Origin of the sequence: Sorangium sp. So ce367 (genome assembly GCF_051520455.1) — a bacterium.
Classification (GTDB): Bacteria; Myxococcota_A; Polyangia; order Polyangiales; family Polyangiaceae; genus Sorangium; species Sorangium cellulosum_B.
Map to the genome: position 1 here is coordinate 3,820,515 of NZ_CP150334.1, position 115,343 is coordinate 3,935,857.

Sequence of the window (115,343 nt, forward strand, 5' to 3'; positions counted from 1 at the left end):
ATCGACGACGACGACACCATGTACGTGGCCTACGGAAACAACACGATCAGCGTGGCGCAGCTGAGCGCAGACGGCTTCAGCCAGGTCAAGAATCAGGTCGTGTTCCAGACGCCGGGCAACATCTCCGGACCGCTGGAGGGCTCTCGCATCATCAAGAAGGATGGGGACTACTACATCTTCACCACGCAGTACGCGAACGGTGAGTATGTGCTGCGCTCGACGAGCGGGCCCTTTGGTCCCTACGAGCTGCGGCCCTTCGCGGTCAAGCTGCCCTACGCCGGCGCTCCGGGCTCCGGCGGCGCCCCGCACCAGGGCGGCGTCGTCCAGACGCAGAACGGCGACTGGTACTACCTCGGGTTCAACGACTCGTACCCGGCTGGCCGCATCCCGGTGATGGCCCCGATGACCTGGAAGGACGGCTGGCCCTCGCTCACCCTGGTGGACGGCAAATGGGGAGGTACGTACCCCTTCCCGAACCTGCCTTGCGGATCGAACCGGGTGAAGCCGCCCGTGACCAAGGACACCTTCGCGGGGGCGACCCTGCGCCCCGAGTGGGAGTGGAACCACAACCCCGACAGCACCAAGTGGTCGTCCGGGGCCGGGCTGACCCTGCAGACGGCGACGGTGACCGACGATCTGTACGCCGCTCGAAACACGCTGACGCGCCGTATCGAAGGACCCGTCTCGATCGCGACGATCGAGCTCGACTATAGCAAGATGCAGAACGGCGACGTCGCCGGCCTCGCTGCCCTGCGCGACATGTCGGCGTGGATCGGTGTCAAGAAGACCAGCGCGGCGACGCGCGTCGTGATGACCAATGGGGTCAACATGAACACCTCCTGGGCCACGACAGGCAAGGGCACCGAGGTGGCCGGCGCCGACGTGTCCGGCGGCAAGATCTGGCTGCGCGTGGAGGCCAACGTCCGCACGGACAACGGCGGAGCGCAAGCGCGCTTCTCCTACAGCACGGACGGCGCCCGGTTCACCAACCTGGGCAACACGCTCGGCATGAACAAGAACTGGCAGTACTTCCTCGGTTACCGGTTCGGCATCTTCAACTACGCCACGCAGTCCCTGGGCGGCTCGGTGAACGTCGCGTCCTTCGAGGTAACCAAGCCGTAAGATGCGAGCCGGTCGCCTGCATGGTCATCGGCGTGGCCGAGAGCGAGAGCCCCACGGGCCCGCTCGAGGGCGCGCTGGCGCGCCCGCCGGCTCGTGCACCGTACGGGGTGGCATCGAGCCGGCGGCGTTCTTCGATGACGATGGAGAGGCGTGCCTTGACGGGCGGTTGGCTCCCACGGGCCGCTCCTGCGCAGGGACGAGCGGGTCGTGGGGGAGGCGGGGCGGGGCGAGTCTACTTCTTCGTCGGCGCGGGCGCGCCGCTCTGGATCCACTGGCGGAGGGACGCGAGCTCGGCGCTCGTCACGCTCGGCTTGCCGTCCGCGGCCTGCGGCATGACGCCCGTCTGGCAGGTGCCGCCGGCGGAAGGCCTGCATCCGGCGCTCCCGGCCGTCCCTGCGACCTTGAGGTAGAGCCAGCTCTGGTCCGGGTTCCCCGGGACCACGAGCTTGAACTGCCCACCGCCCTTGGCGGTCTTGTTGACGAGGCCCGCGACGATGTCCGTCGAGCTGATGTCGCCGCCGAGCGACAGACCTGCCGCGGGACCGGTCGACGGCGCAGCGTGGCAACCGCTGCACTTGTGGATCGCGCTCTCGAAGATCGGACGGATTGTGTCTTGGAACACGCCGGACTCCTCGGGCAGGGGGTTCCCCGGATCCGGATCCGGCTTCAGGTCAGGATTGATGACCTGAGCGATCGCGTCCATCTCGTAACACTGGGCGGCCACCGCGTCTTTCAGCTTCTGGTCGGTGGGCGACATGCCCTTGGCGACACGGTACTTCTCCCAGACGTTGTCGATCCAGCCGTGCAGCTTCCAGAACATGTAGTTGTCGATGTTCGTGAACTGGTTGCCGAGGCCGTGATCGGTGTTCTGGGGGCGCACCCACTTGAAGTGGAGATCCCCGTGAAGGCCGCTGGCCTGCAGGCTGGTGCCGGGGATGGCCTGGCCGGCGAAGCACTGGAGCCACATACCGAGCGAGCCCTCGTCCGGGAAGCGGCTCAGGTTCTCCGGCTTGTCGATCTCGTCGCCGATCTTCGCGTTGGCGAGCGTCGTGGCGCTCCAGGGCCTGAAGTCCGATCTCCACTGCTGGGGCAGCTCCTCCGCCGTCGTGGGGAACTTCTTGAAGCCCTCGAACTGCTCCGTGTGCTTCGGCCAGAGCTGCTTCAGCGACTGGATCATGTGCCGGTGCATGGCGAGGAACTGGTAGCCGTCGCCCGTCGTCTTGCACTCCTGGTCCGACGGGACCGGGACCGCCGACTTGCAGATATTGACCCTGCTCATCCCGCCGAGCCCACCTCCATTGCAGCGCCGGATGCTGTGCCACTCGAAGTGGGCGGCTTGCCATTCGTTCTCCTCCATCCAGGCGATGACTTCCGGCTGAACCGTGAGATCGATCTGGTTGTTCTTCACGAACTCCGCCGAGCCGTCCTTCATCGTCGCGTCGCTGGGATGGGGATCGTAACCATCCACGCAATGATCCTTCGGGTGCGTGTCGCCCGTCCCGCTCGAGCCGCCGGTGCCGCCGGCGGGATCTCCGCTCGACGAGGAGGAGCCCGTTGTCGCGGCGGAGCTGGAGGCGTCGCCGGCGCCGGCGCCGCTCGTGCTGGGGCCGGCGCTGGTGCCGGTCAACGAGGAGGTCGTGGTGGAGGTGGACGACACGCCGCCGCCTGCTCCACCAGAGCCCCCGACCTCGGGATCTTCGCCGCCACAGGCGCCCAGTAGCAAGGCCGTGACGCACGAGAGGAAACCGAACGTGCGTTGAGACATCTTGCCCAATGACACGGTGGACGGACCTGCCTGATCGTTGATTCGCATGGTGCTCCTCGTTACCGCTGGATGCCGGACCGCTGGGTGCCGGGTGCATGCTTCCGCGCAGCCGCTGAGCCAGACGCCAGATGGAGCATCGGCCAACCGCCGGTGTCATTTGCGTAGCACGAGGCTTCCGAGCAGAGAAGCGGGTGTAAATTTGCTCCACAACGATCATCGCCGACGTTGGATGGGCCGCGGGGAAGGGGAAAGTAAAGAGTTTTTAATAAGTCAAGGGTGATCACCGCTCACCCCAGATCATCGAGGGTTCCGTGCGCCATCCGCCTTCCTCTTGGAAAAGTGAAGCTGTATCGATGGTTGAGCCCGTTCAGTGAGGCCATAAATTGCCCGCTCCTGCCCGACCCTTCCGCTGACCTGCGAGATCAAGGGGGCTCCATGGGAAGGCGAGCTCCGCAGGCCAGCGATGCTGGACGCAGCGAGCGTCCTCATCCGAAGTTGACCCCGGACGGCTGCGCTTTTGATAGCCTGGCCGAGCGGGGCGCTGCTGTGCGTACCGGCGCTTCGGGGGAGCACGGGACCATGAACGAGAGCCATGTGAATGGTAGTGTTGCAGCGGGCGCGGAGCTGGAGATGCTCCGGCGGCGCAATGCCGAGCTCGAGCGGGAGCTCGCCGAGAGGCGGCGCGTGGAGACCGCCCTGCGGGCGAGCGAGGCGCGGTTCCGGGCCATCGTCGAGGGCCAGACCGAGCTCATTTGCCGTTTCCGGCCGGATGGCACGCTGACCTTCGTCAACGAGGTCTACTGCCGGTTCTTCGACAAGACGCCGGAGGAGCTGGTCGGCCATCGCTTCACACCACTCATCCCCGAGGAGGACCAGCGGTTACTAGAGAAGCAGTTCGCGACCGTCGGCCCCGAGAACCCCATCCTCCACACCGAGCACCGGGTCCTGTGCCCGGACGGATCGGTCCGCTGGCTACAGTGGACCAACCGCGCCCCGGTCGGTGATGAGGGGCTGCACGCCGAGTTCCAGTCCATCGGAGTCGATGTCACCGAGCGCCGGCGGGCGGAGGACGAGGTGAGGCGTCTCAACCGCGAGCTCGAGCAGCTGGTTCGTGAGCTATCGACCCCGCTCATGCCGGTGGCGGATCAGGTCATCGCGATGCCGCTGGTCGGCTTCCTGGACGCCGCCCGCGCCGCGGCGGCGCTCGAGACCCTCCTCCAGGGGGTCACCACGTACAACGCCAGGACGGTGGTCGTCGATATCACCGGTGTGGGGGTCTTCGACGCCCAGGTGGCCGACGCGATGATCCGGCTGGCCAAGGCGGTGAAGCTCCTCGGCGCCCAGGCGGTGCTCACCGGCATCCAGCCGCGGATCGCGCAGTCGTTGATCGAACAGGGCGTCGGCCTCGGCGACCTCGTGACGCTTCAAACCCTGAAGGAGGGTATCGCCTTTGCGCTGCGGCGCGAACACCGCGGCTCTCGAGCGCCGGCCCGCGAGCGGGCAGCTCGATGAGCTCTCGGAGACCGTCACGGAGCATGTGAAGCGGCCCGCGGGCGCGTCCTCTGCCTCGTTGACCCTCTCGCGCGGCGCGATCTGCCTTGCGAGCGCCCCCATGACCCTCCACGTCGTCCGCCAGGGCGAGCTCCCGGCCGCCATGGCGCGTCGCTGCTGAGGGCGATGCTTCCGGCGGACGAGGTCATCAAGAAGCTGGTGGACGTGCTCGCGCCGTACCTCGGCGAGAACATGGCGCGCGCGGCCGTGTGCAGCCAGGCGGACAAGCTGGAGTTCAAGCACGGGCGCCTCTCCCCTGCCGACGTGGAGCGCTTGCTCGACGCGGTCGCGCCGGGGCTCGGCGTGTTCGTCGGGCGCGACAAGGCCCAGCGGATCCTCGACGAGGCGCGCGCCGCGATCGGGGCGCAGGGAGGGGCTTGATGACGCGCGTCCCCGTTCGCCGCGTGGCGCCGGTGGTGGTGACGATCGTGTGCGCGGTGTACGTCCCGCGCCTGCTGCCCCAGTCCGCCGAGCTCTCCGAGCGGCTCCTCCCGACGTCGGTCGTCGACGCCGTGGGTCCGCTCGTGCGGCTCGCGTGCCTCGCGGTCGCCGCCGTGTTCGGCCTGCGCAGCGCCGCGCGCCTCGAGCGCGACAACCCGGCGCGCGGCCCGTGGTTCCTGCTCGGCGCGTGGCTCGCGCTCTTCACCCTGGGCCAGGTCGGGCTCGTGTACTACCCGCTCGTCGCGCGCGCGCCCGCGCCGCTGCCGTCCATCGCGGACGCCGCGTTCCTCCTGGGATATGCGCTGCTGATCGCCGCGTCGGTGCGCTTCGTCTTCGTGTACCGCGCGTCCGGCTTCCCGCGTTGGGGCCAGGCGTGGACATGATGTTGCTCCTCGGGTACTTCGCGGCGGCGTGCGGCACGATGCTTCAATACGAGACGATCACCGACTGACGACGGGGGTGCGGTGGTTGCCACAGGTCACAGATCGCCCCGGCGGCGCGCGATGGCACGGTCAGAGCGTGACGGCGGGTGTGACATGTCACGCTGTCGGGTGTGACATGTCACGCTGTCGGGTGTGACATGTCACGGCGGCTCGCCCGGCGCAGAGGTCGAGCCGTCGGCCCGGCGCGCGCCGCGGCTCGCCCATGGGGGTCGAATTTGCCGCGCTGGTGCGCTTGCGCTGCGTCCATGGATGTCAGGCCGGGGAGGGCGCGCCAGGCGGCATGCGCGTTGCGTGAACGCTCGCTCGCGACACCCATCCACGGGCGCGCGGCGCCGCCGCGCCATCACACGGAGCTGAGCGCCATGATGTCTGCGCCGATACCGATGACGACAATGAATCTCCTCTCGAGGTCCCTCTCTGTCGAAGAGCGGATCGACGAGGCGGTCCTCTGCGCCAACGTGCCGAGCCCGCTGTCCTCGGTCGCGTTCCATGAGGACGTCGAGTGCATCCGCAGGTTCTTCGCCGCGGGGTTCCCGGTTCACCTGGCGGTTCATCGGGTGGACAGCGCCGAGGCGGCGCGCCGGGATTACACGGCGCTGCACACCCACGACGGCCCGGAGATCAACCTGATCCTCCCGGATCCCGCGGGCCTCGAGTACCGCGTCGAGCTCGGTTCCCGCGTCCAATACGTCACCGAGAGCACGAGCATCTGGATCCCGCCGGGCGTCCCGCACTCGGCGAACGTGGTCCGGGGCTCTGGCTACTTCATCACCGCGCGCTTCGACCACGGGGGGGCGAGATGAGACGTGACCTTCCTCGGAGCCTCGACAAGGACGCCGGCGTCACGAGGCCCGCCGTGGCGGCGTCGAGCGCCGCGCAGGCCTACCGGAGAGGGAGCCTCTGGCAGAGGGGGCGCGGCGAGCGCCTCATCGCGTTCGCCGGCGTGAGGCGGGGCGAGCTCGTGCTCGACCTCGGCTGCGGCACCGGTGGCCTCACGCGGCAGCTCGCCGACCTCGTGGGCCCCGACGGGCGCGTCCTTGGGATCGATCCGGACGAGGCGCGGATCGCGCTCGCCCGGCGCACCGCAGGCGCGCCCAACCTGGAGTTCCAGGTGGCGGCGGCCGAGAGCCTCGGCGAGGTCGCCCGGGACCGCCCCTTCGATCTCGTCTTCTCGAACTTCGTGTTTCACTGGATCCGCGACAAGCGCGCGGTCCTCCGCCGGATGCGCGACCTGCTCCGCCCCTCAGGGCGCATCCTCGTCCAGTGCGTGTCGTCGCTCCCCGCGCTCGTCGGGGAGCTCTCGCGGCTCGCCGACCCTTCGGGGGAGAAGATTCTGCGGGATTTCGCCTTCGAGGACGCCGCGGCGCTCGGGCACCACGTCGAGGGCGCCGGGCTCCAGCTGCTCCGCCTGGAGGAGCAGCATGGAACTCACGTGTATCCGACGCTGGACGCATTGCTGAGGTGGTGGCAGGCGACGACCCACGAGCGGTTCGACCCACGGGCCATCGAGCCCGCGGCGCTCTCTCGGTTCGCCGAGCAGCACGGTGACGGCGGTGTGTTCCGGGTGCGCGAGACGTTCTGCTGGTTCGAGGCGCGGCTCGCCCCGGCGCACTCGTGGGGACGCGAAGGCTGACCCCCTGAATCTCGAGGGTCTTTTCTGGATTGCGTCTACGTTTGTCTGGTCTCGGGGCCAGGACGACGCGATGCTCCTGGTCGCCACGCCCCCGTTCTTTTCCGAGGTGGGCTACCATCCGCTCCCGCAGCCTCCCGCGGCGGCGCCCGCACCCAGGACCGATCCGGATGTCGATCTTCGAGCTCTCGTTCCAGTCCGGGGAGGCCTCGCTCTCCGTGCGCCGTGTCGTGGTCCAGGAGGCTGTCTCCGAGCTCTTCGCCGTCTCGGTGTGGGCCCGGTCCAGGCTCTCGGATCTCGAGCTGGAGTCGCTCGTCGGCCAGAGCGCGTCGCTCCAGATCCAGCCCGACTCTGCGCACCTCCACTGGCTGAGCAGCAGGCTCTGGCAAGGCGTGTGCAGCCACGTGGAGCAGGTGCAGGCCGAGCCGACGGGGCTCTCGACGTACTACCTCCGCATCGTGCCGCGCCTCTGGCTGCTCACCCAGCGCCGCGGCCACCGCGTCTACCAGCACCTCTCCATCCCCGACATCGTCGACGCGCTCCTCGGCGAGTGGGCGATCGAGCCGGCGTGGAAGATCGATCGCGGCGCGTATCCCAGGCTCGAGTACAAGGTGCAGCACGGCGAGAGTGATCACGCCTTTCTCTCCCGCCTCCTCGAGGAGGCAGGCATCGCCTACACCTTCCCGGACCGCGGGGCGGACACCAAGCTCACGCTGAGCGACAAGCTCGAGGCGGAGCCGCTGCGGCCGGGGCCGCCGCTGCCGTACGTCGACAACCCCATCGAGACCGCCGAGCGCGAGTTCGTCACAAGGGTGCGGCTCGGCCACGAGGTCCGGCCCGGCGCGAGCACGGTCCGCGGCCACGACTTCCGCAAGCCCTCGTTCGCGCTCACCGGCGAGGCGCCCCCGGCGCCCGCGCCCGAGGCGAAATACGAGCAGTACCGCTACGAGCCCGGCGCGTTCCTCGCGGCGAGCGCCGGGGGCGGCGCGCCCGTCGGCGACGCCAAGGGCGTTTACCGCCACGACCCGAAGCACGGGGCCGATCTCTCGACGCGGGTCCTCGCGGCGATGCGCGCCGACAAGCGCGCCGTGCTCTTCGAGGCCAACGTGATCGACCTCTACCCCGGCCGGGTCTTCGCCGTCGATCAGCACCCGCACCCGGAGTTCGGAAGAGGGCCGCTGTTGGTGGCCGAGCTCGAGATCGTGGCCTCGCTCGGCGAGCCGTGGAGCGTGCGCGGGCGCGCGCTCTTCGCCGATCCCAAGGTCCCGTACCGGCCGGCGCGCAAGACGCCCAGGCCGGTCGCGCCCGGGCTGCAGAGCGCGACCGTGGTGGGGCCGCCGGGCGCCGAGATCCACACCGACGAGCTCGGGCGGGTGCGCGTGCAGTTCCCGTGGGATCGCGAGGGCAAGCTCGACGACAACAGCTCGTGCTGGATGCGCGTGAGCCAGGGCTGGGCGGGCGCCGGGTTCGGGATGTTCATGCTCCCCCGCGTCGGCCAGGAGGTGCTGGTGGCCTTCCTCGACGGCGATCCAGATCTCCCGATCGTGGCCGGGCGCGCCTTCAACGGCCGCGAGCTCGTGCCGTACAAGCTGCCGGATCACAAGACGGTGAGCACCTGGAAGAGCAGCTCGTCGCCCGGCGGCGCGGGTTACAACGAGATCAAGTTCGAGGACCAGGCGGGCCAGGAGCTCGTCTACATGCAGGCGCAGCGCGACAGGAACCAGCTCGTCAAGCGCGATGAGGTCGAGCGCACCGCGCGCCACAAGCGGAGCACCGTGGGCGGCGACGAGCACGTCGTCGTGAAGGGCACGCGAAAGCAGCTCGTCCACGGGGGCGACCACGTGCACGTGAAGCTGGACCAGCGAACGGCCGTCGACGGCTCGGTGTCGCTCACGGTCGCGGTGAACCGGGATGAGCGCGTGGGCGCGGACCACGCGCTCGAGGCCGGCAAGCAGATCCACGTCAAGGCGGGCGCGACGCTGGTGCTCGAGGCCGGCCAGCGGCTCACCATCAAGGGGCCAGGAGGCTTCATCGACATCCACCCGGGGGGCGTCGACATCGTGGGATCCATCGTCAACATCAACAGCGGCGGCGCGGCGGGCGCCGGCCAGGGCGCGAACCCGGCGGCGCCGCTCGAGGCCGAAGAGGCGCACCCCAAGGACACGCCGTCTCCCTGAGACGAGGAGGAGCGAGATCATGCCCGCCGCCGCGCGCCTCACCGATCTGCACACCTGCCAGACCCACCCTGGGCCCACGCCGCTCGTCTCGTCGGCCAGGACGGTGAACATCGGCTTCCTGCCCGCGGCGCGGGTCGGCGATCGCGCCGCGTGCCCGGCCAGCGCCGCGATCGTCCAGGGCTCGGCGACCGTGTTCATCGAGGGCGCCATGGCCGCGCGGCTCGGCGACGAGACGGCGCCGAAGGGCGCGATCGTGACGGGGTGTCCGACGGTGAACATCGGCTCGACCCCCACCATCGATGCGCTGCTCGCCGCGTCCGTGTCGGGGACTCCGTTCCTCGATTGCGAGAGCTGCCGGATGGACGGCGCCGGGTGAAGGCGCTGCTTTATGTGACATCAGGGCTGCTCGCCGGGCGGCGCGTGCGCCTCCAGGCCGGCGAGGCGCTGCGCGTGGGGCGCCTCGGGCGGGCCGATATCGTGATCTCGCAGGACGAGCAGATGGCGCCGGTCCACTTCGAGATCGCGTGGGACGGCGCCGCGTGCCGGCTCGTCGATCGGAGCCGCCGGGGGACGCAGGTCGGCGGCAAGGCGGTCGCCGAGGTCACGATCGGCGACGGCGCCCTCGTCGTCGCGGGGCAAACCCACTTCCTGCTGCGGCTCGTGCCCGACGAGCTGGGCGCCGATCTCCCGCCTGCGCTGCCGCGCCCGCCGCCGTCACGGGAGCTGCTCGCCGCGCGGGCGGTCGCGCTGGAGGCGCTGCAGAGCGAGCCGGAGCCGCTCTTCGCCCTCCTCGACGCCGCCCGCGAGCGGCGCATCCTCACGCTGCTGCGCGGCTGCGAGGACGAGAATCGCTCGCTCTTCGAGGGCATCGCAGGTGAGGCGATGGCCCGGGCGGCGCCGCACCTGGTGAGGATAGAGAAGGGGTCGGCGCTCCTGCCGGTGCTCGTGAACGAGGGGTGGGGCGAGAGCTGGGGAGTCTACCTGACCGGGCGGAGGCCTCTTCGAGAGGTGCGGCAGAGATTGCGTCGGTCGCTGATCGTGAGGGACGAAGAGACGGGGAAGGGGCTCTATTTCCGGTTCTACGATCCGAGGGTGCTGCGGTTGTTCCTGCCGTCGTGCTCGGCGCGGCAGCGGAGCGAGATCCTGGGGACGGAGATCGGCGGGTTCGTCATCGAGGGCGAGACGGGCGAGGTGCTGCGGCTCGGGGGGGCGTGACGGCGGGCTGTCCGGATCCTCAGGATACGCGCCGCTGCCTGACCTGCACGACCCGCCCCAGCGCCGCCGCCTGGAGCGCCACCGGCTCCGCCTCTCGCTCGTCCATCGCCGGGTGCACCGCCGCGATCACCCGCGCCCGGAAGCGCGCCGAGAGCGGCAGCGCCTCGGCGATCGAGGCCGGCAGGTAGATCACGAGCGGCTGCGTCTCTCCCGCGACGCGCAGCAGCCCGCGCAGGTGCGGCCCGCCCAGCACCTTGCGCTTCTGGTAGTGACGCTGCTCCAGGAGCGCGCGCTCGACCTGCTCGTTCGCGAGCTCCACCCGGCCCCTCTTTCCGTGGCCGAGCGCCTCGCGGATCTTCCCGCACAGCGCCTCGGCGACGGCGGGCGCCGTCGAGACGCCCGGCGTGGCGAGGAATTTCTCGGCGGCCCCGAGCGCCGCCGCGAGCGCGTCGTCGCCGGCCGCGAGCGGCGTCGCGGTGGAGACCAGCGCCTTCAGCGTCTCCACTTCGTCAAAGGACAGCGACAGCTCGCCCTCGACCAGCTCGAGCGGCGGCACCGGCATGCCGCGCTTGCCGGCGGCGCGCGCGAGCGCCCCGTGCACGCCCGCGACGTCGGCGGGCGCGCCGCGATCGAGGATCTCGAAGACCTGCGCCCGATCCTCGATCTCGGCGGGCTCGTCGGAGAGGGCCGGATCGTCGGCCTCCGGGTCGAGGGGCTCGGCCTCCATGGCGTCGAGCAGGCGCTGCCAGGCCGGCTTGCGGACGATGCGCGGCACGCTCTTCCGATCGAACCAGACGAGCACCAGCGTGTCCCGCTGCGCCGGCGCGAGCGCGGCGCTGGCGTCCGCTGCCCCGCCTGTGCCCGCGAGCATCGCGCCGATGGTCTGCGGCGCCGCCGGCGCGTGCGGGATCATGCCCATGGCGCTCGACCCGGGCTGCGAAGCGCCGGCCGCCCAGGGGCTCACCGGCTCGCCGGGCGAGGCCTTCGCGATCGGCGGGGCAGGGATCGGAGAAGGGGTGTTCGGAGGAGGGGTGTTCGATGCGGCCGCGGGGGGCGGCGCCGAGGACGGGGCGACGAAGGGGAGAGGCACCTTCGTCGCATCCTCGGTGAGATCGCCCGTCTGGCCCTCGGCCGAGCTCGGCTTCGGCCCGACACCGGGCGGCTCGGCCGGCCGCGGAGCGGGCGCCTCGGGAGGAGGCGGCGCGGGCGGCACCGCGCGAAAGGGCATGATCGACGCCTGCACGGCGTCGAGCGACTTCGCCGGCATGTCGACGGTCTGCTTCGACGGGCCGAGGGAGGGAGGCGTCACCCTGGGCGCGGCCGGGGCCACCCGCGGCGGCGGCTGGGGCCCCGGCGCCGAGGGGGTGGGTGCCTCGGCCGGCGCCTGCCGCGCGGGCCGCTCCAGCGAGACGCGGATCTGCCCTGACTCCTTGGGGCTCGCGAGCGGGAGCTGGCCTCGCCAGGTCAGCGTGCAGAGGAGGCGATCGGTGTCGATCACGAGCGAGTCGCAGCGCATGGGGAGATCGCGCGGCCCGCCGGCGCGGCCGGTGACGGTCGCCCGCGGGCGGACGCCGGGGAGGCTTGTGACGAGGCGCGGGTGGCGAGGATGGAGGTTCTCGAGCACGATCTGCTCGTCCTCGCGGAGCTGCAGCAGGCGCTGATCGAGCGGAGCGACGTTGAAGAAGGTGCGATCGAAATCCTCCGGCAGCGGGCTCGAGAGGAGCGCTCCCGACGACCAGGCCGCCGCGTGCCTGCCGAGCCTGCTGCGCCGCAAAGGCCAGGTGGGGGCGATGGGCCCGAAGCCCACCGCCGCGATGGGGTCGTCCGGGCTGGCCACGACCCGATCCGCGGGGAGGAGGTTCGGGACGGCGGCCCTGCCGCGGGCGTCGCGCGCCTGGCGATGGATGCCCGCAGGGTTGTCCGTGTCCGGCCCGCCCGCGGCGCGCTCGTAGGCGAGCGGCATCGCCGTGAAGTGCGCTCCTTCCTGGAGCTCGCCCTCCTGGGTGAACAGGCGATCGCAGAACACCTGAATGGGTTTGTCGATATCGCCCACCGCCATCCGCGCGATCAGCGACCGCGCGGGGCTGCCGCCGGGCGCGTGGGCGTGGCCGACGAGGACGACATCGGCGCCCTGCTTGAGCGGCGCGAGATCGCTCGCCTCGATCAGGCTGCGCGCGGGGTCGTCGTCCAGGTGCGCGTCGCGCTCGCGGATCGGCTCCTGCGCGGGCGCGAGCGGCGACTCGCCCGGCGCGAGCGTGAACGTCGCCTTGCAGACGACGGTGAGCACCCAGGTCAACGAGCGCACCTGCCAGAGGAGCGAGGCGACGGGGAGCGGCCCGTCGGAGACGACATCCATAGGTGGGCCGACGGTACCACCACTCCGGCCGATTGGATTTGGTCAGGCGCGGCGCTCCGCGCCGTCAGGAGGCGCGCGGGCTGTCCGCGATGAACGGGAGCCCTGCCGCGGCCGCGTCCCGGAACGCCTGGGCCGAGGCGGCGGCCCGCTGCAGGCACGGCCAGCACGGCTCCTGCGCGTCGTCGGGCTCCTCCACCGGCGCTGCCGCGGCGCGCGGGCGCTGGGCCGGGACCGCCGCGGCGGGAGTGGGCGCGGGCTGGGCCAAGTCCTTCCCGGAGCCACCCTGGTCCGGAGCCTCCGCGACGTGCACCTGCCCCGCCGCGAGCGCGGCCGCGAGGTGGTCGATCACCTCGCGATCGTCCGGCGATATCGAGAGCCAGGGCCGATCCTCGCGGAGGAACCGCCGCAGCTCGTGCAGGATCTCGGCGCGCGCGCCGAGCGAGGCGATGTAGCGCCGCGCCGCGAGCCGATCTCCGCGAAGCGGCACGCGATCGCCCTGGGGCGGCTCTTCCCATGACCAGAAGAGATCGATCCACCGCTCCTCGGCCGGCCTCGCGGGCCCGCCGCCCTCCGGCGAGACAAGGTCGAGAAAACGCTCGTTCAACCGCAGCCGCAGCACGGAGGCAGGTTATCATGCCCGGGGCCGCGCCGGGCGGCCCCGCCGCGAGGTGATGGATGGATGACGCCGCGCTCGATCGAATCGTTCAGCACCTCTGGGGCGCGGAGGCGGATCTGGTCTACGCCGTCCTCGACGGCGCGCGCGACACGGCGATCTCCGGCTCGGTGCGCTCCTCGGACCTGCCGCACTGCTGCCTCCTCGCGGGCGAGCTGGGCCCGGAGCTGGCCCAGGTGGCGCCCTACCTGGTGAGGCTCCAGCGATCGGGGGAGTTCACGCGACGCCTGCTCCGGCTCGGGTGGGGGAAGAGCTGGGGTATCTTCCTCGCCACGCCGTCTCCCCTCGAGACCGTGCGGCGGCACCTGCGCCGGCTGCTCCGCGTCCTGGGTCCGGACGGAGCGGCCGTGTTCTTTCGCTACTACGATCCGCGGGTATTGCGCACCTACCTGCCCACGTGCAACGCCGGGGAGCTCGGCGAGGTGTTCGGTCCTGTCCTTCGCTATGCGGTCGAGGGCGAAGACACCGGGGAGCTCGTCGTGTTCCGGCGCGCCGGGCCCGAGCTCGCGCGCTCCGTGGTCGACCTCCGCGCGGCCGCGCCGGCGTGAAGCCGAAGCGCGGCCCTGTTGCTCCATTCTTCGGGAAGAGGAGCGGGTGGCGGGTAATCCCTTCTCGGTCCCGCTGTCGTTCCCCGTCATCGGCCTGCTGGCAGGTCAGCCACGGTAGCCCAGTCCACCTCGCTGAAGCGGTGGTCACTCCTCCATGAGGAGCCCGCGAAAGACGTCCACATAGCTGACGATGCCGACCAGCGCACCTTCTCCGTCGACGACCGGGAGCGCGCCGATCTTGTTGTCGAGCATGAGCTCCATGAGCTCTGTCACGTCCGCGTCCGGACTGGCGCTCACGACATTGCCGCTCATGATCGTGGACACCGGCGCGCCGGCCTTCCGCGGCGCTGCGCCGGCCCCCGCGGTGTCCTCGGCGTAGGGCGACTGGAGCGCGCGCAGGTCGCGATCGCTGAGCATCCCGACCAGCTCACCCTGCTCGTCGACGACCGGCACGTGGCGGAAGTCCATCGTCTGGAGCACGTTCACCGCCTCGCCGATGGGGTCGTCGACCCGCACGGTCCGGGGGTTCTCGGTCATGAGCTCGGCGGCGCAGATCTTGGGCAACGGCATCACATGCACGTTTAAAGCAACTTCCGGACCAGTCGATCTTTCGATGATGTCGAGCTCGCCGGGCGCGCGAACGGCCCCATCCGCCGGCCCGTCGACGCCGCCGAGGGCCTCTCCGAGGCGCGCGACACGACGGGACACGACACGATGATAAAGGCGTTCGGCGGCGGGAGCCTCCGAGGGATGGCGCCAGAGATCGTCTCTGGCCGCGATGAACACCGGCCGGTCGTGGATGCGTGGCGTGGCCTTGGCTGCTGAGCGCGCATCGTGCGACAGCCACACTGCATGCGACCTCCCGTCGTGACCCGAGCTCTCCGCGCGCCGCCGTTCGTCGTGCCCGCCCCGCCACGCCCCGCCACACCGCGAGGTGACGGCGTGGCCCTGCGCGGTTAAGCTCGCGCTCGTGCCGTTTCCCCGGAAGACCAACCCCCTGCGCCGCCTGCCCGCGCTCGCGCTCGCGCTCGCAGCGCTGACGGCGATCGCCGGCGCCGCGTGCGTCAGCAAGCCGACGATGCAGCTCGACCACGCCGAGATCACAGGGATCCGCATCGCCTTCCCGCCGAGCCTCGGCATCCTCATGACGATCGTCGTCAACGTCCACAACCCGAACTCGTACGACGTCGCTGTCCGCGCGGTGCGTGGTCAGGTCGTGCTCGCCGGCCGCTACCCGCTGGCGGTCGACTTCCGGGCCGACGGCGACGGCGTGTGGCTCGCTTCCGACCGCACGACCCAGGTCCGCGTCCCGGTGAGCGTCCCCGTCGATCTCGGCTTCCAGCTGCTCCGCGAGACGCTCACGTCGCCCGTCATCCCGTACCGCTTCAGCGGCCGGGCGGACGTCACCGCGACGCGCACCTTCCGGCTCGAGGCCGACGACTACTCGATCGACGATCACGGCGTCGTCGCCCGCAACCAGATCGAGACCGCCCTCGGCATCCTGCGCTAACACCCGCCGCGGCCGGAGGCTGCCGGCGGCACCCTGGCGGCCTGGTGGCGGCTCCCGCCATCAGGTGGAGGCTCCGGCCTCCAGGCGGCGCGGCGAGCCTCGACGCGCAGCCTCCGCGCGGGACATCCTGCGCGTCCTGCTCGCTCGCCTCGGCGGTGCTCCTGTCCGATGTCTCGCTGAGCGTCCCGGCGGGGGCGCACGTGGCGATCGTGGGGGCGTCGGGCGCGGGGAAATCGTCGCTGCTCTCGCTGCTCCTCGGGTGGCTGCGGGCGTCCGGGGGGGAGGTGCTCGTCGACGGGCGCCCCTTCGACGACGCGGCTGTCGAGCGCCTGCGCCGCGCGACCGCGTGGGTGGACCCGGCGATCCAGCTCTGGAACCGCACGCTCCTCGAGAACATCACCTTCGGCCACGCCGGCGACGCCCTCGCGCGCGTGCCCCTGTCCATGAGCCAGGCCGAGCTCACCGGCGTCCTGGAGAGCCTGCCCGACGGCTTGCAGGCGGCGATCGGCGAGGGGGGTGCGCCTGTCGGGCGGGCAGGGGCAGCGCGTCCGCCTCGCGCGGGCGCTCATGAAGGGCGACGCGCGCCTCATGCTCCTCGACGAGCCGTTCCGCGGGCTCGAGCGCGAGCGGCGCCGGGAGCTCCTCGCGCGCGCGCGGGAGCACTGGGGGCGCTCGTCCTCGTTAGCCACGACGTCATGGACACGCTCGGCTTCGACCGCGTGCTGGTCGTCGAGGGGGGCAGGGTCGTCGAGGACGGCGCGCCGCGCGAGCTCATGGACGACCCGCGGAGCCGCTACCGCGCGCTCGCCGAGGCGGACGCGCGGGCGCGCGACGAGGTCTGGTCGAAGGAGCGCTTCCGGAGCGCGACGATGGAGGGCGGCCGGCTCCTCCAGGGGGCCGCGTGAAGGCGGGCGAGGCCGCGCAGGCCGCAACGTTGGGCGGGCTCGCGTGGCAGCCGTCCGCGCTCGGCCACGCGACGAGCTGCTCTCCCAGCTCGTCGCGGATCGCCCCATCGACGGCGTGTGGCTGCTGCGCCCCGATCCAGGGTCGAGCTTCCGGCGCCTGCTCTCGAGGCGCGGGGTGCTCCGCCGGGGCGCGATCTTCCTCGCGGCCGCCGCGTTACAGATCGCGCTCGGCGTCTTCGCCTGGTGGCTGATCGGCGCGGGCGCGCTCGACGGCGACGTGCAGCCGGGGTGGCTGGTCGCGTGGGTGCTCCTGTCGCTCTCGGCGCTCTTCGTTCAGCTGTTCGCCTCGTTCACGGGGGGCATGCTCACGATCGACGTCGCCGCGCTCCTCAAGCAGCGCCTGCTGTGCGGCGCGCTCCGCCTGGATCCGGCGACGATCCGGGCGCGCGGCTCGGGCGAGCTGCTGGCGATGGTCTCCGAGTCCGAGGCGGTCGAGACGGCCGGGCTCGGCGGCGCGCTCGGGGCGATCGTCGCGCTCGTGCAGCTCGCGAGTGCCGCGGCGGTCCTCGCCGCCGGCGCCGGAGGCGGCCTCCACGTCGCGCTGCTCCTCGGGTGGACGCTCGCCGTGGCGCTGCTCGGGCGCCGCTTCGCCCGGGAGCGGGCGGCGTGGACGGGCGAGCGGTTCGCGATCACGAGCGGCTTCGTGGAGCACGTCGTCGGGCACCGGACGCGCGTCGCCCAGCAGGCCTCGCACCTCCACCACATGGAGGAGGACGCGGCGCTCGAGCGCTACCACCGCGCCGCGTGCGGGATGGATCGCGTGGGGGATCTCCTAGCGTCGCTCCCGGCGCGCGGGTGGCTCGCGCTCGGTTTGCTCGGCCTGGTCCCGGCGGTCCTGGGCGGGGTGGGCGCGGGCCCGCTCGTCGTCGCGACTGGCGGCATCCTCCAGGCGCAGGCCGCGTTCGCGACGCTGGCGACGAGCCTCGGCGCGCTGCTCTCGGCTGCGGTGTCGTGGCGCGCGATCGCCCGGCTTTTCGTGGCGGCCGAGGGGCGCGAGCCCGCCGGGATCCCCCAGGCCGTGCTCGGGCGCCCCGCGGCGTCGGACGTCGTGATCGAGGCGCGGGGCGTGTCGTTCCGCTACGACGGGGAGCGCGGCGAGCCCGTCCTCCGCGGCTGCGATCTGGTCCTCTCGAAGGGCGACCGGCTGCTGCTCGAGGGGCGCTCCGGCGGCGGCAAGTCGACGCTCGCGGCCGTGCTCAGCGGCCTTCACGCGCCGTCGTCGGGGCTCGTGCTGCTGCGCGGCCTCGACCGGCGGACGCTGGGCGGGGCGGCGTGGCGCAGCCGCGTGGCGAGCGCGCCGCAGTTCCACGACAACCACGTTCTCTCCGGGACGCTCGCGTTCAACCTGCTGATGGGCCGCGCATGGCCCGCGTCGCCCGAGGACCGGCGGGAGGCGGAGGTCGTCTGCCGCAAGCTGGGGCTCGGGCCGCTGCTGGACAGGATGCCCTCGGGGCTCGATCAGGTCGTGGGCGAGACGGGGTGGCAGCTCTCGCACGGCGAGCGAAGCCGGCTGTTCCTGGCGCGCGCGCTGCTCCAGCGCTCAAACGCCGTGATCCTGGACGAGAGCTTCGGCGCGCTCAATCCGCTGACGGCCCGCGAGTGCGTCGGCGCCGTGCTGGAGCGGGCGCCGGCGCTGATCGTCATTGCGCACCCGTGAAATGACGCCCTTCCAGTCTCACGAGCAACGGTGTTTTGATGGGTCACGGCATCCCTTCTTGTGATGTGCTTCCGCGTCAGGCCCATGCCCGGGCCGGCCGCCTTGGGCGCTCCGATCTGGTCAACGACGGTCAGACACCGGGGGTAGGTCCACCACGCCCGCAGGATCGCCAGCGCGCGGCAACCCCCGGCCACGGACGCCGCGCTTCGAGCAGCAGGCGCTTGGGAAAGCGTCGTGCCGCGGTCAATGAGCCTCCAGCGGGTCGGCGGCGGCCCCTCAACGCGTCGGCACGTGCTCCTCGACGAAGCGAACGACCTCCTCGGCGAACGTCTTCGGGGCCTCTCGATAGGCGTGGTGTCCCACGCCGGCGATGCGCACGACGCGCGCGTGCGGCAGCTCGCTCCGTGCACCGGGGGGGAAGTACGGGTCCAGGTCTCCCACGATTTCGAGGACCGGCACGCTCACGCTCGCGAGCTCGTACGGGGAGAGCCGAAGATCGCGATCGGCACTATCCATCGCGGCCTCGAACAAGAGTCCGTCATTGACGGTATCGTCATCGGTGTAGCCGGCGCGCTTGGCCATTTCGAGGACCTGTTGCTCCGTCGGGTGCGTATTGGGGGGCACCAGGACCTCACCTGGGCAGGCCGGTGCCCACGTCGTGAGTGCGCGCACCTGCTCGTCGAGAGAGCGCAGGGTCACCGCATGACCGAGGGCCTCCGCCGCCTCCGCGTTCCCTCGCTCCGCGACGCGCTGTCGACAGATCTCCACGAGGCGGCGAATGGCGTCGGTCAGATTGAGCGGAGCGTCGACAAGGACGAGGGCGCTCACCTGTCGGCGGCGCACGACGTATTCGACCGCGAGCAATCCCCCGTACGAATGACCGATCAGCACCACCGGGCGGCCGCGCGCCTCCTCCTGCACGATACGATCGATGTCGTCCAGCTGGCTCGCCAGGTCGAACTCTCGCGACGACCGGCCTCTCGGCGAGCACCCGCTGCCGCGCTGATCGAAGGCCACAACCTCGCCAGCGCGCACCAACAGTGGAGCGGTGAACGCGCTAAAATCGAAAGCATTGTAACCCGGGCCGCCGTGCAAGTAGAGAAAGAGCCGTGAACCGCCTCGTCCGAAGCGATACCCGCAGAGCTCTCCGCGTGCGCCCTGCAGGGCGGCGCGTGGGGTACGTCGCGAGCGCCAGGAAATCCAGTACGCCACCAGCGCCACGCCCGTCAGGAGAACCAGCACCCCACCCGCTATTCGGAAGAGCATGGCCTTGCGCGGCATGGTTTCCTCGCACCGGTGCGTGGCCGCTCTAGCTACCACGCTGGCGCCAGGCGAGCAAGGCGGCCCCGCCGCCCGCGCCGAGGAGCGCGCGCGGCGGGGCGCCCAGGGCCCTGATCAGCAGAGCACGTTGACCTGATTGTCCGCCGCGAGGTTGCCTGGATTCGTGATGCGGGTCGCCTCGAGCAGCGTGAACTCCTTGCCGCCGACGCGGGAGGCCACCTCGATTCGCGGCTGCTGATCGAGCAAGCTGTGCAGCTGATCGACGTCAACGTTGAAACGAATCTTCTGCGGCTTGTTGGGATCGGGCATGGTCAGTCTCCTTCTCTTCGGTTGATGATTTACAGCGATACTGCGGATTCGACGACGCGCTCCGTTCCTGCGGGACGCGGCGCGAAATTGGCGAATACCTCACTCGGCGCGGCCCGCGCGCTGCTCCGGCCCGGATCGCGAACGAAATGAGATCTCGAACTCGACGAGCGCTTCTTGGTGCCCCAGCTCCTCTACGACCTCCCGGAGGGCCTCGAGGTCGATCGATAGCCTGACGCGCGGCGGAGCAGGTGCGCCGTGCGCATGGGTATGGTGGTGATGCTTTGCGCTGCTCTTCATGGTATGGCCTCCTCGGAGCGGGCGGGCGACATGGATTCCCTGGCTATCCCGCCAGGTTGAAGCTGCGCAGAAGCTCGATGCGGCGACTCAGATCCTCGCGTGCTGTGCCTCGCGCCTCGGCCAGAATGCGCTCCTCCGTGTCGCCGCGGTGCAAGCGAAGGAGGACCCGAGCCGTTGCCGACTCGAGTCTCAGGAACGCCCAGCGGTCGGGCAGGAAAACGTACAGCGCCGGCTGAGCGAGCGGCGGCAGCGAATGCGCCAGCCCGAACTGCGTCCAGGACTCTTCCAACGCCGTGCCGTGACAGTTGTAGGCGCGCCCTGCCTCCAGGAGAAACGGAGTCGACACGTTGGTCGCTGCCTCGAGATCGTGGCCGAACGCCCGAAGCTCGGCAGGGAGGTTCCGGATAGCGTCTCGCAGCGGGGTCGGGAGCCCCTGCGCGCGCAGCCGACCGAGCCCCGCTCGGCCGGGAGAGAAGAGGAGCCGCTCGCGTTGCGCGTGCCCGCTCCGCGCGCCGATGAGCGCCACGTCCGGGGTGCCAGACATTCGCTGCCAAAGCGCGAAGGCGGTCTCCTGATCTATCCCCGACTCCACCTCGTACGCGAGGCGCTCCTCGAAATCGTAGCCATGTCGCAGCTCCCGCATCTCCCGGACGCTGTAGGTCCGCGGCGACCGCTCCACGGGCGAGTGACGGAGCAGGTAGAAGAACGAGAAGCCGACCAGATCGATGTCGTCGCGGTGCCGGGCAACGAAGCGCAGCGTGTCCTCCGCCTCGTGCTCCTCCTCTCCCGGAAAGCCAACGATACACATGACGTGATTGTGGATCCCGGCATCCGCGGCCTGCTCGATGATCCGGTCGATCTCGGGGACCGTGATGCCCTTTTCCATGAGATCGAGTACACGTTGGTTCGCAGACTCGACTCCAAACGAGAACACCCGGCACCCGGAGGCGAAAGCCTTCTCCAGATCCTCACGCGAGAGGTTGCGCTCCGTTCGTAGCTCACAGCCCCAGCGCACGTCGCTCCGGACGTCGAGCAACGCGTTGGAAATGTGCCGGAGTAACTTCGGCGACATCGACTCGTCGACAAAGTAGATGTGTCGCGATCCGTAGCGCTCGCGGAGTATTTGCAGGTCCGTGTTGATGCGCTCGGGCGACCTCACGCGATAGCTTTCACCATAGATGTAGTGATGCGTGCAGAACGCGCAGCGCCAGTAACAGCCGCGTGAAGCGAGCAGGGGCAGCACCGGCTCAGGCATGTGGTAGTCCGAGACCGGCAGCCCGTCGAAGTCGGGGCACGGCAGCCGATTCACGTCGATCGGCGTCGGGGCCCCCGTCTCGTGAACGCCGTCGGGCGCGCGCCAGATGAGCCCGGGAACGCCGTCGAGCGGATGGCCGAGCAGGCTGCGCCGCGGCCGGGCCAGCGCGTCGAGATACCCCACGAGCGGGCTCTCGCCTTCGTAGATCGCGAAGGCGTCGACCCAGTCGAAAAGCCAGGCATGGCACTTAAGCCGCTCGCGGTGAACCGTGAAGATCGGACCGCCCATGAGGATCTTCGTGTGCGGGTTACGATGCCTGAGCCATCGGGCCAGGCTGAGCGCCGGGTAGACCTGACCGTGGTAAATCACCGAAATGCCGACGACATCCGCGCGGAGGTCATGAGGCGCGATGAGCTCATCGTATATCCTGTAGAAAGGATTTTCCTCGTCCTCAAGGCCACGCCGCAGCTCTCCCGGAGAGGATGCCGAGTAGCGGTAGATCGGCTCCACGAGGTTGAAGGCCTCGGGAGGCGAGCCCACCCTCGCAGCGGCCAGCGCGGCAGCCACGATGCGGTCGGCGGCAGCCACCTCGCCCGGATGTGCGATCCCGCTCGTTGAGCGCACGACCTCGAGCGCCTTGGGTAAGAGCTCCAGGATTGCCGGCCCCTTCATGACGAGATCCGCGCACTGGGCGAAGCGGAACGCATCGCGACCGTCGAGCGTGCGTCCCGCATCGGCCGCGATGCAGCGCTCCGCGCGCTCGATCCAACGAGAAACAGTGGTCGGCCTGAGCAGCCAGTCTACGACCTTGTAGTTCAGGTCGTGCTGCTGGACGCGGTGGTCCGATTCCTGGCGCACGTACGCGGTCAGCGCCGCGGTGCTCAGGTACGGATAGCTCACCCCCGTGAGCGGCGGGAACACCAAGTCAAGGCTCGCCATGAACAAGCTCCTGTACGGGCATGGCCGGTGCAGCCGGCCACCTGGCCGAGCGCACGAGCGCCTCCCACATCTGTCCGTATTCGCAGAGCGCTCCGTCGAGGATCTTCCCTGTCGCCGCCTGCACGCCGCGCGCCGTTGGCAAGATCAAGGCTCCGTACTCGCGGAGCCGATCGATGTTCCGCACTGTGGCCGGGTGGTGGAGCATCTCCGGTGCCATCGCCGGTGCAAAGACGGTCGGACCGGTGTGGCACAGATAGCACGTCGTGACGAGGCTATCAGCGATCCCATTCGCGCAGCGCGCGAGGGTGTTCGCGCTGGCCGGCGCCACCAGATAGACATCCACCCCTTCGACGAGCGCCGGCGGTGGACGCGTGAGACCCGGACCCCATGCTTCGGTGAGCACGGTTGAGCCGAGCAGCGCAGCGAGGGCCTCCGCGCTGACGAAGCGTGCGGCCGTTGGCGTCATGACGACCTGGAGCTCGACCTCGCGCTCCGCAGAGAGCCGCACGAGATACGTGTGAATCCCGAGCACTCCGATGGCCCCGCTGATTCCGACGAGGATCTTCATCGCCCTACCTCGAGCAACTGGCAGAGCCGGGGTTTCATGTTTTCAGGCTCATAGGGGCACCCGGGGTAGCAGCTCCGATCCGCGAAGTGGGCACATCCGCGGCAGATCCTCCACGGGGTCTCTCGCAGGCGAACGTGAGCATCGTACTTGAACTCATGATAGATCTCGCCGTCGAGGATCTCCGGCAGGGGCACGTGCCGCGCGTCGAGAGCTGAGAGCGGATCTCCGGTCTTCGATATGTGCTTCGTTCCGGCGAAGCAAGGATAAACGCGACCGTCGCTGGACACGCGCAGCTGCCCTTCGGCGGTGTCGCAGTAAGAATCTCCGCCGAACTCCGCCGCCTTCCCATGGCGCTCCTGTAGCGTCTCCCGAAGCCGACGCGGCACCTCGAAGAGCACCACGCGAGCAGCGGTCTCGCAGGCGAGCGAGGCGGCGCGATCCATGGCAGCCAAGAGCTCCTCGGGCCGGGCTGGCCGCGGGGCATCGAGGCGCAACGCGTTGCCATATCGCTTGAGGTAGGTGATGGAGAGAGTGTCGGCGGCGATCGCGCTCGCGAGGGCCATCATGCTCTCGACGTGGCGAACGTTGCTCGCGCAGAGGACGTGCGAGATGTTGATCTTCGCGCCGCCGGATATGGCATCGCGGCGCTCGCGGTAGCGATGAAGGCTCCCCACCGCGGCGTCGAAGGTGCCACGACCTCGGATGGGATCGTTGACCGCGGCCTCATGTCCATCGAGGCTCACCGTGATGACCGCGAGATTCTGCATCAGCCAGTCGATGGCATCGTCGTCGGGCACGACGGTGCCGTTGGTCGTGACGGAGACTTGCAGGCCGAGCTCGCGCCCCAGCCGCACGACGGTGAGGAAGTCCTTGCGGAGCAACGGCTCGCCGCCGAGGAGGTGGAGGCCGACGCCGCCGGACAGGCGGAACTCACCCAGCAGGTGTGCCGCTGCTTCGAGCCGCAGATCGGCCGCGGCCGACGCGCGATCATCGGCGTTTGAGCAGTGACCGCAGCTCAGATTGCACGTTCGAGTAAAGTCCCAAGATAAAGTGGCATTTTGTAGCCGCGTCGCGGCGGCGAGCATTGATTTCGTGTTCATGAGATCTCGGCCCCTTTGCTTCGACGCGGTATGAGCATGGACCAGATGGCACGATAGGAGGTCGTCCAGTGGGATCACCGGCGTCGAGCCTGAGCGGTACAAGCCGAAGCAGCTTCGCTGGTGGGGTTGCGCGGGATCTCGATGTTGCCGTTGCCGGTGATCTCGGCGTACAGCTTGACGAGCAACGCTTGCATCGGACCGGCGGCGCAATCCTTGGCCATCTCGAGCTCTCCCGACCCCAATCACGCCATGCGTGACCAGCTACCGCGGCAATAGCATGCGTCATGCCAGCGGCCTCGTTCTCTGTAAGTGAGGGGTGCGGTTTGCATTGCATGACGACGATCGCCGCTGTCCGGCGGCGGTTGGGCGGGATGGGGAGCGACCGCCGCATCCTCCTGCACGCGGGATCGTTCACCCGTGCCATGGCCAGCAACGAACCCGCACGATCGAGCCGCAGCCATCCTGAGCGTCAACAACGCGTCGGTGACGATATGACGAGTCACGGATGACCCGACGTGTCAGTGACAACCTGACGCGTCGACGACCGCCTGACGCGTCACGGATGCTGCGGCAGATCAGGCAGCGCGCCCAGCCGCTGCTCCCTCACCCGCGACGGACCGCGTCCGCATCCCGGCGGGCCGACGCCGCACCCTGACCGAGGCCGAGATCGCGTACCCGACTGGCCAGCGCCTCCTCCGATACCTCGAGTCGCTCGACCATGCGTTCAAGATCGCCGTCGCACTCCCGGTGGCAGCGGGTGATTTCTTCGATCGTCAGATCCCGCGCCGTGCGGAACCGCGGATAGCGTTCGATGAGCACGTAGATCGAGGCGCGCGCGATGCCGAGCCGCTTCGCCGCCGCGGCGCGGTTCCACTTGCTCGCGTGGAGCGCTTCGGCGAGCTCGTTCTCGGTAACGTCCGCCGGCGAGCGCCAGGTCGAGTGGGGCGGCGCATCTGCCGCGGAGGCCGGAGCGGTCGCGATCTGCTCCGACGGAGGCGTGGGCGTGGCTGGCTCCGGCCTCGGGAGCGGACGGGCCGCGTGCCGTGTCGACGAATCGTCCTCGGGCAGCTCGGCGCCCGCGCTTGAGGGCTCGGCCAGGAGGCGCTCCACCGCGGGGGTGAGCTCGAGGCGGTCCCTGCCGCGGCTTCCGATGACGAGCTGCCGTACGACGTTCCGGAGCTGGCGAATATTGCCCGGCCAGTCGTACTCAGCGAGCCGGGCGACGAGCGAGGCCGGGAGCCACAGTTTGTCCTCCGGCGCGGGGGGGGCGAGCCGGCGCGTCTCACCGACCCGCTCGAGCTCCTCGCGGAGGAAGCGGACCAGGAGCCGGCCAATGTCGTCGCGGCGCGCGCGCAGCGGTGGGACGCTGATCTCGTACGCGGAGAGGCGGTTGAGCAGAGGGGCGCGGAATGTGCCGGTGGCCACCTTCGCTTCGAGGTCCGCATCCGTGGCCGCGATCACCCGCACGTTGACCTTGCGAACCTGCGCACCCGTGCGCTGCACTTCGCCGGTCTCAAGGACACGCAGCAGAGCGACCTGGAGATCGAGCGGGGCGTCTCCGATCTCGTCGAGGAACAGGGTGCCGCTGTGCGCCTGCTCGAAGTATCCCTTCTGGTGCACCGCGCTCGTGAAGGATGCCTTCTCGGTGCCGAACAGCTCCGAGCTCGCGAGCGCCGGGGGGATGGCGCTGAAGTTGATCGCCACGAACGGACGCTCGCGCCGCGGCCCCGCCTGGTGGATGGCGCGCGCGATGAGCTCCTTGCCGGTGCCATTCTCCCCGCGGATCAGGACCGGCAGCTCGATGTCCGCGACACTCCGGACCTCCCAGAGGAGCTGCCGCAGACCGTCGCTGTCGCCGATCAGCTCGCGCTCCTCGCCTGGCATGGAGGTGTCCGCGATGAGGTCCTGCCGGGAAGCCGAGGCGTGGAGCAAGAGAACCACGCGATGACCGAGCTCGAGGACGACTCCCCGCCGGAGCTGCGCGGCGGAGAAGTGGGCGGCAGACTGCAGGCGTTTGCCTTGGACCACGACCGCCGTGCTGCTGTCGCCGAGCTCGAGCCGTGCTCCGCCGTCGGCCGCTGCAAACAGGCGCAAGGGTTTTCGGCTCAGGTGCTCGTCGGCGAGCGGCTCGCCCTCCGCTCGACCAGGCGGCGCGAAGGCGGGCTCTACCCGCGACAGCAGCGCTGCTCCGCCGCCGTCGGGCTCGGGAAGCAGCGCTTGATCTCCGATGCGATCCAGGCACGGGTGGTACAGGATCGTCAGCATCCGCCTTGCGGAGCTGCCTCGCGCGCCGCCGCCGGTGGTGTGCCGGCCGATGAGCGTCGACTTCTCGAGCTGTGCTCTGCTTCCTGGCGCCATCGGCACAGCATGTTGGGCGTGGCGCACAGCGGCCGCAAGATGCAGAGGAGCACGCGACAGCGATCTGCTCGGCCGCGACCGGCGTTCCACCCTCCTGGAGCGCCCTGCGACCGATGCTGCTGGCACAGGCCCTGCTAGGCAACGATCGACCGGCGCGGCGGAGAGATGGTCCGGCCAGGTGCTTCAGCGCGGTTGAGTCTCGCGTCACGGACCCGTGCCCATCGCGCCTGCGCTGCGCGTAGCAGGGCGGTCGTGTGCGCCGAGAACATGAGGAGGAAGAATTCATGAGCATGACGGGGCTGCTTCACCCGGGGGCTGTGCGGGTCGTCAACCCGAAGAGTAGGGCGGTGATTGGCTACGCGTTCAGCGTGGAGACGGAGCGCGGCCAGCTGCAACGCTGGCTCCTGTTCGAGCACCCGCACAACGCCCTCGACATCGAACCGCCGCCTGAGCACATGGCTCGATGGTCGCTATCGGATTGGCAGTCGAACGTCGCCGATCTGTGGCGGCCCGGCTCGTTCTATGTGTGGGCTCAGGCCGACGTCTACCGCTACCACGACGTCCCCAAGCAGACGACGTGGGCGAAGATCCCGCCGGCCTCGCGGCTGCCTGCGCCCACGTACCCCGACGTGGGAATTTGCGACTTCCAGCTGGATCCCACGGGAGGCAGGCTGTTCCAGGTGCTGCAGCAGAGGGCGACCGGGCTCGTGGTCGCGCAGAACGAGTCGTTCGAAGCGGCGAGGGTGGCGTTGAACGAGGCGATGCCGGTGGAAGCACGGGGCCTCGCCTTCGTGGTGAATGGGCTGCTCGATCCGGCGAGCACGGAGTACTGGATGCTGCCCGCAGCGTACGAGCCAGCCGGCAAGGCCGCGGCGGTCGCGGTCAAGACAGGGGCCCAGAGAGCGAAGTCGCTTCAGGAGTTCATCAATCTGGCAAATCAGGCGTGGGGCCCTGGCAGCCGCTTCGTGATCACCGGGTGCATCAACTACTGCGGAGAGACGGTCCCGGCCGCGCGATAGCGCCGCTTGCCGAGGTTCGGCGGCCCGCGCGCGTGCCGCGGTCGACCCGTTTGCGGAAGACCTCGCCCGGGCGCTAGATTGGGCGCATGGCGCCGAGGGACGACACGCTCCTCCCGACGACCCAGAGCGATGACAGCTCCCACGCGGCCGGAGCAGCGCGCGAGCACCTGCCAGGAGCAGGCGGTACGCGCGCTGGCGCCGCGGCGGCTGCGTCGTCGCAGGCCGCGCCTCCCGGCAAGGAGAGCCGGTTCGGCCGCGTGATCGCGGGCCGCTATCGCCTTGTCGAGCGCCTGGGCGCCGGCGCGCACGGCGAGGTCTGGGCGGCCGACGATCTCGTGCTCGGCGGACAGGTGGCATTCAAGTGGATGCGCCACGCCGCAGGGCAACTCCTCTCGCGGATACGTCGGGAGATCACGACGCTCCGGATGCTCCGCGTCCCCGGCGTGGTGCAGCTCCTCGACGACGGCGTGGAGGGCGGCCGGCCGTTCCTGGTGATGGAGCGTGTCGAGGGCGAGCCGTTTCCGGGGAGCATCGCGCGCCGGGGCGGGGAGCGGTGCCGCTGCAGCTGGGCCGCCCTCGCCGACCCGACGATGGCGCTGCTCGAGGTGCTCGCGCGGGTGCACGCGGCGGGCATCGTTCACCGGGATCTCAAGCCCGACAACATCCTGGTGAGCCCGGAGGGGCGCCCCACGGTGCTGGATTTCGGCGTCTCGCTCTGGCGCGATCCGGCGGATCGATTGACCGAAGCCGGAGAGATCCTCGGCACGCCCCTCTATCTCGCGCCGGAGCAGATCCTGGGCAAGGCGGTGGACCCACGGACGGATCTCTACGCGCTCGGCGTGATGCTCTACGACGCGCTCACGGGGCAGATCCCTCACGACGGGGAGGACCTCCAGCGGATGCTGCGGGCGCGGCTCCTGGAGCCTGCGATCCCCGTGCATGAGCTCGCCGCCGACCTGCCCGCGGACGTGGCGGGGATCGTCGATCGGCTGCTCGCGCGGGACAAGGAGCAGCGGTTCCGATCGGCGACCGAGGTGCTGGCGGCGCTCCGAGGGCAGCCGGCCGCGGCGCGGGCCGGACCGACCTTGCCGCTCCTCGGGGACGGGCGCGCGCTCGCGGAGGTCCTCACGGCCGCGCGTGCGCGGCGCTCTATCGACGTGGTGGGTTCGTCGGGCTCCGGACGCTCGCGCTGCCTGGGCGACGCGGCCGAGGCGCTCGCGCGCGAGGGGCGAGATGTGGCGTGGACGCGTGCTGCCCGCGCGCCGCTGGCCAGCGTGCAAGCGGTGGTCGGGATCCCTCAGCAAGGCGCGGCGCTCGGGCTCGCTGACATGACGGCCTGGGTCGAGGCGGAGCTGCGGTTGGCGCTCGCGCGGGGCGTCGTCGTGCTCGCGGACGACGCGGAGGGGCTCGACCCGTGGTCGGCTGCGGTGCTGGATCGGGTCCGTTTCGGACAAGGCACGATCGTACGGGTGTTGCTGTCTGCGCCTTCCGGTGCGCCGGCGGGGGCGGCGGACGTCGCGTGGCTGCGCCCGCTCGACGAGCCGGCGCTGCGCCCGCTGTTCGCGGGGTCCGACCGGCTGCTGCACCTGCGCGAGGACGCGGCGCGCGCGCTCTGGGAGCGGACCGAAGGGCTGCCCTTGTGGATCGAAGCCGAGGTGACGTTGTGGGTTCGCCTCGGCCTGGCCCGCTGGGACGGCGCGCACCTGCGGATCGACCGCGATGGGCTGGTGCGGTTGAACGCCGGCATGCTCGGCGCGATGCGCGCGCGGTCATCCCCGGTGGAGAGAGAGCGCGAGCCGCACCAGGAGGAGCTGCTTCGATGGCTGGCGGTCGGCGGGCATCACCTGGAGCTGCCGCAGCTCGCGCAGGTGATGGAGCAGCCGCTGTGGAAGATCGAGGCGGAATGCGAGGCGCTCGAGGCGAGCGGCGCGGCGCGGCGGCTGCCGGGTGGACGCATGGCGCTGCGCGGGCAGGTGGACATCCCGTGGCCGTCGGGCCGCCGCCTGGCGGCGAACCGGGCGATCGCCCGGACGCTGCGCCCCGGCCAGGAGGGGCGCCTGTTCCACTGGCTCGCCGCCGAGGAGGTGCGTGAGGCGTCGGCGGAGGCGATCGAGGTCACGCAGCGGCGCGGGCGGGAGGGGGATCTGGGGGCCGCGCTGACGGCGCTCGAGGAGGTGCTGCGCGTCGTGCGGCTGCAAGACGACGTGGAGCCGGGGTACGAGGACGCGCTCCTCGCCGAGTGGGTGAAGCTGGCGTTCGCGGAGGGCACGCCGTACGCGCTGGATCGGGTGCTGTACGAGCTGTCGCGCGCGGTGCGCCGCACGCCGATGGTGCAGCACCTGGAGGCCCTCGTGCGCGCCGGGCTCGCGGCGCCGGGCGCGAACGGGATGCAGGCCCTGGAGCTGGCGGACGGGATCCCTCCGTTCGCCGACGCGGAGCTGGAGCGGCGGCGCCAGCGGGTGCGCGTGGTGGTCGCTGCGGCCAAGTCGTCGCCCGCGCTGCTGGGAGAGGTCCTCGCGGCGGTGAGGGAGTGGGCGGAGCGATCCGGAGAGCCGATGGCGCAGCTCTGCTTCATCGAGGGGCAAGCGCTGCTGCGTTACAGCCAGGGGCGGTTCGAGGAAGCGGCGGCGCTGCACGCGGTCGCGGCGGAGGAGGAGCCGCGGCTGACCGCGCGGATCGCGGCGACCGTGAACTGCGCCTCGGCGCTGCTGGAGGCGTTCCGGCATCAGGAGGCGGCTGAGCGCGCGGCCGTCGGACGAGACCTCGCCGCGCGGGCCCGGCACGCGTACTGGGAAGGGCGCGCAGAGTGGCTGCTCCGGGCCGCGCACTACCGCATGGGGGAGGCGCATGAGCCGGATCTCGAGCTGGTCGAGGCGGTGCAGCGGGTGGGTGTGCAGGAGCTGGAGGCGCTCGTCCGGCTGAACGAGGCGGCCGTCGCTTACCGAGCAGGGGCGCTGGAGCTGGCTGCGGTGCTCGCGGACAGGGCGGCGTGGTTGTGGCGGCAAATGGCGCGGCCGTGGGGGGCGCTGCTGGCGCGGTGTGTTGCGCTGGCGTGCGGGGCGGGCGCGCAGGAGGCGGAGGTGCGGGCGCTCGCTGAGCTTGCGATGCAATGCCGGGTTCCCGGGATAGGCATCCAAGCGCTCGGGCTGCTTGGGCGGGCGTTCCCGGAGGCGAGGGACTCCTGGAGGGATGCGGTGCAGGAACTCGTGCATGGGATACCGCGGGAGCACTGGGGCCGGCGGATCGAGGTGCTGTCGGTGGAAGAAGCGCTGGAAGGGGCGCTGGGGGGCGGCGGGGGGTCGAGTCGACGTTGATGAAGGCGGCGGCCGACGGTTCGCCTCCGGCGTCGAGCTGACGCGTCCGGGACCGGCAGACGCGTCTGGTATCGGCTGACTCGCCGGGGACTTGCGGACGCGTCAAGCTGACGCTGACGCGTCCGGGACCTGTTGACGCGTCAGGGGCGCTGCGGCGCCCTTCGCCGGGCGCGGATGAGCCGCCGACGCGCTGAGCTTCGACCCTATGCCGCTCGGACTTGAGGCGCGCCGCAATGGGTTCAGCGCGTACGGCCCCGCGTTCCTGGAAGGCTCGTTCGGTTTCTCTGGAGGGCACGAGATGCGATCTGGGCTCCCGGTGCTTGGCATAGTGTCTGCTTGAGTCTGGGAAAAGTGGCTCACCCGTGACGCGCAGCCCGAGGCGGGTAACCGCCAACGGAATGCACACTGCGCTAGGGCCGCGCCTATCAATAGCGATTGATTGGAGCGCGAGTGCGCCGTCGTGTCCTCGCGTTGTCGTTGCGAATACGCATGCTCATCGTCTTTCTCCCGATTGGCGCAGCAGACGAGGCGCCTCGACCATGCTGCACGTCAGCATTTGAGTATGCCCATGTGGATCGAGATCGATGTGGACTCCGGTGGACAGGGGGTGCGCGTGGGCGCGCGCGGGAGCCGCGGAGAGCGCCCCCCGGCTCACACGCTCTCTTCCGAGCTGGGCACCGATGCGCTGCAAAGCTTCGCTGGCAAGGTCGGGAGGGCGGTCCGGAGCGGCAGGGCGCTCGAGCCCGCCGTCGTGAAGGAGGCCCAGGCGCTCTACGGCGAGCTGCTCAAGGACGAGCTCCGGGATGTGCTGGTGAGGCTCCGCGAGGCATCGAAAGACAGCCCGCTCCTCGTGCGATTGTTCCTGCGCGACCGCGCGCTCATGGGGATCCCCTGGGAAGCTCTTTGCCGTCCGGGCACGACGGAGGGGTTCTTGGGGACCGACCCGAAAGTCCTCCTGGCGCGCGGAGTCATCTCGCCGGAGCCCTGGGAGCCGCGCGACGTCCTGGGCGCCGTCCGCGTGCTGGCGATCGCGCCGGGTCGTGACGAGCGGAGCCTCGTGGTGCTGAAAGAGGCCCTCTCGCCATCCATCGAGGCGGGTGAGGTGGAGTGGCTGGACCCGATCGCCGGCACGGACATCAGCGCTCAAGTCCTCTTCCACCGGCTGCGGCGCGGCAAGACCCCTCACGTGCTGCACTGGCTTGGTCACGGCGGGGTGGACCTTTCGGGGAAGCCCATCCTTCGCGTGGCCGACGACGAGGACGGCGACGAGGCGTGGATCACCGCAGAGGCCCTGGGGCGCGAGCTCTCCGCGAGCTTCTGCGAGGAGCTGCGCCTCGTGATCCTCGAAGCCTGCGAGGGCGCGAAGGCAGGCGCGTTCGGTAGCGCCGCCGAGATCCTGGCGAGCGCCGGCGCGGACGCGGTGGTGGCCCACCTCTGGCCGGTGAAGGCGGACGTGGCGCGCCTCTGCTCGTCCGAGATCTACCGGTCCCTCACGGGCGCGGACCGAGGCATCGGCGACGTCGGCGCGAGCGTGGCCGCGGCGCGCAGGACGCTGCTCGCGCAGAGCGCCGAGGCGTTCTCTCCCGTCCTCTTCTTGCGAGGCACAGGCTCAACCATCTTCGACTTCGGCGAACGGCGTGTCTCCCAGCAGCGAGCGCGGAGGAGGCCCAGGGGCCTCTCGCCGGCGCTCCAAAGCCTGCTCGAGAGACCGTTCACGATGGTGCTCGGCGACTTCGAGGAGGACCGCGCCACGCTGAAGGCCGAGCTCCTTTCGTTCATGGAGGAGGGCGGCGACACCGCGTCCGCGACGCTCTCACTGAGCGCGCTCACGCAACGGTGCGCGCTCAGGTTCGGGCAGGAGAGCTTGCATGTGCTCTTTCAGCAAGCGCTCATGGCCTCCCTCGAGGAGCCGGTCCCGAAGCTCGCCCGGGCGCTCGCGCGCCTCGCCGCTCCCGGTGTCCACATCACGCTCCTCTGGCGGCCGCACATGGAGCGCGCCATCGCCGACGCGCACCCGCAGCGGAACGTGTTCGCCATCCAGCCTTCGCTGCTGGGCGCGAGCGGCAAGCCGCTCGTGGTCAAGCGCGCCGCCGGAGCCGCCGTGTGGAAGATGGAGCCCGCCCTTCCGAGGCGGTTCGAGCTGGACAGCGACGTCGTCATCTTGCGCCTCTACGGGGGATATTCGGCCGGGCCTCGCCCCATCTTCTCCCACCCCGTGCTCACCGAGGACGATCATATCCATGGCTTCCTCGGGGCCCTCGGGCTCGATCCGCCGGTGTGGATGGAGGAGCTGCTCTCGCGGCCTCGCGTTCAATCAGGCCTCTTCGTGGGGCTCTCCGCGCTCGACTTTCGCCATCGCATGCTGCTGCGCTGGCTTTACGATCAACGGCAGGCGCCGAGCGACAGCCTGGCGCTCTTGAGGCCCGACGCCGACCCCAGCGAGCCCGAGATCTGGGAGGCCGGCTGCGGGCTCCCTGGCGGTGGACGCATCGCCTCCGTCATGGAGGGGCCAGAGCTCGCACCGCAGCTCGAGGAGTTCACTCCGGAAGAGGGGTCATGAGCGAGGGCGCGCTGACGGACGACGCGCCGGCGGACGAGCCGCCCAGCCGCCGATCTGTGCCCTTCGCCGAGCGGCCCTCGACGATGGACGCGGCGGAGCGCGCGAGCGTTATCGCTCCGCCGAACCCGTTTCCTGGCCCGCAGCCCTACCGCACCGCCGATCGCGAGCGGTTCCACGGTCGCGAAGAGCTCTCGTACCGCCTCGAGGCGAGCGTCCTCGCCAACCGCTGCGTGACCGTCTACGGGCCGTCTGGAGCCGGCAAATCATCGCTCATGCAAGCGTCGGTGATCCCTGCGCTCATCGACGCCCAACGGGTCCGCGTCGTTCGGATGGACGCCTGGCCCGAGGACAAGGAGCCCACGCAATGGCTCGCGGACGCGGTCTACTCCGCGCTCTCGTTCGGCGCGCGGCCTGCCGAGCTGTCGGCCGAAGAGGCCCTGCTGTCGGCCGCGCAGCGCGCCGCGCGCAAATCTCCTCGGATCGCGCTTCTCTACCTCGACCAGATCGAGCAGCTCCTTTACCCGAGCCGGAGCACGACCGAGGTGGAGGCGTTCTTCGCCGCATTGAATCGCCTCGTGGACACCCCGCTCCGCGGCCTGCGCGTCGTGCTCTTGCTCCGCGAGGATTATCTGGGTCGCTTCCGCGATCGGCTGCGCGAGCACCGCCGGCTGCTCAGCCACGGCTTCCGGGTCGGCCCGCTCATCGTGGCCGAGCTCTCCCAGGCGGTTTGCAAGGCCGCGGCCGGCGGACAACCGCCGCAGAGCTGGGAGCTCGCGCCGGTGCGCGCGCTCATGCTCCAGGTGCGCATGCCCGGCCAGGCCGAGTCCGACGATGCCGAGGCGCAGGCTGCTTATGCCCAGATCGTTTGCCGGGCGCTATTTCAGGAGCGGGCGCAGGGCGGCGGCGCGGCGGAGCAGGAGGGCGTCGAGGCCGAGCCGATCCTGCGCCGTTACCTGGAGGCGACGCTCGACGACCTCGGCGCGCTCAGCGCAGCGGCGCGGCGCCTCCTAGAAGATCACCTCATCACGGCGGACGGCAGCCGCACCCTGCGCACCGAGAAGGAGCTCCTCCGGCTCTTGCCGGCCGAGGAACTCGGGCCGATCCTCAAGGCGCTCGAGGGCGCCGCCATCCTCCACGCCGAGGAGCACCAGGGCAGCCGCTATTTCGAGATTGGCCACGACTGGCTGGCGCGCAGGGTCTCCGAGGCGCGGCAGCTACGCGAGCTCGAGGAGGAGCAGCTCCACCGCGAGGAAGCGCAGCGCCGCCGCGAGGCAGAGCAGGAGAGGGAGCTCGCACGCGAGCGCGGCGAGGCGGCTGAGCGGCTCGCGAGGGCGCGGGAGCAGCGGCGCTTCTTTGCGGCCCTTGCCTTTGTGGCGATGGTGGTGGCGGCGGGCGCCGTGGCGCTGGGCCTCTATGCCTTTCATCAGCGGTTGGCAGCCCAGACCGCGGCGAAGGAGGCTCGGGCGGCGGAGGCGATCGCCAAGGACAAGGAGATCGATGCCTCCGACGCGCGCCTGCTCGCGGGCTTTCGCGAACTCAAAAACAGCGGCCAGATCACGTGGGGAATCAAGCTCTTGCCGGAGGTGAAGCGACCCGAGACCGCGCGGGGCTGGCTCGAACTGGCGACCAACGCGCTCGACCAGAATGCGCTCTTCGTCACGCTCCGTGGCCACGACAAGCCGCTCCGCGCGGCCGTGTGGAGCCATGACGGCCGGCGCGTTCTGTCCGCGTCCGACGACAAGACGGCGAGGCTCTGGAGCGCCGACGGAACGGGCGATCCCGTCGTGTTCTCCGGGCACGCGGGGCAGATCAACGCACTCGCCCTCAGCCCCGACGGCAAGCGCGTGCTCACCGCCTCGGAGGACGGGACAGCGCGCCTGTGGGGGGCCGGCGGTGGCCAGATCGCCGTGCTCGACGCAGGGGACAAGCCTGTGCACCTCGCCGCGTGGAGCCCCGATGGATTGCGCGTGATGACCGCCTCGGCCGACAACATCGTCCGTGTCTACGGCGTTAATGGCGGCGACGGCAGGGTCGACCTGAGAGGCCACACGGGGGTGCTGACCGTCGCGGCCTTCATCGACGACGGAGCGCACGTCCTCACCGCGTCCGAGGACGGGACAGCGCGTGTCTGGGCGGCCGACGGCGCCGGGCGGCCGGTGATCTTGAAGGGGCCGGATGCCCAGATCCTCTTTGCCGCGCCGAGCCCGGATGGAACGCGCGTCGTGACTGCGTGGAGCGACGGCGCCGCGCGGATCTTCAACGCTTCCGGCAAGGGCGGGCCTGTCGTGCTCAAGGGCCACCAGGGCAGCGTCCTCTTTGCTGCATGGAGCGCCGACGGCGCACGCGTCGCCACTGCGTCGGCCGACAAGACAGCCCGGGTCTGGAGCGCCGACGGCACCGGACAGCCGGTCGTTCTTGCGGGGCACAGCCGCCCCGTCACCTTCGTGTCCTTCCGGCCGGACGGCAGGTACGTCGCCACGTCCTCGCTCGATCAGACCGCGCGTCTCTGGCCGTCGGAGGGTGGCAAGGACCTCGTCTTGGCCGGGCACGACGCACCGGTGCTGTCGGCCGCGTGGAGCCCGGATGGGACGCGCGTGCTCACCGCGGCGGCGCCGCAGCCCGGAGGTCCTTCGCGCGACAACACGGTCCGGATCTGGCGCCCCGCGCTGCTCGAATCCTTGCCGCGTGAGCGTCGCGAGGTCTATCACGCCGCCTCCATCGGCACCGGCGCCGAGCTTGTCGTCTCCGCTTACGACGACCGCGCGGTGCGCGTGTGGCGTGCGGACGGCACCAGCGTGGACGTCGTGCTCGCGCAGCAGGACGCGTGGATCGCGGGCGCGGCGTTGAGCCCCGATGGTACGCGCGTCGCCGCCGCGTGCTTCGATAAGACGACTCGCATCGTCCCTGTGGACGGCAAACGAGATGCCGTGTCGATTCAGGGCCATGAGGCCGCCGTGCGCGCCGCCGCGTGGAGCCCGGATGGAACGCGCATCGTCACTGTATCAAACGACCGGACCGCGCGCGTCGTCTCCGTGGATGGTACGGGGGATGCCCGGGTGCTGTCTGGGCACACCGACGGTCTCACTTCGGCCGCGTGGAGCCCGGACGCGCAGCGCATCGTCACCACGTCGATGGACCACACCGCGCGTGTCTGGCTGGCCTCGGGGGCGCGGGAGCCCGTGGTGTTCAAAGGGCACGGAGGCGCCGTGTACAGCGCAGCGTGGAGCCCCGATGGGGAGCACATTGTGACCGGATCCGAGGATGGCACCGTGCAGATTTGGGACGCGACGAGCGGCGCAGTCCTTGCGTCCCAGGATCCCGGCGTCGCCGTCCTAACGGCCATCTGGAGCGCCGACGGCGGCCGGATCGCCTTCTCGTTGCGGCATGGCGGCGTCCTCCTGTGGAGTCGCGACGGGTGGGACCGCCCCGGGACGAGCGAGCCTGTCCTGCTCGACACGGAGGCGGCGATTCTCTCTATGGCCTTCATTGGCGGCGGAAAGCAGCTCTTCACCGTCGCGGTCGACAACACCACACGCACTTTCACGGTCGACGCTGCCGAACTCCGGCGGGGCCTCCTCTCGAGCAACGCGGATTGCCTTCCCGCGAGCCTGCGGATGCTCCATCTCGGCGAGCCGCCCGACAGAGCGTTGGAGCGTTATGCGGCGTGCGAGCGTGACCATTCGAGGACGCCGTTCTTCGGGGAGGGGCAGGGACCATGAGCATCGGGATCAGGGGGCGAGCTGATTGCGGAGGGGCGTTCGTTGCGGGGGCGTTGGTGATGGTGACCGTGATATATCAAGTGGCTTGTGAATGGCCGCCGTCCGATGCCAGTGGCGGCGCGCCGCCGACGTCGAGCGTGGCGAGAGGCGCGGCACCCAGGGCGGCGGCTCGCGCCGGGATGGCCGTTCTCGGGCAGGACGAGCGCCGGGTGCCGCTCCTCGTGGTGCCGGGCGACGCCTTGGTGGAGGTGGACAACCAACCGGCTTATCGTCGGGACGGGACGATCGATCTCACTGGCAAAGTCGGCGAGGTGCGCATCGTGCGCGTGTGGAAGGGCGCGAAGGCGGCGCTGGTGAAGGAGGTGACGATCCAAGAGGTCCAGCCCTCTCCGAGGCTCGTGGACCTGAACGAGGCTCTGCCGGCGACACCGGCAGCGAAGCCGGAGAAACCGGAATGCATTGAGGTCTATGGCGACAAATGATGTCCCCGGTGCCATGACGGACGGGAGGAGGGCGATGCTCGTGCGTTCAATTCATTCGATAACACTGGTTGGCTGCGTCCTCGCATTGGGGATGATCGAATTCAATGTGTGGGCGGCTCCACCTGCGCCGCCGGGCAAAGCCGTGCAGGCGGACGTCTCCGCCGACGAGGCCGAGGCTCGGACCCAGTTCCAAGCAGGCGTCGCCCATTTCAACAAGCTGAAGTATCCCGAGGCGCTCGAGGCGTTTCGCAGGTCGCTCTGGCTCAAGAAGAACCGGAACACGATGGGCAATATAGCATTGTGCCTCAAGCAGACTGGCCAGTACGACGAGGCGCTGGAGCAGTATGAGGAGATGCTCCGCGAGTATCCGAAGCTGCCTGCGAAGATAGAGGCGCTGGTGGCGGCGGAGATGGCGGAGCTCTCGGGTCTGGTGGCTACGCTGGCGGTGACCGGAGACGTGCCTGCCGGCGCTTTGCTGTTCATCGACGATCGCCTGCGTGGCAAGCTCCCTCTGGAAAGGCCGCTGCGGGTGAGCGCGGGCACCCGGGCCGTCCGCGTCGAGAAAGAAGGGTTCGCGCCGCTCGGGATGACGGTGGATGTCAAGGCCGGAAAGGAGGGCGTGGCGGAGCTGGTGGCCACTTCGAGGAAGGGGCGGCTCGTTGTGAGCGAGAAGCACAACTGGGTGCTTCGCGTGGAGTTGGACGGCAAGGATGTCGGGGTGACGCCCTGGCAAGGGCTGGTGGACGCCGGCGAGCACAAGGTGCGGCTGCACGGGTTCATGGGGGTGGGGGCGCTGGCCGCGTGCGAGGCGCCGGGGGGGGTGGCTGACGATGGAGCGAAGGTAGCATCGGGGGTCGAGGTGGCGTCGGTGAAATTATACGAGGACACCCGGGTGGTGCTGGGGGCGGAGGAGCAAGATGCGTCGCTGCGGGTCGAATCGACGCCGGAGCAGGCAACGGTGAGCATTGATGCACGGGTGGTGGGCAAAGCGCCGTGGGAAGGGAGGCTTCCGCTAGGGGCACATGTGATCGAGGTGAGCGCGGGTGGGTTCTTCTCTACGAAGCAAACGGTGCAACTCGAGCGGCGTAAGCAGCGGGAGCTGTCGGTGTCGCTGGAACGGCAGCCTGACCTTGTGACCGAGGCGCGCGCCGCGAGGACCAGGAACATCGGAGTGGGGTTGGCCTATGGCGTTGGGGTCGCGGGGCTCGGGGTGTTTGCTGTGACCGGGGGGCTGGCGCTCGACAAGATCAACGAACTCGATGCCCGTTGTCCGAACAAGCAGTGTCCCTCTACGGAGGCAGGAAACCAGCGCGCTGTGGAGGCCCTGGGGACGGCGGCCACGGTTGGCCTGCTGGTCGGAGGGCTAGGGGTGGCGGCGGGGACGGGCGTGTTGCTGCTCACGCGGCCTGGGGGCAGCAAAAGGCGCCCGGGTCCGAGCGTGAGGGCGGGGGTGGGGCTTGGAGGATTCGAGGTGAAAGGAAGGTTCTGATGGGCCAGCCGAAAGAAGGAGAGAGCCAGCGCGGCGTCCGGGGCTTGGGAGCGGTTCTCGTCAGCTTCGTCCTGTGGGCATGTAACTGTGTAGTGGGGATCGGTGATTTCAAATCGGCCGTGTGTGACGAAGGCGCCAGGACGTGCAGCGGCAATTTGCCCCAGATTTGCATCTCGGGACAATGGCAGGACGCACCAGAGGGGCCGTGCGTTGGACATACTTGCGTGGCCGGCGCGTGCGTGGGTGACTGCGCTTCCGGGAGCAAGCGGTGCCAGGGACTCACGCCACAGGCGTGTGGCGAGAATGGGCATTGGGAAGGCGCGGATGCGCCGTGCGATCCGATTCGCGGCTTCCATTGCTCGGGCGGCGAATGCATACAGACCTGTACACCGGGAGACTTTCAGTGTCACGGAAATGTCCCGCAGGTCTGTGACGCGCAAGGAAGCTGGCAGGACGACGGTTTTTGCGACCCTTGTGTCGGTTGCGATCGAACCACTGCTGCATGCAAGACCATCGCCCCCGTGGTTTGTGGTATGGGAGAGATCTGCGGTAATGGGACCTGCATCTGTGAAAAGCCTGGGTTTATCGGTACACTATTCTTTCCTGTGGGTGACAGTCCCCTCTCGGTTACGACCGCGGACCTAAATGGCGACAACAAGCCCGACCTCGTCGTTTCGAACCGTAGCAGCGACCGAGTGAGTGTGTTGCTCAACAACGACGATGGTGCCTTCGGGTCCGAGCGCGACTACCCAGCGGGTGATGGTCCCAGCTCGGTTTCGGTCGCGGACCTAAACGGCGACGGAAGTCTCGATCTTGCCGTTGCGAACGGCTATGGCGACAGCGTGAGCGTCCTGCTCAACGACGGCGCCGGCACCTTCGCATCTAAGCGCGACTACCCGACGGGCGATGGCCCCATCTCCGTTGCCGCCGCGGACCTGAACGGAGACGGCGAGCCCGACCTCGCCGTTGCGAACTACTGGGGCGACAGCGTGAGCGTGCTACTCAACGACGGCGCTGGCATCTTCGTATCTAAGCGCGACTACCCAACGGGTGGTGGACCCATGTGGGTTGCCGCCGCGGACCTGAACGGCGACGACAGGTCCGACCTCGCTGTCGCGAATTCCGGTAGCAACACTATCAACGTGCTGCTTAGCGACGGCACCGGCTCCTTCTCGTTCAGGTACGATTACCCGACGGGTGGTGCATCGATCGAGCTTACGGCTGCGGACTTGAACGGCGATGGCAATGTCGACATCGCAGTCGTAAACTCCGATAGCAGCACCGTCAGCGTGTTTCTCAACGATGGCGACGGCGTCCTCGCGCCCAAACATGACTATCTAACGGGCGATGGCGGCATGTCGATTGTCGCCGTGGATCTGAACGGCGACGGCAACACCGATCTCGCCGTCGCGACGTATCTGAGTGATACCGTGAGCGTGCTGCTCAACAACGGCGACGGCAATTTGGCGTCCCGGCGCGACTACCCAACGGGTAGTGGACCCATCTCGGTTGCCGCCGCGGACCTGAACGGCGACGACAAGCCCGACCTCGCCGTCGCGAACTTCGAGAGCGACGTTATTAATGTGCTGCTCAACAACGGCGACAGCATTTTTGCCCCCAAGCCCCACCCAACGGCTAATCAGCCGGTCAGTGTTGTGGCTGCAGACTTGGACGGCGATGGCAAGGTCGACCTTGCCTCTGCGAACGCGGAAAGCGATTCCGTGAGCGTGCTGTTTAGCAACGGTGACGGCACCTTCGCCTCCAATCGCGACTACTCAACGGGCGATGGCCCCAGCTCAGTCGCTGCCGCGGACCTGAACGGCGACGGCAAGTCCGACGTCGCCACCGCGAACTATTCGGGTAACACCGTGAGCGTGCTACTTAACAACGGCGACGGCACCTTCGGCCCGAAGGTCGACTACCCAGCGGGTGGTGGACCCAGCTTAGTCGCCGCCGTGGACCTGAGCGGCGACGGCAAGCCCGACCTCGCCACCGCGAACTATTCGGGCAACACCGTGAGGGTGCTACTTAACAACGGCGACGGCACCTTCGGCCCGAAAGTCGACTACCCAACGGGCGGTGGACCCATGTCGGTTGCCGCCGCGGACCTGAGCGGCGATGGTGAGCCCGACCTCGCCATCACGAACTACTTGCGCAACACCGTGAGCGTGCTGCTTAACAACGGCGACGGCACCTTCGGCCCAAAGGTGGACTACTCAACGGGCGGTGGACCCGTATCGGTTGCCGCCGCGAACCTGAACGGCGATGGTAAGCCCGACCTCGCCATCGCGAACTACGTAGGCGACACCGTGAGCGTGCTGCTCAATCATGGCAATGGCACCTTCGCTCCCAAGGTGGATTACCCGACGGGCTATAAACCTGGTTCGATTGCTTCCGCGAATCTGAGCGGCGACGACAATCTCGACCTCGCCATCACGAACTTCTTGGGCGACACCGTGAGCGTGCTGCTCAACCATGGCAATGGTACCTTCGCTCCCAAGGTGGACTACCCGACGGGCCATAGACCTAGTTCGGTTGCTGCCACGGACCTAAACGGCGACGGCAAGCCCGATCTCGCCATCGCGAATCGTCTCAGTAGCACTGTGAGCGTGCTTCCTAATAACTGCATCCCGTAGCGTCCTGACGCCTCGGGCGGTGGGTGTCAAGATAGTTGTCCGTTGATTCGGTCATATCCTCGTCAATGCTTGAGCCTCGTGCGTGTGGGGGTTGAGGGTCACGGGGCCGATAGGCGTCCAGTTGCGTGTCTGGCCGGTCCAGCGCCGGGGCGTCCTGTGGCGAGCCCGCTGGTGGATGGCGTGCCGGGCGGCGAGGAGGGCGCGACCTTCTGTGCATACGCGGCATAGCCATCGAGATCCGCCTCGCTGGAAGCACCCTCGAACTCCACGCGGCCCACCATCGCGCTGCACGCGATCACCTGCTGGAATTCAAGGGAGACCTGGTGCAGATCGCCGAGCAGGAGCAGGTAATACGGCCACTCGTCCTCCGGCACGTCGTCTCGCCAGCATTCGGCCTCTCGCCACGCCGCCGCTTCCCGGGCGTCCATGTCCGGCGGCACGCGGTAGACGGTCACGGGCGCGCCCTGCTCCTCCTCTCGCAGCCGGATCAGCGGCGCGATGACCTCGAGGAGCTGGTCCCCGTCGCGGCCCCTGGGCGCGACGACGGCCCACCGCTGGACCGTGAGGTCGTTCGGGTCCGCGTCCGAACGCTTCCGCTCGAAGCTGTCTTTCGCCCTCGGCCTCGGCCCGCGCTGGGCCGCATCGCCCGGAAGCCCCTCATCGAGGAGGGGCCGGCGCTCCTCCGCGTCGGCGAGCGGGAGGTCCAGTCGGCTCTCGCAATTCAAATCCGTCATCTCACTTCACGCCCAGCGCGGCGCGCCCGGCCTTTCTGTAGATCTCCGCGATCGCGCTCAGCTGCTCCGGCTCGATGTCGTGCTCGCTGGCCACCGCCGTGACCGCGCTGCCCGAGAGCAGTTCTCCGATGGCCCTCTCCACGTCGTCGATATCCCTGCCGTGCGGCGGCTTCGGCGCATCCCCTGCCTGCTCTCCTGCCTGCCCCCTCGACGCGACGGCAGCCGCCGCAGCGGGCATCGGCGCCGCGGACCGGCCCTCGTGCACCCCGCGCGCTCGCCCGCCGCGCTCGCCGCGTCCTTTTCAGCCGTCTGCGCCTCGCCGGGAGCCGCACCGCCGGGTCGCCGAGCAAGACGTAGCCCGAGAGATCCTGCCGCAGCATCCACAGGTGACCGAGCCGCGCCGGGTCCGGCGCGGCGCCCAGCCTCTCCGCGCTGTCGTACAGGCCGGTGAGCTCGACGTTCGTCAGCAGAGACGCCTTCAAGAGCTTCCGGAACGAGCTCCCCACGCGATTCGTCTCCAGCGCCGCCCGGACGACCTCCACGAATTTCGAGGGACGCGACAGCGCCCTGCCCGTATCCCTCTCCTGGAAGCTGTAGGTCCACGCGAGATCGACGTGCCCCATCACGGCGAGCGGGCCGTTCGGGTTGGCCAGCACCACTTGCGGAAGCCGGGCGATGATCGGTCGCTGGCCGCCCTGGGGGAGCCCCGCGAGCACCGAGTCGGTCTGGCCGCCGAACTGGCCGCTCTGCTTGAGCCGCTCGAGCCAGTGCCGGTACGCGCTGACGTCCGGCGTCCCGGCGCCGTAACACGCCAGCATGAACCAGATCCCGCCCGGCAAGAACGGGGCGTCGCCGAGGTCGCCGCCGCTCAGCTTGTCGCGCCCGAAGCTCATCGCCCCTTGTCGGTCACGCTGGTCCTTCTCGGTCTTCCACCCGCCGCGAGGCGCGCCCGCGCCGTGGCTGATGCTGAACAGCGCCGTGGGCTCCGGACGCTTCACCACCTCCAGGAATGCATCCGGAGAGGGCTCGCCCTGATCGCCCTGATCCCCGAGATCGGCCACGTCGAGCTTGTACCTCCCGAGCTCGGCGATCGCGGGCTCGGCGAGCGACCTGTGGCCGATCGCCGTCGCGGCGGTGCCGTCGCGCACGGTGAAGAACGCAGCGCTCCCGGCGGTTTCGGCGCGCGCCTTCTCCCAGTGGAGCACCTTATCGACGTAGGCCTCGTACGCGCGCTCTTCCCGGAAGCACAGCCGTCCGACGAAGCCGTCGGTGGTCTGGTGTTGCTGGAGGGCGAGCGGCACCTCGTGGAGGTCGCCGAGGATGAGCTGATAACGCGGCAGATCGCGCGCGAGCTCCGCGCTGACGTCGAAGCGCTGCTTGCGCCAGCGGGCGGCCTCTTCCGGCGACATCGCGGAGGGCACGCGGAAGATCATCACCTCATCGCCGCCCTGTGCCTCTCGCCGGGCGTCGATGAAAGGTTGAATCAACGCGATGAGCCGGTCTCCCTCTGTGCCCTCGGGCGCGATGACGCCCCAGCGCTGCTCCTCGAGATCGTCGGGATCGCCTGTCTCTTCCCAGAAATGCTCGAGCGTGCGGTCCATCCTTCCGCAGCGTCCGCTCGTGCCGCGGCGCGGCTGGAGAGCCCGTCCTTCAGGACCGGCTCCGCGTCGTCCTCGGGCGTCAGGAGCAGCTGGAGTTCATTCGCCGTCTGCATGGCTCTGCCGTCGCCTTTCAGCTGTGAGCTCGCTGCGCCACGCCCTTCCGTTCGACCTCGGCGCGCAGCTCGGCGTCCGCCTCCTCGTACAGGCCTCGCTCCGCCTCCGCCGGGGTCTTGGCCGCGCGGACCGCCTGGGACTTCACGCGCCCCCGGCGCTCGCGGGGAAGGGCGCGTCGGGCTGCCAGACGGCGGCGTTCTTCCCCTCGTGGTAGCCTTGCTTCCATTGCCAGTCCCAGAACATCCGCGCATTGCCCTTCGCGTCGACCGTGCAGTCGAGCAGCGGTGCACCCCTGGGCGAGCTCCTCGTCAGGCCAGGCGGCGAGTTGATGCAGAAGGTGGCCTCGATCCGATCCGAGAACGGCGCGCCGCGCAGGCCGCGGAGCAGCCACGAGATGGGCAGCCCTTCGGCTTCCATGTCGATCCACGCCGGTCTGAAGAGCAGCGCCCTGTCGCTGCGCCGCTGGAGAAGCAGGCGCGCGCGCCCCCGTGGGCGGAGGTCCTCTTTCACGCGGCCCAGCCCGGGAAGCAGCCCGATGCCCCGGAACGGCCAGCTGCCGTTCGAGAGCGACTTAGGGATGAAGTCCCACCAGTGGGACTCCCACAGCATCCGCGCCTGCTTGGACGCGGCCAGGTGGCTGCTCGGATCGTGGAACGACGTCCCCGTGTCCCAGAGCTGCCATTTCCGGTCGACAGGGTGTTTGCGGATGACGAGAGCCACATGGCCGGAGCCTGCGGAGTCCGCGGACCAGAAGAGGCAGGAGCCCACCTTCACGTCGTCCCATAGCTCATCGGGCCATTTCTTCAGGTCGAGGGGCACGCCCTTCCAGCCCTTGCCGAGCTGCGCGCAGTAGGGCTGAGAGTCCTTGCCGGCGCCGATGTCGCCGCGGACGCCGCCGTTCCATCCGCCCATGCAGAGCGCCGTCGTCACCGATTGCTGGCACTGGCCCACGAGCGGATAGCGGCCCTGGCGCGCGATGCCCTCGGCGACCTGCTTCTGAGAGCCATAGAAGTACACGGGCATGGTGTACGGGATCCCCGTCTGGTGCTCGGCGATCGCGCGTGCCCACGCCTCGGTCGGTGCGCTCTCGCAGCCGGCGTAGTCCTCGTGCTCGAGGAGGTCGGCGATCCCCTCCCGGGCCCGAGACAGGATGTGCGCCGCGATCCCGTCGACGTCCTCGGGGCCGCGGACGTCGTGCTCGGGGAAGGGGAGCAGGTTGATGGTGCGCACGAGCTGCGGCGGGGGCGTGTCGTCGAAGCTCTGTGGCGCCGAGGCGTAGTCGTAGGGCAGCTCCGGCTCGGAGAAGACCATGTCCTCCCACACCGGGAGGGGCTCCTGCTCGCCAAGATCCATGGCGTCGAGTGCCTCGTCTCGTTTACTCATGGCGTTCTCCTCTCCAGCGGGCCTCGGGTGCCGCGCTCGATCCCTGCGTCCTGGGCCCTTCGCACGCGGTCCATCGCTGGAGCCGGTCAGGTGGTTTCAAAGCAACGAACGGTCCGGCCATGGCTCAGGAGGTCGCCGGCACACGGGCCTCCCCCAGCGTACGAATCCCCCACGCCCGATCCCACTCGAGGAGCGCGACGACCGCGCCGCCGCCCGGCGTCTCATCGATGCACACCGCGGTGAACCGGCGGACGAGCCTGGCGAGCTTCTGGCGCTCAGGGGAGAGGCGGGGGTTCTGCTTCACCTCGGCGAGGAACTCCGCCCACACGTCGTCGCCCGCGTCGAACGGCGGGAGCTGCATCAGCCAGATCCAGGTGCCGGTGTTGGCGAAGAGGAGCCCCTCCTTGTGCTTCCACCGCGCCGCGTGGGTGTGGCCGAGGATCACCGCGCTCGCCCCGAACTTGGCGGCGAGCCGCTTGGCCTCGTTCCACTCTGGCTCGTCGGGCTCGAGCTCGAAGTACGTGTCTCCCGCCGTGCCCGTGAGCTTCCGCTGGAGCTTCGCATAGAGCTTGAGCCCGGCACGGCCCAGCTTGAGCCGCGCACGCCCGAGCACGCCGTCGTCCTCCTCGTCGTGGAAGGCGACCGCCCCGTCGCCGAGCAGGGCCTCCACGGCATCCTGCTCTTCCGAGGTGAGGCCTGCCTCCACCACCCGGTCCGCGAGGCCGAAGTTCTCCTCCTCCTCGGCGGGGAACGCGGCGGGCCCGCTCATCTTCCTGAAGAGCTGCCAGAGGAGGTCCGCCGAGGAGCACTGGAAGAGCAGCTTCATCGCGACGGGAGCGACGGCGAGCGCCGTGAGCGCGCCGCCCTGGAAATCCGGCTTGAGCAGGCTGACGAAGCGGAGGCCGAACTCGCGGGTGAGCGGGTTCAGGTACCGCTTGACCAGGATCGAGCCGGGCGCATAGGCGAACGAGGGCCGCTCGCCGGCGCCTGCGGTCGAGAGCCCTGGATAATGAACGATGTTCCAGGGGTCGTTGTGCTCGCCGTGGGTCAGGAGGATCCGGGCCCCGCCCACGTCGAGGATGTCCGGGGCCTCCCCGAGCTGGAACCTGAGGCGCGCGGCGACCGCGCTCGGCTGGGCGAGGGCCGAGCGAAAGACCTCCTGCACCTCGGGGAGCGCGAGCTCGACGTCGTGGTTACCGAGGCGGATCAAGACCTCGCCCCCGGCTGCAAGGATGCGGCCGAACGCGGTGAACACGGCCTTCGTGGCGCGGCTCTCGGCGCAGGACCTGGCCTGCGCGACGGCGCGGGGCACGTCGAGCGCGAGCTCGTCCTCGTTCATGAGGAAATCGAGCCCGTCGCCGTTCACGACAACCCGGGTTGGCGGCGAAGCGAACCGGTCGAGCAGCGCGGGGAGCTCTTGCTCTCCTGCGAAGACGTCGTAGTCACCGCCGTTGCCGAGGTGCAGATCGCTGATGATCAGGGCTCGCATCGTGCATTCCTTGTGGGTCGCCGAGCGCCTGGGCGGCTCCCTGGAAGACACCTACGAAGCACAAAGTGGGCCTGGCTATTGAAGGCGGCGTGGTGGTGACCGACGCGTCGAAGGCGAGCGTGACGCGTCCGTGATGCGACAACGGAACGTTCCTGGTGCTCCGTGTGGCGCGTGGACGAAGGCGCGATCCTCGCGCGTCGTGACGCTCCTTCCGCACCAGCCCGGTCAATGGCCGAGCCCGCCTGGGGGTGATGCAAGGCCGGGGGGACGACAACGGCAAATGAGGACCGCTTCCCGGGCGCGCCTCCCCTTGTCATGGCCCTGGGGGGGACCGCCGTGTTACCATGCCCATGGGATGAGCGCCTGCCTGCACCCCGTCGCGTCGCGTTCGTGGCCTTGCCGCGGCGCGCGTAGCGCGCTCATTCCCCTGCGATCCCGGCTCCTCTGCCGGAGGTCGCCCGCACGCTCGTAGGGGAGCGGCCTTCCGGCGTCTTTCGCTGGCCGCTCCCGGAAGGAAGCGGGCCTGGCGTCGAGGGCGCCTGAGCGGGCGACCTGGGCGAGCACTCACGCCGTCCAGCGCGCCGGCGCGGACCTTCGGCCAGGCCCGGATCGCACTGACGACACAAGGAGATCCCAGCTCATGGCACCTCACACGAACCCCATCGTCCTCACCGAATTTGATCGCGATCGCCTCGCGCGGCTGCTCGAGGCGCTGCGCGCGCGGCCCGGGGGAGACTCCCCGAACCTGGAGGCGCTCGAGATCGAGATCGAGCGCGCCGACGTCGTGAAGCCGGCGGATATCCCGCCGAACGTGGTCACCATGAACTCCAGGGTCGAGCTCTTCGATCTCGACACGGAGGAGCGGCTCTGCATGACCGTCGTGTTTCCCGGGATCGCCGACGTGAAGAGCGGCCGCATCTCGGTGCTCGCGCCGATGGGGCTCGCGCTGCTCGGCTGTCGAGAGGCCGACGAGGTGGAGTGGCCCACGCCGAGCCGCACCCGGCGGCTCCGGATCGAGCGCATCGTCTATCAGCCGGAGGCGTCGGGTCGCTTCGATCTGTGAGCCTTCGGCGCGAACGGCCGGCCTCGCCGGCGCATCGTGCGTCTTGAACGCGAAAGGCCCGACGCTGCTCATCGCAGCGCGGGCCTCCGCGGTCGTGTCGTCAGGTTCGAGGTGCCGGTCGCCGCGGGCCGCGGTCCCCCGCGCCTTGACGGCGGCTCAGCAGCCGCAGCAGCCGGGCGGACAGGTGCAAACCGGCGAGGCAAGGCCCGCCTGGAGCTCCGTGGGGACCTCCACCGTCAGGCGCGCAGGGCGCTCCTCGACGGTCTCCTGCTTCGACTCGACCTCGACCTCGACCTTGATCTGCTCGTTCATGGCGATTGCTCCGTAGATAGGTTGGTTATTTCACTCGGGGACTCGACGTCCCGCGAGGAGGGCTATTGCAGTCGCCGTGCCACGCCGTTTTGAGCGCGGTATCGGCCGCTTTGGCGCGGTATCGGCCGCGCTTGAGCAACCCCTTTCCCAATTGGGGAAATCCGTCTGGCATCGCCCTTCCCTTCCAACCAGCTTCCGGTGCGCCGAGCACCGAAAACGCCGATCCGAGCCCGTCGCCTGAGCGGGTGAGCGCCGCTCGGCACGAGGTTCGCAACGCACGGGCGGTGATGGACACGTCAATCATCCCCGAACTGCTCTCCTTCCGTGCGCCGTGGCTCGAAGAGAAGCTCGTCAAGGACCGGGTGGTCCCTTCCTGCGAGGAGGCGGCGCGGCTCCTCGACGAGGTGAAGAAATACCTCTTCCTCTGCGAGGCGAACCGGACCCGGCAAGTCCCCATGTTCTCCCGGAAAATCGACGAGGTCTGGCACCAGCTCGTCCTCAACAAGACCGTGGCCACCGAGCGCGAGGCAGAGTCGCTGTTCCGGGAGCTCGTGCGTTATCTCTGGCTCGTCGACTCCGACCGCTCCCGCGCTTACCCGATGTTCTCGCTGCGCGTCGACGAGGCCTGGCACCAGTTCGTCCTCTTCACGATCGAATATGCCGACTTCTGCCAGCGCTTCTTCGGGCGCTTCCTGCACCACGCGCCGAGCAACGCGCCCATCACGCACGCCTGCCGCGAGGCGACGTGGGACGAGTTCGCGGCCGCGTACAGCGCCCTGTACGGCGAGCCGCCGCCCGAGCTATGGAGCGACGCTGCTTCCGTCTGCGGCCCTCGCCGCGTGGTCCGCGATCGCGAGGTGTCGGTCCGGCTGAGCGACGGCAAGGCGGAGCTCGTCGACGGCGACGCGGTGCTCGTCCGCGTCGACGCCTGGGGCGAGCCCGCGCTGCGCTTCATCGCCCGGCACGGCATCTTCTACGTGCGCGAGCTGCCCGGGCTGGACCTGGACGACCGGATCGCCCTCTGCCGGGCGCTCGTGGCGTCGCGGACGCTCCGCGTCGCTCCGTAGCCGGTGCGGCCGCGCTGCGACCGTCGCTACCGCGTGCCCACGCCCAGGAGGGCGGTCATCGAGAGCTGCTGAGGACCGTCGCCGAACCGCGCCTGCAGCCTGCCGAGGATCGCCTTACCGAACGCTTCCCAGCGCTCCTCGCCCAGCTTGTCGCGCAGGAGCACCAGCGGCGCGTTCGTCCGGCAAACCGAGCGCCAGAACTCCTCGGTCGAGGGCGACTCGCGGGAGTGCTCCACCTCGCGCACCGAGACGTCTCGGAACCCGGCAGCTTCCATCTCGGCGCGGAACTCGCCTGGGTCTCCGAGCGGCGCCTTGCCCTCGCCGAAGGGCAGCCCGGGCAGCTCGGCGCCGATCCCCGAGAAGAGCTCGGCCAGGATGGGCGTCCTGTCCATCGGCGCCCAGCTCCCGACGACGGCGCGGCCGCCGGGACGAAGCACCCGGAGGAGCTCGCGGAAGCCGCGGTCGCGGTCGGGGAAGAACATCAGCCCGAACATCGAGAAGGCCGCATCGAACGCGCCGTCCTCGAAGGGCAGCGCCATGCCGTCGCCGACGCGGGCGTCCACCGCGATCCCCGCGCGCGCGGCGCGCTCGCGCAGCTGCTCGACCATCGCGGGCGCGAAATCGATCGCGGTCACGCGCGCCTCCCCGGCGGCGAGGAGGGACAGGGTGCCTGGCCCGGCGGCCACGTCGATCACGCGGGCGCCCGGCCCGACGCCGGCGAGCCGGAGCGCGTCTGCGGCATACTTCTCGAAGTGAGGGACGATATCGGCCGCGTAGTCGTCGGCGACCATGTTCCACGCGACAGGGGTGGCGAGGGGGCTCGGGGGCTGGGTCATCGGCGACGGTGCTATCACGGGCGCGCCGAGCAGATCCAGCGAAGGGCCTCGGCGCGGCGTTCCCTTGGCCGGCGCTCACGCCCTCGCGGCGAGGCAACGACAACCGCGCGTTCGCGCGAGGGAGATGCCGTGATGCGGTGATGCGGTGATCACCGCGCCACCGCGCTCTCGCGCCGGTTCGCCATGCGCGCCTGCGCCAGCGCCTTCGGCGCGCCTCTCGGGCCGGTGGGGCTCGCCGCCGCCTCCGACGAGCCCGGATCAGCATCCGAGTCCGCGCCCTGCTCCTCATCCGCCTTGTCGGCGTCGGCCTCGGTCGCATCGTGGCGCGGCAGCACGGTCCTCGCGGTCGACACGAGCAGCACGCTGGTCAACGCGACGACGCTCGCAGAACCGGCGACGAGCACCGCGATATGCATCATTGTGCGCTGGAGGAGGCTCCCTTCATTCAACTTCCGGAGGATCTTCAACATGGTGCTACCTGCCTCGTTCGCGAGCGCCCGCTCGCTGCCAGCGTCTGTGGGACATCTCCTGCCAATGCGAGGGTCGTGCCAGCAGCCATCCGCTGGAACCTGCGCATGGATCGAGGGGCTTCTTGCGCCGCTCTGCCAAAGCTGACACGTCCGCCACCTGTACAATGGCTCATCCTGCCAAAATGACAATCCGTTCTTTTAGCGTCTTGCGTCGCCGCGTCGCCGCATGAGCCGCGTTGCGCACCGAGCGCCGACCGCGCGCGCCGGCCACCGTGGCGACGGGAAGACATGCGTGTCTGACGCGCCTGCCGAGCCTTCCACGCTTTCGGGTCGCATCCTGTCCTGTCGATTTGACCAGCCTGCACGAGGACTCCGACGCTTCGTCCACCACACCCACCACACGACCCCACCCACGAGCGGGCTCTTCCGGCGGGGCGCGCCGTCGTGGCGCCGTCGTCGCCGATCACGGCCCCCTCCTGCGCGCGGCGGGGTAGAGATCGGGCCCATGCTGCTCACCCGCGCCGAAGCCACCGGATTCCGGGAGACCTCCCTGCACGCCGACGTCATGCGGTTCGTCCGCGCGCTCGAAGGCCGCAACGATCCGCGCCTGCACGTGACCACCTTCGGGACCAGCCCGGGCGGGCGGGAGCTGCCGCTGCTCGTGCTGTCCAGGGACGGCGTGCGATCCCCGGACGAGGCCCGTCGCGCCGGGCGCCCCGTGGTGCTGATGCTCGACGGCATCCACCCCGGCGAGGTGGAGGGCAAGGAGGCCAGCCTCGCGCTCGTCCGCGATCTGCTCGACGGCCGCCACCCCGACTGGCTCGACGCGCTCGTGCTCCTCGTCGTTCCGCTGTTCAACGCGGATGGCAACGACGCGCTCGATCCGCGGAACCGCCGCCTCGACCTCAGGAAGCTCACCGGCCAGCCAGGTCCCGTCGTCGGCACCCGCACCCAGAGCCAGGGCATCAACCTGAACCGCGACTACCTCCGCCAGGCCGCGCCCGAGATGCGCCTGCTCCAGCAGCGCGTGTGCATCCCCTGGGCGCCCGATCTCACGATCGACAACCACGCGACCAACGGGTCGGTGCACCGGTTCCACATGACGGTCGACGTGCCGCACACCATCGAGTCCGGCCGCCCCGAGCCGATCGCGATGGTGCGTGACCGCCTGGTCCCCGACGTGATCGCCGCCGTCCGGCGGCGCGGCTTCGAGAGCGGCTGGTACGGCAACTTCGTCGAGGACGAGCGGGTGCTCGACGCCGACGGCGAGGTCGATCCGGCGGCGCCCGTCGGCCTCGGCTGGATGACCTACCCGCACCATCCGCGGTTCGGCTCGAACTACCGCGGGCTCACGGGGCGGCTCGACCTGCTTCTCGAGTGCTACAGCTACCTCCCGTTCGAGGAGCGCGTCCAGACCGCCTCGGCGTGGCAGATCGAGGCCCTCTCCTGGGTCGCCGCCCACGCCGACGCGGTCCACGAGGTCGTGGCCGCGAGCGCCCGGCCGCCGGAACGCGTCGCGGTCCGGTACCGCCTCGAGCCGACCGGGACCCCGATCGACATCCTGACGCGCAGCCCGCGGGCGTTCGACGGCGAGCCGGTCACCCTGCGGATCCCGCACCACGCGCGGTTCGTCGGGACCACGGTGGTGGATCGGCCGCGGGCCTACCTCGTGCCGCCGGCGATCGCCGAGGCCCTGCGCCGGCACGGGCTCCGCGTCGAGCCGGCCGGGGGCGTCCACGACGTCGAGGTCGCCCGGGTGGCGTCGCTCGGCGCCGAGGGCGGACGGGCGATCCTGGAGGCGGCCCGGGTCGGCGAGGTGTCCGTGCGGTGGCGAGAGGAGGCCCGGCGGGCCCCCGAGGGCTGGTTCCAGGTCGACACCGAGCAGCCGCTCGGCGCGATCGCCGTGTACCTGTGCGAGCCGGAGAGCGACGACGGGGCGGTCGAGAACGGCCTTGTGGAGGCGCCCGCCCTCGGGGACGAGCACCCGGCGTGGCGGGTCCGGTGAGCCCGGAGGGGCCGGGCGGTCAGGGCTTCCTGGTCGCCATCGCGAACGCGATCCCGTGCGAGAGGTCGCGGCGCGTGACGATGCCGCTGAGCTCCACCTCCAGGCCGACCAGCGCCTGAGCGACCTCGGGCCGGATGCCCGTCAACACCACCTCGACGCCGAGCAGCCGCACCGCCTGCGCGATCCGCGCGAGCGCGCTCGCTGCCGGCGTGTCGAAGGCGGAGACACCCGTCAGGTCGACGATGCATACCTGCGCTCCCTTGTCGGAGATCTTGTGGAGGAGCGCCTCCGCCAGCTGGTGCGAGCGGCGCTCGTCCAGCGTGCCGATGAGCGGCAGGACCAGCACCTCGTCGCAGATCGGGATGATCGGCGTCGACAGCTCGCGAAGGGCGGCAGACTGCGCGCGCAGCCGCTCCTGGAGCTCCTTCTGCCTCGTGATGACCTCGGTGAACATCATGATGCCACCGATCTCGCCGCGCTCGTCGTGCCACGGGAAGACCTGCCAGCGCACCCACTCGATGCGCCCGTCGGCCCGCTGGAACGGGTCCTCCTCGTGGCGCTCGCTCGCGCCTGCGAGGCAGCGCGCATGGATGTCCTTCCAGCGCTGCGGGATCTCGGGGAAGACCTCGTAGTGCGAGAGGCCGATGATCTCGCGCGGCGAGAGGCCATAGTCATCGAGCCAGCGCCTGCTCGTCAGCAGGTAACGCATGTCGCGGTCGAACAGCGCGACCGCCGCCGGCATGTAGCTCGTCAGGAGTCGCACGTAGTCTTCGAGCCGCTCCACCCCCGCGTCGCGACGGATCCTGTCCTTCTCGAGCTCGCTCACGCGCAGGCGCAGCCGCTCGAGTTCCGCGACGAGCTCGTCGTGATCCCGTCCCTGCATGTCGCACGCTCCCCCCCTGTGTTGCCCCGGGCGCGCTGGCGCTCTCGCGCGTCGTCGCGAGTCTATAACAACGCCGGCCCACGCCCGCAGCCTGTGTCGCGCGTCCGCGGCGTCGCGCGGCGCGGCTCTTGCCGCCGCCCCGCTCCGCGGCGCAAGCTGCGCGCATGGCGCCCCCCTCGACACCGCCGGCCCCTGCAGCCCCGACCGGCCTCCCGACCCAGCGAGAGCCCATGAAGGACCAGATTCCCGGGTTTCTGTTCATCGACCACATCGCCATGGCGGTGCCCGCCGGGCAGCTCGACGCGCAGGTGAAGGCGTACGAGATGCTCGGCTTCCGCGAGGTGCACCGGGAGGAGGTGCGGGGCACGGATCAGGTCCGCGAGGTGATGCTCCGCATCGGCGACAGCGACAACCACGTCCAGCTCCTCGAGCCGCTCTCCCCCGAGTCTCCGGTCCAGAAGCTCATCGAGAAGAACGGCGGTCGCGGGGGCTTCGCCCACGTCGCCTACCGGGTCAGCGACGTCCAGGCCGCCTTCGACGATCTCAAGGCGCGCGGCTTCCGCATCATCGACGCGGCGCCGCGGCCGGGCTCCCGGGGCACGACGATCTTCTTCGTGCACCCCCGATCGCGCGAGGACGCGCCGTTCGGTCACCTCATCGAGGTCGTGCAGTCCCATGGATGACAGGCTCTTCGGCGATTTCGCGCCGGTCGCGCTCGCGACGTGGAAGCAGGCGCTCCACCGGGATCTCAAGGGCAAGACCGCGGACGACCTCTCCTGGGCGAGCGCCGAGGGGCTGCTCGTGCCGCCGATCTTCGCGCCGGACAGCCCCCCGCTCCCGCCGGCCACGGGCGGCCCGCTCGTGGCGTCGCTTGTCGCCGAGCTCCGGAGCGGCGCGCCGGAGCTGCGCTTCACGATGGGATGCAGCTATTTCCTGGAGATCGCCCGCCTCTGCGCCGCGCGCCTCCTCGCCGAGCGCCTGCGGCCGGGCGCCACGATCACCGCCGTCATCCCGTCGGCCGCGGTCCCTGGCGACGAGGAGCACAAGAACCTCCTCCGCGGCATCGTCGGGATGATGGCGGCCATCGCGGGCGGCGCGGACGACATCGTCGTCACGCCGCCCGAGCGCCTGCTCGGCAACGCCCGGGTCATCCTCCGCGAGGAGGCTCGCTTCGACCCGCGCGACAGCCCTGCGGCCGGCGCCTGGACCATCGAGCAGCTCGCGCGGAGCCTCGCGCGCGCGGCGATGCGGCAGCTCGGCGACACAAGGGAGATCCCGGAGCCGGGCGCGGCCCCGTCGGACGTCGCGTCGCTCGAGCACCTTGGCTTCTCCGCCGGCGCGCCGCCGTTCCTGCGCGGGCCGTATACAAGCATGTATGTGGTCCGCCCGTGGACCGTCCGCCAGTACGCCGGGTACTCCACGGCCGAGGAGTCGAACGCGTTCTACCGCCGCAACCTGGCCGCCGGGCAGACCGGGCTCTCGGTGGCCTTCGACCTCGCGACCCACCGCGGCTACGACTCGGATCACCCGCGCGTGGTCGGCGACGTGGGGAAGGCCGGCGTGGCCATCGACACCGTCGAGGACATGAAGATCCTCTTCGACCAGATACCGCTCGATGCGATGAGCGTGTCGATGACCATGAACGGCGCCGTGCTCCCCATCATGGCGTTCTACATCGTCGCCGCCGAGGAGCAGGGCGTGCGCCCCGAGCTGCTCTCCGGGACCATCCAGAACGACATCCTCAAGGAGTTCATGGTCCGGAACACCTATATCTACCCTCCGGCGCCGTCGATGAAGATCGTCGCCGACATCTTCCGTTACACCGCCGAGAAGATGCCCAGGTTCAACTCGATCAGCATCAGCGGCTATCACATGCAGGAGGCCGGCGCGACCGCCGAGCTGGAGCTCGCGTACACGCTCGCCGACGGCCTCGAGTACCTGCGCACCGGGATCGCGTCGGGCATGGATATCGACGATTTCGCCGGGCGGTTCTCGTTCTTCTTCGGCATCGGCATGGACCATTTCACCGAGATCGCCAAGCTGCGGGCCGCGCGGCTCCTGTGGGCGAAGATCGTGAAGGGGTTCCACCCGAAGAACCCGAAGACGATGGCGCTGCGGACCCACTGCCAGACGTCGGGCTGGAGCCTCACCGAGCAGGACCCGTTCAACAACGTCACGCGCACGGCCATCGAGGCGCTCGCGGCCGTGCTCGGCGGCACGCAGTCGCTGCACACGAACGCCCTGGACGAGGCGCTGGCGCTCCCCTCCGACTTCTCGGCGAAGATCGCGCGCGACACCCAGCTCTTCTTGCAGCGGGAGACCGATATCTGCCGGGTCATCGACCCGTGGGGCGGCTCCTACCACGTCGAGCGCCTGACAGACCGGCTCGCGCGGCGAGCGTGGCAGTTCATCCAGGAGGTGGAGTCCCTGGGCGGCATGGTCAAGGCCATCGAGAACGGCCTGCCCAAGCTGCGCATCGAGGAGGCCGCGGCCCGCAAGCAGGCCCGGATCGACGCGGGCCGCGACATCATCGTCGGGGTCAACGCGTACAGGCTGGAGAGAGAGGCGCCGATCGCGCTCCGCGAGGTGGACAACACCGCGGTTCGCGAGAAGCAGCTCGCGCGGCTGCGCGAGGTGAAGGCTGCCCGCGCGGAGGCTGCTGTTGTCGAGTCGCTCGCCGCGCTCACCCGCGCTGCCGAGACGGGCGAGGGGAACCTGCTGGCGCTCGCCGTCGACGCGGCGCGCCGCCGCGCGACGCTCGGCGAGATCTCCGGCGCGCTCGAGCGCGTCTTCGGCCGCTACGAGGCCCCGGTGCGCACGGTGAGCGGCGTGTACGGCGCGGAGATCCGCGATGCGGGCGCTGGCCGCGAGGTGGAGGCGCTCGTCGGCGAGTTCGCGGCCCTCGAGGGCCGGCGCCCGCGCATCCTGGTCGCCAAGATGGGTCAAGACGGGCACGACCGGGGGATGAAGGTCATCGCCACCGCCTTTGCGGATCTCGGGTTCGACGTCGATATCGGCCCGCTCTTCCAGACCCCGGACGAGGTGGCGCGCCACGCCGTCGAGAACGACGTGCACGTGGTCGGGGTCTCCTCGCTCGCCGGCGGCCACAAGACGCTGGTGCCGCAGCTCATCGAAGCGCTCGGGCAGGCCGGCCGCGGGGACATCCTCGTGGTGGCGGGCGGCGTGATCCCGCCGCAGGACTACCGGTATCTGGAGGAGCGCGGCGTCGCGGGGATCTTCGGGCCCGGGACGGTCATCCCCGAGGCCGCGGCGCGCATCGTCAGGACGCTCCTTGGGAGCCTCTCGTCGCAGGAGGCGCGCTAGGTTGAAGGCGAGTCCGAGGGAGCTCGTCGACGGTCTCCTCGCGGGCGACCGGGCGGCGCTCGCGCGCGCGATCACGCTGGCCGAGAGCTCGCTCCCCCGCCATAAGGAGCTCGCCGAGGAGGTTCTGGAGCGCTGCCTGCCTCACGCCGGTGGCGCCACGCGCCTCGGCATCACCGGCGTGCCCGGGGTCGGCAAGAGCACGTTCGTCGACGCGCTCGGCGTTCACCTCGTGCGCGATCGCGAGGAGACGGTGGCCGTGCTCGCTGTCGACCCGAGCAGCCCTGTCCATGGCGGGAGCATCCTCGGCGACAAGACGCGGATGCCACGGCTGGCGAGCGACCCGCGGGCCTTCATCCGCCCCTCGCCGTCGGGCGGCTCGCTCGGCGGCGTGGCGCGGGCCACGCGCCAGGCCATCCTGCTCTGCGAGGCGGCCGGATACCGCAACATCCTTGTCGAGACGGTCGGTGTCGGGCAATCCGAGGTCGCGGTCGCCGACATGACGGATTGCTTCCTGCTCCTCATGCTGCCTGGGGCCGGCGACGAGCTGCAAGGCGTGAAGCGGGGCATCATGGAGCTCGTCGATCTCGTGATCATCAACAAGGCCGACGGCGGGAACGTCGACAGGGCCGCGCGAGCGCGCCGCGATTACGAGAGCGCTTTGCACCTGTTCCCGCCGGCGCCTCACGGCTGGGCGCCCGTCGCCTCCGTCTGCTCGGCCCAGGAGGGCCGCGGCGTCCGCGAAGCGTGGGAGAGCGTGCTGCGCCACCGCGCGCACATGCAGGCCAGCGGCTGGCTCCTGCGCCGCCGCGCGGGGCAGGCGCGCCGCTGGCTGTTCGAGCTCATCGAGGGGCACCTGCGGGAGGCGTTCCTGCGCAGCGCTGCCGTGCGTGAGCGCCTGTCTGGCGTGGAGGCGCTCGTCGAGGCGGGGTCGCTCAGCCCGCTGCGCGCCGCGCGGCAGCTGCTGGAGGCGTGGGATCCGGCCGGGAAGGGGTGACGGTGGGGAGAACGCTGCGAGATCTCGAGAGGGAGAAGAAACGCAAAGACGCAAAGACGCAAAGACGCAAAAACGCAAAAATGAAATGATGCAAAGAGCAGGGATGAGCTCTATCCCTCTTCCTTGCGCCTTTGCGCCTTTGCGCCTTTACGCCTTTGCGCCTTTGCGCCTTTGCGCCTTTGCGCCTTTGCGTTTTTTCTCCTCTTCCCACCACGGCTCGCCGCGACACGAGCGCTGGGAGCCGCAGATCATGGACCTCGAGGCCAGCGCAGCCTATAGGGTACCCCTCCCATGCGCGACGTCTGCTGGCGCTGCCGGCGCCCCCGTCCGGTCTGCTATTGCGCGCTCCTGCCCTCCTTGCCGACGAGGACCCGGGTCGTGCTCCTCCAGCACCCCCGCGAGCGGAAGGTTGGCATCGGCACGGCGCGCATGGCCCACCTGGCGCTGCCCAACTCCGAGCTGCACGAGGGGGTGGTCTTCGAGGACGACGCCCGGATCGCCGCCCTCGCGAGCGATCCGACCACGGCCGTGCTCTTCCCCGGGGGCGACGCGCCCGCGGCAGGCGGGGCGCCGGTGCGCTCGCTCATCGTGGTCGACGGCACGTGGTGGCAGGCGAGGAAGATGCTCGCGCTGAACCCGCGCCTGGCCTCGGTGCGGCGCATCGGCGTGACGCCCCGCGCGCCGGGCAACTACCGCATCCGCAAGGAGCCCCGGCCCGAGTGCCTCGCCACGGTCGAGGCGGTGGCCAGCGCGCTGGCCGCGCTCGAGGGCGAGCCCTCGCGCTTCGACGAGATGCTGCGGGCCTTCACGTTCATGGTCGACCGGCAGATCGAGCACCAGGCGAGGAGCAAGGCCCCGCGGCGGCGGCGCGCGCAGGCGGCCTCGCCGCTCGCGCCGCTGCGCCCCTACCGCGTCGAACCGGCGAGGGTGGTGCTCGTCGACGGCGGGGCCAGCTCCGGGTGGCCGGCGGGCGCCGGCGCGGCCGAGCCGACGTCCGAGCTCGTGCACCTCGTGGCCTGCCGCGCGTCGGGCGAGCGCTTCGAGGCGTTCCTCCGCCCGCGGCGGCCGCTGGGCCCGAGCGTCGCGCACCAGCTCGAGGTGCCCGAGGACCGCCTGCGGGGCGGCGAGGACGCCGGCGCGGCCCTGAGCCGCTTCCGCGCCTTCGTCGGCGATGGCGGCGTGCTGGGCACCTGGGGATCCTTCATCCTGGACCTGCTCGCGCAGGAGGGCCTCGAGCGCCCGCCCTCCCTCGACCTGCGCGACCTCTGCGCGCGGCACCTGCGCCGGCGGCCCGGCGGCATCGCCAACGGGGCGCGGGCGCTCCTGGCCGGGGAGCCGACGGCGCGCGGCAGCGGGCGCGCCGGGCGCACGGTGGGGTGGCTGGAGGTCGTCCTCGCGCGACTGCTCGACCTCGCGGCGGAGGATGCGGCATCAGACAGCCAGGAGGGGCCCGGGGGAAGCGCCTGACGACATCGAGAGACTCGCTACCACCACGATTCGTGGTCGGACCACCCAAGCCTGGTGACTACTCGAACAGCAGCGCGTTTCTCACGATCTCGGCGCCGTCACCGACCCAGAAGCCGTCCCTCGACGCCCTGGAGACCGGTAGCATATTGAGCTCCACGCGCGCACGGCCGTCCTTGAAGCCGCGTAGGATCAACGGCACGCCGCTGCCCCACGTCGCGACCACGACGCCGCCGTTGATGGGGCCGCCGCTGCCCAGGGGAGCATTGGCCGCCCTGAGCGACGTCACGCCGGCGACCAGAGGGCTCCCGGGCTCGTTGATGCCCAGAGGAGCCGTCTCCGTGAACGTTTGCATCCCGATGGGATCCAGGAGTGCAAAGCCTTCGGATTCCCAGCGCCCGCCGAGGAGGGTGTTGCCGCTGGCCCAGTTCGCGACCACGACCCTGCCACCGCCGTCGAAGTACGAGGCCAGATTTTCGCCCAGGGCACCGCCATCCTGCGGGAAGCCGTACGCATAGACGAGGACCGCGTCGTAGGCTTGAAGCTCTTCCACGGTCGGCGTCGCCTCTCCGATGTCGTAGACATCGACCGCCGAGAACGCGCCGGTGCGAGCGAGCTCCGCCCGTACGTCGTCGTTCCAGCCTGGAATGAGGGACACCCCCGCGATGAGCACGCGGTCGGCGCTGGCGTCGGTGCACACGCCGTCCACGCACTGCCCGCTGCACACATTGCCGCAGCTCCCGCAGTGGGCTCGGTGGAAGCTCGGATCCACACAGACGGTGTCCCCGCTCGGATCGACGCAGGCGACGTCGGGAGGCGCGCACGTGGGTCCACCCGCGCCGCCTTCGCAGCTGTAGGTCACGGTGACGCGCGCGAACGCGCCGCCGAGCGCGTCGCTCCGGCTCAGGCCCTCACAGCTGGGCCCGTGGATCAGGACGGCGTTGTAGTCGCCCTGGTTATAGGTGCCAAACCCCACATCCGGCAGCGAGATGAGGCCGTGGGCCGGGTCGCAGCTGCACGTGCCGATGGTGTCGAAGCCCCCGATCGTGGTGCCGTTGAACGACACCGACCGACTGCCCGGGTAGCAGGTCATGCCGTTCTCGAGCTCGACATCGATCCTCTGCACGGGGCCGAGCGCGCCGCCGGCATCGGTCCACCGGAAACCGTAGGGCATGCTATTGCACCCGTCTCTCCGGTGTAAGTCGAGCCCATCACAGTCCATGTCCTGGTTGATGAGGGCGCTCGCGTCGTCGATGTCGTAGCTCGTCGCGCAGTCGCCGTCAGGGAGCTGCGTGAAGCCCTCGGGGCACGTACAGCTGCAGTCCTCGGCCGACACGTGGACGGGAAAGGTCAGCGAGCTCGACGCGGCATACACGTCGGAGACCGTGACCTGAACCTGGTAGTCGCCCGGCATGTCCGTCGAGAAGCTGCTGGCGGCGCCGGTCGCCTGAAGGGCCGGGGAGGACCCGGCCGGGCTCGCGATGATCGACCAGGCAAAGGAGATCGGGTCGCCGTCGGGATCCTCGGCGCCCACGCTGATCGTGGCCGTCTCGCACCGGGAGATGAACTTGCTGGGCGCGATGTCGAGATCGATGATCCTCGGCGGGTCGTTCAGCGCGACCACCGTGTCGAGGCCGCCGTTCGCGCCCCCGCCGCACTGGGACACGAGCAGGACCTCGGTCGTGGCTTCGGCGGCGACGTACGCCGTCCCCTCGGTGGGAGCGCACTCGCTCGACGGCGCAGCGTCGCTCATCGGTGTCGCGCAAACGCGGTAGTTGCCGGGAGGCAGCAGGAACACGCCGTCGGCCCCCGCGTGCGTCCCCGAGCTCGCGGGGAGCGCGCTGCCAGGGAGCGCCTCGGGCTCCAGGGCGCTGGTCGCCTCCGCGAGGGGCGCGTCGCCGCAGGTGCTGCCGGCGCCGACGACCTTGTAGTGGATCGCCGTGACGTCGTGTCGCGCGCCGCGGACCGCGAGCGCCGCGTGGATGGCCCCCGTCGTCCCGGCGGCGTCTCCGTCGCTCTTCTCCATGTCGCACGCGTGTAACGCGAGCGCGAGCGCAATGGCGATCGTCTCTTGCACGAATGTTCTCGATATCCATCTCATGATGCTGTTCCCCTTGCTGTGCACCGCGGCGAGACGCCGAGCGGCGACGACCCGGAAGGTCGCTGGCGATTCGCAGGCGGCCTGTCGATCCTGTTGGCCGCCATGTGGACACGGCAGCGTGAAGCGCTTCAGCGTACGCCACTCGGCGCATGGGCTTCGCGCCATAGAACGTAGTCTTCCTCCGCCGTGCTCCGCTTGCGACGAGCCGCCCCGCGCGCTCGCCGCCGCCGCCAGGCGTCCGCGTTGCGGCGACCGAGCCCTCGGTAGGACGGTTCAGGTCGAGCAAGCCTGAACGCCGTTGCGGCGCCGGCCGGCGCGTGAGATGCTCCGGCCGTGGCATTCTCCCGGCTGCGCTGAGCTCGGCATCCTCGTCCTCCCTGTAGCCCCGGCGCGGCCGGAGCTATGCGGCGAGCGCGCGGGTGCCTGTCTGTGCCCTGTCTTCCCCCGCTACGTGGAAGACCGGGGCGCGGAGCCTCACGCCCGGAAGCCTGGGAGGAGCACGAAACGCGTGCCTGGCCGGTCGTGAGCTCGCGCCGCGAGTCTTCCCCAAACACGCGCGCCGCCGCCTGTCCCGGCGACGCGCGGAGAGGCTCGCGATCATGACCGAACGTACCAACACCCCGTTGACGGCTCCTTCCTCCTTCGCGCCCATCGACTCCGTCGGCGCGCTCCTCGATGCGGCGCGCCGCGAGGGGCTCCGTCTCGTCACGTCCCACGCCGACTTCGACCGGAGCGGGCTCGACTTCCTCGTCGTGCACGCCCACGACGAGGACGGCGTTCCGTGGGTCGTGCGCACGCCGCGCCGCATCGCGGTCGTCGCGTCGGCGCGCGTCGAAGCGCGCGTGCTGGCCCTCGTGCGCCAGCGCTTGCCGGTGGCCGTGCCCGACTGGCGCGTGCACACCGACCACGTGATCGCCTATCCGCGCCTCGGCGACGTGCCCGCCGTCTCCTTCGATGCCGAGGCGGGCCCGCGCTGGAACCGCGTCGATCCGGCGGCGCCGTCCGATGTGTTCATCGCGTCGGTGGCCGAGGCGCTCGCGGCGCTCCAGCGCGTGGACGCGGCGGCGGCCCGTTCGGCGGGCGTCCCCGTGAAGTCCATCGACGACGCGCGCCAGCTCCACGCGCGGGCCATGGACGAGACGCGCGCCGCGCTGGCGCCGCCGGACGCGCTGTGGGCCCGATGGCAGCGCTGGCTCGAGAACGACGCGATCTGGCCGCGCGACCTCGCCCTCGTGCACGGCGATCTCCACCCCGGCCACATGCTCCTCGACGAGGGCGGCCGGCTCACGGGGATCCTGGACTGGACCGAGGCCCACATCGGCGATCCCTCGGTCGACTTCGCGCTCTTCGTCGGCGCCTTCGGCAAGCCCGCGCTCGACGCGTGCATCGCGCGCTTCGGGGCGGCCGGCGGCACGACGTGGCCGGGCCTCGCGGCACACGCCGGCGAGCGCTGGGCGGCGTTCCCCGCGATCGCGGCGAAGTGGGGGGTGGAGTCCGGCGACGAGGGCGTGATCGCCCACGCGCGCAACCTGCTCGCAGGGATCGTGGCCGAGAGCGGGTGAACCAGGCTGGAAGCGTGGATCCACGCCGCGCTGGGCCGCACACACGTACAATCGTCTGATGGGTTCGCTCTTCCGGAGCAGGAGCGGCTGTCTTGCTAGCGCGAGGAGCGGCGCCTCGGCCCATCGACGAAGCCCTGCGGCACGCCGGCGAGCATGCCGAGGTCGAGCTCGAGCTTCACCGCTCCGCCGTCGGTCTCTGCGCCGACGGTGAACGATCCCCATGCGCTGAGCCGGAGCGTTGCGGTCCCTCCCGATACCTCGATCGCGCGCTCGTCCGGATCGAAGCTTTCGTGTAGATGAAACACCACAGATCCGCGGAGCGGACGCTCGGCATCCGTCGAGGTCACTTGCAGGATGACCTCGAACCATTCCTCCCCATCGGGCTCGACCGTCGCGGATAGCAGCCGCCCCTCACGCTCCGGGAGCCCGCCCCAGCGACCCTTGCGCGGCCCGCTGGACCCTGGTTCCGCGATCTCGGCAAGCCAGCGAATGCTGCGGCCAGCGATCGTCGTCAGGCCGCGACCGCGGTAGGCGTCGACAATCCGTTTGAAGGTCTGTCCGGTGCTCCGAACGGTCACGGGGGCTGGCGCGACCAGCACCTCGAGGTCCCGATCGCCGGTCATCGCCCGCAGGAATCGCTCGATCTCGACGAGGTTCAACGAGCTCTCGACCGGCTCGAAGGAGAACCCCCACTCGACGAACCGCCATAGTTTGTTCCCGCGCGCCGGGGGCTCGGGCTCGCCGAGGAGCGTGCGCCGCACCTGCGCGTGGGCCGCGTCGGCATTCTGGATGGCTCCGCTTGCCGCGATGCCAAGGAAGCCCCCCGCGTCTGTCCCATCGTGACTCAAACTCCGCCAATGCGTGTCGAGCGTCGTCTCCGCTACGCTTGTCACGAGTGTCCACGCCGCCTGTCCGGCCCGTTTCCCGAGCTCGGCATGGCGCCTGGCATCCGCCGCTTTCGCCTCGGTCGGACAGGCGAGCCATTCCTTGGCGGCGCGGACGCACCGGTAGGCCACATCCCATGGCTCATCGGGCGCTACTCCCACCAGGGCGCTTTCGGCCATCGCCACAGCGGCTCCTAGGGCGATGTCGGTGCCAAATTCTTCGAGGTGGGTCAGCAAGCTATCCAGTCCGCGGATACCCCATGAAGGCGACTCGTGTAGCAAATGTGCCAGTTTTGGGGCGCGCGGCAGATCGGAGAGATGGAGGATCCGCTGAGGAAGCACGGGCGGCTCCGATGCCGAAGTGGTCACACAGAGGCCGGTGCGCGCTGAATAAAAAACGTCGAGAAGAGCCGCGCTGTCTTCCTTGCTCGCGTGATCGAGCCCATCGAGTAGTAGAATGCCATCGCGCCGTACGATCTCTTCGGCGATGTGTCGGATTCTCGAGTGCGAGACTGGCTCAATGCCGAGGAGCCGCATCGTTGAGCGAAGTGAAAGCTCCTTCTGCTCGTCGTCGTCCATCGCAGCGAAGGACCAGCCGACCACGGGCCGGCGATCGTCCGGCCTTCGCGCGAGCCACTGGCGCACGAGGCGCGTTCGCCAGAGTTGCGGGCCGCCGACCAGTGCTGCGATATGAACGTCAGGGTTATCAAGCAGCTCCGCGACACGCACAGCAGCCTCGTCGCCGAACACCCCCGGCCCAATCGGATCGAGGAGAAGAGATAGATCGAACACGCGCCGATCGTCATCGGACCCCAGCGACGATAGCCTCTGTTCGATCTGCCGGAGAAGGAGCTTGCTCAGCGCGAGCCGATCTGTTCCACCATCGGGGCCCCGCCACCTCTCGTCACGCTCCCGGATTAAAATGTTCTGGAGTTCATGGAGCCTCGGCATCTCGAGATGCTCGACCATCGCCATGGACGCCTGCAGCGCAGCATACTGCTCGAACGGGGTCTTGCACTCCATGATCGCTTGCAGCACGATCTCGAACAGCGCGGGGTCGCGCCGCATCTCTGCACAGGTGAGTGCGAGCAGGCGCCGTCCCTCGGCGTCGCTTGCGAAGAGGCGCCGGGCTCTCCGCACGCTCAAGAACACGTTCGCTGCCAGCCGCCTCATGCCGTGCTGCACTTGCGTCAGCGCGACGGTGCGCTCCCGGCTCGGTGCCATGGAGGCGCGAAGGTGCTCGTATCGCTGCGCGAGCTGCTCTCCCTCGTCGAGGCCGAAGAGGACGGATTGGAGGAGTCCGTCAGCCTGGGTGGCCGAGCACACCGTTATCGCGGTTCGACCGTGGCCATCATTGGCCGTGACACCGAGCACATGGCCGAGCACGCGCCCGTTGACGAGCACGGGAGCGCCGAAGATTCCGGACACGGGAGCGCCGAAGATTCCGGGCACGGGATCGCTCGCGTCTACATGCAGCACGAGCGAGCGCGCGCCGAGGTCGCCATCGACCGAATGCGTCGTGCCGGCGACCTCGACGCGCGTCCCATCCTCTGCGAACCCGAGGGTAAACCACGGCTCGGGCGGAGCGGGGGGGGCCGCGATTTCATACCCGTTCAGGCCTTCAACTGGATCGATCTCGAAGATGGCGACATCCGCTTCCTCGTCAATCTGCAGCAATATTGCCACCCGCTCGTCGCCGCCGAGCTTGGCAGCGACCTCCAAGCCTGGGCCTGCCCGCGCGGCGTGCCGCGCGGTGACGACGAACTCGCGCCGCATCACGTAACCGCTCTGCAGCACCGGCCCATCGGAGGACGCTCGAATCTGGACGCACCCGCCCCACCACGCCTCCGGCGCCAGTGCGCTTTCCGGCGGCTGTTCGTGTGCAGGCGCCGACTCCTCCCTGGTGGCGTGGAGCTCGTAGATCCGCCCGTCCACCGTATGAAGCATCACCACGCTGCCCGCGACGTCGACCCTCGCCCATCCCTCGTGCGGGAGCGCTACCGTGCATGCCGGTGCTTCCGATCTCACCTCCACCAGGATCGGTCGCGTCCCCGGCACCTCGAGTGCCCCCTGAGCAGGCTGTCCGGCCGCGCGCATCCGCAGCACGTCGCCGCGCCTCTCGACCGCGATGAACGCCGGAGGAAGCTGCGCCAACACCGCGGGATCGATCTGCATTGCTCCGGCGGCAGGCGCCGTCTCCACGTCGACCCAACCGCCCGGTAGCGCGGCGCCGGCCGCCCAGAGCAAGGACCAGAAGGCGCTCGTCTCGCGCGCGGCCGGCGGCAGGCGCGGCAACGCCCGCAGGGCCCACGCCGCGAGATCCTCACGTCGCGACCCGTCCACGAGCATGGTGGCGGTCACGCGCCGCAGGCCTTCTTCGACCTCACCCGCGCGATCCGGCGAGAGCGCCGCGTACACGAGCGCCTCCTCGAGGCGCAAGATGGCGGGCAGAGGCTCGTGTATGCGCTCGATCACCTCGCGAATCCGGTCGACGTCGCCGTCCAGCGACCGGCGCAACAGCGCTGCGACGTCGGGGTCGAGCACCATCGCCGATGGGCTGCGGGCCTCCACGATCTCGCTCGACCACAGGTCCGCCTCCGCCGAGACGTCGGCTGCGGGGAGGAGCGCGAGCCGCAGCGCGCGCAGCAGCTCCGGCTCCACGCGCACCGCGAGCGACGCCATGCGCGCCAGCGCCACCGCGGCGGCGTTCCGCCGCTCGAGCACGTCGAGGAGCGCCGCCGGGGCGGAGGCCTCGCTCACGGTCGCCTCCGCCCCCCGCGCACCGCGCGCGCCGCGTCCGCGACCGTGGTCGTGCGATCCCAGGTCAGGAGCGCCATCCGCCCGACGAGCGCGGCGGGCCACCGCTCCCGCGGGTACGGCACGAATCCGACGAGCGGGCAGCCCGCGCGCTCTACAATCGCGACGATATCCAGCCACGCCGTCGTCGGATCCACCTCGTCCAACGCCCGGCCGCCGATACCGAGATCGCTCAGGACCAGAACCGGCGTCCCCGCCGCTGGTGGCGCGTAGGGACGCCATAGCCGCTTGGGCCCAGCGCCGGCGACGAGCGGGTTCTGCGCGAAGCGCAGCACGTTCGTCGTCTCGGCGCCGACCACGCGCTGGACGTGCCCCACGAGCTCGGCCGCGTCGCGGAGAAACGGCATCATCGTGTCGCTCCGGTCGACGAGCACCTGCACCCCCATGCGCAGCGTACGGTGAAGAGCGCGCGGCACGCGCTCGATCGGCAAGGATCGCGCGAGGCGCTCGACCAGGAACTCCACGCAGACCGGACCATCGGGCCGCTGCGCCGCGAGAGCCGCCCCGAGCAGGCTGCGCGTCACGGGGGCGGCGAAGAGCGGCTCGAGCGCCAGCTCTGGCTCCATCGCGCGTTCGACCCGCGAGGGACGCGGCAGCGGCTGAGCGAGCTGAGACGCCGCTCCGGCGTGCGCCGCGCGTTGACGCAGGACGCTCGCGATCGGCGCCCACGGCCGCCCATCGTCCCGCGACGTGTCCTGCGCAACGTGGGGTTCCACGGCTCGCCCGGCCCGCGATTCCGCCGCCTCTACAGGTCTGTTTCCGATGGGTGCGGCCGGGGACTCGTCCGCCGGCGTCTCCTCCCTGACCCGCGATCGCGGTCCGGGTGCGAGGCCAAGGAGCCGCCCGATCGCCGCCTGCGTCGGCGCGTCATCCGGCGCGAGGCGCCCGAGCGAGCGGATCAGATCTCCGAACCCGACGGGCAGCGAGCTCATGATCCCGCCTTGCGGCGGGGCGCGTGCTTCCACATCGCCGCGTTCGCGATGGCGGCCCACCGTTCGTCGTCGATGTCCGTGATTCCGAGCTCCTCGCAAGCGCGCACCGCGTCCAGGAGCTCGGCGGTGCTCGGCGGCCGGAGCCTCGCGCCCGTAGCTTTCTCGGACAGGCCGTGATGCTCCTTGAGAATCATGTCGATCAACGCCGCCTTCACCGCGGGGACATGGCGCTGCGCGATCCGCTTGAGGGGAGACTCGTCCGGCTTCGATGGCTCGTACGCGGGCGTCGCGAGATCATAGACGATGCAGCGCCGGAGGAAGGCGGCCGGCAACTCGCGCTCCCCGTTCGTCGTGATCACGAGCAAAAGCTCGAGATCCTTCGAAGCGCGGACCGGGTGATCGATCTCGGAAACACGGAACCAACGCGCGTCGATGACGACGAGCAGATCGTTCGGCACATCCGGATCGGCCTTGTCGATCTCGTCGAGAAGGACGACGACTCCGCGCTCCGTGGCCGCCTGCTTGGGCTCTTCCGCCGAGCGGCCCCGGGATCCATAGCGCCGTGCGTCCTCGGGCGCGAAGGCTCGCCACAGCACGCCGGGCTCGACGTAGAGATCGTCAGGGGCGGGCTCGATTCCCCTCGCTGCGCGCGCCTGGGCGTCGGCCAACCGGCGGACCGCGTCAAACCGCCACTGCAGGTCCTGCGCCTGGGTGCGCGACGTGATGATCTCCTCCTCGTAGCGGCGATCCATGCAGAAGGCCACGTCCGCCGCGAGCGACGACTTGCCCGAGCCGGGATCGCCTCGCAAGAGGAGCGGGCGCCGTGAGGCGAGGGCCACGTTGATCGCCAGCACGAGGCCGGGGTCGTGATCGTAGAGATAGCGGACAGCCCCCGGCCGCGAGCGGCCCTCGTGCGCCTTGGGATCGAACAACGCTCGATAGCTCATGGCCGTGTCTCCTCGCTGGTCCGGTGGGCCGCTTCGTGGCTCGCTTGTAGGAGCTTCCGAGCGCGCGCGTGCGCTTTCCTGGCTTGCTCTTCGTGCCCCGCCGCGATGAGCGGCTCGATGATCTCCGCTCCGGTGTCCCGGGAGATCGCCCTGGCCTCGTCCGTGATGACCTCGCCCGCGAGCAGGGCAAACCGGATCTGTGGGAACAGATCCTGCAGGGCCGCGAGCACGGTGGCCGTGGGCAGCGGCGGCGGAATCACGATGACGATGGGTTTTGCATCATGAGGATGCTCGGCGATCTCGTCGTCGAGCTCGTCGTCGTTGCACGTGAACTGGTGCAGGAGGAGCCTGCGCACCTCGCGCGCGAGCCCGTCGAGCAGGGGCTCGGGGAGCGTGCTCGGCACCGTCTGGAAATGGGACGTCCATCCGGGGTGCTTGACCGTGGGATAGCCGGCACGGTGCACGAAGCGCAGCACGGTATCTGGCCTCGATGCGTTGATGAAGATCGCCTTCTTTTCGTCCTTGCACGCGACGACGCGCGCCAGGTGCTCCGCGGCGCGCTCGTGGATCCAGAGCGAGCCGGCGAAATCGAGTATCTGAACTGCGTTCTTCAGCGACAGCCCGAGCACGACGGCCTCCAGCGCCTTGCGCGTTGGCTCGATCCCGCCCCTCATCATCTCCTCGGCCACGCGCTCGGCCAGCGCAGCGCGTGCAACGGCCGAAGGGTCAGGGAACTTCAAGATCTCCGCCGCTCCTCGCAGCAGAGGGTCGGCGGGGGTGAGCAGCTGAGCGACCTCGGGCACGAAGGGCGGCCGGCGTCCCCGGATCGAGAGCTCGTCCTGGCAAGCCTCTGCCAGCGCCGACAGCGGCAATGTGAAAACGGCCCCCTCGCGAACCTCAAAGACGCCCTTGGAGACCTCCTTCATGTTGGCCGTCTGGATGATCCCGACAGCGAATCCGTCGACCAGGCACGGTCCACCCGAGAGCCCGCGGATCCGCGACCCCTCCGTCGCCGTCGCCTCCTCTGCGAAGAGCTGGATCCTCAGGCCGAACGAGCGGATCTTCCCCTCATAGACCATACCCAGATCCATGGCCGCCTCCGAGAAACCGAAGGACGACCACCCCACCTCGAAGCCCGGGCAGAGCGGAGCCAGCGTGAAGGCCGCCACGTTGTCAGGCACCTTCTCGCAGCGCAACAGGGCCCAGTCGTCTTTCACGCTCGACCGGACCAGCGTGGCCGTCGTCGAGAAAGCCGGGCGCGCGCCGGGCTCGGCGAATTCGACGCGGATGGGCGCCGCCGTCGGTACGCCTCGCGAGAGATCGCCGACCGCGTGAAAGGCCGTCAGCATGAGCCCATCTTGGCGGACGAGGAAGCCCGTCCCGCGGCTGGGCTTTGGGCCGTCTCTCGTGACGATGCTCGCCGTGAGCCGCGCAATGGCACGTTTTTGAGCGTCGTTGACCGGCATGGTTCCGGCTCGCTCGCGCGAGTCTATCACGTTGCCATGCGGCCGTGGTGGAAAAGCGGCGAGAGCGACGCGTCGTCGTAGGGTTGATACGGCGTCGCTAAGGTGGCAGGCTGACACGCCGTGCGTACTCCTCCTGGATCCTGGAGCGCACGCGCGGGCTTCGCAGGTATTGCGCTCGTTGCAGCGGCCCTCGCGTCGGCGCGCCCGTCTTGGGCGAATGCCAGTCCGCGTTTGACGGCGGCCTTTCCCAGCGAGCCCGTGCGGCTGTGCGACGACGGCGCCCACACCAAGTACACGTTCCCGGTCGATCTCGCGCCGGGGATCTCGGCAGAACAGCAGCCGACAGCGCGCGTCGTCAGCGTCGTGCGCGATCGCCTGCAGGAGACGGATCAGCTCAGGGAGGCCTTCAAGCCGACGTTCGATGCCGGTGGCACCCGGGCTGCCGGACCGGCGCTCGAGGTCCTAGTCGACTTCTCCCTCGTGAAGCGCCCTGGAACGTACGAGGTCTCGCTCGAGCTTGCCAGCAGAGACGGCTCGGTGCGTCAGGGACTCGTCGTCGGGTTCGCGCGTCCCCGGGCTGTGTTGTACGCGCGCGAGCCGCTCATCTTCAGGCAATCCAGCGGCGACGCGGAGGTGATGCTCCACCTGGAAGAGCGAAGCGGCTGCTCGCCCATCAAGGCGCTCGCCGTCGAGCCATCCGAAGGGTCGGACGAGCGCGGGGAGGCGGGGTATCTCGACTTCGCTCCACTGCCGCGCGAGATCGCGGCGGGCGGAGCCGCAGCGGTGCTCGTCAAGCTCCGAGCGTTCCCGTTCGGCACCGCGAGAGGCACGATCCGCCTGCGCGCTGATCAGCTGGGAGACGAGGCGGTGAGTCTGAGCTACGAGGTGCGCAAGCGCCTCCCGGCATGGATGATCCTCGTCCTGGTGTCTGGGGGGTGCCTCGCGGGATGGCTCTTCCGGAACGTGCTGCAACGCCGCGCGGAACGGCTCCAGTCCGAGGCGCAGGTCGGCAGGGTCCTCGCCCGCATCGAGCGCGAGATGAAGGAGCTCTCCGTGCTGCCGTCCTACGAGCTCGACAAGGTCAGGGAAGCGTCGCTGGACCTCTCTGCGAAGCTGAAGAGCAACGACGCCCAGCTCCCCGAGGCGATGAAGAAGGCCGAGGACGCGCTCGTCGCAGCGCTCGCGACCCGTACGCGGGCTCGTCAGAAGAAGCTCGTCGAGCTCGCGGAGCTGCTCGCTCCCCTCGACACCCCGTGGCGCCTGCCGCCATCCGTGAGAGCCAGGGCCGCCGATGCGCGGCGTTTGCTGGGCGAGCTGCAGGAGCGGTGGTCCCGCAGCGAATTCGACGATCTCCAGGCCATCCAGGAGGCCGCCAGCAGGGCGCTCGTCGATCTCGCGGCCGAAGGGCGCGCCTGGGCGGAGCGCATCGGCGCGCAGCTCGACGTGCTCCTCTCGAAGGAGTTCCCGGCTCCGCCAGGCCTCGCGGAGAAGCTATCGGCGAGCGCCGCCTCCTGCCGCCCGGCGCTCGCCGCCATTCAGGCGTCGGATCCCGCGGCGCCGGCCGCCGAGGGACCGCTGCGCGCGGCGCACGAAGCGAACCGCCTGGCGGACGAGATGGTCATTCGGCTCGAGTCCGGGCTCCGGAGAGAGGTGGATGACCTCCTCGAGGAGCTCGCCAGAGCGCACGGCGCCGAGGTGCGAACGGCCGAGGTGCGCGGCGCGCTCGAAGACCTCTCTTCAGCTGGCAGCGCGGATGTGGAGGCGCGGCTGGCGGCGCTCGCTTCCGCCCTTCGAAAGTACGATCAGGCAGCCCAGAAGGCGGCGAAGGCGCTCCTCCGGGACGACGCGACCGAGAAGACAGAGGTTCGGGCGGCGCTCGAAGCGCGCAACTATGGAGAAGCGCTCCGGAGCGCGCGCATGACAGGGGTCCCGCTTCCGGCAAGCACGTTTCTCGAGCAGACAGAATCGTTCGAGGCATGGGGCCATCCCAAGAGTGCGGCCGACTCCTCGGCGCGGCCCGAGCCGCCGATCGCTCCGGCGCCGGCCGCGCCGCTCTCGCGTCAAGTGTTCTTCTTCGGCGGCGAGTACACGCCTCTCGCCGAGCGAACCCAGGCTGCGCAGGCCGGCCTCGACCGCACCAACCTCCTCGTCGGCCTGCTCTCGACGATCCTCCTTTCCGTGGGCGCCTATCTGGCGCACCGCAAGGAGTTCGTCGGCACGGATCCGGAGCTGCTGACGCTGCTGGCGCTCGGCTTCGGCACCAACCTCACGGTGGAGAGCACCGTGCAGCTCCTGTTCCCGAAGAAGGTCTGACGTCCAAGGCTCCGCCGGCGCGCTGCCCCGGGTCGCGAGCCGTCGGCTCTCGGGGTTCGATATGACGCTTTGCGTTGTACGGCCGCGCGTATTCAGGCGCTGCGGCCCTGAGTAGCCTCTCCCCATGCGCGGAGGACAGGACGCGGAGGCCGGCGCGGCAGATCGCGCGCTCGTGCTCGTGCTGCTGGGCACGATCCTCCTCGTATCGCCGGCGCGCCTGCTCTGGGCTCGCGGCCCGCTCGCGGTGGCGGCCGTCTTCGCGATGTGGGCCGCGCTGATCGCGCTCGCCTGGCTCGCGACGCGCGCCGACCGCGGCGACGGCGCCCGCGGCGACGCCGATCACGACGACGTCGGCCGCGGCCGCGGCGAGCGGGAGCCGCCGCCGTGATCGACGTCGGCGTCCTGCTCTTCGCCACGGTGGCCTGGCTGGCCGTGCTCGCCGCGATCGCGCTCGCCGCGCAGCGCGAGCGGATCCCCCGCGCGGTCGCGCGCCACCCGCTCGTCCTCGCCCTCTCGCTCGGCGTCTACGCCTCGTCGTGGACCTACTACGGCGGCGTCGGCTTCGCGCAGCGCCACGGCCTCGTCTTCCTCGCTGTCTACCTCGGCCCGACGCTCGCGTGCATCGCCACCCCGCTCCTCTGGTCGCGCGTCCTGCGGATCACGCGCGAGCAGCGCCTCTCCTCGCTCGCCGACCTCTTCGCCTTCCGCTTCCAGAGCCCCGCGGCGGGGGCGGTCGTCGCCGCCTTCTCCGTCGTCGCCAGCGTGCCCTACGTCGCGCAGCAGTTCCGCGCGACCGAGCAATCGGTCCGCGTGCTCTCCGGGCCCGGGCACGAGGAGGCCGTGGGCGCCGTCTTCTGGGCGCTGCTCACGCTCTTCACGGCGTTCTTCGGCGCCCGTCCGGCCGCCGAGCAGGGGCGGGAGGACGGCCTCGCGGCGGCGGTCGCGTTCGAGTCGGCGGCGAAGCTCGCCGTGCTCGCGGCCGTGGGCCTCGTCGCCGTGCTCGGGGCCTTCGGCGGGGCGGGCGGGCTCGCGGACTGGCTGGGCGATCACGCCGCCGAGGTCGAGGCGCTCGGCCGCCCCGTGCGCGACGACAGCGGCTGGACGTCGATGCTCGTCATCAGCTTCGCCGCCGCCTTCCTGCTGCCGAGGCAGTGGCACATGGCGTTCGCGGGCGGCGCCGGCGACCGCGCGCTCGCCAGGGCGGCCTGGGCCTTCCCGCTCTTCCTGCTCGCGCTCAACCTGCCCGTGCTGCCCGTCCTCTGGGCCGGGACGCGCCTCGCGCCGGCCGAGCCCGCCGACAGCTACGTGCTGCTCGTGCCGCAGCTGCTCGGCCAGGGCTGGCTCGCGCTCGCCGCGTTCATCGGCGGCATCTCCGCGGCGAGCGCCATGGTCATGGTCACCGCCGTCGCCCTCGCGAGCGCCAGCGCCACGCACCTGCTCCTGCCGATCGCCCGCAGGACGCTGCGCCGCAACGTCTACGCGCGCGTGCTGTGGCTCCGCCGCGGGCTCCTGATCGTCATCCTCACAGGCGGGTGGCTCTTCCACCGCGCGCAGCCGCACCGCGGGCTGCTCGTCGAGAGCGGCATCGTGTCGTTCGTCGCCTTCGCGCAGTTCCTGCCGGGGCTGCTCGCCGCGCTCTTCTGGGAGCGCGCGACGCGCGCCGGGTTCCTCGCCGGGCTCCTCGCCGGCATCGGCACGTGGACCGCCACCTGCCTCGCGCCCTTCCTGCCCGAGCTGTCCGGGCTCGACCCGGGGTGGCTCGATCTCCTGCGCGAGGGCGCGGGCCAGGCCGACCCCGCGGCGTACGCGGCGGCCACGGACACGTGGTCGCTGCCCACGTTCGTGTCGCTCGCCGTCAACGGCGCCACGCTCGGCCTCGTCTCGCTCCTGCGCCCCCCGGCCGAGGAGGAGCGCGAGGCGGCGCGCCTGTGCACCCGCCGCGAGATCGGCCCGTCCGTCGAGCGCGCGACCGTGGCCTCGAGCGTGGGCGCGCTGGAGGAGCGGCTCGCGCGGCTGCTCGGCCGCGAGGCGGCCGCGCTCGAGGTCACGCGCGCCCGGATCGAGCTCGACATCCCGCGCGACGAGACGCGGCCCACGGAGCTCCACGCGCTGCAGGAGCGCCTGCACCGCAACCTGTCGCCGCTCGTCGGCCCGGTGCTCGCGAGGACCGTCGCGGAGGCGGACGCGCAGGCCGCCCCCGGGGCGCTCGGCGGCAGAGCGGCGAGCGGCGCGCTCACCGAGGAGCTCCGCTGGCTGGAGCGGCGCCTCGCGCGCGGGGAGGCCACGACGACGTTCGTCGGCGCCGCGAAGGAGCTCGACCTCCTGCGGCGCTGGCTCCGCTCGGTGCTCGCGCAGCTCCCCCTCGGCGTCTGCGCCGTGGGCTCCGACGGCGCGATCAGCCTCGTGAACCGGCGCCTCGAGGCGCTCGTCGGCGCCGAGGAGCGCGACCTCGTCGGGGCGCCGCTCGACCGGCTGCCGGCCCCGTTCGCGGAGCTGTTCGCGCGCGCCGCCCGCGCCGCCTCGGCGGGCGAGGCCGGCGCGGACGAGATCGAGGCGCACGTGGCCGGCCGCGCGCGCTCGCTGCGCGTCCACCGCGCCGCGCTCGATCCGCTCGACGCGCGCGCCGCCTCGGGGGGCGTGGTCCTCCTCGTGGAGGACCGCACCGAGCAGCGCGCGCTCGAGGCGCAGCTCGCCCACCGCGACCGCCTCGCCCAGCTCGGCCGCCTCGCCGCCGGCGTGGCCCACGAGGTCGGCAACCCGCTCACCGGCATCGCCTGCCTCGCGCAGAACCTCCGCGCCGAGTCCGACAGCGACGAGATCCGCGCGCGGGCAGGCCTCATCCTCGGCGAGGCGGCGCGCATCGAGGCCATCCTGCGCTCCCTGCTCGACCACAGCCGCACCGGCGCCGTGCCGAAGCCTGGCGAGGGCGCGCGCGCGCGGGTCGGGCGCGTGGCGCTGGCCGAGGTGGTCGCCGAGGCCGTGCGGCTCATCCGGCTCGACCGCGCGGCGCCCCACGTCCGGGTGGATCAGGCCTGCCCCGAGGTGCTCGTCGTCATCGGCGACCGGCGCGAGCTCGTCCAGGTCTTCGTCAACCTGCTCGCGAACGCCCGCGACGCGTCCGAGGCCGGCGCGCTCATCGCCGTCCGAGGGTGGATCGACGCGGGCCAGATCGTCGTCGAGGTCGAGGACCACGGCAGCGGCATCCCCGAGGAGCTCCTCGCCGCGGTGCTGGAGCCGTTCGTGACGACGAAGCGCGACCCGAGCGGCACGGGGCTCGGCTTGCCGCTCTCGCGCTCGATCGTCGAGGACCACGGCGGGACCCTCACGCTGCGGAGCGCGGTGGGGCGGGGGACGACGGTCGTCGTCCGGCTGCCGCTCGCGGGCGCGGGGTGACGCGGTCGGCGCGGGACGTCGGGTGTTACCGATCGTAACGAGACGTGGCCGAACGAGCCCGCCAACGTGCTTGCCCCGTGGACGAACAGGTATTCTCAAGGCTGCTTGCGTGGTATTGAGATCAAAGAGAGCAGCATTCCGCGAGCCGGGGGTGACAGGGCATCGACCCACGCGCTGCCCGGCCCCTCCTCCTCCCTCGCGTGCGGGGTGAGGAGGAGCCATGAAGAACACCCTGGCTGCCTCTTTCCGCTCGGCGCGCCTCCAAGCCCGTCTCCGGCCCTCTCGACGAGCGCTGGAACTCCTCCGAGGAACCGTTCTCATGGCACAGACGTCTCCCCAAACCTTCGCCGTGACGCCCACGAACCAGGCCCCCGCGGCCGGGCGTGAGGTTGTCAGCAGCTCCACGCTCTGGAAGGTCATCTTCGCGTCCGCTGGCGGCACGATGATCGAGTGGTACGACTTCTATATCTTCGGGAGTCTCGCCGCGATCATCTCGACCCACTTCTTCCCGAAGGACAACCCGACGGCGAGCTTCCTCTTGACGCTCGGCACGTTCGCCACGGGCTTCGTCGTCCGCCCGTTCGGCGCGCTCGTGTTCGGGCGCATCGGCGATATCGTTGGTCGGAAGTACGCGTTCCTCGTGACGCTGCTGCTCATGGGCGGCGCGACGGCGCTCATCGGCTTCTTGCCGACGTACGACAAGATCGGGCTGCTCGCGCCGATCGCGCTCGTCCTGATCCGCCTCGTTCAGGGCCTCGCGCTCGGCGGCGAGTACGGCGGCGCGGCGGTGTACGTCGCCGAGCACTCACCCGACGAGAAGCGCGGCTTCTACACCTCGTTCATCCAGATCACGGCGACGCTCGGTCTGTTCGTCTCGCTGGCGGTCATCCTCAGCACCCGCCTCATCGTGGGCGAGGAGGCGTTCAAGGACTGGGGCTGGCGCATCCCGTTCCTCCTGTCGGTCATCCTCGTCGTCGTGTCCTTCTACGTGCGTGCCCGCCTCAAGGAGTCGCCGATCTTCAGCAAGCTCAAGGCCGAGGGGAAGACATCGACCGCTCCCATCAAGGACAGCCTCGGCAACAAGCGCAACTGGAAGGTCATCCTGATCGCCCTCTTCGGCGCCACGGCCGGCCAGGGCGTGGTCTGGTACACGGGGCAGTTCTATGCCCTCTACTTCCTGCAGAACACGCTCAAGGTCCCGTTCATCACGGCCACGATCGTGATCGCCACCGCGCTCGCCCTCGGCATGCCGTTCTTCGTGTTCTTCGGCGCGCTCTCGGATCGCATCGGCCGGAAGAAGATCATGCTCGCGGGCAACCTGTGCGGCGCGATCGGCTTCTTCCCCGTGTTCTGGGCGATGAAGCAGAACGCGGACAACCCGGTCGTGCTCACCGCGCTCGTGTTCGTGCTCGTGCTGTTCGTCACGATGGTCTACGGCCCGATCGCGGCCTACCTCGTCGAGGCCTTCCCGGCGAAGGTGCGTTACACGTCGCTCTCGATCCCGTACCACGTCGGCAACGGCGTGTTCGGCGGGCTCTTGCCGCTCATCGCCTCGTCGGTGACGGTCGCGACGGGCAACATCTACGCGGGGCTCCTCTATCCGATCGCGGTGGCGCTCATCACCGTCGTCGTCGGCGGGATCTTCCTGAAAGAGCGCAGCGACGTGCGCCTCTGGGACGAGCTCGATCGCCCGGCTTGACGGCGATCTCCCGGCGGACGGAGCGCTGCTCGCGCGCCGTCCGCCGCCTCCTGCTCCTTGCAGATTCGCGGGATACGGGCTCAGCCGTCAGGCGCTGAAGCGAGGCATACGAAAGTACGCCGCAGCGAGCCGCACGACGTGGATGAGCCCGTAGAGCTGAAACCTCCCTCGAAATTCCGGAAAAATTCACAGGGAGGCGGGGAGGAGAGGAGTGGAATCCCACCAACCTCTCCGTCTCCCTGCCTCCCTGTTCAATTTCTTTTCTCGAAAATGCCAATAAAATGAGGGGATTCGTCAGCCCGTAGAGTGCGCGCCGGTGTGCCCCGCCATCACAAAACGAGCTCCGCGCGGCAGGACAGCAACGTACCCATCGGGCTCACTGCAGCGCAATCGACGCCCATCGGCGTGCTTCTCACGCGGAAATATCCGTGTATAAGGACCTGGAATTTTTCAGTCCAACAGGAGTCATATGCGTATTCCGCTCTTGTTTCCAGGTATCTGCGCCATCTTCCTCGTGGCCTGTGGTGGTGATGACGACAATTCGAGCACTGCCGCGACGACCGGCGGCGCCACCAGCGGTGTTGGCGGCGCCACGTCGGGCTCCGGCGGCTCCGGCGGCGGCGAGCAGGTGACGACCGGCACGAGCACCGGTGGCTCTGGCGGAGGTGGCGGCGACGGTGGCGGCGCTCCTGTCGAGTCGGGGCTTCCGCACCCGCCGGGCGACAGCATGCCGAGGCCGTCCGGCACGCCAGGGAACGTGGTCGTGCTCCCCTGGGCCGGGTTCAAGGCCGCCGTCTCGTACACCTTCGACGACGCGCAGCCGTCGCACATCGCTCATTACGATGCGCTCCAGGCCGAGGGGGTCCCGATGACGTTCTACGTCAACAGCGGGAGGAACGACCTGGCGAACTTCGACGAGACGTGGACGAAGGCAGTCCAGGACGGCCACGAGCTCGGCAACCACACGGCGCACCACTGCCATGACGACATGACCGAGTGCGCGGGCGAGTCGGCCGGCAGCCTCATCGAAGAGATCGACGAGTGCACCGACTACATCGTCTCGAACTACGGCCAGAGCGACGTCTGGACGATGGCCTCTCCCTTCGGCGACGCGGGCTGGAACGAGCCGGCGAAGTCTAGGTTCTTCCTGAACCGCGGCGTCCAGGGCGGGACGGTCGGCCCGAACGACAACTCGGATCCGTGGAACCTCCCGACGATGATGGCGAACGGGGGCGAGACCGCCGAGCCGTTCAACACGGCCATCGACGCGGCGAGGTCGGACGGCAAGTGGCTCAACTTCCTGTTCCACACGATCCTGCCGACCGAGGATCACTGGTACGCCGACGTCGAGCTCACGAGCATCACCGATAGCATGAAGCACGCCAAAGGGCTGAATGACGTGTGGATCGACACGATGGTCAACGTCGGGGCCTACTGGGTCGGTCAGAAGGTGCTCGCGGAGGCGACGAGCGATACCTCTGGCGACGAGACGACCTGGACGTGGACGCTGCCGGAGCACTTCCCGACGGGCAAGTACGTCCGTGTGACGGTGGATGGCGGCACGCTGACGCAGGGGGGAAATGCGCTGGCGTGGAACGAGCACGGCTACTACGAGATCGCGCTCGACGCAGGCGCGCTCACCTTGTCGCCGTAACAACCCTGTCATCCCGGCAACCGAGCCGGCGCGCGCGGCGACCTCGGCGCCCTCACGGGCGCGGCGCCGCGCGCGGGCGCCGTCCACCGTTCACGCAGAGCTGGGTCGCCCAGGCCCGATTCGGCTGAGGGGCGCTCTGTTACCGCATCGCTCGAGCGCGGCCCTGATCGCGAGCACGAACCACCGAGGCAGCGAGCGCACAGAGGAGCATCCGTGTGCTCCGTGCGCCTGTGGTTCAAATAATTTCTCTTCAAGGAACCCGGCTGGCCATGGGAGACGCGATGTCGGCGAATCGCGTCGATGAATAGTTTCGTTGCCACTGATAGGTTGTGGCTCGCCGATGTGCCCCATGCTGCTTCGCTACATTGAACTACAGCATGGTGTTTGATTCGTCGCGGGCTTGAGAGAATAATTGTGCTTGACTCGGTACGTGGTGTGATCGAAGGGTCGCTGGTCGGGCATCAGAAACGGGAAATGGGAAATCCGAAATCGGGGGACCACGAAGCGGACCACGAGACAAAGATAGGTTGAGCGCGCCGTGTCATATGCTTTGCGCGCGGCGCGTCGGCGTGGCATCTTACGGAACTTGCTTGCGGCCTTTCGGCCGCCCCTGGGAGAAAATTCATGCGCTTTGCTAGCTTGCTGAGCTTCGGCTCGGTCTCGATCGCTTGCTGCCTGGCCGCCTGCATCGCCGCGTCTCCGGACGACGAAGAGATCCTGTCGCTGGAGGGCGAGCTGCTCAGCTCGGATGGGACGATGTCGGCGGAGCTGTCGTACCAGTCGCAGTGGTCGACGGGGTACTGCGCGAACGTGACCGTGAAGAACATGAGCTCCAGGCCGAGCACGTCCTGGGGCCTTTCGATCGCGCTCAACGGCGCGACGCTGTCCAGCTCGTGGAACGCGCGGATCACGCAGTCGAACGGGCAGCTGAACGCCACCAACGAGAGCTACAACGGCTCGCTGGCAGCAGGAGCGTCGACGGGAGCCGGAGCGTCGACGGGAGCGTCGACGACCTGGGGGTTCTGCGCGAACGGCACGGGGAAGCCATCGATCTCGTCGGTCAACGGCAACGGGAATGGAGGCTCGACGTCGGTGAGCTCCAGCAGCGCATCGAGCAGCTCCAGCAGCGCCTCGAGCAGCTCCAGCAGCGCATCGAGCAGCTCGAGCAGCGCATCGAGTAGCTCCAGCAGCAGCTCCTCGGCCAGCTCTGGCGCAGGCGGCGCGGGCGGCGGCGGGGGCTCAGGTGGCGGCGGCGCGGGCGGCAGCGGAGGCGGTCCGGTGGTCAATTCCGGCCTTCCGACACCCCCAGGCTCCAGCAATGTGGCGAAGCCGTCCGGCGCGGCCGGCGGGTTCAGGGTCATCAACTGGGCCGGCTTCACGGGCGCCGTGTCGTACACGTTCGACGACTCGAACTCGAGCCAGATCCAGAACTACGACACGCTGAACGCGCTCGACGTTCCGTTCACCTTCTACCTCCAGACCGGCAAGAGCGAATCGACCAACTCGGTGTGGCAAAGGGCGCTGAGCGACGGGCACGAGCTCGGCAACCACACGAAGAGCCATTCAAGCAACGACAGCGGCGCCGATACGGACGCCGCGACGCAGTTCATCGAGAGCAGGTTCGGCACCAAGGTGTGGACGATGGCGGCTCCGAACGGCTCGTCCGTGTACACGGGCATCGCCAGGACGCGCTTCCTCATCAACCGCGGCGTGGCCAACAACCTCATCGGGCCGAACGACTCGACCGATCCGTTCACGCTGCCCTGCTACATCCCGCCGACCGGCGCCTCCACCACGGTGCTGGACCAGCAGGTCACGAGCGCGCGGGACGCCAAGAAGTGGCGCACCGTCCTGGTGCACGGCTTCACCGGCGGCTCCGACGGCGCTTATCAGCCCATCGGGCTTCAGGCCTTCGTCGATCACGTCAAGCACTCGAAGGCGCTCGGCGACATGTGGCTCGACAGCGTTGTCAACGTCGGCTCTTACTGGCGCGGCCAGAAGGCGGTCTCGTCCGCCACCACCTCGACGTCCGGGGGCGCGACGACCTACACGTGGCAGCTCCCCGCCAACTTCCCGCCGGGCAAGTACCTGCGCGTGACGGTCACCGGCGGCACGCTCAAGCAGAACGGCGTTCCGCTGAACTGGGATCCGCACGGCTACTACGAAGTCGCGCTCGACGCGAAGTCCGTCACGCTGTCACCGTGACGAAGCGGGCCCGCGCCCCGCGGGCCTCCTCCCGCCGCGACGCGCGCTGTCCGAGCGATCCGGATCCGAGTCAGCCGCGGAGCGCTCTGTCGCCGAGCGGCTGCAGCTCGCTACTGGCCTCGTGAGAGAAGGAATCAGCGAGGCACAGAGGGCACGGACGAGAGCGCGATTTGGCGGTGGGGGGCTTGGGCCGACGGTGGGGTCTTTGAAACCCCAAAGGACGCCAGAAGACGCCAAAAGAGACGCCAGAAGACGCCAAGATAATATAGTAATATTGGCGTCTTCTGGCGTCCTCATGGCCCCGGCAGCGTAGGGGAATTTCCCCCCGCCTCCCGCGAAGGAGCTCTGTGTCCTTCGCGGTTACAATGTGGTATCTTGGGGGACGGGGTACTGCGCGAACGTGACCGTGAAGAACATGAGCTCCAGGCCGAGCACGTCCTGGGGCCTTTCGATCGCGCTCAACGGCGCGCGGCGAGCTCTCGGTTTCTCTGCCTCCGTGGTCGTGCGTGGGAGCCGGAGCGCCGCGGGGGCGTCGTCTTCGTCCCACCGCCTGGTGCGGAGCTCACGTTCAGAGGCGGAGCGTGATGTTTCTCCCCCGGCTGTCCGGAATGAGCCCCCGATCGACCACGGCCTTGAACCGGAAATCCCCCCTACTGTCGAAGCAATGCGTGTATTTCTCGGTACTCCCGGCTCCGCGCCGGAGGTCGTCCTTACCGCTCTTGCCAGGGCCTGACCATTCGAGACGAACATAGTTTCCGTCGGCCTTGGTGTCGCGCAGCGTGCATCGAGCACAGAAGCCGCGACCATCCGGGGAGACGGTGCAAGTGGCGTCCCCGCCGACAGCGTCCGATTTTCCTGAGCGGGCTGCCCACGCAGCGGCGCAGCACAGGAGCAAGGCGGCGCTGACGATCTGTATCACCCCTACGCGACGCGCGACGTTCATCGTCCCCTCCCTCGGTCGAGCCCCTCCATCCAGGCTCCCCAGCATGTCGGTATTGAGGGCCCCAGTGGAGGGATCATGAGCGATCTCTGCTGCGCGTACGAGTGGTCGTCAAGCAGTCGCAGCGTGCTGGTTATCGATGGAAGCTTCGACGAGGGTAGTCCGCAGGAGCGGGTGTTCGTCGCGCGGGGCGGGGATGGGCCGATGTCTGAGCCCAGGGGAGTTCGGCGGGGCCCCACCCCGCGCGACGAACACCCGCTCCTGCGGCCGGGCAGCCCGGCAATCCGCCCCTCACAGCCGCGGATCGACCGGCTCGCTCTCCAGCGCCAGCACCCCGAACACACACTCGTGCACGCGATGGAGCGGCTCTCCCTCCACGAAGCGGTGGAGCGCCTCCAGGCCGAGCGCGTACTCCCGCAGCGCGAGCGCGCGCTTCCCCGACACGCTCCGGTGGCGCAGCCGCGCGAGGTGCTGCGGCGTCAGGTACTCCGGCCCGTAGATGATGCGCAGGTACTCCGGGCCGCGGCACTTGATCGCCGGCTGGACGAGCCCGCGCGGGCCGCGGACCACCCACTCCCACGACTTGACCACCATGCCCTCGCCGCCGCGCTCGACCATCTCCGTCCAGAAGGCCACCGCCTGCGCCTCGCTCTGCGGGTCCGAGAGGTCGACGACGCGATGCGGGGTCTCCACGAAGAACGCCGGATCGACCTCGGCGAGCCGCGCGAGCTGCCGCAGGTGGAAGCCGTGGTCCCGCGCCGCGTGCACCGCGCCCTCGCTCGCGAGCAGGTGGAACGGCGCCAGCCGGATGTCCGCCAGCGACCGCACCGGCCAGCAGTAACGCCGGTAGGCCGCCACGTACCCGTCCATCGCCGCCTTCCGGGCCGCGTGCCGATCGAGCAGCTCCCGCGCGCTCTCGTCGCGCGCGGCGGTCATCGTGAGCGCCCGCACCGCCGCGTCGAGCGACGCGCGGCCCGACGAGCCCACGGCGGCGTACTGGCCGCGCAGGAGATCCTGCGCCTTCGCCGACCAGGGCAGGAGCTCGGCGTCGAGGCAGACCCAGTCCGTGCGCAGCTCGGCCCACAGATCCGCCCGATCCATCGCCGCCCGCACCCGGTCGATGAGCTCCCGGCTCCGCGCCTCGTCCGAGAAGAACGGCCTGCCCGTGCGCGTCGTGCACACGCCGAGCGGCCCCTCGTCGAGGCGGAACCTCCGCCGCCGCGCGGCCTCGTCGCGGCACACGACGAGCACCGCGCGCGAGCCCATGTGCTTCTCCTCGCACACGACGCGGCCCACGCCGTTCTGCCGGAAGTACGCGAACGCCTCGCGCGGGTGCTCGAGCAGGCCCCCGTCCTTCGCCGTCTCGCTCGGCGACATCGTCGGCGGCAGGTAGATGAGCCACCGGGGATCCACGGCGAAGCGGCTCATCGCCTCGAGCGCCGCCGCCGCGTTCTCCTCGCGGATCGTCACCATCCCGTGCACCCGCGTCCGGATCGCGCGCCGGCCGCGCACGTCGTCGATGTCGAGCACGTCGTAGGCATGCCCGCGCGATCCGGCCTTCGGCTCGCCCGCGAGCGGCGCGAGCGGCTTCGCGGGCTCGTAGTACACGCGGCGCGCCTTGACCTCGACGAGCTCGCGCTCAGGGTAGCGGAGCGCCGTGAGCGCGCCGCCGAACACGCACCCCGTGTCGATGCAGATCGTGCGGTTCTCCCACTCGGCCACCGTCGTCGGCGTGTGGCCGTAGACCACCATCGCCTTGCCGCGGTACTCCGAGGCCCAGTTGTACCGCACGGGAAGGCCGTACTCGTCGGTCTCGCCCGTTGTCTCGCCGTACAGGCAGAACTCGCGCACCGCGCCCGAGCCCCGGCCCTGGAACGCCTCCTTCACGCCCGCGTGCGCGACCGCGAGGTTGCCGTCGTCGAGCACGTAGTGGCTGACGAGCCCGTCGATGAAGTCCGCCGCCTTCGCCTTGAAGGCGTCCGTCTCCGACTCGAGCTGCTCGAGCGTCCGCTCGAGCCCGTGCGTCGGCTTCACGTCGCGCCCGCGCAGCTTCTTCAGCAGCTTCACGTCGTGGTTGCCGGGCACGCAGAGCGCGGCGCCCGACGCGACCATCGCCATCGCGAGGCGCAGCACGTCCGGCGAGCGCGGCCCGCGGTCCACGAGGTCGCCGAGGAAGATCGCGCGCCGGCCCTCGGGGGGCGACACGCGCGGCGCGTCCGGCAGCCCCTCCAGCTTGTAGCCGAGCGCCTCGAGCAGCTCGACGAGCTCGTCGAAGCAGCCGTGGACGTCGCCGATGATGTCGAACGGCCCGCGCTCGTCGCGGCGATCGGTCCACAGGCGCTGCCGCTCGATCGTGGCCGCCGCGACCTCCTCGGGCGAGGAGAGCACGTGCACGTAGCGGAAGCCCTCGCGCCGGAGCTCCTTGAGCGAGCGGCGCAGCTCGCGGCTCTGGCCCCGCACGACGTGCGGGCCGAACTGCCGGTCCGGCCGGCCGGCGTTGCGCGCGTGGCAGAGCTTCTCCGGCATGTCGAGCACGATGGCCACCGGCAGCACGTGGTGCTCGCGCGCGAGCGCGACGAGCGGCCTGCGCGCGTCCGCCTGCACGTTGGTCGCGTCGACCACGGCGAGCCGCCCCGAGGCGAGCCGCTTGCCCGCGATGAAGTGCAGGACCTCGAAGGCGGTCGCGCTGGCGGCCTGATCGTTCTCGTCGTCGGACACGACCCCGCGGTAGTGATCGGACGAGAGGATCTCGGTCGGCTTGAAGTGCGCCCTCGCGAACGTGCTCTTGCCGGAGCCGGACGCGCCGACGAGCACGACGAGCGAGAGGGAAGGGACGATGAGGGGGGCCTGCTCGCTCATGACGCCACCTCCGTCGCCTGCGCGAGGGCGCTGCCCGCGCCGCCCGCGCCGCCGTCCTGGGCCTCTCCGCCGCCCGCTCCGTTGGTGCTGCTCGTGCCGCCCGCGCCGCCCGCGCCGCCCTCGCGCGTGAAGATCGCCATCTGCGTCGGCGCGCCGAGCGAGGGATCCATCGGGCCGATGGGCAGGTGCTCGACGGCGTAGCCGTGCGCGGCTGCGACCCCCTCGCAGAAGGCGTGGAACTCGGCGCGCGTCCACTCGAAGCGGTGGTCGCCGTGGCGGAGCGCGCCGCGCGGCAGCCCCTCGAACAGCGCGTTGTACTCGGCGTTCGGGGTGGTCACGAGGACGACGCGCGGCCGCGCGTGCTCGAAGACGCTGCGCGTGAGCGCGCCGAGCCGCGACAGGTCCACGTGCTCGATGACCTCGACGAGGGTCGCGGCGTCGTAGCCCGAGAAGCGCGCGTCGCGGTAGGTGACCGACGCCTGGAAGAGCTGGATGCGCCGCCGCTGCTTGTCGGGCAGGTCGTCGAGGCGCAGCCGGTTCTTCGCGATCTCGAGGCTGCGCATGGAGACGTCGGCGCCCGCGACGCGCTCGAACACGCGCTCGTCGACGAGGCGCTTCAGCAGCTTGCCCTCGCCGCAGCCGAGGTCGAGCACGCTCCTCGCTTCGGCGCGGCGGAGCGCCGCGACGACGGCCTCGCGCCGCGCCTCGTCGAGGCTGATCCGCGCCTCGCCCCGGTCCTCGGGCGCGGCCTTCTCGTCCTCGGCCTCCTCGGGGCTCGCCTCGTCGTCGGCCACGAGCCGCGCGAGCGCGGCCCGGAAGAGCGGCCGGCTGTGCTTCAGGTAGCGGAGCGCGATCGCCTCGCGCTCCGGGTGCTCCGCGAGCCACCCCTTGCCCTTGGCGAGGAGGTTGTCGACCTCGGCGTCGCCCACGTAGTAGTGCTTCTTGTCGTCGAGCACGGGCACGAGCACGTAGAGGTGCGCGAGCAGCTCCCTGAGCCGGCACGTCCTCGCGAGCGAGACGCGCAGGTAGGCGCTCTGGCCCCACTCCGGGAACGCCTCGTCGAGCGGGAGGCGCTCGGCCGCGACCTCGTAGCCGAGCGGCTCGAAGAGCCGCCGGAGCAGCGCCTCTCCGCCGCGGCACGGCAGGGCCTCGATCGTGGCGGAGAGGGGGATCGGCGCGTCCGCGAGCTCCGGGCGGTCGCGGCACTTGCCGCCGAGCGCCGAGCCGAAGACCTGCGCGATCGCCACGGAGAGGAACGACGAGGCGACGTAGGGCCGGTCGTTCACGTACTGCGCGAGCGTCCCGGGCTCGCCCGCGCCGCGCCCGCGCACGAGGTCCACGGGATCGACGTCGAGCAGGAGCGCGGCGGTGCACCGCTCGTCGGTCGCCTCCGGATAGAACACGTGCGCCTTGCCGAACGACAGCGGGAACGACTGCGTGTACGCCGGGTTCTTGACGAGCAGGTAACCGAGGTCGGTCGCCGGCCGGTGCGTGGTGGTGAGCGTGAGGAGCATCGGGGGCCCGAGTCTACGCGAGAGGGACGACGAGCGACACGCTCGGCGCGACCGCACGGAGGCGGCTTCCCGGACGCGGGGGGCCCGGCGCTGCTAGCGTTGAACGGGTGACGCAGGAGCCCGCAAGCCAGGGAAAGGCTCACGTCGGCAAGGCCGTGGTGATCACCACGGCCGTGCTCTGGCTCCTCGACTGGATCGACCATGGAAGCTTCGAGCCCTGGCGCGGGCTGGGCACCGCGGCGTGGGTCGCGGCGGTCCTCGGCGCGCTCACGCTGGTGGCGCGCCGCATCGAACCGCGGCGCGCGCCGATCTGGCGTCAGCTCGTCGTGCTCGCGTTCACCGCCGGGATCGCCAGCTCCATCGCCACCACCTCCTTCTCCCTGGTCGCCGCGGCGCTGCCCGAGGTGTTCCCAGAGGGACCGCGACGGCCGCTCGTGGCCACCGCCGTCGTGGGCTTCTTCGACGGCGACGCCCTGTTCGGCTTCTGGGCCCTCCTGATCGAGCTGCCTCGACAGATCGGCGCCGAGCGGAGGCTCGAGGACGAGCGGCGCGCGCTGCGCCAGGAGGTCGAGCTCGCGCACATCCGCGCCGCGCTCGAGCCTCACTTCGTGTTGAACACGCTCAACACGATCGCCGGCCTGGTGACCGAAGAGCCGGCCGAGGCGCGCACCCTGATCGCGACGCTCGGCGACCTGCTGCGGGACATCATGCAGGGATCGCGGCGATCCCATCACACGGTCCGCGAGGAGGTGAGCTGGCTGCGGGGCTTCGCGCGCATCCTGGAGTCCCGGCACTTCGGGCGGCTCGCGTTCGAATGGGACGTCGACGCCTCGGTGGACGACTGCGTGCTCCCGGTGCTGCTGCTCCAGCCCCTGCTGGAGAACGCGGTGCACCACGGCGCGCTGCGCCGGCGGGAGCGCGGCCGTGTCGTCCTGCAGATCACCGGGGAGGCAGGACACCTGCGCTGCGCCGTCGAGGACGAGGGCCCCGGCTTCGACCTGGCCGCTGTCCCGCCGGAGGGGCGGGGGCTCGCGCTGGTGCGGCGCCGCGTCGCCCTGGAGTCGGCCGACGCGTCGCTGCGCATCGACTCGAGGCCCGGCCGGACGCGCCTGGAGGTCACGCTGCCCAGGAGGACCGCATGAAGCAGCTCTCTGCTCTCGTCGTCGAGGACGAGTGGCCGGCGCGCAACTTCCTCGTGGAGCTGCTGCGCGATACAGGGAGCTTCGGGTACATCGCCGCGGTGACGGACGTCGAGGCGGCTCGAGAGGCGCTCGATCGGTTAGAGCTCGGCATCGACGCCGTCTTCGTCGATATCCGGCTCGTCGATCGCCCTGGAGACACGTCGGGCCTCGACTTCGCCCGCTCCCTCTCGGCCCGCGCGAGCCCGCCGGCGGTGGTGCTCGCCACCGCTCTGGCGCACCACGCGCTGGATGGGTTCGAGATGGGCGCTGTCGACTATCTCCTCAAGCCGTTCACGCTCGACCGCGTCACCACGTGTGTGGCGCGGCTCCTCGAGCGACGCCGGGCGCCGTCCCCGAGCGCGGGAAAGCCGCGCCTGGTCGCGCGAAGAGACGACCGCCTGGTCTTCCTGGACCTCGACGGCATGCTGGCGTTTCAGGCGGCGGAGCGGCTCACCTATCTCCATCACGTGGACGGCGTGTTCTCGGTGGACCTCTCGCTCAACGCGCTCGGGGCCACGTTGGGCGACCGTGTCCTTCGCGTGCACCGCAACTGGCTCGTCGCCCCGGCGTACGTGCGCGGGCTCGGCCGGCTCGACGGGGAGCTGATCCTCGAGGTCGGTCCAAGTCTCCGCGTGCCCGTCTCGCGCGATCGCGCGCGCGAGGTCCGGCAGCGGCTCCTGGAGAACACCGTCGGCATCACTCTGCCCGACTGAGCTCGCCTCTCTCGGCCGAGAGGACCAGCTTCGCCAGCTCGACCCCGAAGCCCTCGATGTCGAACACATCGTACGTGTTCGTCCCGAGGATCACGCGCGTGTTCGCCGCCGGGCAGTCGACCGCAACCCCTCCAAGGCCATAGTCCCCGGCGCCGGCCACGGCGTAGACCGTCTTGCCCTCCAGGTCGTGGGCGCCGCCCGAGAGGTAATGCGTCTCGTACGACGCGAATGCTGCCGGACCGAGCACCTCCCCCTTCCAGACGGCGACCAGCCAGCGCTCGAGGTCGGACACCGTCATCACCAGCCCGCCATTGCCGACGAGCGACCAGGTGTACGGCCATCCGGCGGGGTCGTTCTCCCCGAAGGTCGAGGCGTCGTATCCGATCGCGGTGTCGACCTGCTCCCAGATCGGGTCACCGAAGAACCCGCTCTGTCGCATGTGGGCGGGAGCGAAGAGCTCGTCACGCACGTAGTCCGTGAACGCTCGTCCCGAGACGGTCTCCACGACGTCGGCGAGCAGCGTGTAGCCGGAGTTGGAGTATTGCTCGTCGCTCCCCGGCTCGAACAGCAGCTCCTGCGCGAAGATCCGCTGGCGTGCTTCGAGCCGCGTCATCGGCTCGAAGTCCCCCTCCGTGTCGTGGTACTCGTCGAACCCGGCGCGGTGCTGGAGGATCTGAACGAGCGTGATCTCGGCCTTGTCGGCCGGCACGTCATCGAAGAGGGTCGCGAGCGAGTCGGTGACCGCGAGCTTGTGGTCGCCTTCGAGCTTGAAGATGGCCGTCGCGGTCAGGTCCTTCATCACGGAGCCGAAGTCGTACGCCGTACCGGCGACGTTGGGGATGTTGCTGTCTCGATCCGCCAGGCCGTAGCCGCTCGCGATCACCTCGGCCCCGTCGACCGTGACCAGCACCGATCCGGAGAAACCGGCCGCGGCCGCGTCCGAGAGGCGACGCTCGAGCTCCTCGCGGAGCTCGTCCCGCTCGGGAAGTGCGGTCGAATCCCCGCTGCACCCAGTTTGTGGGACAGCCAGCGTGACCAGGCCGGCTGCCATCAGCCATTGCGAGATAGGTTTCATGCCGCGCCAGGCTGCCAGCCGGGCTCGCGAAGATCAGGGACGAATCGACGAGCGCCAGGTTCTCGGTCACGAGCGGGGGGTTGCGCGGGACGAGCAGCGCTCTGCTCTCTTCCTCTGGCCTGTTCGCCGCCGCCTGCACCGTCGCCGCGGCGCTGGCCCCGCCTCCCGAGTGGCCGTCACGGACGTGCGCTCCCGCGCGAGCCCCAGAGCGCCGTCGTGGCTCGCCCGTCGAGGGCGACGCGCGCCGGGTCGAGCCGGTACACTGCGGCAGGCGGGCGGGGGCGCTCGTGGACCCGGAGAATTTATGAGCACAAGCTCTGAGCTTCTGGACAAGAGGATCCGCGTCGACGTCGGGGGAATGGCGATCGAGTGGGATCTCGAGAACGGGCAGTGCACCTGGGCCGGCGTCCCCTCGGTGTCGATGTTCCTGCCGAGCAGCGTGGTTGGGCTGATGTCCGGCTTCCAGCGGATGGCGGGGACCGAGCGCTTCAACCTCGCCGTGGAGAGCGGCGGGCGGCTCAGCATCGACGACGACTGGACCTACATCTCCGGTTATCCGACGTTCGAGGAGGGCTTCAAGGCGCTCGGCGTCGGCGCGGCCACGGCGGGCTGGGGTGTGTGGCACGTGCTCTCCCTGGACCGGGAGCGGAAGGAGGCCCGCTTCCGCGTGGTGAACGGGTGGGAGTCGGTCTACCAGAAGGAGCTCGATGTCTGCTGGGGCAGCAGCATGATCGCGGGCAAGCTGGCCGGATATTGCACCCGGCTCTTCGGGGAGGAGTGCGACGTCGAGCAGACGTCGTTCGCCGCCCGGGGCGACGCCCACGACGAGTTCACGGTGCGCCCCGCCACGACCAGCCTGGAGGACCGGCTGCAGCACCTGCTCGACGAGGAGCGGGCGACGAAGACGGATCTGGCCATCGCGCTGCACAAGCTGAAGCGCGAGGTCGAGGAGCGCGCCCGCATCGCCGAGGAGCTCCAGCGGACCGAGCAGGAGCTCCGCGACAAGCTGTCGCTCATCGAGCGGCAGCAGCACGAGCTCCGCGCGCTCGCCACCCCGATCATCCAGGTGTGGGACGGCGTGCTGACGCTCCCGTTGATCGGCACGCTCGACGGCGTGAGGGCCGGGGTGATCACGGAAGAGTTGCTCGACGCCATCGTCAGGACAGGCTCCCGCTATGCGATCCTCGACATGACCGGCGTGGACAGCATCGACGGCGAGACCGCCGATCACGTGATCCGGATCATCCGCGCGGTCGAGCTGCTCGGCGCGAAGGGGGTCATCACCGGCGTGCGCCCCGCGGTGGCCGCGCTGATCACGTCGCTCGGCCTGGAGCTGTCCGCCGTGACCACGCTGCGGAACCTCCGCGAGGGGCTGCGCATGTGCATCCAGTCGCTCTCGGACAAGCCCGCAGCGGTGTGAAGACAGCGCGCGGTGGGACGCCGCCCACCGGCGATGGCTCTGCCCGCCAGAGTCAGCCCAGGGAGGGCCATGGCCGGCCCTCGTCCCCGGCTCGCGCTCTACGCTTGCGGCCAGGGTCAGCGGCGGTAACGGTGGTGGCGGTGCGATGGCGCGCGTCCGAGGCGCTCCCGTCGCGTGACGCCGCGAACAATCAAGAGAAAAGGCCCATGAAGCTTCGTTCCATCTCGGTCCTGATCTGCGCCTTCGCCCTCGGCGCTGCGTCGTGCTCGAACGAGGCGCCGAGCGCCGGCAAGGCCGCGCCCGAGCAGACGCAGGCCAAGGCGGCCGCGCACGCGCCGGCCGACGTGAAACCCGGCTCCCACGAGGACTGGTGCGGAGAGCACCAGGTGCCCGAGTCGCAGTGCACCCGCTGCAACTCGGACCTGATCCCGGCCTTCAAGGCCACGGGCGACTGGTGCGCCGAGCACGGGCTGCCCGAGTCGCAGTGCCTCAAGTGCAATCCTGATCTGAAGATCGTCCGGCCGCCGAAGGGGAGCTGACGTGCCAGGCCGCGCTGGCATCGCGGTGCTCCTGCTCCTCGCCGCGCTCCCGGGCTGCGGGGGCAAAGGGACCGACAACACCGCGGCGGAGAAGGCCGGGGCGAAGCGGAGCGCGGCGTCGGCCGTCGAGGGCGCCATGTGCAAGGAGCACGGCGTGCTGGAAGCCCTCTGCACGAAGTGCAACCCGAGGCTCGTCCCGGTCTTCCAGGCCAAGGGAGACTGGTGCAAGGAGCACGCGTTTCCGGAGTCCATCTGCCCCATCTGCCACCCCGAGCGCGGAGGCAAGCCGGCGGCCGACGTGGCGAGCGACGGCGCGCCTGCCGACGGGACGAAGGTCAAGCTCAAGACCAAGGACACGGCCCGGCTCGCCGGGATCCTCACCGCGAAGGCCGTCGAGCGTCAGGGCGGCGGCGGCATCCCCGTGACCGCCAGGGTCGTCTACGACGCGCTCAAGGTGGCGGAGATCAACGCCCGCGCCCCGGGGGTCGTCCGGCAGCTGCACGTGGACGTCGGCGCGGAGGTCAAGAAGGGCGCGCCGCTCGCGATCATCGACAGCGCCGACGTGGGTGCGGATCGATCGCGGCTGGCCAGCGCGCAGTCGCGCCTCACGATCGCCGAGGAGAACCTGAAGCGCGAGGAGCAGCTCGAAAAGGAGGGGATCTCGTCGCGCCGGAGCGTCCTCGCCGCGCAGCAGGAGCTCGACGCTGCCCGCGCCGAGCGCGCCTCCTTCGCGGCCTCCCTGGCCGTCGTGGGCGCGAGCGCGGGCGGGAGCGGGGGCTACACGCTCACCACCCCGCTCGCCGGCGTGGTGACGCAGCGGAAGGCGACCGTGGGTAGGCTCGTCGGCGTCGAGGAGACCCTGTTCGAGGTGGTCGACGTCTCGAGCATGTGGGCCGAGCTCGACGTCCCCGAGACCGAGCTTGCTGCCGTCTCGCTGAAGCAGCCGGTGGTCCTCGAGGTCGACGGCATCGAGGGACGCGAGCTCACAGGGGAGATCACGTATGTGGCGCCGGCGATCGACCCGGCCACGCGCACGGCCAAGGCGCGCGTCCCGCTCGCGAACCCGGGCGGCGCGCTGCGGGCCAACATGTTCGGCCGGGCGCGCATCCTCGCCCCCTCCCGCGCGGCGGTCGTTGTGCCCCGCGCCGCGGTGCAGCGCGCGAGGACGGTGAAGCTCGTGTTCGTGCGGCTCGCCGACGACCAGTTCGAGGCGCGGCGGGTCGAGGTCGGGGCGACCGAGGGCGATCTCGTCGAGGTGACCAGGGGCGTGCGCCCGGGCGAGGAGGTCGCGACCGAAGGGAGCTTCCTGCTCAAGACCGAGACGCTCAAGGAGAGCATCGGCGCCGGCTGCTGCGGCGAGGACTGAGCCGCGGGCCATGCTGAACGCCGTCATCACCTGGTCGCTCCGCCACCGGTTCCTCGTGATCCTGGCCTCGATAGGCCTCTCCCTGGCGGGCGTCCTCGCGTTCCGCCGCCTGCCGATCGACGCCTTCCCGGACACGACGCCGGTGCAGGTGCAGATCAACACCGTCGCGCCTGCCCTCTCCCCCGTCGAGATCGAGCGCCAGATCACGGCGCCCGTCGAGCAGGCGATCTCGGGGCTGCCCAGGCTCGAGGAGGTCCGCTCGCTCTCCCGCTTCGGCCTCTCGCAGGTCACCGCCCGCTTCGAGGACGACACGGACATCTACCTGGCCCGCCAGGTCGTCATGGAGCGGCTCCAGACCGTGACGTTGCCGCCGGGGATCCATCGCCCGGAGCTCGGCCCGGTCGCCACCGGGCTCGGCGAGGTGTTCCACTACGTTGTCACGGGCAAGGGCAAGTCGCTGAGCGAGCTGCGGACGGTCCACGACTGGGTCATCGCACCGCAGCTCCGCTCGGTGCGCGGCGTGGCCGAGGTGAACGCGTGGGGCGGCGACGAGCGGCAGATCCAGGTGCTCGTCGACCCGGCGGAGCTCACCGCGCGGGGGCTCTCGCTCCACGACCTCTCCGAGGCCCTGGAGCGCAACAACGCCAACGTGGGCGGGGGCAACCTGGACCAGGCCGGCGAATCCAGCCTGATCCAGGGCATCGGCATCGCCACGCGCGTGAGCGACATCGAGGACATCGTGGTCGCCGCCAAGGGCGGGGCGCCCATCCGGGTGCGCGACGTCGCCCGGGTGGTCGAGGGGCGCGAGATCCGGCGGGGCGCGGTCACCGCGGACGGCCAGGGCGAGGTCGTGCTCGGCCTCGGCTTCATGCTGATGGGCGAGAACAGCCACGACGTCACGACGCGGCTCAAGGCACGCCTTTCGGAGGTCGAGAAGAGCCTGCCGCCAGGGGTCGACGTCGCCGTCGTGTACGACCGCACCGAGCTCATCGACAGGGTGCTCGGCACCGTGGAGAAGAACCTGCTCGAGGGCGCGCTGCTGGTCGTGGCGGTGCTCTTCGCCTTCCTCGGCAACCTCCGCGCCGGGCTCATCGTGGCCTCGGCCATCCCCCTGTCGATGCTCTTCGCCTTCGACCTCATGCTGCGCGCGGGCGTCGCGGGGAGCCTGATGAGCCTCGGCGCGATCGACTTCGGCCTCGTCGTCGACAGCTCGGTGATCATGGTCGAGAACTCGGTCCGGCGGCTCTCCGAGGATTCGAGCGACCGGAGCACGACGGAGGTCGTGCGCGACGCCTCGATCGAGGTCCGCAAGCCGACGATGTTCGGCGAGCTGATCATCATGATCGTCTACCTGCCGATCCTCGCGCTCGAGGGGGCGGAGGGGAAGCTGTTCCGGCCGATGGCGCTCACCGTGATCTTCGCGCTCATCGGCTCGATGATCCTGTCGCTCACGCTCATGCCGGCGCTCGCGAGCCTGCTCCTGCCGCGCCGCATGAAGGAGCGCGAGAACGTGCTCGTGCGCCTCCTCAAGCGGGCCTACCGGCCCGTGCTGCAGCTCGCGCTGCGCTGGCGCTGGGCGGTGCTCGCCGGGGCCGTGCTGCTCCTCGGCAACGCGGCCTTCCTCGCGACGCGGCTCGGCGCCGAGTTCGTGCCGCGGCTCCGTGAGGGCACCCTCGTCGCCAACACGGTGCGGCTCTCGGGGGTCTCGGCGGGCGAGTCGATCCGCTACGGCACCCGGCTCGAGCGGGTCCTCCTCGACAGGTTTCCGGACGAGATCGAGCGCGTCTGGACGCGCACGGGCACCGCGGAGGTGGCGACGGACCCGATGGGGCTCGAGCTGTCCGACATGTTCATCACGCTCAAGCCGCGGGAGGCATGGAAGCGCGCCGCCACGCAGGACGAGCTCGTCGAGACGATGGAGTCCGAGCTCGCGGGGATGCCGGGCATGCGCGTCATCTACACGCAGCCTATCGAGATGCGGGTCAACGAGATGGTCGCGGGGATCCGGGCCGATCTCGGGGTGAAGCTGTTCGGCGACGACTTCGACACGCTCAAGCAGAAGGCGCGCGAGATCGAGGCCGCCCTCAAGCAGATCCCCGGCGCCGCGGACGTCGTGACCGAGCAGGTGACAGGCCAGCCCGTGCTCCAGATCGAGGTCGACCGCGCCGCCATCGCCCGCCACGGCATCGCGGCCGCCGACGTCCTGGATGTCGTCGAGGCGCTCGGCGCGCGCGAAGTGGGGCAGCTCCAGGAGGGCGAGCGCCGCTTCCCCGTGGTGCTGCGCATCGACGATCGCTACCGGGAGGACCCCGCCTCCATCGGCCGCATCCTGGTCACCGCGGCCGGCGGGGAGCGCATCCCGCTCGCGCGGCTCGCGAAGATCCGCACGACCGAGGGGCCGGCCGCGATCAACCGCGAGTGGGCCAAGCGCCGGATCGTCGTACAGGCGAACGTCCGGGGCCGCGACGTGGGCACCTTCGTCGAGGAGGCGAGGGCGAGGCTCGATCGGGAGGTCGAGCTCCCGCCCGGCTATTACGTCCGCTTCGGCGGGCAGTTCGAGCACCTCGAGCGGGCGCAGGCGCGCCTGCTCGTCGTCGTGCCCATCGCGCTCGGGCTGATCCTGCTCTTGCTCTACTTCACGTACGGGCGGCTCCTGGACGCGGTCCGCGTCTTCACGGGCGTCCCGTTCGCCGCGATCGGCGGCGTCGTCGCGCTCTGGGTTCGCGATCTGCCGTTCAGCATCTCCGCGGGCGTCGGGTTCGTTGCGCTGTCGGGCGTCGCGGTGCTCGGGGACATGGTGCTCGTCTCGACCATCCGGCAGCTCACCGCGGCCGGGATGCCGGTGCGCGACGCCATCGAGCTCGCGGCCGAGCGGCGCCTCCGCCCGGTCCTCATGACGGCGCTCGTCGCCTCGCTGGGCTTCGTGCCGATGGCGCTGAACACGGGCGTCGGCGCCGAGGTCCAGCGCCCGCTCGCGACCGTCGTGATCGGCGGCGTGATCTCCTCCACGCTGCTCACGCTGCTCGTCCTGCCGGCGCTCTACAGCGTGGTCGGCGGGAGGCTCCGCGCGGACGCCGCCGGCGAGGCGGGCGCCTCCGAGCCTCCGCGGCCTGCCGGCCCGGCCCTGTCGCCTGCGGCGGAGTAGCCGGTGCGCGCGCGCTCCCGCCTCCGCGCGATCGCCGCCGCCGCGGGCGTCCTGATCCTCGTCCAGGCGCTCGCCGTGGGGCTCTACTGGGCCGTGGAGCGCCGCCGCGGCGCCGAGCGGCCAGGTCGCCCTTTCGCGGTCGAGCGGCTCCACGACGGCCAGCGCGTGCCCGACGCTGCTTTCGAGCAGCCGGACGGGACCTCGCTTCGCGCGGCCGCCCTGCGCGGCCGGCCTGTGCTGCTCCATTTCTGGGCCACCTGGTGCGCCCCCTGCCGCGCCGAGCTCCCGCGCTTGCTGGAGCTCGGCCAAGAGCTGGAGAGTGCCGGGAGGCTCCAGGTCGTGGCCGTGAGCGTCGACGAGAACTGGGAGGTCGTGCGCGCCTTCTTCGGGGGCGAGGTCCCTCCCGGCGTCGTGCGGGCCGGATCCCCTGCGGTGCAGCAGCGGTTCGGGGTCTCGACGTTGCCCGACACCTTCCTGGTGGAGGCGGACGGCAGGATGTCCCTCCGCTTCACGGGCGCGAGGGACTGGCGAGCGCCCGAAGCGACAACGCTGCTGCTTGGACAGGAGCGGCCAGCGCCCTGAGCGCGCTTCCCGCTACTCGGCGCCCCCGGCAGACACCGACGAGCCATCGAGGGAGCCGCCTGCGCCATTCGTGCCGCCTGCGCCACCCGCGGCATCCGTGCCGCCCGCGCCATTCGTGCCGCCTGCGCCACCCGCGGCATCCGTGCCGCCCGCGCCATTCATGCCGCCTGCGCCACCCGCGCCATTCGTGCCGCCTGCGCCACCCGCGGCATCCGTGCCGCCCGCGCCATTCGTGCCGCCTGCGCCGCCCGCGGCATCCGTGCCGCCGGTGCCATCCGTGCCGCCGGTGCCATCCGTGCCGCCCGCGCCACTCGTGCTGCCTGCGCCGCTTGTGCTGCCTGCGCCACCGGAGGCATCCGTGCCGCCCGCGCCGCCCGTGGCATCGGCGCCACCGGTGCCATCCGCGCCGCCCGTTCCACCGGCGCCGCCACCACCACCCGTACCGCCTGTGTCGGGGTCCTCCAGGGGGAAATTCTCGTCGAGGCACAGACGGCCTTCAGGCGTCGCGGTGCAGATCTCTCCCTTCGCGCAGGCCCTCTGCCCCTTCGGGCACTTCGTCACGTCGAAGAGGCAGAATCCGTTGGTCTCCACGCCGAAGAACACACACGAGGCGTGCGGCAGCAGGCAGTCGCTGTGGCTGTTGCACGCGGGCGCGCACATTCCGAGGTCACCAACCCCGGGCTCGGCTGTCAGAGGATACAAGCAGAGACCGCTCTCCAGCCCTCCGCAGTCCTCGTTGGCGACGTCCCCGCCGAGCCCGCACAGCTCGGCGCACACGCCGACGTCGGCGCCGATGTCGATGCACCACCCCGCGCAGGGATCCGTGCCGTCGGCTTCGAGCGCGCACTCGGCGCCCACCGGCAGCCCTTGTGTGGGCTCGTCGACGCAGATGTTCATGCGGGGATCGCAGACCCGTCCGCCGCACTGGCTGTCCGATCCGCAGTTCGGCATGCACACGAACACATCGTCGATCTCCTCGCAGCGCAGCTCCTCGCGGCCGCGGCACTTCGTCGGATCGAGCTCGTCGACGATGGTCTCGAGGGGCGGCTCTGCCGGGGTGCAGCCGAGAAGGCAGAGGCCGTCGAAGCACGCGCTGCCTTCGCCCTCACAATCGCTGTCTCCCGTGCACGTGGTCGTGCAGTACCCGCCCGCCGGGCCTCCGCCGAGGAACTCGTCGCCCGACTCCGTGAAGCAGAAGCCGCGCCGGCCGCAGTCCGCGTCCCTCTCGCACCGGGCGCCGAGCCCCCGCCCTTCGCCTGAGCCGCCGTCGCCTGAGCCGCCGTCGCCGGAGCCGCCGTCGCCGCCCCCGGCGCCGCTCTGGGCGCTGGAGCCGCCGTCGTTGCCGTCGGAGCCGCCGTCGCCCGTGCCGCCGTCGCCCGTGCCGCCATGGCCCGCCGCGCCCGCGCCGTTGCTGCCGGCGCCCGCGCCGTCGCTCGTCGATGTGCCTCCCGTGCCTTCGTCGGAATCGTCAGAGCAGCCGAGAAATCCCGTCGAAACGGCGACCGTGGTGAGCAAAGCCGCCGCAATTCTTCGCACTCTCATCGCTGTCACCCGAACCAGGAGGCCGTGCCCCCATCGGGCGCGCCATCGACTGATTCACAGACGGTACCGGAATCGGCGCCTCTCCAACATCGGCAAACCGCCTTGTGCCGGCGTTCGCTGCCCCCCGCCGGGCCACGCGGGCGCGGCCCCGCCTCAGAGCCGCACGAGCAGCCCAAGAAACCCGGCGAACGTCGGTCTCCCCGCGGTGCCGAGCCGCTCGCCGCCGAGCGTCACGACGGCGCGGGGCTCGGCGAAGATCGCGTGTGCATCCACCAGGAGGGCCGCGCGGTCGGTCAGGCGCAGCCCGGCGCCCCCGCCCAGGGCCGCGGCGACCGACCAGACATCGCCCGTCGCGCTCCGCAGCGGCGGCAGGGGATCACCGCTGACGAACAGGTGAATTCCGCCCACGCCGGCCGAGAGCACAGGCCAGATCGCGCCGCCCGTGTCCAGCGCCCATACCGCCTCCAGAAAGGCCATCTCCTGACGGACGGACACCGTGCCGAGCTCGCCATCGAGCGTCGGCCCCAGCGTCGGCCCGGCGAACGTCAGCCGCGCCGCGAGCCCCGCGGGCAGCGCGCCGCCGCGGCCGTCCGCGCCGGCCCCGTACGACAGCCGCAGCGCGGGCCCCAGCGCCGGCCCGACGCCATCAGCGCTCAGGAGCGCCACGAAGCCGGCTTCCACGCCCACGCCCGCGAGCATCCCGGCCCGCTCCGGCGCAGGGGGCATCCCGGCCCGCTGCCGGACGGGCGCCATCCACCGCCGCACGTCGTCGGGAACGGCGGCGCCGCCGTCCTCCGCGGCGCGCCCCTGCGGCTCCTGCAGGCTCGCCTCCAGCAGGCTCGCCTGCAGGAGCTCGACCGCGCGCACGGCCATCACCGACGGCGCCGCCGCGCCGGCCGCCTCCACGGCGCGCACCACCGTCTTCTGCGTCACCCGATCGACGATCCAGAGGTCGGCGGTCGCGCCCGTCCGCGAGCGGACGATCGTCGCGGCCGCGAACGCGTCCGCCTCCTTCGCGGCGCGCTCCAGCCCTGCGCGCAGATCGCCCTCGGGCGCTCGCAGGACGCGCACCACCTCGAACCCCGCCGCGCCGAGCTCGGCCCGCAGCCGCGTCGCCGCCTCGAGCACGAGCGGGTCGTCCACGCCGGCCTCGACGATCACCACCCGTGACGCGGCCGCCGCCGCCTTCCGTGAGGGCGCGCCGGGCGGCGCCGCGTCGGCCCGCGCCGCGGCGGGCGCCGACGCGAGCAGGAGCCAGAGCAGGAGAGTGAGGGAGCGCACGCGCCAGGGCTCTATCAGATCGCAGGCGGGGGTGGAGGCGCATCGCAGCGGGCCAGGGGGAGGGGAGGGGGCACGGGGCCCAGCGGCGCACCCGAGGAGCCGAGCCACGGCGATCCCGCAGCGTCCGTCCGGACGGGCCACGACCGACCGGGAGGACCTCCACGATGCGGCGCGCTCTCGCGGAGGAGCGTCGATGGGCATAAGCTCTAAGCTCGAGTGGACCCCAACCTGCCGTCGATGCGCCGCCGCAGGGATCAGGGGCGACCGCGCCGATCGAGGGGAAACGCCATGGCAGATGGGGAGCTCGAGGATCTGCAGCGGCAGGCGCCGCCCGCCGAGGAGATCGAGCTCGTCAACAAGACGGCTCGCCGGATCTGCATCAGGCGCGATGGCAGCGACCTCGTCGTGGCGCCTTTCGACGTGGTGCGCACGACGGAGACGGCGGCGCAGGGGCTGGATCTGAGCGTCTGGCTCGAGCGTGGTTATGTGGAGAAGCGCGCCCCCGTCCAGGCCGAAGAGTCGAGCCTCGACGCCGCCGCCATCGCGGGGGTGCTTGTCCTCGGGGGGCTCACGTCGCTGTTCGTGGTCACCCTGGACGGCTGGGCCCGCCTGGCCTTCGGCACGGTCGGCGTCGGGATGATCGCGTTCACCGTGTTCCCGTCGCTGGATCGCTGGGCCCGGCATCGCCATCGCAGCACCGCGTTGATGCTGCGCGACCAGTTCTGGCGCGCGATCGGCATGCTGGCGGTGTGCCTCGTGGGGTTCGGCATCCCCGCCGCCACCGTCCTCTTGCAGGCCGAGAAGCGCCTTCACGAGATCTTCACGTTATCGATGCGCAGCATGGCGTTGCTGCTCCTCTTTGCGCTGTTCATCGGCGCCGCGGCGACGTTGCCCGCGCTCCTGTTCTTTCTGTTCGCGGAGCAGCGCCGGAACGTGGTGAAAGAGCAGTTTCACCGCGACGTGCTGCGGCTCGACCCCGCGCTCCGCACGATCGACGAGGCGGAGCGGGCCTATTCGCCGCTGATGAAGGACGCGCTCGACACCCGGCGCGGTCCCCTGTTCTTCGTCCCGATCATCCTCAGCACGTTCCTCCTCTCGGTCGGCTGGGTGATCTCGGCGCTGCCGACGGTGGCCTCCGTGGCGGAGACGCTGGGGGACGAGCCGGTCGAGCTCCACTCCCTGTTCATCCCCAACCGGACCGCCTTCACGTTCGCGTTCCTCGGCACGTATTTCTTCGCGCTCAACATGGTATTCCGCCGCTATGTGCGGGCGGATCTCGGGCCCAAGGCGTACAGCCACATCTCCGTGCGCATCATCATCGCCACGATCCTGGCCTGGGTCATGAGCAAGACGTTCGAGGGCGCCTCGCTCTCGGGCGGCGCGGCGCCCATCGACAACGCGCCCTGGCACCTGCTCCTGCTCGCCTTCTTCATTGGCATCGTCCCGGACACCGGGCTCGCCGTGCTCCACGACCTGCTCAAGACGCGCATGGTCACCTTCTTCGTCCCGACCCTGAAGGACCGCGACCCGCTGACCCACCTCGAGGGCATCACGCTCTACGACAAGGCCCGCCTGCTCGAGGAGGGCATCGAGAACATCGAGAACCTCGCGCACCACAACCTGATCGAGCTGATCCTGCGCACGCGCATCCCGGCCCCGCGCCTTGTCGACCTCGTGGATCAGGCCATCCTGTATCTCCACGCGCGAGACGAGGCCGAGCCGGCCCGGAACGCGCCGTCGAGCATCCTTTCGAGGCTGAAGGCGCATGGGATCCGCACGGCGACCGATCTCGAGCTCTGCATGGCGACGCAGGAGACGCGCGACGCCGTGATACGGCTCTCCTCCGAGTCGCGCATCCTGCTCCTGCTCAGCGCGCTACGGGACGACGAGTGGATGCCGCAGCTCCGGAGCTGGCGCGAGTTCCGCAAGACCTACGAATACGCCTACACCGTCGAGCAGCTCACGCCGCCCTCGGCCGGGACGAGGCCCCAGGCGGCGTGACCGCGCGAGGCGTGGCGCGGCCTTCCGGCGGAGCGGGGCTGGCCGCTGTCCGTCACCGCGGGCCCGCGACCGCCCGCCACCACGGGGTCGGCGCGCCGACGCGCTCGGGCTCGAACGCGGCGCCGATCCGGGGGGTCACGACGCGCGCGCCGCGCTCGGTGGCCAGCGAGAGCAGCGTCTCGGCCGGCTCGTCCCAGTCGTGGAGCCCGAGGTTGAAGGTGCCCCAGTGGACGGGCAGGAGCGTGCCGCCGCCAAGCATGTCGAACGCGGTCAGCGCGTTCTCGGGGCCGAGGTGGATGGTCCCCCACGCGGGGTGATACGCGCCGACCTCGAGCATCACCAGGTCGAAGGGGCCGTGTTGCTTGCCGATGTCCTCGAACCCGGGGAACAGCCCGGTGTCGCCGGAGAAGAAGACCTTGCGCCGCTCCGACTCGATGACCCAGGAAGCCCAGAGCGTCGCGTTGCGGCTCGTCGGCCCGCGGCCCGAGAAGTGCTGAGAGGGCGTCGCGGTGAAGCGGACGCCGCCGATCTCCGCGCGCTCGTGCCAGTCGAGCTCGGTGATCCGCGCCGGGTCGACGCCGAGCGCCTCGAGGAGCGCGCCCACGCCGAGGGGCGTGACGATGGGGACGCGCGTGCGGGCCAGCGCCTCGATCGTCGGCGCGCAGAGGTGATCGAAGTGGTCGTGGGAGAGCAGGACCGCGTCGAGCGGCGGCAGCTCGTCGAGCGCGGCCGGGACCGGATGGAAGCGCAGCGGCCCGGCAAAGGAGACCGGCGAGGCGCGCTCCCCGAACACCGGATCGGTGAGCACCCGGCGGCCATCGAGCTCGAGGAGGACGGTGCTGTGGCCGAGCCAGGTGACCCGCAGTCCGGTGTCGCTCTGCCGGGCCCACGTCTCGTGGGGCCGCACGACGGGCAGCGGCGCGGGCGGCTCCCGCCGGCCTCGGCGGAAGAAGAACTCGCCGAGCACGGGCAGCGTCGAGCCCTTGGTCATGGTGGGGCCGGCGCCCGATGGGTTCTCGAACTTGCCGTCCTTGAACTGGGCTGAAGCGCGCGCCCGCTCGAGCCGCAGCCCTTTGCGACGCCGTGAATCGTTCATGAGGGGACGACCTCCTGCCAGGCGCGGTGCCTGGCGAGACGGAACACGACCTTGAAGGCGACCATTCCGCTGCCTGGTCGCCGGAGGAGGCGTGGGCTCCTCCTGCTGGAGCGCGCGCTCGGCCAGGGTGGCTCGCTCACGCACCGGACGAGCTTTGCGATCGGCGCGCCGACCGTCAAGGCCTGAACTTGACAAATTGTTCTCAACTTGTCAATGTTGACCATCGCCTGACGCTTTCTCCTTGCCCTGGCCCCTCGGCGATTCACCCCGTGTCCCTCCGGGTACCGCCTCGGGGGAGCGACCTGCCTGGATGTGTGCAGGGATCGACGCACGGCGGATGCCTGGTCATCCGATGATCCAGGGGGGCCGCGGCAACTCTCGTTCAGGCGAGACTCGACCCGTTCAGTGACACGGGCGAAGAGGGCGCGAGAAGCCAAATGTCTCGGTCGATGTGGGACATTGCGGCACAGGTCACTGGCCATCAACTGTCGTGGTCGTGGCTTCGTAAATAGTCGTTCATAAATGCCGGTAAAGTGAACGAGATGGACGGGCGCGCGGCAGAGTGAAGAGGATCGAGGGCGGGAGACCGGCGCGGAGATGCGCAAATTTGTGCGTATTGCGCGGATTTGTGGACGATCACGCAAACGATCCTGTGTTCATCATGTGAGCGTTCACGCGAGCGACCATGTGAGCGAACACGTGAACGATCATGTGAACGACCATGTGAACGAACGCGTAAACGAACGCGTAAACGACCATGCAAATGACGCGGCGGGACGCATGATGGGCTTGACTCGCAACACGATACGGGACAAGAGTGATCCTCTTAGCGGTGCCTGACCGCCTGTCGAACGAGTCCTCCAGCTCCGCACCTCGTGATCGAGATCCCCTGGGGGGGCGATGACCGATGACTACCGCGGCCGTCCCTCCGGAGCCTCCATCGCGCATTGCGTGTCGAGAGCCCCTGACCAGCGCAAGGGCAGCGTCGAGCTGTAGATAGACCGTACTTCTTACTTGACAGAGGAGAACAACATGAGATTCGCATCAAGGAGCGCCTTGCTTGCCTCCGCGACGAGCCTTCTCGCCGTCTCATGCATCGCTGGTCTGGACGACACCGGCAGCGAGCAAGGCGACGCGCTCGAGGAGAGCCTCACGATCGACCCGAACGCGGTCTACACGCTCGTCGGCGTGCAGAGCAGCAAGTGCGTCGAGATACGCGGGGGCAGCACGGCGAGCTCGGCGGCTGCGCAGATCGCCGCGTGCAACGGCGCCACGCGACAGCAGTTCCGGGCGGAGTCCGCGGGGAGTGGATACTTCCGGCTGCGGAACGTGAACAGCGGCCTCTGCCTCGGGATCAACGGTGGATCGACGGCGAACGGCGCCACCGTCGTCCAATCCAGCTGCGGCAACGCCACGAGCCAGCAATTTTCGTTCGTGGACGTCGGCAACAACGCCCAGCGGATCATGGCCCGAAACAGCAACAAGGCGCTCGACGTGACCGGGCGGTCGACCGCGGACGGCGCCGGCCTCCAGCAGTACAGCTGGGCGAACGGCGACAACCAGAAGTTCACGTTCAAGGTCGTGGGGGGCAGCTCAAGCAGCGCGAGCAGCAGCTCAAGCAGCTCCAGCAGCGCGAGCACCGGCGTCGGTGGTTCGGGCGGCGCTGGTGGCGCTGGCGGCTCGACCAGCTCCAGCAGCTCGACCAGCGCCAGCAGCTCAAGCAGCTCCAGCAGCGCGAGCACCGGCGTCGGTGGTTCGGGCGGTGCTGGCGGCTCCGGCGGTGCTGGCGGCTCCGGCGGTGCTGGCGGTTCGGGCGGCGGCGACGCGGATACGGGGGTCAACCCGGCGTCGGGCTGCACGCTCGGCTACAGCCAGATCCCGGACGGGAAGGGCGGCAAGAACGTCGAGGCCGTCTGCCTTCCGAAGGAGATGAACTTCAACATGGCCGCGTCGCTGGAGGCCTTCAAGACGACGGTCTACCCGCTCTTGACCGCCAACTGCTCTGGCTGCCACAGCTCGACGGGCAAGGCCCAGGCGCCCATGCACGCCGACGTCGATCCGGCGCTGGCCCACGAGTACGCGCTCACGCGCGTCAACTTCAAGAAGCCGGCGGACTCCAAGCTCGTGGTCCGGATGGGCATCGACCGGCACAACTGCTTCGGAACGAGCTGCAGAGACGCGAACACGCAGATGCTCAACGCCGTCACGGCGTGGGCGAACGCCGTCGCGCCGACCCTGCCGGCCACCCCGCGCCCCGTCGCGGCCGGCGAGAAGGTCACCGAGGACCAGGTCAAGGCGTGGATCGCGACGGACAAGGCCACCGTCGCCGCGGCGGACGCGGAGTTCATCAAGTACGCCTCGCTGCACGAGCTCCACAACGCGGGCGTCAGCGCGGAGGAGCTCAACGTGGCCCGCGTGGGGCTGTCCAAGGCCCTGAACTCGACAGCGCGCTGGGCCCCCACGATCGTCAACCCGGTGGACATCAACGGCAAGGGCATGGTCTACCGCTTCGATACCCGCAACTACTGGGGCTACAACAAGGGGGTCACGAAGCTCCACTTCGGCGGATCGGACGACGACGTCTTCTTCGGGAGGACCTCGGTCAACTACCTGGGTGAGCCCGTCGGCTCCGACGTCACGTTCAGGGAGCGGTACAGATACACCTCGACGGTCCAGGTGGATCCGAGCTTCGCCAGGCTCGTCTGGGGGCGCGTCCTCGCCGGCAACGTGGAGGGCGCCACGGACAGCCAGGTGCTGCCGCCCAACGTCAACGGCTTCAAGACCGATTACATCGAGGCGGGCCAGCTCGTCTATACGCTGACACGCCCGGACGTCTACAACGCCATCATGGCGATCCCCTGGTACGCGCAGGATCTCGAGGCCGAGCTCGGCGTCATCAAGGACGCGGGGATCAAGTCGTACGAGTACATGCTCACGAAGCAGGCCATCACCGTCGATTCCCGCATGTACTACAGGGCCAGGACGAAGAGCGGCGGGTACTACTGGAAGACGTGGGACGTCTTCTCCGGGCAGCTCGACGGCGTGACCACCATCGAGCAGGCGTACGAGACGGGCCAGATCCGGTTCCCCTTCTGGGCGCACCCGATCCCCAAGTTCATCAGCGGGGCCGGCGGCTCGGCGAGCAACTACAGCTTCATCGCGACGCTGGCTCAGCCGAACGGCACGGAGCCGGCGGGGTGCGATGGGGCGCCGAGCTACGCGGGCGGCAGCTACATCAACTGCCGCTATTACACCGGGACCGACGGGCTCCAGCAGTCGGCGGAGGAGGTGATCTGGGATCTGCCGAACGGCCTGCAGGGGTACTCGCTCTGGGGCGGCATCAACCAGCGCCGCGTCGACGCCTTCGGCAACATCGTGCGCGATCCGCGCCTCCTCCGGAACGCCTCGGACGCGCAGATCAACAGCACGCTGGGCTTCGCCACCCAGGACCGCCGCCTGAACACCGGCAGCTCCTGCATCGGTTGCCATGCCGACGGCATGAACCGAGGCAACAACGACCTGCGCGACTGGCTGGACGCCGGCGGCTCGCGCCTCCCGAAGGGAGAGCACGGGGTCGACGGGTGGATCAACGACGCGGCGACGGTGGCCCAGGTCAAGGAGCTGTATCCCCCGTCGACCGTGATGCGGCCGCGCATGGAGGACGATCGCAAGGTCTTCCTGACGGCGATGGCGAAGATGAAGCGGGGCATGATCCTCGGCGCGGACAAGAACGTGTACGTGGAGCCGACGATCTGGACCATCGAGTGGGCGCAGAACTTCTACAAGTACCCGCTGAGCCGCTCGAACTAGCACCTTCACTTCGGAGCTCACAGGTCCGAGGTGGGCAGCGCGGCGCGCGAGAGGGCGCGCCGGATTGCCTTCCTCGGGCCTCCGCACTTCTCAGGGAACGTTCTCCCGATCGGATCAAACGATGGATGCCAGAACGGGTGAGTCACCCGCCGGGCGTCACGGCGTGAGGAGATCGCGCGCCACGGGCTCATGCGCGCCGCGCGGATGGCGCTTCAGGTAGAGCTCCGCGATGGGGCGCGCCGCCGCCCGGCCGGCCGTACGCTCGACCGCCACCATCTTGCGGCCGAGCGCCTCGGCCGCGAACGGGCCGCCCGGCGACTCGGCGAGGTACGTGTCGTACCAGGTGACGGCCGCCTCGGGCGAGCCGCCGTCGTGGATCAGGCGGCCGAGCAGGAAGGCCGCCGCCTTGCCCTGGCTCGTCCCCGGGAACCGCTTGCGCGTCGCCGAGAGGGCGCGCTGCGCCACGTCGCCCCGCCGCGCGTACCGCGCCGCGTCCCCGAGGGCGACAAGGTCGTCCAGCGAGCCCCGCTCGAGCACCCCCCCGAGTCCGCGCTGCTCCGCCTCGGCCAGGACCGCCCGGAAATCCCCCGCCGCCACGCGCTGCGCCCAGCTCGGCGCCGCCGCCGCCGCCGCGCCGGCCGGCGCCGCCGGCCCCGCACCGTCCGTCGGAGGGCTCGCGGGCGCCCCCTCTGCCCGCGAGCCCTCCGGCCGTACGGCCCCGGCGTCGCCGCCCCCGGCGCCGCCAGGTCCGATGGTCTTCTCCTCCCGGGGCTGCGCCGCCGTGCCCGCGGGCGGCAGCGCCTTCGGCGCCGGGTCCGCCGCGCTCGCGGCGTCGCCGCTCGAGATCTGCACGTCGCCCTCGCGCATCCGCGCCACGAGCCGCTGCCCGGCGCGGAGCGGCAGCCCGTCGGGCGCGAGCGGCCCGCGCACGGTCACGCTCCCCTCGTGCAGATCGACGCGCAGCGTGCCGTCGCCGCGGCTCCAGGACACGTCGAACGCCGTGCCGGTGACCAGCACCGCGAACGGCCCCGCCTCGACGGACCAGCGCGCCTTCGGCCGCCGCGTGACGCGCAGCGACGCGCGGCCGTCCTCGAGCAGCATGCGCGCCCCGGCCGCGTCGACGTCGACCACGCGCATCGCGCTGCCCGGCGAGAGCGCGACGGAGGTGCCGTCCGTGAAGCGGAGCCGCGCCTCTCCGCCCGCCGTCGCGGCGATGTACCGGCCCGCGGCGGAAGGCGCGCCCTCGACGGCGTAGTCGAGCGGCCGCGCCGGCCAGAGCGTGACGAGCGCGAGCGCGAGCGCCGCCCCGCCGGCGAGCGCGAAGCTCCACCGCGGCCGCCCGGTGAGCGCGCTCCACAGAGGCGAGGCGCGCAGCCACGCGCCCACGCGGCCCAGGGCTCCCGCGCGGCCCGCGCCGCGGCTCACCGCCTCCACGAAGCGGGCGCGCTCGGCGGCGTCGTGCGCCGCGTCGACGTCCGCGGGGACGCCGCTCCGCACGATGTCCGCGAGCCGGCTCAGCTTCTCCGCTTCATTCATCGCGATCTCCTCCGTCGGCGGGGAGGGTCCCGGGCCGATCGAGGTCCTGCGGAACCTTGGTGAGGTAGGCCGAGAGCGCGGGATCGCGCTCCGCGGCGGTGAGGATCCGGTGAGACGCGCGCGCCAGGTGGCGCTTCGTCGTGGCCAGGGAGCAGCCGAGCGCGGCGGCGATCTCGGTGAGCTCGAGCCCCTCGATGAACCGCAGCACGAAGAGCGTCCGGGACCTGTCGTCAACCTGGTCGAGGATGCGGTAGAGCCGCGTGAGCGCCGCGCGCCCCTGCGGATCCTGCTGCGCGCCCCCCATGTCCGGGAGCTCGCCCGACGGCGACAGCTGGAGCCAGCGCCGCACACGCCTGCGCCGCAGGTCGGCGCGCGCGACGCGCACCGCGATGCCGACGATGAAGCTCGAGAGCAGCGAAGGGTCCCTGAGGTCCTTCGCCACGCGGAAGAAGCGCAGGAATGTGTCCTGCACATGATCGTCGATCTCGTCGCCCGGCCCGAGGGTGCGCGTCAGGATCCGGCGCACGAGCGGCGCGAACCTCTGCCAGAGGATCGGCGCGGCGCCCGGGTGCCCCTGCGCTGCGGCGCGCGCGAGCGCCTCGTCGTCGGTCGCCGCCAGCGGTAGCGCCTGCACGCCTCGCCTTTGCGTGAAGGGCGCGACCGCTGTCAAGGGCGGGACGGTCGACCGGCGCGTCGGGAACACGCCCAGCAGTGTTCTCCAGAGGTCCACCGCGGCTCAAGATTCGGCACGCCCGCGCACCGGAGGAGCTCGAGGCAAGGAACGACGAGCAACATCGATGGAATGTGCGCTGGACTACCGTTCTCGGCCATGGCGGCTCGTACACGACATCGACGCCGTCACGGTGGGTTCCGTATCAGATGTAACCTGTACGTATGACCACACTCGGCGCGGTTCATGCCACCGGATCCGCGAGCCCGCTGCAGGGCTACGCCGCGGAAGCCGTCCTCCACGAGGGGACGATGATCACCGTGCGCCGCGCGCGCCGCGCGTCGGACGGGCAGCCCGTCGTGCTGAAGGGGCCGAGCGCCGGTCGGGCGTCGCCGCGCGCGATCGCGAGGCTCCGCCACGAGCTGGTCATCACGCGTGAGATCGCGCACGCGGGCGTCCTCCGCGTCCTGGACGTCGAGGAGAGCGACGGGGGGCCCGTGCTCGTCCTGGAGGACTTCGGCGGCGCGTCGCTCGACATCGTCTCGCGGAGCGAGAGGCTCGGCCTGGGCACGATCCTGCGGATCGGCATTCACGTCGCGGACGCCCTCGCGTCGCTCCACCACGCGGGCATCATTCACAAGGACGTCAAGCCGCACAACATCCTCGTCCGCCTCGATCCGCTGGTGGTCAAGCTCTCCGACTTCGGGATCGCAACGCGCCTGTCGCAGGAGGCGCCGAGGGCCGAGAACCCGGGCGCCGTGGAGGGGACCCTTGCGTACATGTCACCCGAGCAGACGGGCTGGATGAACCGCAGCCTCGACTGCCGGACGGACCTCTACTCCCTCGGCGTCACCCTCTACGAGCTGCTCACGGGCGCGCCTCCGTTCACCGCGCCGAGCGCCATGGAGCTCGTGCACTGCCACCTGGCCAGGACGCCGACGCCGCCGCACGCCGTGTCGGCCGAGATCCCGCGCGTCGTCTCCGATCTCGTCATGAAGCTCCTCTCCAAGGCCGCCGAGGATCGGTACCCGTGCGCCGAGGCGCTGCGCGCCGATCTCGAGGAGTGCCTCCGGAGGTACGAGGCCGACGGCCGTGTCGATCCTTTCCCGCTCGGCGAGCGCGACGCGGGCGGCCGGCTCTGGCTGCCGGAGAAGCTCTACGGGCGCGAGGCCGAGGCGCAGGCGATCGTGGCCGCGTGCGAGCGCGCTTCGGCCGGCGCCGGCGCCGTCGAGCTGTTCCTCATCTCCGGCCACGCCGGCGTCGGCAAGTCCGCCCTCGTCCGCGAGGTCTACAAGGTGCTCGCGCGGCGGCCCGGGTACTTCGTCTCGGGGAAGTTCGGCCAGCTCAAGCAGCGCACCCCCTACGCGGCCATCGCGCGGGCGTTCGGCGAGCTGTGCGAGCGCATCCTGTCGGAGGGCGAGGAGTCCGTGGCGCGCTGGAAGGCCCGGCTGAGCGCCGCGCTCGGCTCGATCGGGCAGGTCGTCGTCGACGTGATCCCCGAGCTCGAGCGCGTCCTCGGACCCCAGCCCGCCGTGCAGCCGCTCGGGCCGAGCGAGTCGAAGAACCGCTTCAGCCTGGCGTTCCAGACCTTCGTCCGCGCCGTCACGGAGGAGCACCTCCTCGCGCTCTTCATCGACGATCTCCAGTGGGCCGACCCGGCCTCGCTGAAGCTCCTCGAGCTCCTCATGACCGATCCCGACGTCCGCGGGATGCTCGTGATCGGCGCCTACCGCGACCACGAAGTCGACGACGCCCACCCGCTGGCGAGGTTCGTCGGCGGCCTGCGGGCGGCGGGCGCGTCCGCCTGCGAGGTGTGGCTCGGGCCGCTCGAGATCGAGGACATCCGCCAGCTCCTCGCCGACGCCCTGCGCTGCCGCCTCGAGGACACGGACGCCTTCGCGGCGCTCATCCTGGAGCGGACCGCGGGCAACCCGTTCTTCATCCACCAGCTCCTGCACGCCCTCGCCGGCGAGGGGATCGTGCGCTTCGATCCGGCCGCGGGGGCGTGGGCGTGGAGCCTCGAGCGCGCCCGGAGCGCGGAGGGCGCGGAGGGCGTCGTCGAGCTGATGGCCGCGAAGCTGCGGCGGCTCGCGCCCGGCGCGCAGCGGGCCCTCCGGCTCGCCGCCTGCGTGGGCCACCGCTTCGACCTCCGGACGCTCGCGCTCGTCGCCGAGCAGCCCCCGGGCGAGGTGGCCGCGGCCCTCTGGGAGGCCCTGCGGAGAGGCCTCGTCGTGCCCCTCGATCCCGAGTACCGCTTCGTCCACGCCGGCGACGCGGCGGTCGCCGGCAGGCTGCTCGAGGACCCCTCGTTCCGCGTCTCGTACCGGTTCCTGCACGATCGCGTCCAGCAGGCGGCGTACGCGCTCATCGACGAGCCGGAGCGGAAGCGGCTGCACCACCGCATCGGCCGGCTGCTCGCGGCGAGCCTCGGCGAGGATCCGAGCGACGAGGAGCTGTTCGTCGTCGTCGGGCACCTGAACGTCGCCGCGGCCCTGGTCGAGGATCCGGCGGAGCGCGGCGAGTTCGTGCGGCTCAACGTGGCCGCGGGGCGGCGCGCGCAGGCGGCGACCGCGTACGACGCCGCGTTCGGCTACCTGAGCGCCGCGGCGTCCGCGCTCGGCCCGGATCCATGGGCCGGCGAGCCGGGCCTCGCCTTCGACGTCTTCGACATCCATGCCGTGAAGGCCGAGTGCGCGTACCTGAGCGGCCGCTGCGACGACGCGGAGGCGCTCTTCGACGCCCTCCTCGAGCGCGCCGCCTCGGACGTCCAGCGCGCGCGCGTGTACTGCACGCGGATGGTCCTCTACAACGCGCAGCACCGCTGGGCGGACACGCTCGCGCTGGCGCTCCAGGGCCTGCGCCTCTTCGGCATGGAGGTGCCCACCGAGGGCGAGGCGCTCGCCGCCGCGCTCCGCGCGGAGATCGCCGAAGCCGAGCGCGGCTTCGCCGCCCGGCGGGGCGAGGACGTCGGCGCGGGCCCGGAGCTCGCCGATCCGCGCGTCAGGGCCGTGGTAGAGATGCTCGGCTACGGCTCGCCATCGGCGTATTTCCTCAACCCGCCTCTGGCCCAGCTCCTCGCCGTCAGGATGACGAACCTGTCGCTCCGGCACGGGAACTCGCCGATGGCCAGCGTGGCGTACGCGTACCACGGCTTCTACCTGGCCGCGTTCTGGGGCCAGCCGCACGAGGGCTACAGGATCGTGCGGATGGGCGTCGCCTTGAACGACAGGTACCGGGTCGATGCCATCAGGGCGAAGCTCGACTTCAACTACGGGGTCGTCATGAACCTCTCGAGGCCGCAGCGCGAGGCGCTCGAGGTCCTCCAGCGGGCGCGGATCGCCGGGATGGAGACCGGCGACTTCATGTTCGCGTCGGCGTCCTCCAACATCATCGCCCAGATGAAGCTCAGCCTGGAAGGCGAGCTCCGGCGCGTGCGCGAGGACGTCGGCGGGTTCCTGCGCTTCACCTCCCGCACGAAGGACGCGCTGTCGACGGCGGTCCAGACCGTCGCGCGGCAGGTGATCCAGAACCTCGAGGGGCGCACGCTGGACCGCGGCACGCTGAGCGACGCCGGCTTCGACGAGGACGCCTTCGTGCCGAAGCTCGATGGGATGGCATTCGCGATCGTCGCTGGCTTCTACTACACGAACAAGCTCGCGCTCGCGTACCTCTACGGCGATCACGAGGGCGCGCTGCGGATGGCGCGCCGCGCGCACGAGCGGGCCCGCGCCCTGACGGGCCAGTACATCGGCATCGTCGATCTGCCGCTCTACACCTGCCTCACCCTCCTGGCGCTGGGCCCTCGGGCGAGCGGGGAAGAGGGCGGCGCGCTGGCCGAGATGCTCGCGTCGAGCCACGACAAGCTCGCCGTCCTCGCGCGGGACTGCCCCGAGCTCCGGCACCTGGAGCTGCTCGTCCGGGCGGAGCGCGCGCGCGTCGCCGGGGAGGCGCTGGAGCCGATCCTCGAGCTCTACCAGCAGGCGAGCGACGCGGCGGAGCAGGCGGGGTACGTGCGCTACCGCGCGCTCGTCAGCGAGCTCTGCGGCAGGTTCCTCGCGGCGCGGCGCATGCCGTGGCTCGCGCGCTCGTGCCTCGTCGAGGCTTACCAGGCCTACGCGCGCTGGGGCGCCACGGCCAAGCTGCGGCAGATGGAGGAGGCGTACGTCCAGCTGCTCCCCCGCGCGGCGGCGGGCCAGCCCGCGTCCGCGAGCGTCCTGTCGAACCTGACCTCGGTCGTCTCGTCGACGACCGATGCGGTCGCGCGGCGCGTGGCGCTGCTCGACGCGGCGGCGCTCATCCGCGCCGCGCAGGCGGTGGCGCGCGAGATCGACCTCGGCCGCGTGATGACGCGGCTGCTCCGGCTCGCCATCGAGAGCGTCGGCGCCCAGCGGGGCGCGCTGATCCTGGACCACGAGGGCGGGCCGCGCGTGGAGGCCGTCGCCGAGGACGAGGGCGAGGTGCGCGTCGGCCCGTCCACGCCCGTGCGCGAGAGCGGCGCCGCCGCAGCCCGGGTGATCGAGCTCGCGATGCGCACCGGGAGCGCCGTCGTCGTGGCCGACGCCGCGCAGGACGGGCGGTTCGATGGCGACCCCTACGTGGCGGCGCGCAAGCCGCGATCGGTGCTCGCGCTGCCCATGGTGAGCCAGGGGGAGATCTCGGGCGTCCTCTATCTGGAGAACAACGCCGCGCCCGAGGTGTTCTCGCCCGCCCGCCTCGACGTGCTCGAGCTCGTCGCCGCGCAGGCCGCCATCGCCGTGAAGAACGCGCTGCTCTATGCGCGCGTCCAGGCGGCGAGCGACGAGCTCCGCAGGGCCAACGACGCGCTCGAGGCGGCCGTCGCCGCCCGCACCGCGGAGCTCCTCGCGGCGAAGGTGCAGCTGGAGGCGGAGCTCGTCGAGCGGGAGAGCGCCGAGCGGGCGCGCGCCGCCCTCCAGGAGGATCTCATCCGCGTGCAGCGCGAGCGGCTCGCCGAGCTGTCGACGCCGCTCATCCCGATCACCGACCAGATCATGGTCATGCCGCTCATCGGGACCCTGGACGCGGAGCGGGCCGACGAGGCGCTCGAGACGGCGCTGCACGGCGTGGCGGACACGTCGGCGCAGGTCGTCATCCTGGACATCACGGGCGTGAAGGGCGTGGACAGCAGCGTCGCCGCGACGCTCGTCCGGGCCGCGACCGCGCTGCGGCTGCTCGGCGCCGAGGCGGTGATCACCGGGATCCGAGGCCACGTGTCGCAGACGCTGGTCAGCCTCGGGATCGACCTGAGCGAGACCGTCGTCCAGGGGACGCTCCAGCGCGGGATCGCGTACGCGCTCCGGAAGACCGGCCAGGCGCGGCAGCTCGCCGCCATGGCCCCTCGCTGACCGCCCGCGATCGCGGGCGCTCAGTTGGCGAGCTTGTTCGCCTCTCGCGGGCCGAAGATCGCCTCCCAGTTCGAGCGGTAGGCGTCGGTCGCGACCTGCGCGGGGCCTGACCGGGGCGACTCGCCGCGCGCCGCCGGGAGGAGCACCTCCACGTCGAAGAGCCGCGCGTGCTCGGACCGCTGCGTCAGCTTCACGAGCTCCCCGTTCAGCGGGCGCCCGTGCTCGGTGGGCCGCAGCTCGCCTATCTCGAGCCGGTCCTCCCGGCTCCGGATCACCCGGAAGCCTTCCCCCTGCTCGACGGGGCTATGGATGAAGACGACATCCTGATTCGCCGCGGGCGCGGGCGTGTCCTGGTTCTGCGGGGGCTCGTCCTTGCCCATCGCGAGAGTTTCCCACGTTTGTCCCCCCGAGCGCCAGGTGAAGCGAGCGGTCGATCACCGCCTGTCACCGCCTGCCGCCCATCGCACCCCGCCTCCGCCCCCGTTGCTCCCGTTGCTCCGTCGGTCCCCGCGCCGCAACGCTGCGCATCACGGCGGCCCGTGTTCACGTGGCACGTGGCACGTGGCACGTGGCGCGTGGCGCGTGGCCGGGGCCTCCAAAACTTGGCCAGCGCGTGGCTTACGCCGTACTGCCGGCCAATGGGCCCTTTGCACCGCGGAGGGCCCGCGATGGCGGACGCGGCTTCGCGGCGGAGGAATGGGCGTATGAACGGTCGAGGCGCAGAGGGAGAGGGCGTTCGCAAGGCGCCGGAATCCTTGGACAGGGAGCGCGAGGGCGGCGGCGAGCGGCGCGCTGGCGCCGGGCAGCGGGTCCGCGTCGAGGCGCTCGTCGCGGTCGGCGAGACGTCGGGCGGCGGCTTCGAGGCCGAGTCGATCGACATGTCCCCCGAGGGGATGCGCCTGCGCACGGCGTACCTGCCGCGGGTCGGCGACGCCCTGATCTGCCGGTTCGACGGGCTCGGCAAGGAGCTGGTCGTCGAGGGCGAGGTCTGCTGGCGCGCCGAGCAGGCGCGCGGCGGCGAGTTCGGCCTGCGCTTCACCGGCCTCGACGCCGAGTCGGAGGAGGCGGTGCGCGCGATGTGCTCGTCGATCGACGCGGGCGCCCCGGGCCCCGCGCCGGCGCTCACCGTCCAGGCCGCCGCCGCGTCGCTCGGGGCCGCGCAGCGGGGCTCCCGCGTGCGGCTCCACATCGAGGGGCTCGGCTCGCCGATGAAGGCGCGCGTGCGCGGCGGCGGGCTCGACGACCTCGAGGTCGGCTCCAACCTGGAGTTCCTCAAGGTGGGTCGCTCCCTCGAGCTGGAGGAGGTCGATCAGGGCACGCGCCGCGAGGCGTACATCGATCACGTCAAGGTCGAGGTCGACCCGGCGACGAGCGTGCCGCAGCTCGTTGTCACGCTGTGCTACGAGGCGCCTCGCGCGGCCAGGGCGCCGCGGCCGCGGCCCTCGTCGCCCGAGGCGCTCCCCCCGGCCCCGGCGCGATCTTCCCACGACGCCGGCGCGTCGGTGCGGGCGCCGTCGTCGCCGCCGCAGGGCGAGCGCGCGGCTTCGCGACCGTCGTCGGCGCCGACCGTCCCGGCGCGCGATCCTCAGGGCGAGCGCGCGGCTGCGCGGCCTTCCACC

The 115,343-nt window shown here is 70.6% G+C and carries 84 protein-coding genes and 1 pseudogene (2 of these 85 cut by a window edge); 49 read left to right on the top strand and 36 right to left on the bottom strand.

What is annotated here, in order from left to right:
- On the top strand, nucleotides 1-1,122 hold the 3' portion of the coding sequence (locus WME97_RS14685) for a glycoside hydrolase family 43 protein (RefSeq protein WP_437552524.1). It extends 609 nt beyond the left edge of the window; only the last 1,122 of its 1,731 coding nucleotides appear in the window; its start codon lies off the left edge, out of view; its stop codon occupies nucleotides 1,120-1,122.
- A gap of 232 nt (nucleotides 1,123-1,354) precedes the next feature.
- On the opposite strand, the gene WME97_RS14690 is transcribed toward WME97_RS14685, so the two are convergent.
- Entirely contained in the window at nucleotides 1,355-2,590 is a 1,236-nt protein-coding gene (locus WME97_RS14690) for a hypothetical protein (protein ID WP_437552525.1), read from the bottom strand.
- 19 nt (nucleotides 2,591-2,609) lie between these two features.
- On the opposite strand from WME97_RS14690, the gene WME97_RS14695 reads away from it, so the two are divergent.
- The 9 genes from WME97_RS14695 (at nucleotide 2,610) to WME97_RS14735 (ending at nucleotide 10,344) form a co-directional block, all read left to right on the top strand.
- Nucleotides 2,610-2,882 (top strand): hypothetical protein, encoded by a 273-nt coding sequence (locus WME97_RS14695; RefSeq protein WP_437552526.1) that lies wholly within the window; start codon nucleotides 2,610-2,612, stop codon nucleotides 2,880-2,882.
- 584 nt (nucleotides 2,883-3,466) lie between these two features.
- On the top strand, nucleotides 3,467-4,399 hold the full coding sequence (locus tag WME97_RS14700; RefSeq protein ID WP_437552527.1) for a PAS domain S-box protein: 933 nt from the start codon (nucleotides 3,467-3,469) through the stop codon (nucleotides 4,397-4,399).
- 165 nt (nucleotides 4,400-4,564) lie between these two features.
- On the top strand, nucleotides 4,565-4,819 hold the full coding sequence (locus WME97_RS14705) for a hypothetical protein (protein ID WP_437552528.1): 255 nt from the start codon (nucleotides 4,565-4,567) through the stop codon (nucleotides 4,817-4,819).
- Complete coding sequence (locus WME97_RS14710) at nucleotides 4,819-5,262, top strand: hypothetical protein (RefSeq protein ID WP_437552529.1); 444 nt, start codon at nucleotides 4,819-4,821, stop codon at nucleotides 5,260-5,262. The genes WME97_RS14705 and WME97_RS14710 overlap by 1 nt, the downstream gene beginning before the upstream one ends.
- A 443-nt stretch (nucleotides 5,263-5,705) precedes the next feature.
- Entirely contained in the window at nucleotides 5,706-6,125 is a 420-nt protein-coding gene (locus WME97_RS14715; protein ID WP_437552530.1) for a hypothetical protein, read from the top strand.
- Nucleotides 6,122-6,955: a class I SAM-dependent methyltransferase gene (locus tag WME97_RS14720; RefSeq protein ID WP_437552531.1), complete on the top strand. Its 834-nt coding sequence runs from the start codon at nucleotides 6,122-6,124 to the stop codon at nucleotides 6,953-6,955. The genes WME97_RS14715 and WME97_RS14720 overlap by 4 nt, the downstream gene beginning before the upstream one ends.
- Nucleotides 6,956-7,122: 167 nt before the next feature.
- Nucleotides 7,123-9,129, top strand: coding sequence for a type VI secretion system Vgr family protein (locus tag WME97_RS14725; protein WP_437552532.1), 2,007 nt, complete (start codon nucleotides 7,123-7,125; stop codon nucleotides 9,127-9,129).
- Between the two features lie 19 nt (nucleotides 9,130-9,148).
- Nucleotides 9,149-9,505 (top strand): PAAR domain-containing protein, encoded by a 357-nt coding sequence (locus WME97_RS14730; protein ID WP_437552533.1) that lies wholly within the window; start codon nucleotides 9,149-9,151, stop codon nucleotides 9,503-9,505.
- Nucleotides 9,502-10,344 (top strand): DUF4123 domain-containing protein, encoded by an 843-nt coding sequence (locus WME97_RS14735; protein ID WP_437552534.1) that lies wholly within the window; start codon nucleotides 9,502-9,504, stop codon nucleotides 10,342-10,344. Before WME97_RS14730 ends, WME97_RS14735 begins: the two co-directional genes overlap by 4 nt.
- A gap of 19 nt (nucleotides 10,345-10,363) precedes the next feature.
- Here the strand turns inward: WME97_RS14735 and WME97_RS14740 are convergent, their stop codons facing one another.
- Together WME97_RS14740 and WME97_RS14745 are read right to left on the bottom strand one after the other, a co-directional pair.
- Nucleotides 10,364-12,700, bottom strand: a complete 2,337-nt coding sequence (locus WME97_RS14740) for a DUF2169 family type VI secretion system accessory protein (RefSeq protein ID WP_437552535.1) — start codon at nucleotides 12,698-12,700, stop codon at nucleotides 10,364-10,366.
- A 64-nt stretch (nucleotides 12,701-12,764) separates the two neighbouring features.
- Nucleotides 12,765-13,319, bottom strand: a complete 555-nt coding sequence (locus tag WME97_RS14745) for a hypothetical protein (RefSeq protein WP_437552536.1) — start codon at nucleotides 13,317-13,319, stop codon at nucleotides 12,765-12,767.
- Nucleotides 13,320-13,375: 56 nt separating this feature from the next.
- Between WME97_RS14745 and WME97_RS14750 the strand changes: the two genes are divergently transcribed.
- Nucleotides 13,376-13,921, top strand: coding sequence for a DUF4123 domain-containing protein (locus WME97_RS14750; RefSeq protein WP_437552537.1), 546 nt, complete (start codon nucleotides 13,376-13,378; stop codon nucleotides 13,919-13,921).
- A gap of 144 nt (nucleotides 13,922-14,065) precedes the next feature.
- Here WME97_RS14750 and WME97_RS14755 read toward each other — a convergent pair whose 3' ends face one another.
- Nucleotides 14,066-14,770 carry a CBS domain-containing protein gene (locus WME97_RS14755; RefSeq protein ID WP_437552538.1) on the bottom strand — a complete coding sequence of 235 codons (705 nt, stop codon included), beginning with the start codon at nucleotides 14,768-14,770 and terminating at the stop codon, nucleotides 14,066-14,068.
- A gap of 121 nt (nucleotides 14,771-14,891) precedes the next feature.
- On the opposite strand from WME97_RS14755, the gene WME97_RS14760 reads away from it, so the two are divergent.
- From WME97_RS14760 to WME97_RS14770, 3 genes are read left to right on the top strand one after another with little or no spacing between them, the layout of a single operon-like run.
- Nucleotides 14,892-15,431: an LEA type 2 family protein gene (locus tag WME97_RS14760; protein ID WP_437552539.1), complete on the top strand. Its 540-nt coding sequence runs from the start codon at nucleotides 14,892-14,894 to the stop codon at nucleotides 15,429-15,431.
- 44 nt (nucleotides 15,432-15,475) lie between these two features.
- Nucleotides 15,476-16,336, top strand: coding sequence for an ATP-binding cassette domain-containing protein (locus WME97_RS14765; RefSeq protein ID WP_437552540.1), 861 nt, complete (start codon nucleotides 15,476-15,478; stop codon nucleotides 16,334-16,336).
- Between the two features lie 43 nt (nucleotides 16,337-16,379).
- Entirely contained in the window at nucleotides 16,380-18,053 is a 1,674-nt protein-coding gene (locus tag WME97_RS14770) for an ATP-binding cassette domain-containing protein (RefSeq protein ID WP_437552541.1), read from the top strand.
- Nucleotides 18,054-18,329: 276 nt separating this feature from the next.
- Here the strand turns inward: WME97_RS14770 and WME97_RS14775 are convergent, their stop codons facing one another.
- From WME97_RS14775 to WME97_RS14810, 8 genes are all read right to left on the bottom strand, one after another.
- Nucleotides 18,330-19,334, bottom strand: a complete 1,005-nt coding sequence (locus tag WME97_RS14775; RefSeq protein WP_437552542.1) for an alpha/beta hydrolase — start codon at nucleotides 19,332-19,334, stop codon at nucleotides 18,330-18,332.
- Nucleotides 19,335-19,448: 114 nt separating this feature from the next.
- Nucleotides 19,449-19,643, bottom strand: coding sequence for a hypothetical protein (locus WME97_RS14780; RefSeq protein ID WP_437552543.1), 195 nt, complete (start codon nucleotides 19,641-19,643; stop codon nucleotides 19,449-19,451).
- A gap of 99 nt (nucleotides 19,644-19,742) precedes the next feature.
- Complete coding sequence (locus tag WME97_RS14785) at nucleotides 19,743-19,940, bottom strand: hypothetical protein (protein WP_437552544.1); 198 nt, start codon at nucleotides 19,938-19,940, stop codon at nucleotides 19,743-19,745.
- A 43-nt stretch (nucleotides 19,941-19,983) separates the two neighbouring features.
- Entirely contained in the window at nucleotides 19,984-22,134 is a 2,151-nt protein-coding gene (locus tag WME97_RS14790; RefSeq protein WP_437552545.1) for a B12-binding domain-containing radical SAM protein, read from the bottom strand.
- A complete protein-coding gene (locus WME97_RS14795; RefSeq protein WP_437552546.1) occupies nucleotides 22,121-22,702 on the bottom strand; it encodes a flavoprotein in 582 nt (193 codons plus the stop codon). Before WME97_RS14795 ends, WME97_RS14790 begins: the two co-directional genes overlap by 14 nt.
- Entirely contained in the window at nucleotides 22,699-23,802 is a 1,104-nt protein-coding gene (locus WME97_RS14800) for a radical SAM protein (RefSeq protein WP_437552547.1), read from the bottom strand. Before WME97_RS14800 ends, WME97_RS14795 begins: the two co-directional genes overlap by 4 nt.
- A gap of 74 nt (nucleotides 23,803-23,876) precedes the next feature.
- Nucleotides 23,877-24,023 carry a hypothetical protein gene (locus tag WME97_RS14805; RefSeq protein WP_437552548.1) on the bottom strand — a complete coding sequence of 49 codons (147 nt, stop codon included), beginning with the start codon at nucleotides 24,021-24,023 and terminating at the stop codon, nucleotides 23,877-23,879.
- A 382-nt stretch (nucleotides 24,024-24,405) separates the two neighbouring features.
- Nucleotides 24,406-26,160 carry a sigma 54-interacting transcriptional regulator gene (locus WME97_RS14810; protein ID WP_437552549.1) on the bottom strand — a complete coding sequence of 585 codons (1,755 nt, stop codon included), beginning with the start codon at nucleotides 26,158-26,160 and terminating at the stop codon, nucleotides 24,406-24,408.
- 284 nt (nucleotides 26,161-26,444) lie between these two features.
- On the opposite strand from WME97_RS14810, the gene WME97_RS14815 reads away from it, so the two are divergent.
- From WME97_RS14815 to WME97_RS14845, 7 genes are all read left to right on the top strand, one after another.
- Complete coding sequence (locus WME97_RS14815; RefSeq protein WP_437552550.1) at nucleotides 26,445-27,179, top strand: hypothetical protein; 735 nt, start codon at nucleotides 26,445-26,447, stop codon at nucleotides 27,177-27,179.
- An 86-nt stretch (nucleotides 27,180-27,265) separates the two neighbouring features.
- Complete coding sequence (locus WME97_RS14820) at nucleotides 27,266-30,493, top strand: protein kinase domain-containing protein (protein WP_437552551.1); 3,228 nt, start codon at nucleotides 27,266-27,268, stop codon at nucleotides 30,491-30,493.
- Between the two features lie 562 nt (nucleotides 30,494-31,055).
- The gene (locus WME97_RS14825) at nucleotides 31,056-33,053 is read left to right on the top strand and encodes a CHAT domain-containing protein (protein WP_437552552.1); all 1,998 of its coding nucleotides are present in this window, start codon (nucleotides 31,056-31,058) and stop codon (nucleotides 33,051-33,053) included.
- Nucleotides 33,050-36,772, top strand: coding sequence for an nSTAND1 domain-containing NTPase (locus WME97_RS14830; protein WP_437552553.1), 3,723 nt, complete (start codon nucleotides 33,050-33,052; stop codon nucleotides 36,770-36,772). The genes WME97_RS14825 and WME97_RS14830 overlap by 4 nt, the downstream gene beginning before the upstream one ends.
- Nucleotides 36,769-37,254 (top strand): hypothetical protein, encoded by a 486-nt coding sequence (locus tag WME97_RS14835; protein WP_437552554.1) that lies wholly within the window; start codon nucleotides 36,769-36,771, stop codon nucleotides 37,252-37,254. The genes WME97_RS14830 and WME97_RS14835 overlap by 4 nt, the downstream gene beginning before the upstream one ends.
- 13 nt (nucleotides 37,255-37,267) lie before the next feature.
- On the top strand, nucleotides 37,268-38,743 hold the full coding sequence (locus tag WME97_RS14840) for a PEGA domain-containing protein (RefSeq protein WP_437552555.1): 1,476 nt from the start codon (nucleotides 37,268-37,270) through the stop codon (nucleotides 38,741-38,743).
- 533 nt (nucleotides 38,744-39,276) lie between these two features.
- Nucleotides 39,277-41,379 (top strand): FG-GAP repeat domain-containing protein, encoded by a 2,103-nt coding sequence (locus tag WME97_RS14845; RefSeq protein WP_437552556.1) that lies wholly within the window; start codon nucleotides 39,277-39,279, stop codon nucleotides 41,377-41,379.
- Nucleotides 41,380-41,477: 98 nt separating this feature from the next.
- On the opposite strand, the gene WME97_RS14850 is transcribed toward WME97_RS14845, so the two are convergent.
- From WME97_RS14850 to WME97_RS14870, 5 genes are all read right to left on the bottom strand, one after another.
- A complete protein-coding gene (locus tag WME97_RS14850) occupies nucleotides 41,478-42,113 on the bottom strand; it encodes a hypothetical protein (RefSeq protein WP_437555705.1) in 636 nt (211 codons plus the stop codon).
- Entirely contained in the window at nucleotides 42,110-43,714 is a 1,605-nt protein-coding gene (locus WME97_RS14855; RefSeq protein WP_437552557.1) for a hypothetical protein, read from the bottom strand. The genes WME97_RS14850 and WME97_RS14855 overlap by 4 nt, the downstream gene beginning before the upstream one ends.
- A gap of 130 nt (nucleotides 43,715-43,844) precedes the next feature.
- Nucleotides 43,845-43,973: a hypothetical protein gene (locus WME97_RS14860; RefSeq protein ID WP_437552558.1), complete on the bottom strand. Its 129-nt coding sequence runs from the start codon at nucleotides 43,971-43,973 to the stop codon at nucleotides 43,845-43,847.
- Nucleotides 43,970-45,211 carry a hypothetical protein gene (locus WME97_RS14865; protein WP_437552559.1) on the bottom strand — a complete coding sequence of 414 codons (1,242 nt, stop codon included), beginning with the start codon at nucleotides 45,209-45,211 and terminating at the stop codon, nucleotides 43,970-43,972. Before WME97_RS14865 ends, WME97_RS14860 begins: the two co-directional genes overlap by 4 nt.
- 124 nt (nucleotides 45,212-45,335) lie before the next feature.
- Nucleotides 45,336-46,700: a metallophosphoesterase gene (locus tag WME97_RS14870; protein ID WP_437552560.1), complete on the bottom strand. Its 1,365-nt coding sequence runs from the start codon at nucleotides 46,698-46,700 to the stop codon at nucleotides 45,336-45,338.
- A gap of 640 nt (nucleotides 46,701-47,340) precedes the next feature.
- Here WME97_RS14870 and rnk point away from each other — a divergent pair.
- Complete coding sequence (gene rnk, locus WME97_RS14875; RefSeq protein WP_437552561.1) at nucleotides 47,341-47,763, top strand: nucleoside diphosphate kinase regulator; 423 nt, start codon at nucleotides 47,341-47,343, stop codon at nucleotides 47,761-47,763.
- A gap of 156 nt (nucleotides 47,764-47,919) precedes the next feature.
- Here the strand turns inward: rnk and WME97_RS14880 are convergent, their stop codons facing one another.
- On the bottom strand, nucleotides 47,920-48,075 hold the full coding sequence (locus WME97_RS14880; RefSeq protein WP_437299750.1) for a hypothetical protein: 156 nt from the start codon (nucleotides 48,073-48,075) through the stop codon (nucleotides 47,920-47,922).
- 287 nt (nucleotides 48,076-48,362) lie between these two features.
- Between WME97_RS14880 and WME97_RS14885 the strand changes: the two genes are divergently transcribed.
- The gene (locus WME97_RS14885) at nucleotides 48,363-49,142 is read left to right on the top strand and encodes a glycine-rich domain-containing protein (protein ID WP_437552562.1); all 780 of its coding nucleotides are present in this window, start codon (nucleotides 48,363-48,365) and stop codon (nucleotides 49,140-49,142) included.
- Between the two features lie 26 nt (nucleotides 49,143-49,168).
- Here the strand turns inward: WME97_RS14885 and WME97_RS14890 are convergent, their stop codons facing one another.
- Together WME97_RS14890 and WME97_RS14895 are read right to left on the bottom strand one after the other, a co-directional pair.
- Nucleotides 49,169-49,978, bottom strand: a complete 810-nt coding sequence (locus tag WME97_RS14890; RefSeq protein WP_437552563.1) for a class I SAM-dependent methyltransferase — start codon at nucleotides 49,976-49,978, stop codon at nucleotides 49,169-49,171.
- Between the two features lie 149 nt (nucleotides 49,979-50,127).
- Entirely contained in the window at nucleotides 50,128-50,448 is a 321-nt protein-coding gene (locus WME97_RS14895; RefSeq protein ID WP_437552564.1) for a hypothetical protein, read from the bottom strand.
- Between the two features lie 505 nt (nucleotides 50,449-50,953).
- On the opposite strand from WME97_RS14895, the gene WME97_RS14900 reads away from it, so the two are divergent.
- Nucleotides 50,954-52,453, top strand: coding sequence for a M14 family metallopeptidase (locus tag WME97_RS14900; RefSeq protein WP_437552565.1), 1,500 nt, complete (start codon nucleotides 50,954-50,956; stop codon nucleotides 52,451-52,453).
- A gap of 19 nt (nucleotides 52,454-52,472) precedes the next feature.
- On the opposite strand, the gene WME97_RS14905 is transcribed toward WME97_RS14900, so the two are convergent.
- Nucleotides 52,473-53,336, bottom strand: a complete 864-nt coding sequence (locus WME97_RS14905) for a PAS domain-containing protein (RefSeq protein ID WP_437552566.1) — start codon at nucleotides 53,334-53,336, stop codon at nucleotides 52,473-52,475.
- 230 nt (nucleotides 53,337-53,566) lie between these two features.
- Between WME97_RS14905 and WME97_RS14910 the strand changes: the two genes are divergently transcribed.
- The 4 genes from WME97_RS14910 to WME97_RS14925 all read left to right on the top strand — a co-directional run bounded on the left by WME97_RS14910 (nucleotide 53,567) and on the right by WME97_RS14925 (nucleotide 59,121).
- Entirely contained in the window at nucleotides 53,567-54,019 is a 453-nt protein-coding gene (locus WME97_RS14910; RefSeq protein WP_437552567.1) for a VOC family protein, read from the top strand.
- The gene (gene scpA, locus WME97_RS14915; RefSeq protein WP_437552568.1) at nucleotides 54,012-56,660 is read left to right on the top strand and encodes a methylmalonyl-CoA mutase; all 2,649 of its coding nucleotides are present in this window, start codon (nucleotides 54,012-54,014) and stop codon (nucleotides 56,658-56,660) included. Before WME97_RS14910 ends, scpA begins: the two co-directional genes overlap by 8 nt.
- A 1-nt stretch (nucleotide 56,661) precedes the next feature.
- Complete coding sequence (gene meaB / locus WME97_RS14920) at nucleotides 56,662-57,654, top strand: methylmalonyl Co-A mutase-associated GTPase MeaB (RefSeq protein ID WP_437552569.1); 993 nt, start codon at nucleotides 56,662-56,664, stop codon at nucleotides 57,652-57,654.
- Between the two features lie 291 nt (nucleotides 57,655-57,945).
- Nucleotides 57,946-59,121 carry a DTW domain-containing protein gene (locus WME97_RS14925; RefSeq protein WP_437552571.1) on the top strand — a complete coding sequence of 392 codons (1,176 nt, stop codon included), beginning with the start codon at nucleotides 57,946-57,948 and terminating at the stop codon, nucleotides 59,119-59,121.
- Nucleotides 59,122-59,179: 58 nt separating this feature from the next.
- Here WME97_RS14925 and WME97_RS14930 read toward each other — a convergent pair whose 3' ends face one another.
- Nucleotides 59,180-61,195 carry a hypothetical protein gene (locus WME97_RS14930; RefSeq protein ID WP_437552572.1) on the bottom strand — a complete coding sequence of 672 codons (2,016 nt, stop codon included), beginning with the start codon at nucleotides 61,193-61,195 and terminating at the stop codon, nucleotides 59,180-59,182.
- Between the two features lie 623 nt (nucleotides 61,196-61,818).
- On the opposite strand from WME97_RS14930, the gene WME97_RS14935 reads away from it, so the two are divergent.
- Nucleotides 61,819-62,781 carry a macrolide 2'-phosphotransferase gene (locus tag WME97_RS14935; RefSeq protein WP_437552573.1) on the top strand — a complete coding sequence of 321 codons (963 nt, stop codon included), beginning with the start codon at nucleotides 61,819-61,821 and terminating at the stop codon, nucleotides 62,779-62,781.
- Between the two features lie 95 nt (nucleotides 62,782-62,876).
- Here WME97_RS14935 and WME97_RS14940 read toward each other — a convergent pair whose 3' ends face one another.
- The 4 genes from WME97_RS14940 to WME97_RS14955 form a co-directional block, all read right to left on the bottom strand.
- Nucleotides 62,877-66,425, bottom strand: a complete 3,549-nt coding sequence (locus WME97_RS14940; protein ID WP_437552574.1) for a pYEATS domain-containing protein — start codon at nucleotides 66,423-66,425, stop codon at nucleotides 62,877-62,879.
- A complete protein-coding gene (locus WME97_RS14945) occupies nucleotides 66,422-67,048 on the bottom strand; it encodes a hypothetical protein (protein WP_437552575.1) in 627 nt (208 codons plus the stop codon). The genes WME97_RS14940 and WME97_RS14945 overlap by 4 nt, the downstream gene beginning before the upstream one ends.
- Nucleotides 67,049-67,410: 362 nt before the next feature.
- Nucleotides 67,411-68,361, bottom strand: a complete 951-nt coding sequence (locus WME97_RS14950; protein ID WP_437552576.1) for an AAA family ATPase — start codon at nucleotides 68,359-68,361, stop codon at nucleotides 67,411-67,413.
- Nucleotides 68,358-69,944 carry a trypsin-like peptidase domain-containing protein gene (locus tag WME97_RS14955; protein ID WP_437552577.1) on the bottom strand — a complete coding sequence of 529 codons (1,587 nt, stop codon included), beginning with the start codon at nucleotides 69,942-69,944 and terminating at the stop codon, nucleotides 68,358-68,360. Before WME97_RS14955 ends, WME97_RS14950 begins: the two co-directional genes overlap by 4 nt.
- 114 nt (nucleotides 69,945-70,058) lie before the next feature.
- Here WME97_RS14955 and WME97_RS14960 point away from each other — a divergent pair, with 114 nt between their 5' ends.
- From WME97_RS14960 to WME97_RS14985, 6 genes and pseudogenes are all read left to right on the top strand, one after another.
- Nucleotides 70,059-72,140, top strand: coding sequence for a hypothetical protein (locus tag WME97_RS14960; RefSeq protein ID WP_437552578.1), 2,082 nt, complete (start codon nucleotides 70,059-70,061; stop codon nucleotides 72,138-72,140).
- Between the two features lie 124 nt (nucleotides 72,141-72,264).
- Nucleotides 72,265-72,528, top strand: coding sequence for a hypothetical protein (locus WME97_RS14965; protein WP_437552579.1), 264 nt, complete (start codon nucleotides 72,265-72,267; stop codon nucleotides 72,526-72,528).
- Nucleotides 72,525-75,533, top strand: coding sequence for an ATP-binding protein (locus WME97_RS14970; protein WP_437552580.1), 3,009 nt, complete (start codon nucleotides 72,525-72,527; stop codon nucleotides 75,531-75,533). Before WME97_RS14965 ends, WME97_RS14970 begins: the two co-directional genes overlap by 4 nt.
- A 319-nt stretch (nucleotides 75,534-75,852) precedes the next feature.
- Nucleotides 75,853-77,232, top strand: a complete 1,380-nt coding sequence (locus tag WME97_RS14975; RefSeq protein WP_437552581.1) for an MFS transporter — start codon at nucleotides 75,853-75,855, stop codon at nucleotides 77,230-77,232.
- Nucleotides 77,233-77,701: 469 nt separating this feature from the next.
- Nucleotides 77,702-78,886: a polysaccharide deacetylase family protein gene (locus tag WME97_RS14980; RefSeq protein WP_437552582.1), complete on the top strand. Its 1,185-nt coding sequence runs from the start codon at nucleotides 77,702-77,704 to the stop codon at nucleotides 78,884-78,886.
- A 756-nt stretch (nucleotides 78,887-79,642) separates the two neighbouring features.
- Nucleotides 79,643-79,834: pseudogene (locus WME97_RS14985) on the top strand (cellulose binding domain-containing protein); the annotation flags it as partial.
- On the opposite strand, the gene WME97_RS14990 reads toward WME97_RS14985, so the two are convergent.
- Nucleotides 79,834-80,172 (bottom strand): hypothetical protein, encoded by a 339-nt coding sequence (locus WME97_RS14990; protein WP_437555707.1) that lies wholly within the window; start codon nucleotides 80,170-80,172, stop codon nucleotides 79,834-79,836. The pseudogene WME97_RS14985 and the gene WME97_RS14990 sit on opposite strands and share 1 nt — an antisense overlap.
- A gap of 34 nt (nucleotides 80,173-80,206) precedes the next feature.
- Here WME97_RS14990 and WME97_RS14995 point away from each other — a divergent pair, with 34 nt between their 5' ends.
- Both WME97_RS14995 and WME97_RS15000 read left to right on the top strand, forming a co-directional pair.
- On the top strand, nucleotides 80,207-81,091 hold the full coding sequence (locus tag WME97_RS14995) for a polysaccharide deacetylase family protein (protein WP_437555392.1): 885 nt from the start codon (nucleotides 80,207-80,209) through the stop codon (nucleotides 81,089-81,091).
- 415 nt (nucleotides 81,092-81,506) lie between these two features.
- Nucleotides 81,507-81,824, top strand: coding sequence for a hypothetical protein (locus WME97_RS15000; RefSeq protein ID WP_437555394.1), 318 nt, complete (start codon nucleotides 81,507-81,509; stop codon nucleotides 81,822-81,824).
- A gap of 498 nt (nucleotides 81,825-82,322) precedes the next feature.
- Here WME97_RS15000 and WME97_RS15005 read toward each other — a convergent pair whose 3' ends face one another.
- The gene (locus WME97_RS15005) at nucleotides 82,323-84,890 is read right to left on the bottom strand and encodes a polynucleotide kinase-phosphatase (RefSeq protein ID WP_437552583.1); all 2,568 of its coding nucleotides are present in this window, start codon (nucleotides 84,888-84,890) and stop codon (nucleotides 82,323-82,325) included.
- Nucleotides 84,887-86,404, bottom strand: coding sequence for a 3' terminal RNA ribose 2'-O-methyltransferase Hen1 (locus WME97_RS15010; RefSeq protein ID WP_437552584.1), 1,518 nt, complete (start codon nucleotides 86,402-86,404; stop codon nucleotides 84,887-84,889). Before WME97_RS15010 ends, WME97_RS15005 begins: the two co-directional genes overlap by 4 nt.
- Before the next feature lie 107 nt (nucleotides 86,405-86,511).
- On the opposite strand from WME97_RS15010, the gene WME97_RS15015 reads away from it, so the two are divergent.
- Nucleotides 86,512-87,546: a sensor histidine kinase gene (locus WME97_RS15015; protein ID WP_437552585.1), complete on the top strand. Its 1,035-nt coding sequence runs from the start codon at nucleotides 86,512-86,514 to the stop codon at nucleotides 87,544-87,546.
- Complete coding sequence (locus WME97_RS15020; protein ID WP_437552586.1) at nucleotides 87,543-88,298, top strand: LytR/AlgR family response regulator transcription factor; 756 nt, start codon at nucleotides 87,543-87,545, stop codon at nucleotides 88,296-88,298. The genes WME97_RS15015 and WME97_RS15020 overlap by 4 nt, the downstream gene beginning before the upstream one ends.
- On the opposite strand, the gene WME97_RS15025 is transcribed toward WME97_RS15020, so the two are convergent.
- Nucleotides 88,282-89,373 carry a serine hydrolase domain-containing protein gene (locus WME97_RS15025; RefSeq protein WP_437552587.1) on the bottom strand — a complete coding sequence of 364 codons (1,092 nt, stop codon included), beginning with the start codon at nucleotides 89,371-89,373 and terminating at the stop codon, nucleotides 88,282-88,284. The two genes, WME97_RS15020 and WME97_RS15025, sit on opposite strands and share 17 nt — an antisense overlap.
- Before the next feature lie 304 nt (nucleotides 89,374-89,677).
- On the opposite strand from WME97_RS15025, the gene WME97_RS15030 reads away from it, so the two are divergent.
- The 5 genes from WME97_RS15030 to WME97_RS15050 all read left to right on the top strand — a co-directional run bounded on the left by WME97_RS15030 (nucleotide 89,678) and on the right by WME97_RS15050 (nucleotide 96,425).
- On the top strand, nucleotides 89,678-90,793 hold the full coding sequence (locus WME97_RS15030) for an STAS domain-containing protein (RefSeq protein ID WP_437552588.1): 1,116 nt from the start codon (nucleotides 89,678-89,680) through the stop codon (nucleotides 90,791-90,793).
- Between the two features lie 206 nt (nucleotides 90,794-90,999).
- Entirely contained in the window at nucleotides 91,000-91,332 is a 333-nt protein-coding gene (locus WME97_RS15035; protein ID WP_437552589.1) for a hypothetical protein, read from the top strand.
- Nucleotide 91,333: 1 nt separating this feature from the next.
- Complete coding sequence (locus WME97_RS15040) at nucleotides 91,334-92,698, top strand: efflux RND transporter periplasmic adaptor subunit (protein ID WP_437552590.1); 1,365 nt, start codon at nucleotides 91,334-91,336, stop codon at nucleotides 92,696-92,698.
- 10 nt (nucleotides 92,699-92,708) lie between these two features.
- Nucleotides 92,709-95,843 (top strand): efflux RND transporter permease subunit, encoded by a 3,135-nt coding sequence (locus WME97_RS15045; protein ID WP_437552591.1) that lies wholly within the window; start codon nucleotides 92,709-92,711, stop codon nucleotides 95,841-95,843.
- A 3-nt stretch (nucleotides 95,844-95,846) separates the two neighbouring features.
- A complete protein-coding gene (locus WME97_RS15050; RefSeq protein ID WP_437552592.1) occupies nucleotides 95,847-96,425 on the top strand; it encodes a redoxin family protein in 579 nt (192 codons plus the stop codon).
- 12 nt (nucleotides 96,426-96,437) lie between these two features.
- Here WME97_RS15050 and WME97_RS15055 read toward each other — a convergent pair whose 3' ends face one another.
- Both WME97_RS15055 and WME97_RS15060 read right to left on the bottom strand, forming a co-directional pair.
- A complete protein-coding gene (locus tag WME97_RS15055) occupies nucleotides 96,438-97,967 on the bottom strand; it encodes a hypothetical protein (RefSeq protein ID WP_437552593.1) in 1,530 nt (509 codons plus the stop codon).
- A gap of 153 nt (nucleotides 97,968-98,120) precedes the next feature.
- The gene (locus WME97_RS15060; RefSeq protein WP_437552594.1) at nucleotides 98,121-99,248 is read right to left on the bottom strand and encodes a hypothetical protein; all 1,128 of its coding nucleotides are present in this window, start codon (nucleotides 99,246-99,248) and stop codon (nucleotides 98,121-98,123) included.
- Between the two features lie 288 nt (nucleotides 99,249-99,536).
- Between WME97_RS15060 and WME97_RS15065 the strand changes: the two genes are divergently transcribed.
- Nucleotides 99,537-101,249, top strand: a complete 1,713-nt coding sequence (locus tag WME97_RS15065; RefSeq protein ID WP_437552595.1) for a hypothetical protein — start codon at nucleotides 99,537-99,539, stop codon at nucleotides 101,247-101,249.
- A gap of 52 nt (nucleotides 101,250-101,301) precedes the next feature.
- On the opposite strand, the gene WME97_RS15070 is transcribed toward WME97_RS15065, so the two are convergent.
- Nucleotides 101,302-102,345, bottom strand: coding sequence for an MBL fold metallo-hydrolase (locus tag WME97_RS15070; RefSeq protein WP_437552596.1), 1,044 nt, complete (start codon nucleotides 102,343-102,345; stop codon nucleotides 101,302-101,304).
- Between the two features lie 51 nt (nucleotides 102,346-102,396).
- Here WME97_RS15070 and WME97_RS15075 point away from each other — a divergent pair, with 51 nt between their 5' ends.
- A complete protein-coding gene (locus WME97_RS15075; protein ID WP_437552597.1) occupies nucleotides 102,397-102,531 on the top strand; it encodes a hypothetical protein in 135 nt (44 codons plus the stop codon).
- Between the two features lie 846 nt (nucleotides 102,532-103,377).
- Nucleotides 103,378-106,155 carry an RICIN domain-containing protein gene (locus WME97_RS15080; protein WP_437552598.1) on the top strand — a complete coding sequence of 926 codons (2,778 nt, stop codon included), beginning with the start codon at nucleotides 103,378-103,380 and terminating at the stop codon, nucleotides 106,153-106,155.
- A 156-nt stretch (nucleotides 106,156-106,311) separates the two neighbouring features.
- Here the strand turns inward: WME97_RS15080 and WME97_RS15085 are convergent, their stop codons facing one another.
- Both WME97_RS15085 and WME97_RS15090 read right to left on the bottom strand, forming a co-directional pair.
- Nucleotides 106,312-107,691 (bottom strand): FecR domain-containing protein, encoded by a 1,380-nt coding sequence (locus tag WME97_RS15085; protein ID WP_437552599.1) that lies wholly within the window; start codon nucleotides 107,689-107,691, stop codon nucleotides 106,312-106,314.
- Nucleotides 107,684-108,325 (bottom strand): RNA polymerase sigma factor, encoded by a 642-nt coding sequence (locus WME97_RS15090; RefSeq protein WP_437552600.1) that lies wholly within the window; start codon nucleotides 108,323-108,325, stop codon nucleotides 107,684-107,686. Before WME97_RS15090 ends, WME97_RS15085 begins: the two co-directional genes overlap by 8 nt.
- Nucleotides 108,326-108,585: 260 nt before the next feature.
- On the opposite strand from WME97_RS15090, the gene WME97_RS15095 reads away from it, so the two are divergent.
- Nucleotides 108,586-113,724 carry an AAA family ATPase gene (locus tag WME97_RS15095; protein ID WP_437552602.1) on the top strand — a complete coding sequence of 1,713 codons (5,139 nt, stop codon included), beginning with the start codon at nucleotides 108,586-108,588 and terminating at the stop codon, nucleotides 113,722-113,724.
- Nucleotides 113,725-113,744: 20 nt separating this feature from the next.
- Here WME97_RS15095 and WME97_RS15100 read toward each other — a convergent pair whose 3' ends face one another.
- Nucleotides 113,745-114,104, bottom strand: coding sequence for a hypothetical protein (locus WME97_RS15100; protein WP_437552603.1), 360 nt, complete (start codon nucleotides 114,102-114,104; stop codon nucleotides 113,745-113,747).
- Between the two features lie 324 nt (nucleotides 114,105-114,428).
- Between WME97_RS15100 and WME97_RS15105 the strand changes: the two genes are divergently transcribed.
- Nucleotides 114,429-115,343, top strand: partial view of a PilZ domain-containing protein gene (locus tag WME97_RS15105; RefSeq protein WP_437552604.1) — the beginning only. 1,428 nt of this gene lie beyond the right edge of the window; only the first 915 of its 2,343 coding nucleotides appear in the window; it begins with the start codon at nucleotides 114,429-114,431; the stop codon falls past the right edge of the window.

Excerpts from the sequence above, each read along its gene's own strand:
- WME97_RS14700 (WP_437552527.1), top strand. The coding sequence starts at position 3,467 with ATGAACGAGAGCCATGTGAATGGTAGTGTTGCAGCGGGCGCGGAGCTG.
- WME97_RS14705 (WP_437552528.1), top strand. The coding sequence starts at position 4,565 with ATGCTTCCGGCGGACGAGGTCATCAAGAAGCTGGTGGACGTGCTCGCG.
- WME97_RS14710 (WP_437552529.1), top strand. The coding sequence starts at position 4,819 with ATGACGCGCGTCCCCGTTCGCCGCGTGGCGCCGGTGGTGGTGACGATC.
- WME97_RS14715 (WP_437552530.1), top strand. The coding sequence starts at position 5,706 with ATGACGACAATGAATCTCCTCTCGAGGTCCCTCTCTGTCGAAGAGCGG.
- WME97_RS14720 (WP_437552531.1), top strand. The coding sequence starts at position 6,122 with ATGAGACGTGACCTTCCTCGGAGCCTCGACAAGGACGCCGGCGTCACG.
- WME97_RS14725 (WP_437552532.1), top strand. The coding sequence starts at position 7,123 with ATGTCGATCTTCGAGCTCTCGTTCCAGTCCGGGGAGGCCTCGCTCTCC.
- WME97_RS14730 (WP_437552533.1), top strand. The coding sequence starts at position 9,149 with ATGCCCGCCGCCGCGCGCCTCACCGATCTGCACACCTGCCAGACCCAC.
- WME97_RS14740 (WP_437552535.1), bottom strand. The coding sequence starts at position 12,700 with ATGGATGTCGTCTCCGACGGGCCGCTCCCCGTCGCCTCGCTCCTCTGG.
- WME97_RS14750 (WP_437552537.1), top strand. The coding sequence starts at position 13,376 with ATGGATGACGCCGCGCTCGATCGAATCGTTCAGCACCTCTGGGGCGCG.
- WME97_RS14775 (WP_437552542.1), bottom strand. The coding sequence starts at position 19,334 with ATGCCGCGCAAGGCCATGCTCTTCCGAATAGCGGGTGGGGTGCTGGTT.
- WME97_RS14780 (WP_437552543.1), bottom strand. The coding sequence starts at position 19,643 with ATGCCCGATCCCAACAAGCCGCAGAAGATTCGTTTCAACGTTGACGTC.
- WME97_RS14785 (WP_437552544.1), bottom strand. The coding sequence starts at position 19,940 with ATGAAGAGCAGCGCAAAGCATCACCACCATACCCATGCGCACGGCGCA.
- WME97_RS14790 (WP_437552545.1), bottom strand. The coding sequence starts at position 22,134 with ATGGCGAGCCTTGACTTGGTGTTCCCGCCGCTCACGGGGGTGAGCTAT.
- WME97_RS14795 (WP_437552546.1), bottom strand. The coding sequence starts at position 22,702 with ATGAAGATCCTCGTCGGAATCAGCGGGGCCATCGGAGTGCTCGGGATT.
- WME97_RS14800 (WP_437552547.1), bottom strand. The coding sequence starts at position 23,802 with ATGAACACGAAATCAATGCTCGCCGCCGCGACGCGGCTACAAAATGCC.
- WME97_RS14805 (WP_437552548.1), bottom strand. The coding sequence starts at position 24,023 with ATGGCCAAGGATTGCGCCGCCGGTCCGATGCAAGCGTTGCTCGTCAAG.
- WME97_RS14810 (WP_437552549.1), bottom strand. The coding sequence starts at position 26,160 with ATGGCGCCAGGAAGCAGAGCACAGCTCGAGAAGTCGACGCTCATCGGC.
- WME97_RS14815 (WP_437552550.1), top strand. The coding sequence starts at position 26,445 with ATGAGCATGACGGGGCTGCTTCACCCGGGGGCTGTGCGGGTCGTCAAC.
- WME97_RS14820 (WP_437552551.1), top strand. The coding sequence starts at position 27,266 with ATGGCGCCGAGGGACGACACGCTCCTCCCGACGACCCAGAGCGATGAC.
- WME97_RS14825 (WP_437552552.1), top strand. The coding sequence starts at position 31,056 with ATGCCCATGTGGATCGAGATCGATGTGGACTCCGGTGGACAGGGGGTG.
- WME97_RS14830 (WP_437552553.1), top strand. The coding sequence starts at position 33,050 with ATGAGCGAGGGCGCGCTGACGGACGACGCGCCGGCGGACGAGCCGCCC.
- WME97_RS14835 (WP_437552554.1), top strand. The coding sequence starts at position 36,769 with ATGAGCATCGGGATCAGGGGGCGAGCTGATTGCGGAGGGGCGTTCGTT.
- WME97_RS14840 (WP_437552555.1), top strand. The coding sequence starts at position 37,268 with ATGACGGACGGGAGGAGGGCGATGCTCGTGCGTTCAATTCATTCGATA.
- WME97_RS14845 (WP_437552556.1), top strand. The coding sequence starts at position 39,277 with ATGGGAGAGATCTGCGGTAATGGGACCTGCATCTGTGAAAAGCCTGGG.
- WME97_RS14850 (WP_437555705.1), bottom strand. The coding sequence starts at position 42,113 with ATGACGGATTTGAATTGCGAGAGCCGACTGGACCTCCCGCTCGCCGAC.
- WME97_RS14855 (WP_437552557.1), bottom strand. The coding sequence starts at position 43,714 with ATGGACCGCACGCTCGAGCATTTCTGGGAAGAGACAGGCGATCCCGAC.
- WME97_RS14865 (WP_437552559.1), bottom strand. The coding sequence starts at position 45,211 with ATGAGTAAACGAGACGAGGCACTCGACGCCATGGATCTTGGCGAGCAG.
- WME97_RS14870 (WP_437552560.1), bottom strand. The coding sequence starts at position 46,700 with ATGCGAGCCCTGATCATCAGCGATCTGCACCTCGGCAACGGCGGTGAC.
- rnk (WP_437552561.1), top strand. The coding sequence starts at position 47,341 with ATGGCACCTCACACGAACCCCATCGTCCTCACCGAATTTGATCGCGAT.
- WME97_RS14880 (WP_437299750.1), bottom strand. The coding sequence starts at position 48,075 with ATGAACGAGCAGATCAAGGTCGAGGTCGAGGTCGAGTCGAAGCAGGAG.
- WME97_RS14885 (WP_437552562.1), top strand. The coding sequence starts at position 48,363 with ATGGACACGTCAATCATCCCCGAACTGCTCTCCTTCCGTGCGCCGTGG.
- WME97_RS14890 (WP_437552563.1), bottom strand. The coding sequence starts at position 49,978 with ATGACCCAGCCCCCGAGCCCCCTCGCCACCCCTGTCGCGTGGAACATG.
- WME97_RS14895 (WP_437552564.1), bottom strand. The coding sequence starts at position 50,448 with ATGTTGAAGATCCTCCGGAAGTTGAATGAAGGGAGCCTCCTCCAGCGC.
- WME97_RS14900 (WP_437552565.1), top strand. The coding sequence starts at position 50,954 with ATGCTGCTCACCCGCGCCGAAGCCACCGGATTCCGGGAGACCTCCCTG.
- WME97_RS14905 (WP_437552566.1), bottom strand. The coding sequence starts at position 53,336 with ATGCAGGGACGGGATCACGACGAGCTCGTCGCGGAACTCGAGCGGCTG.
- WME97_RS14910 (WP_437552567.1), top strand. The coding sequence starts at position 53,567 with ATGAAGGACCAGATTCCCGGGTTTCTGTTCATCGACCACATCGCCATG.
- scpA (WP_437552568.1), top strand. The coding sequence starts at position 54,012 with ATGGATGACAGGCTCTTCGGCGATTTCGCGCCGGTCGCGCTCGCGACG.
- WME97_RS14925 (WP_437552571.1), top strand. The coding sequence starts at position 57,946 with ATGCGCGACGTCTGCTGGCGCTGCCGGCGCCCCCGTCCGGTCTGCTAT.
- WME97_RS14935 (WP_437552573.1), top strand. The coding sequence starts at position 61,819 with ATGACCGAACGTACCAACACCCCGTTGACGGCTCCTTCCTCCTTCGCG.
- WME97_RS14945 (WP_437552575.1), bottom strand. The coding sequence starts at position 67,048 with ATGGAGCCAGAGCTGGCGCTCGAGCCGCTCTTCGCCGCCCCCGTGACG.
- WME97_RS14950 (WP_437552576.1), bottom strand. The coding sequence starts at position 68,361 with ATGAGCTATCGAGCGTTGTTCGATCCCAAGGCGCACGAGGGCCGCTCG.
- WME97_RS14965 (WP_437552579.1), top strand. The coding sequence starts at position 72,265 with ATGCGCGGAGGACAGGACGCGGAGGCCGGCGCGGCAGATCGCGCGCTC.
- WME97_RS14975 (WP_437552581.1), top strand. The coding sequence starts at position 75,853 with ATGGCACAGACGTCTCCCCAAACCTTCGCCGTGACGCCCACGAACCAG.
- WME97_RS14980 (WP_437552582.1), top strand. The coding sequence starts at position 77,702 with ATGCGTATTCCGCTCTTGTTTCCAGGTATCTGCGCCATCTTCCTCGTG.
- WME97_RS15000 (WP_437555394.1), top strand. The coding sequence starts at position 81,507 with ATGAGCTCCAGGCCGAGCACGTCCTGGGGCCTTTCGATCGCGCTCAAC.
- WME97_RS15005 (WP_437552583.1), bottom strand. The coding sequence starts at position 84,890 with ATGAGCGAGCAGGCCCCCCTCATCGTCCCTTCCCTCTCGCTCGTCGTG.
- WME97_RS15010 (WP_437552584.1), bottom strand. The coding sequence starts at position 86,404 with ATGCTCCTCACGCTCACCACCACGCACCGGCCGGCGACCGACCTCGGT.
- WME97_RS15020 (WP_437552586.1), top strand. The coding sequence starts at position 87,543 with ATGAAGCAGCTCTCTGCTCTCGTCGTCGAGGACGAGTGGCCGGCGCGC.
- WME97_RS15025 (WP_437552587.1), bottom strand. The coding sequence starts at position 89,373 with ATGAAACCTATCTCGCAATGGCTGATGGCAGCCGGCCTGGTCACGCTG.
- WME97_RS15030 (WP_437552588.1), top strand. The coding sequence starts at position 89,678 with ATGAGCACAAGCTCTGAGCTTCTGGACAAGAGGATCCGCGTCGACGTC.
- WME97_RS15035 (WP_437552589.1), top strand. The coding sequence starts at position 91,000 with ATGAAGCTTCGTTCCATCTCGGTCCTGATCTGCGCCTTCGCCCTCGGC.
- WME97_RS15045 (WP_437552591.1), top strand. The coding sequence starts at position 92,709 with ATGCTGAACGCCGTCATCACCTGGTCGCTCCGCCACCGGTTCCTCGTG.
- WME97_RS15055 (WP_437552593.1), bottom strand. The coding sequence starts at position 97,967 with ATGAGAGTGCGAAGAATTGCGGCGGCTTTGCTCACCACGGTCGCCGTT.
- WME97_RS15065 (WP_437552595.1), top strand. The coding sequence starts at position 99,537 with ATGGCAGATGGGGAGCTCGAGGATCTGCAGCGGCAGGCGCCGCCCGCC.
- WME97_RS15070 (WP_437552596.1), bottom strand. The coding sequence starts at position 102,345 with ATGAACGATTCACGGCGTCGCAAAGGGCTGCGGCTCGAGCGGGCGCGC.
- WME97_RS15080 (WP_437552598.1), top strand. The coding sequence starts at position 103,378 with ATGAGATTCGCATCAAGGAGCGCCTTGCTTGCCTCCGCGACGAGCCTT.
- WME97_RS15085 (WP_437552599.1), bottom strand. The coding sequence starts at position 107,691 with ATGAATGAAGCGGAGAAGCTGAGCCGGCTCGCGGACATCGTGCGGAGC.
- WME97_RS15095 (WP_437552602.1), top strand. The coding sequence starts at position 108,586 with ATGACCACACTCGGCGCGGTTCATGCCACCGGATCCGCGAGCCCGCTG.
- WME97_RS15100 (WP_437552603.1), bottom strand. The coding sequence starts at position 114,104 with ATGGGCAAGGACGAGCCCCCGCAGAACCAGGACACGCCCGCGCCCGCG.